The organism is Pseudomonas sp. VEM90 (assembly GCF_054611535.1).
This window is the reverse complement of sequence record NZ_JBTRAR010000011.1, coordinates 1-112008: the sequence shown is the minus strand read 5'-3', so window position 1 is coordinate 112008 and position 112008 is coordinate 1. Positions and strand designations below refer to the sequence as shown.

General features: G+C 63.2%; 104 protein-coding genes (1 of these 104 only partly in view). 54 read left to right on the top strand and 50 right to left on the bottom strand.

Translation table 11 applies throughout. The features are described from left to right. Positions 1–1911 carry the 5' portion of an oxidoreductase gene (locus ACYCCG_RS12860; RefSeq protein WP_459670645.1) on the bottom strand. 126 nt of this gene lie to the left of the window's left edge, so the window shows 1911 of its 2037 coding nt (coding positions 1–1911); the start codon lies at positions 1909–1911; its stop codon lies beyond the left edge, outside the window. Positions 1912–2034: 123 nt separating this feature from the next. On the opposite strand from ACYCCG_RS12860, the gene ACYCCG_RS12855 reads away from it, so the two are divergent. Continuing rightward, complete coding sequence (locus ACYCCG_RS12855) at positions 2035–2682, top strand: TetR/AcrR family transcriptional regulator (protein WP_129932622.1); 648 nt, start codon at positions 2035–2037, stop codon at positions 2680–2682. Positions 2683–2810: 128 nt separating this feature from the next. On the opposite strand, the gene ACYCCG_RS12850 is transcribed toward ACYCCG_RS12855, so the two are convergent. The 3 genes from ACYCCG_RS12850 to ACYCCG_RS12840 all read right to left on the bottom strand — a co-directional run bounded on the left by ACYCCG_RS12850 (position 2811) and on the right by ACYCCG_RS12840 (position 7559). Further along, positions 2811–5204 carry a TonB-dependent siderophore receptor gene (locus ACYCCG_RS12850; protein ID WP_459670643.1) on the bottom strand — a complete coding sequence of 798 codons (2394 nt, stop codon included), beginning with the start codon at positions 5202–5204 and terminating at the stop codon, positions 2811–2813. 138 nt (positions 5205–5342) lie between these two features. Next, positions 5343–5828: a hypothetical protein gene (locus ACYCCG_RS12845; protein ID WP_209963314.1), complete on the bottom strand. Its 486-nt coding sequence runs from the start codon at positions 5826–5828 to the stop codon at positions 5343–5345. A 189-nt stretch (positions 5829–6017) separates the two neighbouring features. Further along, entirely contained in the window at positions 6018–7559 is a 1542-nt protein-coding gene (locus ACYCCG_RS12840; RefSeq protein WP_209963311.1) for an MFS transporter, read from the bottom strand. A 239-nt stretch (positions 7560–7798) separates the two neighbouring features. Here ACYCCG_RS12840 and ACYCCG_RS12835 point away from each other — a divergent pair, with 239 nt between their 5' ends. Next, a complete protein-coding gene (locus ACYCCG_RS12835) occupies positions 7799–8668 on the top strand; it encodes a LysR family transcriptional regulator (RefSeq protein WP_209963308.1) in 870 nt (289 codons plus the stop codon). Positions 8669–8866: 198 nt separating this feature from the next. Here ACYCCG_RS12835 and gabP read toward each other — a convergent pair whose 3' ends face one another. The 3 genes from gabP to ACYCCG_RS12820 all read right to left on the bottom strand — a co-directional run bounded on the left by gabP (position 8867) and on the right by ACYCCG_RS12820 (position 13837). Then, a complete protein-coding gene (gene gabP / locus ACYCCG_RS12830) occupies positions 8867–10258 on the bottom strand; it encodes a GABA permease (RefSeq protein WP_209963304.1) in 1392 nt (463 codons plus the stop codon). An 860-nt stretch (positions 10259–11118) separates the two neighbouring features. After that, positions 11119–12465, bottom strand: coding sequence for a glucarate dehydratase (gene gudD / locus ACYCCG_RS12825; RefSeq protein WP_459670639.1), 1347 nt, complete (start codon positions 12463–12465; stop codon positions 11119–11121). 19 nt (positions 12466–12484) lie between these two features. Further along, complete coding sequence (locus ACYCCG_RS12820) at positions 12485–13837, bottom strand: MFS transporter (RefSeq protein ID WP_459670637.1); 1353 nt, start codon at positions 13835–13837, stop codon at positions 12485–12487. A gap of 258 nt (positions 13838–14095) precedes the next feature. Between ACYCCG_RS12820 and ACYCCG_RS12815 the strand changes: the two genes are divergently transcribed. Further along, positions 14096–14797, top strand: coding sequence for a FadR/GntR family transcriptional regulator (locus ACYCCG_RS12815; protein ID WP_176683237.1), 702 nt, complete (start codon positions 14096–14098; stop codon positions 14795–14797). A gap of 71 nt (positions 14798–14868) precedes the next feature. Here ACYCCG_RS12815 and ACYCCG_RS12810 read toward each other — a convergent pair whose 3' ends face one another. The 4 genes from ACYCCG_RS12810 to ACYCCG_RS12795 form a co-directional block, all read right to left on the bottom strand. Further along, positions 14869–15879: a zinc-dependent alcohol dehydrogenase family protein gene (locus tag ACYCCG_RS12810; protein WP_209963293.1), complete on the bottom strand. Its 1011-nt coding sequence runs from the start codon at positions 15877–15879 to the stop codon at positions 14869–14871. Between the two features lie 164 nt (positions 15880–16043). Continuing rightward, complete coding sequence (locus tag ACYCCG_RS12805; RefSeq protein ID WP_021784364.1) at positions 16044–16634, bottom strand: HAD family hydrolase; 591 nt, start codon at positions 16632–16634, stop codon at positions 16044–16046. Further along, complete coding sequence (gene tesB, locus ACYCCG_RS12800) at positions 16631–17500, bottom strand: acyl-CoA thioesterase II (protein WP_003249851.1); 870 nt, start codon at positions 17498–17500, stop codon at positions 16631–16633. The genes ACYCCG_RS12805 and tesB overlap by 4 nt, the downstream gene beginning before the upstream one ends. Before the next feature lie 150 nt (positions 17501–17650). Continuing rightward, complete coding sequence (locus ACYCCG_RS12795) at positions 17651–18220, bottom strand: GNAT family N-acetyltransferase (protein WP_459670633.1); 570 nt, start codon at positions 18218–18220, stop codon at positions 17651–17653. A 179-nt stretch (positions 18221–18399) separates the two neighbouring features. Between ACYCCG_RS12795 and pmrG the strand changes: the two genes are divergently transcribed. The 3 genes from pmrG to ACYCCG_RS12780 all read left to right on the top strand — a co-directional run bounded on the left by pmrG (position 18400) and on the right by ACYCCG_RS12780 (position 21618). After that, complete coding sequence (pmrG, locus tag ACYCCG_RS12790; protein WP_209963290.1) at positions 18400–19086, top strand: lipopolysaccharide core heptose(II)-phosphate phosphatase PmrG; 687 nt, start codon at positions 18400–18402, stop codon at positions 19084–19086. A gap of 230 nt (positions 19087–19316) precedes the next feature. Then, entirely contained in the window at positions 19317–20231 is a 915-nt protein-coding gene (locus tag ACYCCG_RS12785; RefSeq protein WP_459670703.1) for a histone deacetylase family protein, read from the top strand. Positions 20232–20379: 148 nt separating this feature from the next. After that, positions 20380–21618 (top strand): TIGR03862 family flavoprotein, encoded by a 1239-nt coding sequence (locus ACYCCG_RS12780; protein WP_459670632.1) that lies wholly within the window; start codon positions 20380–20382, stop codon positions 21616–21618. Between the two features lie 152 nt (positions 21619–21770). Here the strand turns inward: ACYCCG_RS12780 and ACYCCG_RS12775 are convergent, their stop codons facing one another. The 5 genes from ACYCCG_RS12775 to ACYCCG_RS12755 all read right to left on the bottom strand — a co-directional run bounded on the left by ACYCCG_RS12775 (position 21771) and on the right by ACYCCG_RS12755 (position 26233). After that, positions 21771–23102 carry a DEAD/DEAH box helicase gene (locus ACYCCG_RS12775; protein ID WP_012053786.1) on the bottom strand — a complete coding sequence of 444 codons (1332 nt, stop codon included), beginning with the start codon at positions 23100–23102 and terminating at the stop codon, positions 21771–21773. A gap of 55 nt (positions 23103–23157) precedes the next feature. Then, positions 23158–24078 (bottom strand): drug/metabolite exporter YedA, encoded by a 921-nt coding sequence (gene yedA / locus ACYCCG_RS12770; RefSeq protein ID WP_459670630.1) that lies wholly within the window; start codon positions 24076–24078, stop codon positions 23158–23160. A gap of 136 nt (positions 24079–24214) precedes the next feature. Then, entirely contained in the window at positions 24215–24826 is a 612-nt protein-coding gene (locus ACYCCG_RS12765; RefSeq protein WP_459670628.1) for a 3'-5' exonuclease, read from the bottom strand. A 9-nt stretch (positions 24827–24835) separates the two neighbouring features. After that, the gene (locus ACYCCG_RS12760; RefSeq protein ID WP_004576858.1) at positions 24836–25315 is read right to left on the bottom strand and encodes a LabA-like NYN domain-containing protein; all 480 of its coding nucleotides are present in this window, start codon (positions 25313–25315) and stop codon (positions 24836–24838) included. Between the two features lie 159 nt (positions 25316–25474). Next, on the bottom strand, positions 25475–26233 hold the full coding sequence (locus ACYCCG_RS12755; RefSeq protein ID WP_209963276.1) for a DUF2076 domain-containing protein: 759 nt from the start codon (positions 26231–26233) through the stop codon (positions 25475–25477). 167 nt (positions 26234–26400) lie between these two features. Here ACYCCG_RS12755 and ACYCCG_RS12750 point away from each other — a divergent pair, with 167 nt between their 5' ends. After that, positions 26401–27057: a YciC family protein gene (locus ACYCCG_RS12750; RefSeq protein WP_010955396.1), complete on the top strand. Its 657-nt coding sequence runs from the start codon at positions 26401–26403 to the stop codon at positions 27055–27057. Between the two features lie 85 nt (positions 27058–27142). After that, positions 27143–27661 carry a hypothetical protein gene (locus ACYCCG_RS12745; RefSeq protein WP_209963273.1) on the top strand — a complete coding sequence of 173 codons (519 nt, stop codon included), beginning with the start codon at positions 27143–27145 and terminating at the stop codon, positions 27659–27661. A 68-nt stretch (positions 27662–27729) separates the two neighbouring features. Here ACYCCG_RS12745 and hrpB read toward each other — a convergent pair whose 3' ends face one another. Then, positions 27730–30258 carry an ATP-dependent helicase HrpB gene (hrpB, locus tag ACYCCG_RS12740; protein WP_339444663.1) on the bottom strand — a complete coding sequence of 843 codons (2529 nt, stop codon included), beginning with the start codon at positions 30256–30258 and terminating at the stop codon, positions 27730–27732. A 116-nt stretch (positions 30259–30374) separates the two neighbouring features. Between hrpB and ACYCCG_RS12735 the strand changes: the two genes are divergently transcribed. Continuing rightward, positions 30375–30794 carry a polyribonucleotide nucleotidyltransferase gene (locus tag ACYCCG_RS12735; protein ID WP_209963270.1) on the top strand — a complete coding sequence of 140 codons (420 nt, stop codon included), beginning with the start codon at positions 30375–30377 and terminating at the stop codon, positions 30792–30794. 22 nt (positions 30795–30816) lie between these two features. Beyond that, positions 30817–31689, top strand: coding sequence for a cation diffusion facilitator family transporter (locus tag ACYCCG_RS12730; protein ID WP_339444664.1), 873 nt, complete (start codon positions 30817–30819; stop codon positions 31687–31689). 383 nt (positions 31690–32072) lie between these two features. Here ACYCCG_RS12730 and ACYCCG_RS12725 read toward each other — a convergent pair whose 3' ends face one another. Then, a complete protein-coding gene (locus tag ACYCCG_RS12725) occupies positions 32073–32861 on the bottom strand; it encodes a DUF6515 family protein (protein ID WP_209963265.1) in 789 nt (262 codons plus the stop codon). 395 nt (positions 32862–33256) lie between these two features. Between ACYCCG_RS12725 and ACYCCG_RS12720 the strand changes: the two genes are divergently transcribed. Both ACYCCG_RS12720 and ACYCCG_RS12715 read left to right on the top strand, forming a co-directional pair. Then, a complete protein-coding gene (locus ACYCCG_RS12720) occupies positions 33257–33733 on the top strand; it encodes an Lrp/AsnC family transcriptional regulator (RefSeq protein WP_003249795.1) in 477 nt (158 codons plus the stop codon). 54 nt (positions 33734–33787) lie between these two features. Next, positions 33788–33991, top strand: coding sequence for a DUF2788 domain-containing protein (locus ACYCCG_RS12715; RefSeq protein WP_003249787.1), 204 nt, complete (start codon positions 33788–33790; stop codon positions 33989–33991). Positions 33992–34105: 114 nt separating this feature from the next. Here ACYCCG_RS12715 and ACYCCG_RS12710 read toward each other — a convergent pair whose 3' ends face one another. From ACYCCG_RS12710 to ACYCCG_RS12695, 4 genes are all read right to left on the bottom strand, one after another. Then, entirely contained in the window at positions 34106–34738 is a 633-nt protein-coding gene (locus ACYCCG_RS12710; RefSeq protein WP_245354957.1) for a pseudouridine synthase, read from the bottom strand. 6 nt (positions 34739–34744) lie between these two features. Further along, the gene (amn, locus tag ACYCCG_RS12705) at positions 34745–36208 is read right to left on the bottom strand and encodes an AMP nucleosidase (RefSeq protein ID WP_176683224.1); all 1464 of its coding nucleotides are present in this window, start codon (positions 36206–36208) and stop codon (positions 34745–34747) included. Positions 36209–36313: 105 nt separating this feature from the next. Beyond that, entirely contained in the window at positions 36314–37966 is a 1653-nt protein-coding gene (locus ACYCCG_RS12700) for an acyl-CoA dehydrogenase family protein (protein ID WP_176683223.1), read from the bottom strand. Positions 37967–38531: 565 nt separating this feature from the next. After that, positions 38532–40520 carry a sensor histidine kinase gene (locus ACYCCG_RS12695; protein ID WP_459670621.1) on the bottom strand — a complete coding sequence of 663 codons (1989 nt, stop codon included), beginning with the start codon at positions 40518–40520 and terminating at the stop codon, positions 38532–38534. A 264-nt stretch (positions 40521–40784) separates the two neighbouring features. Between ACYCCG_RS12695 and ACYCCG_RS12690 the strand changes: the two genes are divergently transcribed. The 4 genes from ACYCCG_RS12690 (at position 40785) to ACYCCG_RS12675 (ending at position 44309) form a co-directional block, all read left to right on the top strand. Continuing rightward, positions 40785–41582: a hydroxymethylpyrimidine/phosphomethylpyrimidine kinase gene (locus ACYCCG_RS12690; protein ID WP_209963259.1), complete on the top strand. Its 798-nt coding sequence runs from the start codon at positions 40785–40787 to the stop codon at positions 41580–41582. 13 nt (positions 41583–41595) lie between these two features. After that, positions 41596–42219, top strand: coding sequence for a thiamine phosphate synthase (gene thiE / locus ACYCCG_RS12685; protein WP_176683221.1), 624 nt, complete (start codon positions 41596–41598; stop codon positions 42217–42219). Between the two features lie 16 nt (positions 42220–42235). Continuing rightward, complete coding sequence (gene hemL / locus ACYCCG_RS12680) at positions 42236–43519, top strand: glutamate-1-semialdehyde 2,1-aminomutase (protein WP_012053798.1); 1284 nt, start codon at positions 42236–42238, stop codon at positions 43517–43519. Positions 43520–43763: 244 nt separating this feature from the next. Then, on the top strand, positions 43764–44309 hold the full coding sequence (locus ACYCCG_RS12675; RefSeq protein WP_176683220.1) for a tetratricopeptide repeat protein: 546 nt from the start codon (positions 43764–43766) through the stop codon (positions 44307–44309). Between the two features lie 3 nt (positions 44310–44312). On the opposite strand, the gene ACYCCG_RS12670 is transcribed toward ACYCCG_RS12675, so the two are convergent. Further along, a complete protein-coding gene (locus tag ACYCCG_RS12670; RefSeq protein WP_003249769.1) occupies positions 44313–44639 on the bottom strand; it encodes a DUF1820 family protein in 327 nt (108 codons plus the stop codon). 232 nt (positions 44640–44871) lie between these two features. Between ACYCCG_RS12670 and ACYCCG_RS12665 the strand changes: the two genes are divergently transcribed. Genes ACYCCG_RS12665 through lnt form a run of 4 tightly spaced genes read left to right on the top strand, consistent with a single transcriptional unit; the run spans position 44872 to position 48727 of the window. Then, a complete protein-coding gene (locus tag ACYCCG_RS12665; RefSeq protein ID WP_014592526.1) occupies positions 44872–45870 on the top strand; it encodes a PhoH family protein in 999 nt (332 codons plus the stop codon). After that, positions 45863–46336, top strand: a complete 474-nt coding sequence (gene ybeY / locus ACYCCG_RS12660) for an rRNA maturation RNase YbeY (RefSeq protein WP_176683219.1) — start codon at positions 45863–45865, stop codon at positions 46334–46336. The genes ACYCCG_RS12665 and ybeY overlap by 8 nt, the downstream gene beginning before the upstream one ends. Positions 46337–46361: 25 nt before the next feature. Further along, positions 46362–47201, top strand: a complete 840-nt coding sequence (locus ACYCCG_RS12655) for an HlyC/CorC family transporter (RefSeq protein WP_003249762.1) — start codon at positions 46362–46364, stop codon at positions 47199–47201. An 8-nt stretch (positions 47202–47209) separates the two neighbouring features. Next, complete coding sequence (lnt, locus tag ACYCCG_RS12650; protein ID WP_209963252.1) at positions 47210–48727, top strand: apolipoprotein N-acyltransferase; 1518 nt, start codon at positions 47210–47212, stop codon at positions 48725–48727. Positions 48728–48873: 146 nt separating this feature from the next. On the opposite strand, the gene ACYCCG_RS12645 is transcribed toward lnt, so the two are convergent. Both ACYCCG_RS12645 and ACYCCG_RS12640 read right to left on the bottom strand, forming a co-directional pair. After that, a complete protein-coding gene (locus ACYCCG_RS12645) occupies positions 48874–49635 on the bottom strand; it encodes a YdcF family protein (RefSeq protein ID WP_339444021.1) in 762 nt (253 codons plus the stop codon). A 134-nt stretch (positions 49636–49769) separates the two neighbouring features. Continuing rightward, complete coding sequence (locus ACYCCG_RS12640; protein ID WP_176683216.1) at positions 49770–50084, bottom strand: hypothetical protein; 315 nt, start codon at positions 50082–50084, stop codon at positions 49770–49772. 226 nt (positions 50085–50310) lie between these two features. Here ACYCCG_RS12640 and leuS point away from each other — a divergent pair, with 226 nt between their 5' ends. The 5 genes from leuS to ACYCCG_RS12615 all read left to right on the top strand — a co-directional run bounded on the left by leuS (position 50311) and on the right by ACYCCG_RS12615 (position 56603). Further along, the gene (leuS, locus tag ACYCCG_RS12635) at positions 50311–52917 is read left to right on the top strand and encodes a leucine--tRNA ligase (protein WP_209963246.1); all 2607 of its coding nucleotides are present in this window, start codon (positions 50311–50313) and stop codon (positions 52915–52917) included. Positions 52918–52978: 61 nt separating this feature from the next. Then, positions 52979–53584, top strand: coding sequence for an LPS-assembly lipoprotein LptE (locus ACYCCG_RS12630; protein ID WP_176683214.1), 606 nt, complete (start codon positions 52979–52981; stop codon positions 53582–53584). A gap of 38 nt (positions 53585–53622) precedes the next feature. Next, the gene (gene holA, locus ACYCCG_RS12625; RefSeq protein WP_459670611.1) at positions 53623–54660 is read left to right on the top strand and encodes a DNA polymerase III subunit delta; all 1038 of its coding nucleotides are present in this window, start codon (positions 53623–53625) and stop codon (positions 54658–54660) included. Between the two features lie 401 nt (positions 54661–55061). Next, positions 55062–55226 (top strand): alternative ribosome rescue factor ArfA, encoded by a 165-nt coding sequence (gene arfA, locus ACYCCG_RS12620; RefSeq protein ID WP_003257578.1) that lies wholly within the window; start codon positions 55062–55064, stop codon positions 55224–55226. Positions 55227–55286: 60 nt separating this feature from the next. Beyond that, positions 55287–56603: a lytic murein transglycosylase gene (locus ACYCCG_RS12615; RefSeq protein ID WP_209963243.1), complete on the top strand. Its 1317-nt coding sequence runs from the start codon at positions 55287–55289 to the stop codon at positions 56601–56603. Between the two features lie 33 nt (positions 56604–56636). On the opposite strand, the gene ACYCCG_RS12610 is transcribed toward ACYCCG_RS12615, so the two are convergent. The 13 genes from ACYCCG_RS12610 to ACYCCG_RS12550 all read right to left on the bottom strand — a co-directional run bounded on the left by ACYCCG_RS12610 (position 56637) and on the right by ACYCCG_RS12550 (position 68979). Further along, a complete protein-coding gene (locus ACYCCG_RS12610; protein ID WP_339444025.1) occupies positions 56637–57575 on the bottom strand; it encodes a S66 peptidase family protein in 939 nt (312 codons plus the stop codon). Positions 57576–57673: 98 nt separating this feature from the next. Further along, entirely contained in the window at positions 57674–58690 is a 1017-nt protein-coding gene (lipA, locus tag ACYCCG_RS12605; protein WP_003249742.1) for a lipoyl synthase, read from the bottom strand. Between the two features lie 2 nt (positions 58691–58692). Next, positions 58693–59340, bottom strand: a complete 648-nt coding sequence (gene lipB, locus ACYCCG_RS12600) for a lipoyl(octanoyl) transferase LipB (RefSeq protein ID WP_176683210.1) — start codon at positions 59338–59340, stop codon at positions 58693–58695. Next, complete coding sequence (locus tag ACYCCG_RS12595) at positions 59340–59615, bottom strand: DUF493 domain-containing protein (protein ID WP_003249736.1); 276 nt, start codon at positions 59613–59615, stop codon at positions 59340–59342. The genes lipB and ACYCCG_RS12595 overlap by 1 nt, the downstream gene beginning before the upstream one ends. A gap of 73 nt (positions 59616–59688) precedes the next feature. Beyond that, complete coding sequence (locus ACYCCG_RS12590) at positions 59689–60849, bottom strand: D-alanyl-D-alanine carboxypeptidase family protein (protein WP_176683209.1); 1161 nt, start codon at positions 60847–60849, stop codon at positions 59689–59691. Positions 60850–61028: 179 nt separating this feature from the next. Next, positions 61029–62030, bottom strand: coding sequence for a septal ring lytic transglycosylase RlpA family protein (locus tag ACYCCG_RS12585; RefSeq protein WP_459670605.1), 1002 nt, complete (start codon positions 62028–62030; stop codon positions 61029–61031). Further along, complete coding sequence (gene mltB, locus ACYCCG_RS12580) at positions 62030–63040, bottom strand: lytic murein transglycosylase B (RefSeq protein WP_176683207.1); 1011 nt, start codon at positions 63038–63040, stop codon at positions 62030–62032. The genes ACYCCG_RS12585 and mltB overlap by 1 nt, the downstream gene beginning before the upstream one ends. Before the next feature lie 17 nt (positions 63041–63057). Beyond that, the gene (gene rodA, locus ACYCCG_RS12575) at positions 63058–64161 is read right to left on the bottom strand and encodes a rod shape-determining protein RodA (RefSeq protein ID WP_176683257.1); all 1104 of its coding nucleotides are present in this window, start codon (positions 64159–64161) and stop codon (positions 63058–63060) included. Between the two features lie 38 nt (positions 64162–64199). Beyond that, entirely contained in the window at positions 64200–66089 is a 1890-nt protein-coding gene (gene mrdA / locus ACYCCG_RS12570) for a penicillin-binding protein 2 (RefSeq protein ID WP_176683206.1), read from the bottom strand. Positions 66090–66105: 16 nt separating this feature from the next. Further along, entirely contained in the window at positions 66106–66573 is a 468-nt protein-coding gene (rlmH, locus tag ACYCCG_RS12565; protein ID WP_003249722.1) for a 23S rRNA (pseudouridine(1915)-N(3))-methyltransferase RlmH, read from the bottom strand. 10 nt (positions 66574–66583) lie between these two features. Then, positions 66584–67003 carry a ribosome silencing factor gene (rsfS, locus tag ACYCCG_RS12560; protein WP_009685825.1) on the bottom strand — a complete coding sequence of 140 codons (420 nt, stop codon included), beginning with the start codon at positions 67001–67003 and terminating at the stop codon, positions 66584–66586. A 43-nt stretch (positions 67004–67046) separates the two neighbouring features. Continuing rightward, positions 67047–67739, bottom strand: a complete 693-nt coding sequence (gene nadD, locus ACYCCG_RS12555; protein WP_339444029.1) for a nicotinate-nucleotide adenylyltransferase — start codon at positions 67737–67739, stop codon at positions 67047–67049. Next, positions 67708–68979: a glutamate-5-semialdehyde dehydrogenase gene (locus ACYCCG_RS12550; RefSeq protein ID WP_004576854.1), complete on the bottom strand. Its 1272-nt coding sequence runs from the start codon at positions 68977–68979 to the stop codon at positions 67708–67710. The genes nadD and ACYCCG_RS12550 overlap by 32 nt, the downstream gene beginning before the upstream one ends. 329 nt (positions 68980–69308) lie before the next feature. On the opposite strand from ACYCCG_RS12550, the gene ACYCCG_RS12545 reads away from it, so the two are divergent. Next, positions 69309–69977 (top strand): DNA-3-methyladenine glycosylase, encoded by a 669-nt coding sequence (locus ACYCCG_RS12545; protein ID WP_209963228.1) that lies wholly within the window; start codon positions 69309–69311, stop codon positions 69975–69977. A gap of 2 nt (positions 69978–69979) precedes the next feature. Next, complete coding sequence (locus tag ACYCCG_RS12540) at positions 69980–71296, top strand: bifunctional DedA family/phosphatase PAP2 family protein (RefSeq protein WP_176683202.1); 1317 nt, start codon at positions 69980–69982, stop codon at positions 71294–71296. A 90-nt stretch (positions 71297–71386) separates the two neighbouring features. On the opposite strand, the gene ACYCCG_RS12535 is transcribed toward ACYCCG_RS12540, so the two are convergent. From ACYCCG_RS12535 to ACYCCG_RS12525, 3 genes are read right to left on the bottom strand one after another with little or no spacing between them, the layout of a single operon-like run. Further along, a complete protein-coding gene (locus tag ACYCCG_RS12535; RefSeq protein WP_176683201.1) occupies positions 71387–71977 on the bottom strand; it encodes an LON peptidase substrate-binding domain-containing protein in 591 nt (196 codons plus the stop codon). Positions 71978–71986: 9 nt separating this feature from the next. Then, positions 71987–72703 carry an LrgB family protein gene (locus tag ACYCCG_RS12530; RefSeq protein WP_176683200.1) on the bottom strand — a complete coding sequence of 239 codons (717 nt, stop codon included), beginning with the start codon at positions 72701–72703 and terminating at the stop codon, positions 71987–71989. Beyond that, a complete protein-coding gene (locus tag ACYCCG_RS12525; protein WP_012053815.1) occupies positions 72700–73062 on the bottom strand; it encodes a CidA/LrgA family protein in 363 nt (120 codons plus the stop codon). Before ACYCCG_RS12525 ends, ACYCCG_RS12530 begins: the two co-directional genes overlap by 4 nt. Before the next feature lie 143 nt (positions 73063–73205). On the opposite strand from ACYCCG_RS12525, the gene ACYCCG_RS12520 reads away from it, so the two are divergent. The 9 genes from ACYCCG_RS12520 to ACYCCG_RS12480 all read left to right on the top strand — a co-directional run bounded on the left by ACYCCG_RS12520 (position 73206) and on the right by ACYCCG_RS12480 (position 84291). Continuing rightward, the gene (locus ACYCCG_RS12520) at positions 73206–73661 is read left to right on the top strand and encodes a MaoC family dehydratase (RefSeq protein ID WP_339444030.1); all 456 of its coding nucleotides are present in this window, start codon (positions 73206–73208) and stop codon (positions 73659–73661) included. Between the two features lie 117 nt (positions 73662–73778). After that, a complete protein-coding gene (gene prmA / locus ACYCCG_RS12515; protein WP_209963221.1) occupies positions 73779–74657 on the top strand; it encodes a 50S ribosomal protein L11 methyltransferase in 879 nt (292 codons plus the stop codon). A 42-nt stretch (positions 74658–74699) separates the two neighbouring features. Continuing rightward, positions 74700–76043, top strand: coding sequence for a DUF3426 domain-containing protein (locus ACYCCG_RS12510; protein WP_339444031.1), 1344 nt, complete (start codon positions 74700–74702; stop codon positions 76041–76043). A gap of 206 nt (positions 76044–76249) precedes the next feature. Next, on the top strand, positions 76250–77263 hold the full coding sequence (gene dusB, locus ACYCCG_RS12505; RefSeq protein WP_176683196.1) for a tRNA dihydrouridine synthase DusB: 1014 nt from the start codon (positions 76250–76252) through the stop codon (positions 77261–77263). Continuing rightward, positions 77260–77580 carry a DNA-binding transcriptional regulator Fis gene (gene fis / locus ACYCCG_RS12500; protein WP_012274390.1) on the top strand — a complete coding sequence of 107 codons (321 nt, stop codon included), beginning with the start codon at positions 77260–77262 and terminating at the stop codon, positions 77578–77580. The genes dusB and fis overlap by 4 nt, the downstream gene beginning before the upstream one ends. Before the next feature lie 81 nt (positions 77581–77661). Further along, a complete protein-coding gene (purH, locus tag ACYCCG_RS12495; protein WP_003249687.1) occupies positions 77662–79269 on the top strand; it encodes a bifunctional phosphoribosylaminoimidazolecarboxamide formyltransferase/IMP cyclohydrolase in 1608 nt (535 codons plus the stop codon). Between the two features lie 146 nt (positions 79270–79415). After that, entirely contained in the window at positions 79416–80711 is a 1296-nt protein-coding gene (purD, locus tag ACYCCG_RS12490) for a phosphoribosylamine--glycine ligase (RefSeq protein WP_003249685.1), read from the top strand. Between the two features lie 135 nt (positions 80712–80846). Beyond that, a complete protein-coding gene (locus tag ACYCCG_RS12485) occupies positions 80847–83618 on the top strand; it encodes a hybrid sensor histidine kinase/response regulator (RefSeq protein ID WP_209963208.1) in 2772 nt (923 codons plus the stop codon). Positions 83619–83694: 76 nt separating this feature from the next. Further along, a complete protein-coding gene (locus ACYCCG_RS12480; protein ID WP_014592545.1) occupies positions 83695–84291 on the top strand; it encodes a MarC family protein in 597 nt (198 codons plus the stop codon). 40 nt (positions 84292–84331) lie between these two features. Here ACYCCG_RS12480 and ACYCCG_RS12475 read toward each other — a convergent pair whose 3' ends face one another. The 7 genes from ACYCCG_RS12475 to cobG all read right to left on the bottom strand — a co-directional run bounded on the left by ACYCCG_RS12475 (position 84332) and on the right by cobG (position 90889). Beyond that, positions 84332–84988, bottom strand: a complete 657-nt coding sequence (locus ACYCCG_RS12475) for a hypothetical protein (protein ID WP_459670596.1) — start codon at positions 84986–84988, stop codon at positions 84332–84334. Further along, a complete protein-coding gene (locus tag ACYCCG_RS12470; RefSeq protein WP_209963206.1) occupies positions 84981–85670 on the bottom strand; it encodes a hypothetical protein in 690 nt (229 codons plus the stop codon). The genes ACYCCG_RS12475 and ACYCCG_RS12470 overlap by 8 nt, the downstream gene beginning before the upstream one ends. A 51-nt stretch (positions 85671–85721) precedes the next feature. After that, positions 85722–86405, bottom strand: coding sequence for a hypothetical protein (locus ACYCCG_RS12465; RefSeq protein ID WP_176683192.1), 684 nt, complete (start codon positions 86403–86405; stop codon positions 85722–85724). A 117-nt stretch (positions 86406–86522) separates the two neighbouring features. Beyond that, complete coding sequence (cobJ, locus tag ACYCCG_RS12460; RefSeq protein WP_459670593.1) at positions 86523–88220, bottom strand: precorrin-3B C(17)-methyltransferase; 1698 nt, start codon at positions 88218–88220, stop codon at positions 86523–86525. Then, on the bottom strand, positions 88208–88939 hold the full coding sequence (locus ACYCCG_RS12455; protein WP_209969711.1) for a precorrin-2 C(20)-methyltransferase: 732 nt from the start codon (positions 88937–88939) through the stop codon (positions 88208–88210). Before ACYCCG_RS12455 ends, cobJ begins: the two co-directional genes overlap by 13 nt. Next, positions 88939–89565, bottom strand: coding sequence for a precorrin-8X methylmutase (locus ACYCCG_RS12450; protein ID WP_003257545.1), 627 nt, complete (start codon positions 89563–89565; stop codon positions 88939–88941). Before ACYCCG_RS12450 ends, ACYCCG_RS12455 begins: the two co-directional genes overlap by 1 nt. Further along, positions 89558–90889, bottom strand: a complete 1332-nt coding sequence (gene cobG, locus ACYCCG_RS12445; protein ID WP_209963193.1) for a precorrin-3B synthase — start codon at positions 90887–90889, stop codon at positions 89558–89560. Before cobG ends, ACYCCG_RS12450 begins: the two co-directional genes overlap by 8 nt. A gap of 243 nt (positions 90890–91132) precedes the next feature. On the opposite strand from cobG, the gene cbiE reads away from it, so the two are divergent. The 17 genes from cbiE (at position 91133) to ACYCCG_RS12360 (ending at position 108781) form a co-directional block, all read left to right on the top strand. Further along, positions 91133–92344 (top strand): precorrin-6y C5,15-methyltransferase (decarboxylating) subunit CbiE, encoded by a 1212-nt coding sequence (cbiE, locus tag ACYCCG_RS12440; RefSeq protein WP_176683189.1) that lies wholly within the window; start codon positions 91133–91135, stop codon positions 92342–92344. Further along, positions 92337–93431 (top strand): cobalt-precorrin-5B (C(1))-methyltransferase, encoded by a 1095-nt coding sequence (locus ACYCCG_RS12435; protein WP_209963191.1) that lies wholly within the window; start codon positions 92337–92339, stop codon positions 93429–93431. The genes cbiE and ACYCCG_RS12435 overlap by 8 nt, the downstream gene beginning before the upstream one ends. Next, positions 93428–94147 carry a cobalt-precorrin-6A reductase gene (locus tag ACYCCG_RS12430; RefSeq protein ID WP_339444040.1) on the top strand — a complete coding sequence of 240 codons (720 nt, stop codon included), beginning with the start codon at positions 93428–93430 and terminating at the stop codon, positions 94145–94147. The genes ACYCCG_RS12435 and ACYCCG_RS12430 overlap by 4 nt, the downstream gene beginning before the upstream one ends. A gap of 127 nt (positions 94148–94274) precedes the next feature. Next, positions 94275–94712 carry an NfeD family protein gene (locus tag ACYCCG_RS12425; RefSeq protein WP_209963183.1) on the top strand — a complete coding sequence of 146 codons (438 nt, stop codon included), beginning with the start codon at positions 94275–94277 and terminating at the stop codon, positions 94710–94712. 26 nt (positions 94713–94738) lie between these two features. Beyond that, positions 94739–95593 (top strand): SPFH domain-containing protein, encoded by an 855-nt coding sequence (locus ACYCCG_RS12420; RefSeq protein WP_176683185.1) that lies wholly within the window; start codon positions 94739–94741, stop codon positions 95591–95593. A gap of 218 nt (positions 95594–95811) precedes the next feature. Next, positions 95812–96201, top strand: coding sequence for a DUF2946 domain-containing protein (locus ACYCCG_RS12415; RefSeq protein ID WP_209963180.1), 390 nt, complete (start codon positions 95812–95814; stop codon positions 96199–96201). Between the two features lie 47 nt (positions 96202–96248). Then, positions 96249–96734, top strand: a complete 486-nt coding sequence (locus ACYCCG_RS12410; RefSeq protein WP_209963177.1) for a copper chaperone PCu(A)C — start codon at positions 96249–96251, stop codon at positions 96732–96734. Between the two features lie 22 nt (positions 96735–96756). Continuing rightward, entirely contained in the window at positions 96757–97188 is a 432-nt protein-coding gene (locus tag ACYCCG_RS12405) for a DUF2946 domain-containing protein (RefSeq protein ID WP_176683182.1), read from the top strand. Between the two features lie 65 nt (positions 97189–97253). After that, positions 97254–99320, top strand: coding sequence for a TonB-dependent copper receptor (locus ACYCCG_RS12400; protein ID WP_176683181.1), 2067 nt, complete (start codon positions 97254–97256; stop codon positions 99318–99320). Positions 99321–99375: 55 nt separating this feature from the next. Further along, positions 99376–100743: a PepSY-associated TM helix domain-containing protein gene (locus ACYCCG_RS12395; RefSeq protein ID WP_339535198.1), complete on the top strand. Its 1368-nt coding sequence runs from the start codon at positions 99376–99378 to the stop codon at positions 100741–100743. Positions 100744–100964: 221 nt separating this feature from the next. Next, positions 100965–102371, top strand: coding sequence for a D-serine/D-alanine/glycine transporter (gene cycA / locus ACYCCG_RS12390; RefSeq protein ID WP_209963170.1), 1407 nt, complete (start codon positions 100965–100967; stop codon positions 102369–102371). A 186-nt stretch (positions 102372–102557) separates the two neighbouring features. Beyond that, entirely contained in the window at positions 102558–103823 is a 1266-nt protein-coding gene (gene urtA, locus ACYCCG_RS12385; RefSeq protein WP_003249642.1) for an urea ABC transporter substrate-binding protein, read from the top strand. A gap of 138 nt (positions 103824–103961) precedes the next feature. Beyond that, a complete protein-coding gene (urtB, locus tag ACYCCG_RS12380) occupies positions 103962–105449 on the top strand; it encodes an urea ABC transporter permease subunit UrtB (RefSeq protein WP_176683178.1) in 1488 nt (495 codons plus the stop codon). Next, positions 105449–106528, top strand: coding sequence for an urea ABC transporter permease subunit UrtC (gene urtC / locus ACYCCG_RS12375; RefSeq protein ID WP_176683177.1), 1080 nt, complete (start codon positions 105449–105451; stop codon positions 106526–106528). Before urtB ends, urtC begins: the two co-directional genes overlap by 1 nt. Beyond that, positions 106525–107382, top strand: coding sequence for an urea ABC transporter ATP-binding protein UrtD (gene urtD, locus ACYCCG_RS12370; protein WP_144180699.1), 858 nt, complete (start codon positions 106525–106527; stop codon positions 107380–107382). Before urtC ends, urtD begins: the two co-directional genes overlap by 4 nt. A 153-nt stretch (positions 107383–107535) precedes the next feature. Further along, entirely contained in the window at positions 107536–108234 is a 699-nt protein-coding gene (gene urtE / locus ACYCCG_RS12365) for an urea ABC transporter ATP-binding subunit UrtE (protein ID WP_003249634.1), read from the top strand. A gap of 31 nt (positions 108235–108265) precedes the next feature. Then, positions 108266–108781: a GNAT family N-acetyltransferase gene (locus ACYCCG_RS12360; RefSeq protein ID WP_014592567.1), complete on the top strand. Its 516-nt coding sequence runs from the start codon at positions 108266–108268 to the stop codon at positions 108779–108781. A gap of 58 nt (positions 108782–108839) precedes the next feature. Here ACYCCG_RS12360 and ACYCCG_RS12355 read toward each other — a convergent pair whose 3' ends face one another. Both ACYCCG_RS12355 and cbpA read right to left on the bottom strand, forming a co-directional pair. Beyond that, complete coding sequence (locus ACYCCG_RS12355; protein ID WP_021784432.1) at positions 108840–109145, bottom strand: chaperone modulator CbpM; 306 nt, start codon at positions 109143–109145, stop codon at positions 108840–108842. A 2-nt stretch (positions 109146–109147) separates the two neighbouring features. After that, positions 109148–110107 carry a curved DNA-binding protein gene (cbpA, locus tag ACYCCG_RS12350; RefSeq protein ID WP_409262307.1) on the bottom strand — a complete coding sequence of 320 codons (960 nt, stop codon included), beginning with the start codon at positions 110105–110107 and terminating at the stop codon, positions 109148–109150. Between the two features lie 164 nt (positions 110108–110271). Between cbpA and ACYCCG_RS12345 the strand changes: the two genes are divergently transcribed. Then, positions 110272–111543 (top strand): Hsp70 family protein, encoded by a 1272-nt coding sequence (locus tag ACYCCG_RS12345; protein ID WP_459670581.1) that lies wholly within the window; start codon positions 110272–110274, stop codon positions 111541–111543. Positions 111544–112008 lie beyond the last annotated feature (465 nt).

Genomic DNA, 112008 nt, shown 5'->3' with positions numbered 1-112008 from the left:
GCCGACAATCAGGTCCATGTACTCCAAGGCACCTTCGTTGCTGGCAAGGGGTTTGAGGTCGAAATACAGTTCGTCCAGCGGACGGGTGCCGTGGTTGACCACCACCTGATCCACCAGGCGCGTTTTGGTCAGGTCGCTGTAATCGGTGCCGATCGTGGCCAGCAATTGGTCGCCTTGTTTCTCCACGGCCTTGAGCCGGTAGGTGACGGTAAAAGTGGTGTCCAGTTGCTGTAACGCACGCATGTAGGGAACCAGGTTCATGCCCATGACTTCTGGCGCGAACGAGCGGTCGGGGGTCATGATTTCAGTCTTGGCGCCACTGCGGGCTACGAATTCAGCGGCTTGCAAACCAGCGTGGTCGCCCGCGTCGTCGTACACCAGCACATTGCGCCCAGGCTTCACGTCGCCGGAAATGATGTCCCAGCTTGAAACCAGAAACTGATTGCCGTGCTCCAGCACTTCGGTGTGCGGCATGCCCCCGGTCGCCACGATCACCACGTCGGCGTTTTCATCGAGCACAATCGCGGTGTCTGCCCAGGTATTGAAGTGGAACCTCACACCAAGGCGCTCGCATTGCGCCATGCGCCAGTCGATGATGCTGATCATTTCCTTGCGCCGTTCGGACTGTGCGGTCAGGCGAATCTGCCCGCCGGGTTTGTCCGCCAGCTCGTACACCACCACCTCGTGGCCGCGCTCGCCTGCCACACGTGCCGCCTCCAGGCCACCAGGGCCGGCGCCGACAATCACCACTTTGCGCTTCTGCACAGCCTTGGGTATTTCATGAGGCATGGTGGTTTCACGCCCGGTCGCGGCGTTGTGGATGCAATAGGCCGCGCCTGCGTTGTAGATGCGGTCCAGGCAATAGTTGGCGCCTACGCAAGGGCGGATATCGTCCTCACGGCCTTCGATGATCTTGCGCACGATGTGCGGGTCGGTCATGTGCGCGCGGGTCATGCCGACCATGTCCACCAACCCCGAGGCAATGGCATGACGCGCCGTGGCCACGTCTGGAATTTTTGCTGCATGGAAGGTTGGGAAGCCGGTCAGCGTCTTGATTTCGCCGGCAAAGTCCAGGTGCGGGGCATTGCGCATGCCCTGGATCGGGATGATGTCGGTCAGCCCGGCGTCGGTGGCGATGTTGCCGCGAATCACATTGAGGAAGTCGATCATGCCACTGTCTTTCAACAGTTGAGAGATCTGCAAGCCCTCCTCTTTTTGCAGGCCACCGGCGAGCACTTCGTCCCCGGTGTAGCGAATGCCGACAATAAATTCCGGGCCCACGCGTTTGCGAATGGCCGTGAGCACATCGAAGGTGAAGCGCAGGCGGTTTTGCAGCGAGCCGCCGTACGGCCCTTCCAGCTCGTTGGTCAGTGGCGACCAGAACTGGTCCATCAAGTGACCGTAGGCTTGCAGCTCGATGCCATCCAGGCCGGCGGCCTTCATGCGTTCGGCGGCATCGGCATAGTCGCGAATGATGCGGTCGATGTCCCACTGTTCAAGCTGCTTGGGGAAGGCGCGGTGTGCGGGTTCCTGATTGTGGGAGGGCGACACCACCGGTAGCCAGTCGCCTTTGTCCCAGCGGGTACGCCGGCCCAGGTGAGTGAGCTGGATCATCACCGCTGCACCATGTTCGTGGCACTCGTCGGTGAGGTCTTTCATCCAGCCGACCACTTCGTCCTTGTAGGCCAGAATGTTGTTGAACACGGGTGGGCTGTCACGGGAGATTGCGGCGGAGCCTGCGGTCATGGTCATGGCTACGCCGGCTTTGGCACGTTCAACGTGGTAGGCCCGGTAGAGCTTTTTCGGCATCCCGTCTTCCGGGTAGGCCGGCTCGTGGGAAGTGGTGATGATGCGGTTGCGCAGGGTCAAATGCTTGAGGCGATAAGGCTGAAGTAGCGGATCGTTTTTCATATCGGTCTCGCAAACAGGTCATCAGGCACGCCGACAATATGCCCCTGTGTACATAGGTGTCAATACTCTTGACGATGGTGTACAGTTACCACAAAGCGCACATTGAAAAGGGAAGAAATGCCCATGAAAGGAACCACCTCAAAGGCGGAAGCAGCAGGCCGAGGCTCACTGGAAGGCTGGCTTAATGCGGCCTATGAAAGCCTGACCGAGTCAGGTGTGGATGCCGTGCGAGTGATGCCGCTGGCCAAGAAACTGAATTTGTCGCGCACCAGCTTCTACTGGTTTTTTGAAGACCGCGATGCCTTGCTCGTGGCCTTGATCGAGCAATGGAAAAACAAGAACACCTTCAACCTGGTGACCAAATCCCAGGCCTATGCCGAGTCCATCACCGAGGCGATTCTCAACGTCTTCGACTGCTGGCTGAACAGCGAATTGTTCGACTCGCAATTCGAGTTCGCCATGCGCAGTTGGGCGCTGCAGTCGCCGGAAGTGGCGCAGGAAATCGGCCAGGCAGACGCGCAACGCGTCGAGGCATTGCGGCAGATGTTCGACCGCTTCGGCTTTGAACACGATGCTGCGATTACCCGCGCCCGTTCCATCTACCTGACGCAAATCGGCTACATCAGCATGAAAACCCGGGAGCCCCTGGCCCAGCGCATGCGCTACATTCCCGAGTACCTGAAGATATTCACCGGCAGGGAGCCGGAAGCCCGTGAGCTGGAGCGCTTTTATCAGCGCAACGGTTTTAGCGGGGCCGATTTGAAGGTCTAAAAACACCGACTCACAAGTGAGCCTCTTTGAAGATGCGGGGGTTCATAGCAAGCTTCAGGATCTTGCGCACCTGTAGGCACGGGTTTACCCACGAACAGGGGCGCAACCCGTGCCATCCCCTGGCCGCCTTACCAGCTGTAACTCAACTTCGCCGTCACCTCACGCCCCGGGTTGTAGTAATTCGCCGTCCCCGACCCCACCACATGCTGCTCATCGAACAGGTTGCTCACATTCAGCGCCAGGTCGGTCCCTTTGGCGATCTTGTAGTTCAGCGCCGCATCGAACAACGTGGTCCCATCGCTCTTCTTGGTATTGGCAGCATCCATGTAGTACGCCCCCACATACCGCGCGCCCAGGCCGACGCTCACGTCAGTGCCAGGTATGTCGTAGTAGCTCCACAACGATGCGGTGTGTTTGGGCGCCGTGGTGAACTCATTGCCCTTCAAGGAAGAGCCGTCATACAGCGACCCGCGCAGCACCTCGGACTCCATGTAGGAGTAAGCACCAATCACGCTGATGTCCTGCGTGACTTGTGCCTTGGCTTCCAGGTCAAGTCCACGCACGCGTGACTCGCCCACCGTCTGCTGCTCGATGATGCCGCTTGGCAACACCACGGCAATGGTGACGTTCTCCTGGGTCAGGTCATAAACAGCGGCGGAGAAGAGTGCGTCCATGCCCATGGGCGAGTACTTGATGCCCACTTCGTATTGCTTGCCGGTCTGCGGGGTAACGCCTACTTGCGGGGGCGAGACGGACTCCACCATGCTCACGTAGGTAGACACTTCATCGTTGACGATATAGGTCAGTGCCGCGCGGTAGGAGGTTTCGGAGAAGTTGTCCTTTTCCGTCTGCTCGCCACCGATGTATTCCTTGCTCGACAGGTCCATCGAGTCGTTACGCACGCCTGCGGTCGCGATGACGCGGTCAAAGAACGACAGGTTCTGCTGCAGGAAAACCGCCTTGGTGGTGGCGTCATTCTTTTTGCGGGTATAGGGCGTGATGCCGCCAGGCACGCCAGTAAATACCGGGTTGGCGATGTCGATGGAGGGCGCCAGGCCGTAGACCGAGCTCTGTTTGGTCGTCGAGTCGAGGTACTCGACGCCCACCAGCGTGCTGCTGTCGATGTGCTCGAACTGGGCATCGTACTGCAGCATCAAGTTGCCATTGAGCTGATCGGCATCGCTGTCGGTGCCGAAGACGTAGCGTGGAATGGTGGTACCAACACGCGAGGCATTGTCGCTCAGGTAAGCGTAGCCAAAGTCATCGGTCAGCTCGCTGTAGCGCAGGTTGCTGCGCAGCACGAAGCCGTTGTCGAAGTCGTGGGTGATGTTGCCGCTGAGGCTGGTGCGCTCGACATCGTGGAAGTTGTAGCCGGGCTCGCCGTAGAAGTCGCTGCGGTCGTATTCCTTGTCCAGCGGGTAGCCACCGCTGTTCGGCGAGCTGTTGGTCTTCAGGTAATCCAGCACCACCGTGGCCGAGGTGAAGTCGGTCGGCGCCCAGGTCAGGCCGCCCATGACGAAGCGGTTGTCGTCCTGGGAGTGGTCGTACTCGCGGTCGCTGTTCTGCATCTTGGCCGTGAAGCGGCCGGCCAGGGTGTGTTCGTCGTTCAGCGCATCGCCTACATCGATCCCGGTTTCGGCATGGTCATAGGAGCCGTAGGTCACGTAGCCTTGGCCAAACTTCTCGAAGCGCGGTTGCTTGGTCACGAAGTTGACCGAGCCACCCGGGTCTGCCGGGCCGAACAGGGTGGAGTTGGCACCCCGCAGAATTTCGATACGCTCGTAGGCGTAAGGGTCTTCGCGCACACCGCGCATCGAGCTGAGGGTCAGTCCGTCTCGGTAGGTGGTGGCCTGGAAGCCGCGGATCAGGAAGTAGTCGTTGCGGTCGTCCGAACCGTAGTAGTCGCTGACCACGCCGGGGGTGTACTGCAGCGCCTCTTCGGTGGTGCTGACGCTGCGCTGCTGCATTTCCTTGTTGGTCACCACCGACACGGACGCGGGCGTGTTGAGGATGCTGGTCGCCACCTTGCCACCTACCCACAGCTCCTTGGCAACCACCGAGTTGGCGTCATCGTCGGCGCTGGCCTTGACCTTGGCATTGATGATGACTGGCGCCAGGCGGTAGTCCTCGGTCGCGCCCAGCTCCAGCGGGCCGGCAGGCTTTGGTTGTGGAATCACCAGGTAGGCGTTGGGGCCTTGCTGCTCGACTTTTAATTCGGTGCCTTGCAACAGCGACGACAACGCTGCCGACGTTTCCAGGTTGCCCTGTACGCCCTGGGTGCTGCGGTTAGCTGCGTTTTGGGCATCGAAGGACAGGCTGATACCCGCCTGGCGAGCAAAGCGGTCGAGCGCCGGTGCCAAAGGACCACCCTGAATGTTCCACTGCTGCAGCTGGTTGTTGTGCTCAGCGTTTACGGGTTGTGCAAGCGATGGCAGCGCGTAGCTGCTGACAACCATACCCAAAAACGCGCCGCGCACGGCACGGCTCAATGGATGGTGCTGTGGAACCGGGGTCAAACTCATTTTCTCGCTCCGTAGAGTGTCGGCGGGCTGGCCTGTATTCCGGCCTTCTCTACAAGCCGAACGAGAATGAGAAAACACCTCATTTATTTTTCGGGTAGCTGGAGGCACCACACCGCGGGCGCCTCCAGCACTTAAACCTTATTCACTTTCGCGGCTCGCAAACGGGTCAAACTCGGGGTCGTTCAACTTCAGGATGTGGTTCTTGATGGCACAACCGGCCAGATCGATGTATTCCGCATAGAAGTCTTTACCCAGTTGCCGCAGCGGTGAGCCCTCCAATGAGTCAGCGACAGCTTCTACCGTTACGATCCCGAATTGTTCAGCGATGATTTCCACACTGCGCACACGCATTTCAGGGTGGTCATAGGGCTTCTGGTACCAGGTCGCGATCTGATACTGGATATCGTCTCTTTCCAGCGCCTGATACAGATGGCTGGCAAACGCGATGCTGGTTTCGCGAATCAGGCCCGGGTCGATATCGAGCTTTTCAAGTAGCGTTTCAGTGGGTTGGTAGGCAACATAAAGCAGGTCGGCGATGGTGTAGCCCGGCATCGGCGGGAAAACGCCTGGCGGTAGTTGGTCCGCCGGGATTGATAGCTGGTCGGAATAGTCGTCGTTGTGCACGGGAAGCTCCTTGCCTCGGTATAGTTTTACTGGCCAGCGCCAGCATCATCCACGCGCCATTGCTGGCGCGCAGTGAAATGACATTTTCCGGTTGTATTAGTTGCGCGCAAGGGTGAAATAACTGCGGTCAGCCACCTACTCATCCGAGTGCGGTTTCAAAGCGGTTTTGCCGGTGTGGATACATGCCTTTTACAGGGGTTGGCTTTGAGCCAGTAGCGTTTCCTGCGTAGCGGGCAGCGGGCGGCTCAGCAGCACGCCAACCACCACCGCGAACACCAGCGCTGCAAGGCCCGCAACCTGCAACACGGCCTCGAAGCCACCCATGAACGCCTGGCGGGCCAAGGGTGCCACCGCTTCACGCAAGCCCGGATCAAGCAGCGCCAGGGCCGCCTGCAGGTCGCCCGCCGCTACCCGCGTGGCCATCGCAGCAACTTGGCCCACTTGCGATGGCGCTACGGCAACCAGGGCTTCGTGAAGCAATTGCCCGCTGCGGGCGGCCAGTACGCCGCCCAGTAAACCGATAGCCAGGACGATGGCCCCGAAGCGCGTAGTTGTACTCAACCCGGAAGCCATCCCGGTACGCTGGCGTGGCACACAAGCCATGATGTTTTTCTGGGTGTCGCCATTTAGCAGCCCGGCACCCGCCCCCAGCACCAGGCTGGCCAGGGCAAAGGCTGCATAGCCGCCAAACCCGGCGGCCCAGGCACATAGCAGGTTGCCCACCCCCACCAGCACTAGGCCAAGGGCGAATACCTGCGCCGGGCTCAAGTGCGCCGCCAGGCGCATGCCCAAGCGCGGTGCCAGCAACATGGCCACGGCAAACGGCAGCATGCCGGCCCCGGCTGCCAATGCGGACAGTTGCAGGCCGTTTTGCAGGTACAGCGGCAGCAAAGTCATCATCACCTGGGCGCAGGCGGCGTAGGCGAACATGCCCAGCAAAGCACCCACGAACCGCCCGCTGCGCATCAGCTGAAGGTCGATCATCGGCCGTTCCTGGTTGCGTTCGACCATGATAAACAGGCCAAACAGGAAGGCACTGATTAGCAGCCGGCCCAGGGTTTGAGCACTGCCCCAGCCCACCTGGTTGGCATCGATCATCGCCCAGATCAGATAGCCCAGGGCACCCGCAAAAGTCAGGCTGCCCCATGGGTCAAGCCGGGCCGCCGCGCTGTCGCGGGACTCCTCTACACTGCGCAGCACCATCACTGCCAGCAACGCCACCAACGGCAGGTTGATGTAGAAGATCCAGCGCCAGCCCAGGGTACTGGCGATCACCCCGCCGAGCAGCGGCGCAAAGGTGATGGTGGCGCCCATGCAGGCACCCCAGAAGGCCCAGGCGCGCATGCGTTCCTGCGGCTGGTGGAAGCGGTTGCCGATGGCGGCCAGTGCCGAGGTCAACAACAGGGACGCGCCGATGCCCTTGGCGGCCCTGGCCAGGTCGAGCAATAGCAGGCTGGGCGCCGCGCCGCAGGCTAGCGAGGCAAGGCCGAACAGGGCCAGGCCGAGCAGCAGCATGCGCCGGCGGCCAAAGCGGTCGGCGAGGCTGCCGGCGGGCAGCAGACAAGCGGCGAAGGCCAGCAGGTAGGCACTGACCACCCATTCGATATCGGCAAACGAGCCAGACAGGTCGCGGGCGATACTGGGCAGGCTGACCGCGACAATGTTGGTGTCGAGGATGATCAGGGCGCAGACCAGGGAGGCGGTAAGCAGGGTAAAGCGTGCAGAGGGCATGGTGGGGCTCCAGAAGCTGAGCTGGTTGGTTTGAAGTGCCTTTAACCTGCAGGATCGCCGGGACCGCTGCGCGCTCCAGATATTGCATAGCCCTCGAATGTTGAGCGGTCCCTGCAATTGCACAGGCAGGCTTTGCCGCCAAGCCAACAGCCTTGTAGTGTTGGCCTTACCATACCGCCGCCTGCGCCAAGGCTTGTTAGCCCCGGCGGCCCGCGTCATTACCCTGCAGGTAACACCTGATGGAAATCCGCCATTTCCGCTATTTTCTCTGCGTTGCCCGCCACGGCCATTTCACCCGGGCCGCCGAGCAGTTGGGCATCGCCCCGCCCACCCTCAGCCGGCAGATCCAGGACATGGAACGCGAGCTAGGTGTGCGCTTGTTCGAGCGCAGCCAGCGCGAGGTCAACCTCACCGCCGCCGGCCAGGCGCTGTTGATTGAGGCCGAACAGGCCGTGCGCCAGTTCGACGCCGCACAGCTGGGTGCACAACGCGCAGCCCGTGGCGAAAGCGGGCGTATCGAACTGGGCTACGTGGCTTCGGCCGCCTACTCGGGCATGCTCCAGCAGCAAGTCAGCCGCTACAGCGAAACCTGCCCTGGCGTGCGCCTGAATATCCGTGAACTGCCCATGGCCGAACTACCCGGCATGGTCCGCGACGGCTTACTAGACCTTGCCTACGTGCGCTCACCGATGGAGTTTCCTGACCAGCTGGAAGCCATCGCCTTGCACCAGGAAGGTTTCGTTCTCGCCCTGCCCGCCAGCTCGCGGATCAACGAAGTGCCGCAGATCCCGGCCTCGCGCCTGGCCAATGAAACCTTCATTCTGCCCGAGCAGATTTCCGGCACGCTGGAAGTGGCGGCGCAAGGTGGCTTCGTCCCGATGCTTGGCCCACAACCCGGCAGCCTGGTGGCCGTGATTACCTTGGTATCACTTGGGCAAGGCATTGCAGTAGTCCCGGAATCGGTGGTGCAGCGCATCAACCTGCCGCAGGTGAATTACCGGCGGGTCGTCGATTGCCAGGCTAGCTCGTGGCTGAGCCTGGTTCACCGACGCTTCGAGAAAGCGCCGGCTGTGATGCGATATGTGCAAAGCGTGATGGGCGGCACTTGATGGCCGCTCAAGTACGCTGATCTTCTGCAGGAACTGTTTGAGCATATCTATCAGTACACCTTGCAGATCCGCTTCGACATGGCCCCCCCGGTAGGCCCAGGAATTCGACCACGTAGGCATCTTCCGCCAGACAAGTGTAAAAAAAACAAAGGGCACCCATCCTCGGGTGCCCTTTGCCTTACAGCCAGGTGAAATGAATCACCCCATCGATCGCGCGCCCACCGGTTGCGCATGGCCCCTCGCCGTCACGATCCCCAGGAAGGAAATCACGATCGCCAGGCCCAATGTCGAGCTCACTTCCGCCCGATGCTCAGGCGTGTACATCATCACCGCCAGCGCCCCGGCAATGAAAATGATCACCGCCCAGGTCAGGTACGGGAACAGCCACATGCGGAACTTCAGTTCGGTGTTCTCGCGCTCCAGACGGCGGCGCATGCGCAGCTGGGAGATGGCGATAACCATGTACACCAACAGGGCGATGGCGCCGGAGCTGGCCAGCAGGAACTCGAACACACCCTTCGGTGCGAAGTAGTTGAGGACCGCGATGGCCGCACCGATCAGGGTGCTGCCGAACACTGCAGCACGCGGTACGCCGACCTTGGAGGTCTTGTTGAGGAAGGCCGGGGCGTCACCGCGCTTGGCCAGCGAGAACATCATCCGCGAAGCGATGTAGATCGACGAGTTCATGCAGCTGGTAACGGCTACCAGAACCACCAGGTCGACCATGAATGCCGCGTTGGGGATGTTCATGATTTCCAGCGCACGCTGGTACGAACCCACCACTGCCAGTTGCGGGTCGTTCCACGGCACCACCGAAATGATCACGAAGATCGACAGGATGTAGAAGGTGCTGATACGCCAGATCACCGAGCGAGTGGCCTTGGCAATGTTGCGCGACGGGTCGCTGGACTCGGACGCGGCGATGGTCACCGCCTCGGTGCCGATGAAGCTGAACATCACGGTGATGAACGCCCCCACCACTGCCGACCAGCCATTCGGTGCAAAGCCGCCGTACTCGGCAACCAAGCTGCTAAGGCCACTGACCTCGCGGTTGGGCAGCCAGCCCATCAGCGCGGCAAAGCCCAGGCCGATGAAGCCCAGAATGGCGGTGACTTTGAGGATGGCGAACCAGAACTCGAACTCGCCGTACTTGGCCACGCTGAACAGGTTGGTACCGGCCAGCAGCAACACCGAAGCCAGGGCGAAGATCCAGCTGTCCACCTGCGGGAACCAGGCGTTCAGCACATGCCCGGCGGCCAATGCTTCGATAGGAATGACCAGTACCCAGAACCACCAGTACAACCAGCCGATGGTATAGCCGGCCCAGCGGCCAATGGCCTGGTCGGCATAGGTGGAAAACGATCCGGTGTCGGGGTGTGCCACGGCCATTTCGCCGAGCATGCGCATGACCAGTACCACCAAGGTTCCGGCCACGAAATAGGAAATTATGGTTGCTGGCCCGGCTGCCGCGATGGCATGGCCAGAACCTACGAAAAGTCCGGCGCCGATGATGCCGGCGATGGACAGCATCGTTACGTGACGTGGCTTGAAACCTTGTGCAAGGTTGCCATCAGATCCCACGGTGTTCATTGATGTTGTTCTCTTTTTGCTGACACAAGGAAGGACGGGCAGGCGTAGGCGAAAAATATCTCCTTTGAAATCAATAAGTCGACACATTACTCGCGCTCTGTTGTTGATCTTTGGAGCGCTTCACAGAGCAACGTGTCAGTGCAGGGCGGGCTTCATTTAATCCCCGCATGGCTGTGGGGAATTACACGAGAACGCCCCGGAACTGTTCGATCACGACAGGGCATTTCCATCAACGCCAAATGTCGCGAATGGCATGTCCGATCGCGCCATGGGCCCAAATGGAGCTTTTGTTTTTCATATGAATGTGTGTTGTCTGTGCCGGCCCTTTCGCGGGTGAACCCGCTCCTACGACGGTACGTGGCGACGGTACCGATTGGTGGATGCGGTGGCGGGTGCGGCGGTGAATGACTGGGGGGATTGGCCGGCAGGTCCGGCCCTTTCGCGGGTGAACCCGCTCCTACGACGGGAGGTGGCGACGGTACCGATTGATGAATGCGGTGGCGGGTGCGGCGGTGAATGACTGGGGGGATTGGCCGGCAGGTCGGGCCTATTCGCGGGTGAACCCGCTCCTACAACGGAACCTGGCGATGCCACCGATTGAGGAATGCGGTGGCGGGTGCGGCGGTGAATGACTGGGGGGATTGGCCGGCAGGTCGGGCCTATTCGCGGGTGAACCCGCTCCTACGATGGTGCGTGGCGACATCGCCGATTGATGAATGCGGTGGCGGCTGCGGTGGTGAATGAATGGGGGGATTGGCCGGCAGGTCCGGCCCTTTCGCGGGTGAACCCGCTCCTACGACGGCGTGGCAACACCACCGGTTGATGTAGGAGCGGGCTTGCCCGCGAAGAGGCCAGCAGCCTCAACGCACCAGGCAAGGCCGTTTGTTATCGAAGCGCCAACCCGGAATCAGGAACTGCATCGCCACGCTGTCATCCCGCGCCCCCAGCCCCATGTTGCGGTAACACTCATGGGCCTTGGCCAGCTGGTCTTCATCCAGTTCCACGCCCAGGCCCGGCCGCGCCGGCACCCGCACATGCCCGTCGACAATGCGCAGCGGCTCACGGGTCAGGCGCTGGCCATCCTGCCAGATCCAGTGCGTATCGATCGCCGTGATTTCACCCGGCGCCGCAGCCGCCACCTGGGTGAACATCGCCAGCGAAATGTCGAAGTGGTTGTTCGAGTGCGATCCCCACGTCAGGCCCCAGTCATTGCACATCTGCGCCACTCTTACCGAACCCTGCAAGGTCCAGAAGTGCGGATCGGCCAGCGGAATGTCCACCGACTGCAACTGAATGGCATGGCCCATCTGTCGCCAGTCGGTGGCAATCATGTTGGTCGCGGTAGGCAGGCCGGTGGCGCGGCGGAACTCGGCCATCACCTCGCGGCCCGAGTAACCGTTCTCGGCACCGCACGGGTCTTCGGCGTAGGCCAGTACATCGTGCTTGTCGCGGCACAGGGCGATGGCCTCCTTCAGCGACCACGCGCCATTGGGGTCGAGCGTGATGCGCGCTTCGGGGAAGCGTTCGGCCAGCGCTGTCACAGCCTCCATCTCTTCTTCACCGCGCAGCACACCGCCCTTGAGCTTGAAGTCGCTGAAGCCATAGCGCGCCTTGGCGGCCTCGGCCAGCCGCACCACTGCTTCCGGGGTCAGGGCCTTTTCGTGGCGCAGGCGGAACCAGTCGTCATCGCTGTCGGCTTCGTTGCGATAAGCCAGGTCAGTCTGCTGGCGGTCGCCGATGTAGAACAGGTAGCCGAGCATCTTCACCGCATCCCGTTGCTGCCCCTCGCCCAGCAGTGCCGCCATCGGCACGTTCAGGTGCTGGCCAAACAGGTCGAGCAACGCCGACTCGATGGCCGTCACCGCATGCACGGTGATGCGCAGGTCGAAGGTCTGCAGGCCACGGCCTGCCGAGTCGCGGTTGGCGAAGGTCTGGCGCATGGCATTGAGCACACGCTGGTAATGGCCGATCGGCTGGCCGACCACCAGGCTGCGGGCGTCCTCCAGGGTCTGGCGAATGTTCTCGCCGCCGGGCACTTCGCCCAGGCCGGTATTGCCGGCGCTGTCGCGCAGCACCACCACGTTGCGGGTGAAGTACGGGCCATGGGCGCCACTGAGGTTGAGCAGCATGCTGTCATGGCCGGCCACGGGGACCACGCGCAGGTCGGTGACCACCGGGGTGCTGGTGTGAAGGGTCTGCATATTCATGAGGGTTGTCTCGCAGTCATCAGTGGGTCTGGCCCAGGGCCGAAGGGGCCTTGAGGTCATCGGAAGGGACGCCCTTGGGGCGAATGCGTACGAAGAAGATGGCAATCGCCGCCAGCACCGAGGTCACTGCCAGGCCGTACAGCCCGCCCTGGATCGAGCCAGTCTGCTGCTCCAGCAAGCCGAAGGTGGTGGGGGCAACGAAGCCGCCGAGGTTGCCGACCGAGTTGATCAAGGCAATCACCGCCGCAGCGATGCGGGCGTCCAGGTAGCCTTGGGGGATTGGCCAGAACAGTGACGACGCTGACTTGAAGCCGATCGCGGCGAAGCACACGGCGACGAAGGCGAACACTGGCCCACCCGTAGTGGACATGAACATGCCCGTGGCAGCGACCAGCAGCGCGCCCGCCACCCAGGCCTGCTGGAACTTCCAGCGAGCGGAACCGGCGGCGAAGGCGTACATGGCCAGGATCGAGATCAGCCAAGGGATCGAGTTGAAGAAACCGACCTGCATGTCACTGAGGTCGCCCATACGCTTGATGATGCTAGGCAGCCAGAAGGTCGCAGCGTAGATGGTCAGCTGGATACAGAAGTAGATCAGGCAGAACAGCACGATCTGGCGGTCCTTGAGCAGGCGCCAAGCCGACGGCCTGACCGCGCCGATGGCCTCACGCGCTTGCTGCTCGCGGTCGAAGGTGGCGACCAGCGCGTCCTGCTCGGCCTTGCTCAGCCACTTGGCGTCCTGCGGCCTGGAGTCGAGCCAGAAGAATACGAAGAAGCACAGTGCTACCGAGGCCATGCCTTCGATGAACAGCATCCACTGCCAGCCATGCAGGCCCAGGCCCTGGATTTGCATCAACGCCCCGGCCAGCGGCCCGGAAATCAGCGATGCCAGTGCAGAACCGCTGAGGAAGATAGCAATGGCCTTGCCGCGCTCTGCCGCTGGCAGCCAGCGGGTGAAGTAGTAGATCACGCCAGGAAAGAAACCTGCTTCGGCCACCCCGAGCAGAAAACGCAACACGTAGAACTGGGTTTCGTTCTGCACGAAGGCCATGGCCGTGGCCACCAGCCCCCAGGTGAACATGATGCGGGTGAGCCACAGCCGGGCACCGACCTTTTGCAGCAGCATGTTCGAAGGTACTTCGAACAGCGCGTAACCGATGAAGAACAGCCCGGCACCAAAGCCAAAGGCCGCAGCGCTGATGCCCAGGTCGCTTTCCAGGTGCGGGCGGACGAAGCCAATGTTGACGCGGTCGAGGTAGTTGACGATGAACATGATGACGAACAGCGGCAGGACGTGGCGCTTGACCTTGGCCACGGCACTGGCCAACGCGTCGCCTTCATGCCGGGCAGACGGAGCGAGGGTGTCGTTCACTTGCGGATCTCCCACTAATTGTTTTTGTGCGGGTCGGGTTGTCTGACATGGCAGTGGGGAGGAGCTTATGCGCAGCGAAGTTGTACGACAAGATCATTAACGTCGGCAAAATAGCAATATACAAGCTGTCACAATGCTAATTTGATCCGAACGTGCAAAAACAGATCAATTACATGCTGAATTGGATGCGCGAAAAATCGGCAAAAAATTTTTCTATCGATTAACTTATCGTACAAGCAATCAAGAAGCGAATCACACATGGAACCCGAACACGCGCGCAAACGCGGCCATAGCCGTGCCCATGACCTGGTTTCCAGCCTGACCCAGCAAATTCTGCTGGGCACCTTCAAACCAGGCGACAAACTGCCTTCGGAAAACACCCTAGTGCGCGAGCACGGGGTCAGCCGCACGGTGGTTCGCGAAGCCTTGTCGAAGCTGCAAGCCTCTGGGCTGGTGGAGCCGCGCCACGGGATCGGTACGTTCGTGATGGAGCGCCAGGCCCAGGCCGGCCTGCGCGTTGCGGCGGAGAGCGCGGCGAATGTGCGCGATCTGCTGGAGCTGCGTATTGGCCTTGAGGGCCAGGCTGCCGCACTGGCCGCGCTGCGTCGTGACGAGGCGCAACTGGCGCGCATGCGCCAGGCACTGGATGACTATCAGGACCTGGCCGCTGCTGGCGACAGCTGCATCGAAGCCGACCGGCGCTTTCACCTGCTGATTGCCGAGGCCACCGGCAATCTGTATTTCACCGAGATGCTGCTGCAACTGGGCAATGGTCTGATCCCGCGCAACCGCATGGCCAAGGCCGAGCGCGCGGGGGCCAAGCTGGCGCGGCAAGCGTACCTGGCCAACCTGGAGCATGAGGCGATCCTCAATGCCATCCGCCGACAAGACCCGGATGCGGCGCGGGCGGCGGTGTGCCTGCACCTGTCCAACAGCCGCGACCGGCTATTGCCGGACTGACTGTCAGGCAGTGCAAGACAAGCATATTGGCGTGCAGGGTGGCCGTTACACCCAGCTACCCTGCCCTCACTTCACCAGGTCAGGCAGATCTTGCCGAAATGCCGGTTGCTCTCCTGGTAACGGAACGCCTCGACGATCTGTTCCAACTCGAAATGCTTGTCCACCACAGGCCGCAGGCCGTTGGCGTCGATCGCCCGCACCATCGCCTGCTGCTGCGCTCGGCTGCCGACCAGCACCCCTTGCAGCCGAATCTGCCGCACCAACGCCTGTACCAGCGGCAACTGCCCGGCCACCCCGGTAAGGATGCCGATCAGCGAAACATGCCCGCCAATGCGCGCGGCAATCATCGACTGCTCCAGCGTCGCCGGGCCGCCCACTTCAATCACATGGTCGACACCGCGGTTGCCAGTCAGCTCGCGCACCTTCTCACCCCAGGCCGGGGTGCTCCTGTAGTTGATCAGGTGGTCGGCACCCAGAGCCTTCAGGCGCTCCAGCTTGGCATCGCTGGACGAGGTGGCGATCACGGTCGCGCCCGCCAGCTTGGCGAACTGCAGGGCGAAAATCGACACACCGCCGGTACCCTGCACCAGCACCGTGTCGCCGGGTTTGAGGTGATCATCGCTCATCAGCGCGCGCCAGGCGGTAAGGCCGGCGGTGGTCAGGGTGGCAGCCTCGGCATGGCTGAAACCCTGGGGTGCCAAGGTGAAGGCGCTGGCGCGGGCAGTCACCTGCTCACGGGCGTAGCCGTCGATGCCGTCGCCGGGCACCCGGGCAAAGCCCTCGACATTGGCCTGGCCATCGAGCCAGTCGGGGAAGAAGGTGCTGACCACATTGTCGCCGACCTGGAACTCAGTGACGCCAGCCCCCACCGCAACCACCTCGCCGGCGCCATCGGCCATGGGGATGCGTCGCTCGCTCGGGCCCCACATGCCGCTGACCACGGCGAAATCGTGGTAGTTGAGGGAACTGGCGTGCAGGCGCACGGTAATCTCGTCGGCCTGGGGGGCCTGGGCCTCGCAGGTGCCGACCTCGACTTTGTCGTAGCCGCCGCCGGGTTGTACGTAGATGGCCTTGCTGCTCATGGGTGGGTCTCCGTATCAGAGCAAAGAATGGGGTTCAGCATAGACAGATCCGGCCCTTTCGCGGGCACGCCCGCCCTGACAGGGGCACCACAGGACCCGAGACGTGCGCAATACCTGTGGGAGCGGGCGTGCCCGCGAAGAGGCCCGCATGGCCAACACACGCATCAGCCCAGCATCACCTTCAACGCCCGGCAATCCGCCGCATGCCAATCCACCAGCTCTGGCCAGGGGTTGTCCGGCAGGTTCACCAGCACCGTGCGTGCTCCCGCAGCCCGCCCACAGTCCAGGTCAAAGCGGTAATCCCCCACCATCACCAGTTCGCTCGGTGTCACGCCCCAGGCGCTGGCAATCTTCAGCAGCCCATCCGGGCTCGGCTTGGGCGCAGCCTCGTCACGCCCAAGAATATGTTCCACCGGGAAGCAGTCCGCCAGGCCGATGGCCTCCAGCGTTACATGCGCAAGCTCACGCGCATTGCGGGTCAGAATACCTAGCCGGCATCCGCGCTCGGCCAACTCGCGCACCAGTTCCACCGCCCCGGTGGCCGCCGTGGAGGCCGTTGCCAGGTCCCTTTCGTGTTCCAGCAACCAGGCATGCTTGGCCGCCGCTTCCGCCGCCGGCAAGGCCGCCAGGTGAGTGAGGATGTCGTGCTCGGCCGGGATGTCCAGCGCCACCCGAATGGCGGCGAAGTCGTGCACGGCCACGGTCAGGGTGCCGTCCATGTCGAACACCCAGTTGCGCACCTCGCCCAGGCTCATGCCCAGTCCTTGCGATGGCGAATCAGGCCTTCCTGGCTCGACGATGCCACCAGTTGCCCGGCCTGGTTGAAAATGCTGCCGCGGCAGAAACCACGGGAATTGCCGGCCCAGGGGCTATCGGTGGCGTACAGTAGCCACTCGTCGGCGCGCAGGTTGCCGTGAAACCACAACGAATGGTCGAGGCTGGCGATCTGCATGTCGCGCTGCCATACCGATTTGCCATGGGGCAGCAACGCCGTGGTCAGCAGGCCGAAGTCCGAGGCGTAGGCCAGCATGTACTTGTGCAGGGCAGGCACGTCAGGCAGGTTGCCGTCGGCGCGGAACCAGGCGTATTTCACCGGGTCGCCCGGCTTGGGGTTGAACGGGTCGCGCTCGGTGACCGGGCGGATCTCGATCGGCTTGGCGCACAGCACCTTGTCGCGGATGCGCTCAGGCAACTGGTCAGCCATGGCACGGGCCAGTTCCACCTCGGTAGGCAGGTTTTCCGGGCCGACCACGTCAGGCATCTGCGCCTGGTGCTCGAAGCCTTCCTCGTCGTACTGGAACGACGCGCTGCAGGTGAAGATGGTCTGGCCCTTCTGGATCGCCGTCACCCGCCGTGTACTGAAGCTGCCGCCATCGCGCACCCGGTCCACCGAGTACACCACTGGAAGGCTGGCATCGCCCGGGCGCAGGAAGTAGCCGTGCAACGAATGCACATGGCGCGCGTCCTCGACGGTCTGACTGGCAGCCGACAACGACTGGCCCAGCACCTGCCCACCGTAAAGCTGGCGGAAGCCCAGGTCCTGGCTACGTCCACGGAACAGGTTCTCCTCGATGGATTCGAGGCTCAACAGGTCGACCAGGTCGTCCAACACATGACTCATCGGGGGATCTCCGTAGGAGCGAGCCTAGCTCGCGATGCGCCGCCCGAGCGGCGCTCGATTTCACAGGCGCTGAACGTGTTACGGGCAAGCGCCTTCCAAGATGGGCAAATGATACAGCGTTTGTCATTCGCGCCGGGCATGGCCGTGCATTCAGGCGCGCAGGGTGCGCTCCCAGTGCGCGCGGTCAATGCGGTACAGCACATGCGGGCGCAGTGGGTGGCCAATGGGCAGGCGGGGGTGCTCGAAACTGCCGTGTGGGTCCTGCTGCATGCCAATGGCCTGCATGACCTTCTGCGACGGCAGGTTGCATTCGCTAGTGAATGACACGACCTCCTCCAGGCGCAATTGGGCAAAAGCACAACGCAGGCAGGTCCACGCCGCTTCGCTGGCAAAGCCAAGGCCCCAGTGGCGGCGGGCCAAGCGCCAGCCAATCTCTACGGCGGGGGTGAAATCGGCGTCAAAGCCCACGTGCATCAAGCCGGTCATGCCGATGAACGCGCCGCTGTCCTTGCGCTCCAGGGCCCACAAACCAAAACCGTATTCATTGAAGTGCCCACGCACCCGGCCGATCAACGCAGCGGCCTCAAGACGCGTCAACGGCGCCGGAAAGTAACGCATTACCTGCGGGTCGGCGCACAGCGCGGCGAACTCGCGCAGGTCGTCGTCATGCCATTGGCGCAGCACCAGCCGTGCGCTTTCCAGTTCAAGAATAGGGGTCATCGGGCCTGCTCCGGTTTTGCCGTGTTGCAGTTTACAGCGTAGGCGCGGGCGCGGGTTTCACCCAGCCGGTAGTAGCCGAATGCAATTTTCACACGCCCTTCACCGGCCCCCGACAGGCCACTTGGCAGGATGCCGCCATCCCTGCCGTGCCAAGCACGGCCATGCCAACGGAGCCACGCATGCAATTGAGCAATACCCTGGGGCACTCCGCCATTCACGCCCGGCGCAAGCGACGCCTGACCCGCAAAGCCCTCGGAGCCGCCCTGGGCCTGTGCATGGTCGTGGCGGCGTTGACCACCTGGCTGGCGACGAGGACGCATATCGTGGACCTTGGCAACGAGCAACAACTGAGTGACAGCGGCCTGCTGCAGGACTGGGCCGACGGTGCGGTGATCGTGATGATCCGCCACGCCGAACGCTGCGACAGCGCCCCCGGCCCCTGCCTGGACGACCCCACGGGGATCACCCTGAGCGGTAGCCAGGCTGCCGCCCGCGTTGGCCAGGGGCTGCACCGGCTGGGCCTGAACAACGCCGACTTGCTCACCAGCCCGAAACGGCGCACCCGGCAAACCGCGCACTTCATCCTCGGCCAGGCGGTGGCCAGCGAAGACTGGCTGGAAAGCTGCGACAGCCAGTTCGCCAACGAAGCGCTTGCACACAAACGCGCGGGCCACAACCTGGTGCTGGTGACTCACAACGGCTGCATCGACCACTTTGCCCGCCAGCAGCACGTTGCCGGCGGCGAACGTCAAAGCAACTATGCCAGCGCCCTGTTCGTATCGGTGGATGGCAATGGCAAGGCACGCATCCTGGGGCGCCTGAACGAACCGGACTGGCAACGCGTATTGGCCAGCACAGGAAAATAGCCCTCAAACGTAAACGCCATCTCTGTGGGAGCGGCCTTGTGTCGCGATTGGGCTGCGCAGCAGCCCCAGCAATGTGTGCATCTGCGCTGAAATTTTGGGGCTGCTGCGCAGCCCAATCGCGACACAAGGCCGCTCCCACAAAGGGCCGGTACCGGCGCAAGAAACAGGTACTCCCATTACAGTCACCCGTCATGGCAAGATCAGCACTGGCCCTGATTACGACCTCAACCATGCCGTTGCCGCTGATCTACCACGAAGATTACAGCCCGGAGTTCCCCGCCGAACACCGCTTCCCAATGGACAAGTTCCGACTGCTGCACGACCACCTGGTCGGCAGCGGGCTGACCACCGACCAGGCCCTGCTGCGCCCGGACATCTGCCCCAACGACATCCTCGCCCTGGCCCATGACCGCAGCTACATCGAGCGCTACATGAACGGCGAGCTGTCGCGCGAGGACCAGCGCCGCCTCGGCCTGCCCTGGAGCGAGGCCCTGGCCCGGCGTACCGTGCGCGCCGTCGGCGGCTCACTGCTGACTGCCGAGATGGCGCTGCAGCACGGCATCGCCTGCCACCTCGCCGGTGGCACCCATCACGCCCATTACGACCACCCCGCCGGCTTCTGCATTTTCAACGACCTGGCGGTCATCAGCCGCTACCTGCTGGAAGCAGGCCGGGTACACCGGGTGCTGATCTTCGACTGCGACGTGCACCAGGGTGACGGCACCGCGCGCATCCTGCACGACACGCCCGAGGCCATCACCGTGTCGCTGCACTGCGAACAGAACTTCCCCGCCCGCAAGGCACAAAGCGACTGGGACATCCCTCTGCCCCGAGGCATGGGCGACGCGGCCTACCTGAAGGTGGTGGACGACGCCCTCAACTACCTGCTGCCGCTTTATCAACCCGACCTGGTGTTGTATGACGCCGGTGTCGATGTGCACAAGGACGACGCCCTGGGCTACCTGCAACTGACCGACGCAGGCGTTGCCGCCCGTGACGAAGCCGTGCTGCGCCATTGCCTGGGCCGCGATATCTCGGTGGTGGGCGTGATCGGTGGAGGCTACAGCAAGGACCGCACGGCCCTGGCCAAACGCCACGGCATCCTTCACCACAGCGCCGCACGTGTCATGGGTTGTTCACAATGACTGTGGAACCGCTTGTGGATAACCTGCGCGAAAGGCGCTGTAGCCCTTTGCTGGCAAGGCCTGCGTGACGCTGGCTATTTTTTGACCAGTGCTTCCGTGGGCAGCGCTGCGGTAGAATGCGCCTCTTTTCCACAGCCTGCTGCCCACCATGCCCGATCTGAACCCCGCATCCCCTCCTCCCGCTGTCGTCATCGGTGGCGGCCCCGCCGGCCTGATGGCTGCCGAAGCACTGGCCAATGCAGGCCTGGCGGTCGAGGTGTTCGATGCCATGCCTTCGGTTGGGCGCAAGTTCCTGCTGGCGGGTGTCGGCGGCATGAACATCACCCATTCCGAGCCCTACCCGGCGTTCGTGGCCCGCTATGCCGAACGCCAGGGCGAAATCGAGGCCCTGCTACGCGACTTCGATGCTGACGCGTTGCGCCAGTGGATTCATGGTTTGGGCATCGAAACCTTCGTCGGCACCTCGGGCCGGGTATTCCCCACCGACATGAAAGCCGCACCGTTGCTGCGTGCCTGGCTCAAGCGCCTGCGCGACAGCGGGGTAGTTATCCACACCCGCCATCGCTGGTTGGGCTGGAACACCGATGGCAGCTTGCGAATTGCTTATCCACAGGGCGAACGGCAGGTGAAAGCCTCGGTCGTGGTGCTGGCGCTGGGTGGCGCCAGCTGGGCGCGCCTGGGTTCTGACGGCAGCTGGCAACCGCTGCTGGCAGAACGGGCTGTGGATATCTCGCCTTTGCAGCCGAGCAACTGCGGTTTTGAAGTAGAGGGCTGGAGCGCGCTGCTCAAGGACAAGTTCGCGGGCGCACCGCTGAAGAACATCGCCCTCAGTGTCCCGGGCAGCACACCGCGCAAGGGCGAGTTCATCCTCACCGCTCAAGGTGTGGAAGGCAGCCTGGTGTATGCCTGGTCGGCACCGGTACGCGAGGCCATCCACCGGGAAGGCCGTGGGGTGTTGTTGCTCGACCTGCTGCCGGACAAGCCTGTGGACAAGATTGTCCAGGCACTGGCCAAACCACGCGGTTCACGCTCCATGGCCAAGCACCTGCACAGCCAGCTGGGGATTGATGGGGTCAAGGCAGCACTGCTGCGCGAGCTGACGGATCCGGCGACCTTTGCCGACGTTGATGCCTTGGCTCGAGCCATCAAGGCATTGCCCATCACCCTGGTACGCACGCGGCCGCTGGATGAGGCGATCAGCAGTGCCGGCGGGGTCCGCTTCGAGGGGCTGGATGAGGGATTGATGGTAAAGGGCATGCCGGGGGTATTCTGTGCCGGCGAGATGCTGGACTGGGAGGCGCCAACCGGGGGGTATCTGCTCACGGCGTGCTTTGCCAGTGGCTTGCGCGCTGGGCGGGCAGCGGCGGATTGGGTGCGGGCTTCCTGACAGCTTGCCGGGGCTGCTTCCACAAGTACTGCATCAATCCAGATTGCGCAGCCCATGTGGGAGCAACTGTCTTGCTCAATTTCTGAAAGCTGGCGCGATCCGTGTGGGAGCGCCCTGGCGTCGCGAAAGGGCCGCAAAGCGGCCCCAAAACCTCAAGGCTTACGCTTGCGCGGCCCACCATTGAAGCTCGGCACCTTGCGAACAGCCTTCACCGCCGGTTCCGCGCTGCCGGCTTCAGTGCTGTCCATCCAGCGCCCCAGCCCGCGCTTGGCGCTGTTTTCTTTCGGCTTCTTGGGCTTCTTCGGTTTCTTGATAACCTGCCCGCTGGCATCGGTCATCGGCACCCGGTGCTCAGGGATGAAATCCGGCTCTTCGTGACGCGGCAGGGTCTGCCGGGTCAGCACCTCGATCGCCGCCAGCAGTTGCACTTCATCCGCACACACCAGCGAAATCGCCTCGCCCTTGTTGCCCGCCCGCCCGGTACGCCCGATGCGGTGCACGTAGTCTTCGGCAACGATCGGCAGGTCGAGGTTGACGACCAGCGGCAAGTCATCGATATCCAGGCCACGGGCCGCCACATCGGTCGCCACCAGCACTTGCACCTCACGGGCCTTGAAGCTGTCCAGCGCACGCTGCCGGGTCGCCTGTGGGCGATCACCGTGGATGCCGTCGGCATTCACGCCTTCGGCCAGCAAGCGCTCCACCAGCTGATCGACGCCATTGCGGGTCTTGGCGAACACCAGCACCTGCTTCCAGCGCTGTTTGCGCAGCAGGTGGCAGAACAGGTCGGCCTTGCGCTTCTTGTCCACAGGCACCAGCCACTGCTTGACGCTGGTGGCCGTGGCGTTGCGCGGGCTCACTTCGATACTGAGCGGGTCATTCAGCGCAAGCCCCGCCAGCATGCGAATCTGATCAGAGAAAGTGGCGGAAAACAGCAGCGTCTGGCGCTTGCGCGGCAGTGCCGCATACACCGACTGCAGCTCTTCGGCAAAGCCCAGGTCAAGCATGCGGTCGGCTTCATCCAGCACCAGGGTCTGTACCTGGTTGAACTTCACGGCGTTCTGCCGGAACAGGTCGAGCAAGCGGCCAGGTGTAGCCACCAGCAGGTCGACACCACGACGCAGGCGCATCATCTGCGGGTTGATACTGACCCCGCCATACACCGCGTAAGTACTCAGCGGCAGGTTCTCGGCGTATTCGCGCACGTTGTTGTGCACCTGCTCGGCCAGCTCGCGGGTGGGTACCAGCACCAAGGCGCGGATCGAATTACTGGCCACCTTCTCGCCCTCCAGCGCCAGGCGCTGCAGCACAGGCAGGGCGAAGCCTGCGGTCTTGCCGGTACCGGTCTGGGCTGCGGCCATCAGGTCGCGGCCGGCCAGCACGGCGGGGATGGCTTTGGCCTGCACTGGGGTCGGGGTGGTGTAGTCCAGTTGCTGCAGCGTGCGCAGCAGCGGTTCGATCAGGCCGAGTTTGGCGAAATTCATGGCAATACCGTCAGGGGGTTCAGCGAAGGCGGCAAGTTTACCGCATCGCCCCTGCCTACTTGCAGATTTCACCTTTCAACGGTGGCACAGTTACGGGCGCCTTGCGCCACTGTGGCAGGCCAATCAGCACCACCGCGCCGATGATCACTGCCATCGCCACGCACTCTTCAGCGCCAATCTGCTCACCGGCAAAGACGATACCCAGCAGCACCGCCACCGCCGGGTTGACGTAGGCGTAGCTGGTGGCCGCTGCCGGGCGCACGTGCTTGAGCAAGTACATGTAGGCACTGAACGCCAGGATCGAACCGAAGAACACCAGGTAGGCCAGCGCCCCCCAGCCAGCAGCGGTCGGCAGTTGTGTCATGCGTTCGCCCGACAGCACACTGCCCAGCAACAGCACCGCACCCCCGACCAGCATTTCCGCTGCGCTGGCCATCGGCCCCTGGGGCAGCGGCAAGGTCTTGCTCCACACCGAGCCGAATGCCCAGGACGCCGCCGCGAAGATGATCAGCGCCGCACCTATCGGGCTTGCCTGCAGGTTGGAACCCAGGTTCAGCATGCCGATGCCCACCAGCCCAAGGGCGATCCCCGCCCATTCCAGCTTCGAATTGCGGTGCCCGAACAACAGGCCGAACAGCAAGGTGAACAGCGGCACCGTCGCCACTGCCAAAGCCGCCACGCCCGAAGCCACACCCGCATGCTCGGCCACGGTCACCCCGCCGTTGCCACAACTGAGCAGCAAGAAACCGATCGCCCCTGCCGCCCGCCATTGCGGCCAGGTAGGTGCCGGCACGCCGCGCCAACTCAGGAAGCCGTATAGCAGCCCCCCGGCGATCAGGAAGCGCACCCCGGCCATGAGCATCGGAGGCCAGCTCTCGACGCCGATGCGAATGAACAGGTAAGTGGAACCCCAGACCAGATAAAGGGCCAGGAAGGCGCCAATCAGCAACAGCGGGAAACGACGGGAGGCAGGCATGGGGAAAACTCGAAATCCATTTACGGGTGGCTCAGTTTAACGGCCTGCCTGAGTGAAGGTACGTTACAGAACGGGTGCAAATGAGCGGCACAATTCTGGTGCGTGCGGCGCAGGCGACACCCCAGACGATCACCTGCTAGCCCTGACGATACTTGGCCAGCGCTTCGCGCACCTTCGCAGCCGGGGTTTTCTGCAGCCGGCAAAGCAGCTCGTGCGACAGTTGCTGAACCCCGTGGTCCTGGTGCAACACACCCGCCAGATGCTGCAGCAGGTTGGCGGCCATTTCGGCATCGGCCATGGCCCGGTGCGCGGTGCCCGTGTCAGGCAACCCAGCCCAGCGTGTCAAAGTGCCCAGCTTGTGGTTGGGCGCGGTGGGCAGCAGGCGCCGTGACAGCAACAGGGAACACGCGAAGGGCTGGCTGCGGCTGCGGCCAATACGGCCCAGCTCATAGTCCCAGAACTTCTGGTCGAAAGCAGCGTTGTGCGCCAACAGTGGGGTGCTACCGACGAACTCGGCCACCTCGTTCATCACTTTGTCCACCGGCGGCGCACTACGCAGCATGGCGGTGGTGATGCCGGTCAGCCCTGCGACGAAGGCCGGCACCGGCACACCGGCGTTCATCAGGCTCTGGTAGCGCTCGACAATGCGCCCACCCTCGAGCATTACCACCGCCACCTCGGTGGCACGGCAGCCGGTACCGGGGGAAATGCCGGTGGTTTCAAAGTCGATGACAGCGATACGTTCCATGAAAAGACCTTAGTGTTTGAGCAACAGCGCGCCTTCGATGGGCACGTAGCGGGTGGCAGCACGGATCAGTGACAACGCCGTCAGGCCCGGCACGCCATACACCACCGCTTCGGTGCCATGGCGCTGGATTACCCGCTCCAGCAGCAGGTCGAAGTCACCGTCGCCGGAGGCCAGCACCACCTGGTCGACCCGGCTGGCCGCGTCGATCACATCCAGGGTAATGCCCACATCCCAGTCGCCTTTGGCCGAGCCATCGCTGCGCTGGATGAACGGTTTGAGGCGCACATCGAAACCGAGGTTGCGCAAGATCTGCTGGAACTGCTGCTGTTTGCTGTCGCCACGGTCGATGGCATAGGCCACGGCCTCGACGATCTGGCCTTCGCGGCTGACGTCAGCCCACAGGGCGGTGTAGTTGAAGTGGCAGCCGTGGGCCTGGCGTACGGTGTAGTAGAGGTTCTGCACATCGGCGAACAGCGCGATCTTTTTCACCTGGGAACCTCATTTTTGGCCTGGAGTGCTGGGGGGGCTGCTGCGCAGCCCTTCGCGGGCACGCCCGCTCCCACAGGTATCGCGCGTACATGTGGGAGCGGGCGTGCCCGCGAAGGGGCGCAAAGCGCCCCCGGAAATGCCAGCAGTATGCCAGACCTGTCAGACGAACGAGTCGTCGTCCGAGAAGAACCCGCCATCATCGCTGCCGTAATCACTGTCGGCGTAACCGCCCTGGTCACTGCCCCAGCCACCGTTGTCAGCCACTTGCTGCTGCCCGCCCTGGTCGCTCCAGCCGCCACTGTCGCTGGCTGGCACCGGCTCTTCCTTGATGACCTCGACCACTTCCTCCGGTTGCGAGTTGTGGTTGAACAGGCTGCTGATACCCTGCGCCAGCAACACACCACCGGCCACACCGGCGGCAGTCTGCATGGCTCCACCAAGGAAGCTGCTGGCCCCACTGCGCGCAGGCGCGGCGCCATAGCCAGGCTGCGGCGCCTGAGGCCGGGTGAAACCAGGTGCCGACGGCTCGCGCCAGCCACCACCGGACGCTACTGGGGGCGCCGAAGGACGCTGTGGCTGCACCGCCGGGGCCGCGTTGCGCCCACCCGAACCAAAGATGCCGGACAAGAAGCCACCCCCGCCATTGCTCGGCGCACTGCTGGCGGCTTGTGCCGCCTGAGCCTGGGCACGTGCCTGTTGCAGCTCGGCTTGCAGCTGCTTGTTCTGTTCGTCGAGGCGCTTGATCGCGGCCTCCTGCACCAGAATCGCCTGGGTCATGTAGTAAGGCGCCGCCGGTTGCTGACGCACGTGCTGCTCGATACACGCCTGGGCTTGCGCGTCACGCGGCTGGCTCGGGTCTTCGGCTTGCTTGAGACGGCCGAACAGGCCGTCGATCAGGGTTTGTTCTTCAGTGTTCATGGGGCGACCTCGTGGGGTAGCGGGACAACGGACAGCGTCAAAGATGGGGCGTACAGGCGCGGGATTCAATCACTGCTGCGGTGAAACTTTTTTCAGCAAGTGACAGCCCCAGGCCTGCTTTGGGCTAAAGTTAGGCCCCTGTTTTTACTGCCATGCGATGTTGACTGATGAATCCGCTGAGCGTTCTGCGCGACTCCCTGTACTTCTTCCGCCGTCACCTGCCAAACATCCTCCAGCTGTGCCTGCCGCTGGTGGTCGTGGAAGCCCTGCTCACCCAGTTGCTGGACCGACAGCTGGGCGACCAGGCATCACCGGCCTACGGCATGCTGGTCAGCCTGTTGTTCTACCCGTTGTACAGCGCAGCCCTGATCCTGTACCTGGACACGCGCAGCAACGGCCAGGAAATCGCCAAGCGCGACCTGTTCGCCCGCGCCCTGCAGTTGTGGCCACAACTGGCCCTGCTGATCCTGATCAGCTCGCTGCTGATCATGGCCGGCCTTGCGCTGTTCATCTTCCCGGGGGTGTGGATCATGATCAACCTGGTGTTCGCCGAGTACCTGCTGGTACTGCGCGGCCGGCCGGTGGTGCAGGCGATGCGCGAAAGCGCAAGCATGACCACCGGGCACTTCATGCGCATCATGATCTGCGTTCTAGGCGTGCTGGCGCCGATCTGGCTGATCGACGGGCTGCTGTTGATGGCCTTCCCCGAGCCATCACCAGGGATGGAACTGGCCATGGACAGCCTCAGCGGCTTCCTGCAGTTGTTCAGCACCGTGGTGCTGTATCGCCTGTTCATGTTGCTGGAAGGTGAAGCCAGCACCTGAGGCCACCGGGGAATGTTTTCGATCTGCCGGCTGCCCAGCCTTGGCGCCAGAGTGCACACCCTCAACGCCATTCAAGGAGTGCACCATGAACGAAACCATCAAGGCAGGGTACGCCCGGTCATTTCGCGGCCAACTGTACATGCGCGCCGTCGACCGAGACATCCCGCTGCGCCTCAGCCGCAGTACAGACAAATTCGGCTGGGGCATTACCCCCGAGGATGACTGGTTGCAGGCGGGAGGTAGGCAGGACTCGCCGGTGATGGACTTTCATTACCACTCGCGGACCAACGATCGCCTGCACTACCGCATCAGCATGCCAGGGCGCCCGGAGACCAAGAAGCTAGGATTCAGCCGCAATGGCTATCTGGGCTTCTACTGGCATGCAGAGGTTAGCGAATACTGGAAAATCGAGCCGCTGGCGCTGACAGATGAAGGCCTTGTCTGCCATCTGCGCGACCAGCGGGGCTACAGGGTCGGCGCCCTCACGGATACGCCGCACAGGAGTGGGGAGTGGGTAGCCTGGCTCAACGTCGAGGAAGGCGAAGTGATCACGTTCCTGTTGAGGCAGGCAGATCGAGCTTCACTGACGGGGGCAATACGATAAATGGCACGACCACTGACACGTCGTGGCCAGAGCATGATTTTTCGGCCTGCCGCACTCGGTGGTGTGCATCAGCTCCCTCTCGGCTTGGCCCTGGCGGTAGCCTCGGCCACCAGAGGGTCGTCCGGCCAGTAGTGCTTCGGATATCGCCCTTTCAGGTCTTTCTTCACCTCGGCATAGGTCGTGCGCCAGAAACTGGCCAGGTCCTGGGTCACCTGCACCGGCCGACGCGCCGGTGACAGCAGGTGCAGCTTGACCTGCTGCCGGCCATTGGCGATGCGCGGGGTGTCGGCAAGGCCGAACAGTTCTTGCAGACGCACGGCGAGAATCGGCGGGGTTTCGCTGTAATCCAGGCGGATGTTCGAGCCGGACGGCACGGCCAAATGCGCCGGGGCCTGTTCTTCCAGGCGTTGCGGCAGCGGCCAGGGCAGCAGATTGCGCAGCATCGACGGCAAGTCCAGCGCGGCAAAGTGGCTGAGACGCGATACTTTGCTCAGGTAAGGCTGTAGCCAGTCTTCCAGGCTGGCCAGCAGGGCCTCGTCCCCCAGGTCAGGCCATTCACTGTGGCCATCCTTCTCCAGGTCGAGCTGACGCAGCAGTGCCACACGTGCCTGCCATTGCCGCAGCTCGGGCGTCCAGGTCAGCAGGTTCAAACCTTTGCGCCGGACCAGGCCAAGCAGCGCTCGGGCCCTGGCTTCGTCATCCAGCCCGGGCAGCGGCTCGCGGCTGAGGACCAGTTCGCCAACCTTCACCTGGCGCTCGGCGCGCAACACCTGCTCGCGCTCGTCCCAATCGAGGATATCGAACCGCTCGACCTGCTCGGCCAGTACACCCTCGAGCAACACCGGATCGAATTCGGCTGCCAGATAGATCCGCTCCTCACGCTGCCCCTGGCGGCTACCCAGGTCGGCGATCACCAGCCATGGGCACTTCATCAAGGCATCGACTTCGCCAAACAGGGCCGCACGGCCGTTGGCGAGCCGATACTCAGCCCCACCCGCCCGGCGCTGCTGGGCGACCCGGTCAGGGTAGGCCAGCGCCAGCAGGGCGCCCAACCAGCGAGGGTGGTCCGGGTCGGCGACCGGCGCACCAACCTTGCCACGCAACAGGCCACGGTATTGCCGGGCCAGCTGGCGAGCACGCTGCACCCCACCCTGGCCGCCACGCACAGCCTTGCTCTCACCGCTGACCAGCGCAAGTCGGCTGTGCAAGTCGGCACCACCGCCGCGCTGAATGTCCCGCTCCCCCAGCAGTGCAGCCACATCGCATGCCATCTGTGCCAGGCCCAGGTCCTGACCGCGCAGCAACAAGTGCGCGATGCGTGGGTGAGCCGGCAGTTCGGCCATGGCCTGGCCATGCTCGCTAAGGTTGTCGCGGCTGCCCGGCTTGAAGGCGCTGAGTCGCGCCAACAGGTCCTGCGCCTGAGCGAACGCTGCCGCAGGCGGCTGGTCGAGCCAACGCAACTGCTCGGGGGTTACACCCCAGCGGGTCAGTTGCAGGGCCAGCCCGGCCAGGTCGGCCTGGAGGATCTCGGCACTGCCATGGGCGGCCAACTGGTCATGCTGGGCCTCGGACCAAAGGCGGTAGCACACGCCGGGCTCCAGACGGCCGGCACGCCCGGCGCGCTGGGTGGCACTGGCGCGGGAAATGCGCTGGGTGTCCAGGCGGGTCATGCCGCTGCCGGGGTCGAAGCGCGGCACCCGGGCCAGCCCTGCGTCGATCACCACGCGCACGCCATCGATGGTCAGGCTGGTTTCGGCGATGTTGGTGGCCAGCACCACCTTGCGCAGGCCCTTGGCCGGCGGGTCGATAGCGGCGCGCTGGGCATTGAGGTCGAGCTCGCCATGCAGCGGGCACAGCAGAATCTCGGGGCGCGCCCCCAGCGCCTCCTGAAGGCTTTGGTGAACCCGGCGGATCTCGGCTTGCCCGGGCAGGAACACCAGCACGCTGCCGGCCTGATCAGCCAGCGCATGCAGCACGCTGTCCACCACCCGTGGCTCGATGAACTCGCCTGGCTGGAACGGCCGCCCCCAACGGATATCCACCGGATGCATGCGCCCTTCGCTGGTGACCACCGGGGCATCGTCCAACAGCCGCGACAGGCGCTCGCCTTCCAGCGTCGCCGACATCAGCAGAATCTTCAGGGGCGGGTCGTCACGAAGCAACTCGCGGCCGTTAAGGCTCAGCGCCAGGGCCAGATCGGCATCCAGGCTGCGCTCATGAAATTCATCGAAGATCAGCAAGCCCACACCTTCCAGCGCCGGGTCGGCTTGCAGACGGCGTGTGAGGATGCCTTCGGTCACCACTTCAATACGGGTTTTCGGCCCGACCTTGCTGTCCAGGCGGATGCGGTAACCCACGGTTTCCCCAACCTGCTCGCCCAGCTCACTGGCCAGCCGTTCGGCCGCAGCACGCGCAGCCAGGCGCCGAGGCTCGAGCATGAGGATGGTCTGCCCAGCCAGCCACGGTTCGTGCAGCAGCGCCAGTGGCACGCGGGTGGTCTTGCCAGCGCCGGGCGGGGCTTCAAGCACCACTTCGTCACGGTTTTCCAGCGCCTGGCGCAGGGCGGGCAAGGCAGCATCAATGGGTAATGAAATCATGGTGGTCCTCGAACAGTGTCGCGAGTATAACGGCGAACCCAGCCTGCTCTATCATGGTCTTAACATCAGGTGCAGGCGCATCGCTTGTCCTGCTGAACACCTTCTCGGAGATTTACATGCGCATCTCGACCCGCGTCATCGGTGGCGCCCTCATCGCCACCCTGCTGACTCAACTGACGGCCTGCGGCACCATTTTCTACCCGGACCGGCGCGGCCAGATCGGCGGCAAGATCGACCCTGTGGTTGCTGCAATGGATGCCATCGGTATTCTGTTCTACGTGATCCCGGGGCTCATTGCCTTCGGCATCGACTTTGCCACCGGCGCCATTTACTACCCAGGTGGCCACACCGCCCAGGTCGAACCGGCCAAACTGCAAGAAGCCGTCAGCCCCGATGGCAAGGTCGACAACCTGAAGTTGCAGGCCATTCTGGAAAGCGAACTGGGCCAGCGCCTGCCGCTGAACGACCCACGGCTGATCCAGCACCGCGGCAGCATCGAACAACTGGCCAGCCTCGGCCTGGTCCCGGCAGCCTGAGCCACACGGACGCTGACCACGGATGACCACGACCCCAGCTGAACACCAGCGCCTGCTGCGCCTGGCCACACGCGCGTCACTGGCAGTGGCCAGCATCCTGGTGCTGAGCAAGGCGCTGGCCTGGTGGCTGAGTGGGTCGGTGAGCCTGCTGGCTGGGCTGACCGATTCGGCACTGGACGCAGTGGCCTCGTTCCTCAACCTGCTGGCGGTGCACTATGCCCTGCGCCCGGCCGACGACGATCACCGGTTTGGCCATGGCAAGGCCGAGGCCTTGGCCGGTATGGCCCAGGCGCTGTTCATCGGAGTCAGTGCGGTGCTGATCGGGGTGCAGGCGGTCGAGCGCCTTTACACCCCGCAACCGCTGGGTGATACCGCCATCGGCATCGCGGTGATGCTGCTGTCGCTGGTGCTGACGGTCGCCCTGCTGGCACTGCAGTACAAGGTTATCCGGCTCACCGGCTCTACTGCGGTACGGGCAGATTCCCTGCACTACCGCTCGGACTTGCTGCTCAACGGCAGCATTCTGCTGGCCTTGTTGCTGGCGCGTTTTGGCTGGCCTCAGTTGGATGCGCTGTTCGGCCTGGGCATCGCCTTTTACATCCTCTGGAGTGCGCTGCAAATTGCCCGCGAAAGTACGGCGATCCTGATGGACAAGGCGTTACCCGGCGATGTTGGCGAGGAGATGACCGCGCTGGTGCTGGCCGTTGCAGGCGTGAAAGGCGTGCATGACCTGCGCACGCGCGTGTCGGGCAACCAGTGGTTTGTGCAACTGCACCTGGAACTGCCGGGGCAACTGCCGCTGCATGAGGCGCATAGCTTGTGCGTGGAGGCCTCGCGGGTGATCCGCCAGCGTTACCCACAGGCAGACGTGATGGTGCACGCCGACCCGGTATGAGGTAACCACCCATGCCCCACCCCTTGTAGGCGCGGGTTCATCGCGAAAGGGCCGGGGCTGCTGGCCAATTTCCACCCGCCGATCACCGTTGCCGCCGCTACCGTATTCGCGGGTAAACCCGCTCCTACACACGCACAGGCCTTTGTAGGAGCGGGTTCACCCGCGAAAGGGCCGGGCCTGCTAGCCAATTTCCACCCGCCGATCACCGTTGCCGCCGCTACCGTATTCGCGGGTAAACCCGCTCCACACGCACAGGCCTTTGTAGGAGCGGATTCACCCGCGAAAGGGCCGGGGCTGCTGGCCAATTTCCACCCGCCGATCACCGTTGCCGCCGCTACCGTATTCGCGGGTAAACCCGCTCCTACAGGGGTTCCGTGCAGGGTTCAGTTGATGCTGTAACCCCGACCACTGAAGCAGGCCCCCAGCGCCCGCTGGTAGTGGCTGAGCACAGTGGCCTCCGGTGCGTACGTCGCCGTCGCCGGGTCGAAGCCCGACTGGCTCACCGCCCAGCGATGGCACTGATAGCGGTCCTGCTCCTGCTGTTCCTGCCCCTGGCCATACATCGGATAAGCCACCACGTCATACCCGCCGTTTGCCGGTGCCACCGGCACGCCGACCGGCGGGTTGACCACCACATATTCCTGGCTGTCTGCCAGGTACTGGTAATAGGTATCGGCCACCAGAAAGAACAGCGCACCCCCCAACCACACTTCCCGCGCATAAGGCGGCAGGTAATTGACCCGCACGCCGTACGGCGGGGTCACCACGATGTAACTGCCCCCGTGCGGGCGGTACCAGTAACCCCCGGAGTAGAAATAGTCAGCGCCCCGATAGGGTACTTTCCAGTAGCGGTCAGGAAAATGGTCCACCCTGTGCCCTGGGCGATACTGCGGCCCAGGCCCCCAGCCATTGCCATGGCCATCCGGGCGCCCCTGCCAGTCGCCACCGGGCCGTTGCCCCGGGCCACCGATTTGCCAGTGGTGATCATCACCGTGTCGGCGGGGAATGTCCTGGTAATACCCCTGGCGCGGCGGCTGGGTCTGGCGCACTTCGTCGCGCGAGTTGAGCGAGCGCCCCGACGGCCCCTCGCCAGGCCCTTCAGCCAGGGCCCCAAGGCTGATGCTCAAACCTAGCAAACCAACACCTGCCAACTGCCAGATGCGCGACGTCATGGTGTTCCTCTCGGTAGAAAAAACTGCAACCATCGCCAGTCTACCGCGCCCATGACACAGGCCAATTAAAATTCCCGGCATGAAAAAAGGGAGGCCACAGGGCCTCCCTTCAGGAATTGTCGTCCGTGCTCGGCACTTGTGGCGCCGGCTCACCTCACACCGTCTTCTGGAGGGTGTGTAGCCCGGGGGCCTGCAGATCCTGTTGGATGGCTGGCCGCGACCGCCCGCCTAGGGCGCGTCGCCGTGGACTGATGTCCGGGCAGTGATTCTGGTGATAAAGATACCGGACGGGTTGCGACAGAGGATTGCGAAGATTGCTCAGATAAATAGCACTTGCGCAATTTTTCACCCTGGATTGATAATTCGCAGCAATCCGAACAGAAAAGGCAAATGCCATGAGCAAACTTGACCGCTACGACCTGAGCATCCTCGCCGAATTGCAGCGCGATGCGCGCATTTCCAACCAGGAACTGGCCGAACGCATCGGCCTGTCGCCATCGCCATGCTCACGTCGGGTCAAGCAACTGGAAGACGACGGCTACATCTCGCGCCAGGTGGCCCTGCTCGACCGCAAGAAACTGGGCCTGAGCCTGACCGCCTATGTGTTGATAGGCATGGACCGCCACACCCCGGAACGCTTTGAAACATTCGAGGCCGCCATCCGCAACCTGCCGCAGGTGCTCGAGTGCAGCCTGGTCACCGGCATGGATGCCGACTATCAGCTGAAAGTGGTGGTGCCGGACATGGACCACTACCAGAAACTGCTTCTAGGCAGCCTGACGCGTATCGAAGGCGTCACCAGCGTGCGTTCGAGCTTCGTGCTCAACCAGGTACTGGCCAGCACCGAGCTGCCATTGACCCACCTGCGTTAAATGCTCACGCCAGCCGACGTATAATCGGACGCTCAACCCGCCTGGAGAACACCGATGGATCCCGCCGTATTCGAAGAGTGGATGATGATTATCCTGGTCACCGTATTGATCGGTTTCATGGGCTTCATCGTCTGGGACCTGGCGAAAAAGTCCAAGGCAGGCAAGTTCGGCACGCTGATCCTGTTCTTCGTGCTGGGGCTTGGGGTGCTGGCCTTCATCATCAAGAGCGTGGTGGTGGGGTTTCTGGAAGGCGTATAAAACATTTCAGGGCCATTCGCGGGCACGCCCGCTCCCACAGATTTGGCGCTGCCTTCAAGTACTGCGCCGTCCCTGTGGGAGCGGGCATGCCCGCGAACAGGCCCCTGACCTGAACTAAAGCTTGGCAGGGACCTCCCGCCAGCCCCCCTGCTCCAGCCCATCCAGCGCCCAATCCCCGATCCGCACCCGCACCAGGCGTAAGGTCGGCAAGCCCACCGCCGCCGTCATCCGCCGCACCTGGCGGTTACGCCCTTCGCGAATCACCAGCTCCAGCCAGCTGGTCGGCACACTTTTGCGAAAGCGTACCGGCGGGTTGCGCGGCCACAGCTCGGGCTCTTCCAGGCGCCGCGCCTCGGCCGGCAAGGTCGGCCCATCGTTCAGCTCCACACCATCGCGCAAACGCTGCAACTGCTCGTCACTCGGTTCGCCTTCCACCTGCACCCAGTAGGTTTTGGCCAGCTTGTGCTTCGGGTCGGCAATCCGCGCCTGTAGCCCACCATCATTGGTCAACAACAGCAGGCCTTCACTGTCGCGGTCCAGACGCCCGGCCGGGTATACGCCCGGGATGTCGATGAAGTCCTTGAGCGTCGCGCGCCCTTCACCGTCGCTGAACTGGGTCAGCACGTCGAACGGTTTGTTGAACAGGATCAGGCGCGGCTCAGCGGGTGGCGCCTTGGCCTGGCGACGCGGGCCGGCGGCAGGCCGCGCCTGGGGGCGGCGCGGCTTGTTACGGGGTGGCAGTGACATGGATCCTCAGCGGAACGGCGGCTCATCGAAGCTGCGCAGTTTACGCGAGTGCAGCGAGTTGAGCTCGGTGCGCAGCAGGTCGAGGGCGGCAATGCCGATCTTCAGGTGCTGGCTGACCGCCCGGTTGTAGAAAGCGTTGGCCGAACCTGGCAGTTTGATCTCGCTGTGCAGCGGCTTGTCGGACACACACAGCAAGGTGCCGTAAGGCACGCGCAAACGGTAGCCCTGGGCAGCAATGGTGCCGCTTTCCATGTCCACCGCCACGGCACGCGACAGGTTGATCAACGGGCGTTCCTGGGCCCAGCGCAGCTCCCAGTTGCGGTCGTCGTAGGTCAGCACGGTGCCGGTGCGCAGGCGCTTTTTCAACTGCTCGCCACGCTCGCCAGTGACCTGTGCGGCAGCCTCCTGCAAGGCCATCTGCACTTCGGCCAGGGCCGGGATCGGGATATTCGGCGGCACGACCCGGTCGAGAATGCCGTCACGACGCATATAGGCGTGCGCCAGCACGTAGTCGCCGATGGTCTGCGACTGCCGCAGGCCGCCGCAGTGGCCGATCATCAGCCAGCAATGCGGGCGCAGCACGGCCAGGTGGTCGGTGATGTTCTTGGCGTTGGACGGGCCGACACCAATGTTGACCAAGGTAACGCCATTGCCGTCGGCGGCGATCAGGTGGTAGGCCGGCATCTGGTAGCGGTGCCAGACCACGCTGGCCACCAGGGCCTGGGTTTCGCCATGGTCCATGCCCTTTTCGATCACAACGTTACCCGGCAACACCATACGCACGAAGCGCGAGTCGTCACGCAGTTGTTCCAGGCCATGGCTGATGAACTGATCGACATAGCGGTGGTAGTTGGTCAGCAGGATCCACGGCTGTACATGGCGCCAGTCGCTGCCGGTGTAGTGCACCAGGCGGCGCAGCGAGAAGTCGACCCGCGCGGCATCGAACAACGCCAGTGGCATGATTTCAGCACGGTCCCAGTCGTACAGGCCATCAGCGATGTTGTCGGTGGCCGCCGACAGGTCGGTGCTGGGGAACACACGCGCCAGCTGCGCAGCGGTAATGCCGCTGCCGGCCAGCTCGTCGCCCTGGTCGACCACATAGGGGTAAGGGATGTTCTGCTCGCTGACGCCGACTTCTACCGTGACGGTGTAGTCATGCATCAGCGGGCGCAGTTGTTCCAACAGGTAGCCACGGAACGCAGCGGGCTGGGTAATGGTGACGCTGTAGGTGCCGGCAACCTGAACCTTGGCGTAGGCGCGGGTGGTGGCGGCGACTTCGCCATGGCTGTAGTAGGTCAGACGCAGTGCCGGGTAGCGGAACAGGTCGCGCTCATCGGCATCGGGCTCGGTACGGTCCTTCAGGTAACGCTTCAGGGCCTTACTAAGGGCCCCTGTGGCCTGTTCATGCAAGGCCGCCAGACGGTCGACGGCCTGTTCGGGGGTATCAACGACTACAAAAGCGTGGCTCACACTGTGCTTCCTGTCTGGACATGCATGTGATCCATCTTGCCTGCCTTCTTGGTTAAATACACCCCCATTGATCGCTGTTGGGTTGATTCGCGGGCAAGCCCGCTGCTACAGCGGCCAGGCAGGCGTAGCCCTTGTTACCAATGCCATCACATCCACACCTCGCGGCAGTGCCCCATACACCCTGCCACCACCGGCCAAGCGGCTGCCGATAAACGCATCACTGACCTCTGTATTCCCCGCCTCCAGCAGCAGCTTGGCCTGCAACGCCAGGGCAATATCCTCGGTCAGTTGGCGCGCGCGGTACTGCATGTCACCGGTGTCGGCAAACGCCCCCTTGAGGTTGCCGATATGCGCCGCCAGGCGCGGGTCGCCATGCCCGTCACCCAGCTCGGCAAACAGTGCATCGAGCACTCCCGGCTCCTTGGACAATGCCCGCAGCACATCCAGGCACTGCACGTTGCCCGAGCCCTCCCAGGTCGAGTTGACCGGCGCCTCGCGGTACAGCCGTGGCAGAATGCTGTCTTCCACATAACCCGCGCCACCCAGGCATTCGGCGGCCTCGTTGATCATGGCCGGCGCACGTTTGCAGATCCAGTATTTGCCCACCGCCGTGACCAGCCGAGCGAAATGCGCCTGCTGTGGGTCGTCCAGTTGCTCCAGCGCCTGGCCCATGCGCAAGCTCAGGGCCAACGCAGCCTCACTTTCCAGTGCCAGGTCGGCCAGCACGTTCTGCATCAATGGCTGCTCGTTCAGTACCCGCCCGCCGACCTTGCGATGCGCGCAATGGTGGGCCGCCTGCGTCAGCGCCTGGCGCATCAGCGCGCTGGAGCCGACCATGCAGTCGAACCGGGTCATGGCGACCATCTCGATGATGGTCGGCACGCCGCGCCCCTCTTCGCCAATCATCCACGCCAGCGCACCGCGAAACTCTACCTCGCTGGAGGCGTTGGAGCTGTTGCCCAGCTTGTTCTTCAGCCGCTGGATATAGAACTGGTTGCGGTTGTCATCCGGGCGGTGGCGCGGCAGCAGAAAGCAGCTCAGGCCTTTGTCGGTTTGCGCCAAGGTCAGGAAAGCGTCGCACATCGGCGCCGAGCAGAACCACTTGTGGCCAACCAGCTCATAGGCCTGCCCCGGGCCCGGCGTACCGACCGGATAGGCCCGGGTAGTGTTGGCGCGCACATCGGTGCCGCCCTGCTTTTCGGTCATCGCCATGCCAAGCGTGACCCCGGCCTTGTGCCGGTCACCCACGTTGCGCGGATCATATTCGCAGGCAAGGACCTTCGGCAGCCAGTATTCAGCCAGTTCAGGCTGCAGGCGCAATGCCGGCACGGCGGCAAACGTCATGGTCAGCGGGCAACCGGTGCCGGCCTCGGCCTGGCTGTGCAGGTAGGTCATCGACGCCCGTGCAACATGGGCGCCAGCGCGGGGTTCGGCCCATGGTAAAGAAGGCAGGCCATGTTCGACGGCGGTACGCATCAGCTCATGGTAGGCCGGGTGGAACTCGACCAGGTCGATGCGATGGCCATAGCGGTCGTGGCTGCTGAACTCGGGTTTGTGCGCGTTGGCCAGGAAGCCTGCCTGCATCAGCGGGCCGCCGGCCAGGGCACCATAGGCGTCGATCCGCGACTCGGCCCAGCCCGCGCCAAAACGCCTTGACCATTCCTGCAGTGGAATGTCGAGGCGGTACAGGTTGGCACCGTCGAGTGGCGGCGGCTGATTGGTGACTTCGTGGGTTTCAGCGTACTGGTGCAGGCTCATCGGGGGGCTCCTGGATCCGGGTAGGCTTGAGAGACCCAGTGAAGCACTGCTTGCGGGGTAGTCAAAGGGGTATTCATGACTAAACGTGTGGTTGCTGGCGTGCGCGCGCGCGTAGGAGCGGGTTTACCCGCGAATACGATGATGGCGGCAATGGTGAACGGTGGGTAGATATTGGCCAGCAGACCCGGCCCTTTCGCGGGTGAACCCGCTCCTACAACGACCTGTGTGTAGGAGCGGGTTTACCCGCGAATGCGGTGGTGGCGGCAACGGTGAACGGCGGGTGGATATCGGCCAGCAGACCCGGCCCTTTCGCGGGTGAACCCGCGCCTACAACGACCTGTGCTGTGTAGGAGCGGGTTTACCCGCGAATACGGTGGTGGCGGCAACGGTGAACGGTGGGTGGATATTGGCCAGCAGGCCCGGCCCTTTCGCGGGTGAACCCGCTCCTACAACGACCTGTGCTGTGTAGGAGCGGGTTTACCCGCGAATACGGTGGTGGCGGCAACGGTGAACGGTGGGTGGATATTGGCCAGCAGGCCCGGCCCTTTCGCGGGTGAACCCGCTCCTACAGCGAGCGCCGCGCCTGCAGCATGTGCGGGCTCATCTGCGCCTGCGAAATCGCCATGTTCAAACTCAACTCGAAGCGGCTACCCAACCCGCGCGTCGATTCATGTGCCAATCTGGCCCCCAGCAACTCCCCCATCTGCCGGCAAATCGACAAGCCGATGCCCAAACCGCCATACCGCCGGGTCATCGAACCATCGACCTGGAAGAACCGCTGGTACAGGGTCGACTGCTCCAGATCATCGAAACCGATACCGCTGTCGCTGACGGTAAAGGTCAACGCCAGATCACCCGGCCCCACCCGGCGGCCGCGTACCTGGATCATCACCCCGCCCTGATGGGTGAACTTCAAACCGTTATCCACCAGGCAACCCAGGCAGTGCGCCAGTTTCTGCCCGTCACCGAGCAACTCGTCCGGCAGGTCGGCCGGAATATCCAGGCTCAGGTACAACCCTTTGCCCAGAGCCTGCCCGGCATAACCGGCGCGCAAGCCCTGTAACAGGGCGCGCAGGCTGAACGGTGCCGGCTGCACCCGCAGGCGGCCGGCCTGCAATTCGGACAGGGTAAGAATGGCATCGACCATATCCATCATGCCTTGGGCAGACCCCACTGCCGTGTGATGGTACTGAGCCATTTCGGCATCCATCGGCAGGGTGTGCATCAACTCGAGCGAGCCAATCACCCCGTTCATCGGGGTGCGCAGCTCGTGAGTCACGCTGGCCAGGAACTCGTCCTTCAGACGGTTGCTCCTGGCCAGTTGCAGGTTCAGTTGCTCGAGCGTACGCCCAGTGTCGCGCAAGGTCTGCGCCTGCTGCTCGCGCAGGCTGTTGATGCGGTCGGCCAGCGCCAGCGACAACAAGGCCACCTCCAGCGCCGAACCCAACTGGCTGGCATACATGGTGATGAACACGTTCGGCAGGTAGCCCAGCACCATCAAGGTGTTGACCAGACCGCCAAGCAGAAACGCCGTCCAGGCGATGATGAACCAGCGCGCCACTCGAAAGCCGCGCCACCAGGCATACAGGCCGGCGCAGAAGACGCTTACAGTGAACAGCAACGCCAGCAGCGTGGCCATGCGCAGAGCAACGCCATAGGGCATGCTCACCGCCAGCACCATGACCAGCGCGCCCCCCAGCATCAGCAGTTGCAACAGGCGGTCGAAGCCACGGTTGATGCTGCCCAGTCGCAGGAAGTGCCGGGCGAACTGGCAGCCGAACAGGCCGGCGGCGCCAATGAACAATGGCGTGGAAGCATTCGCCCACCAAGGGCTGTCTGGCCAGAAGTACGCTACACCGGCACCGTTCACCGACACCTGGTAAAGGCCGAACGAAGCGATGTAAAGGATGTAGTAGAGGTAGCTGACGTCGCGCACGCTCAGGTAGATGAACAGGTTGTATACCAGCATCACCAGCAACACGCCGTAGATCATCCCCAGCACATACAGGCGCGTGGGCTGCTCTTCCAGGTAGGCATCAGGGGACCATAACGCCAGCGGTGCTTGCACCGACCCCTGGCTGTGCAGCCGCAGGTACGCGGTAGTCACCTTGCCAGGGGGCAATTGCAATTCGAACAAGTAGTTGTTCTGCTGGATCTGCCGGCTGTCGTAAGGCAAGGCATCGCCGGTACGCTGCGCCAGACGGTACATGCCGCTGCTGTCAGGCAAATACAGTTCGAGGTGATCCAGCGGCGGGTAGGCCAGCTCCAGCAACCATTGACGCGGGGCTGCACTGGGCGCGGCAACGGGGCGCAACTCGACCTTGAGCCAGAACACCGAGGTGGAGTAACCGGCGTTCAGCACATCTTCATGGTGGGGCTGAAAGTGTTTGGCAAACCCGGGGGCACTGACCTGAGCGATGCTGGCATTGCCATCGGGGTCTTCATAAACCTGCATGGCCTTGCCCAGTGGAAGATGCCGGGTAGCGTCGTCGAAATCGACCGCTCCGGCCAGCACGGGCAGCAAGCCCAGAAGCACAATCAGCAAATAGCGCATACAGCCCCAGCATGGCCTGTCCGGTCGCGTCGCGGTAGCCTCCCATCCGTTTGAGACGACGTGATCCTGCAGAACCCGTTTGTAGAGTTATCCGAGCACTCTAGCATAGCTTCACAACCTGGCAATGGGCCATAAAAAACACAAAGAAAAGGCTCTAAATCAACGCTTTCAATAGAAAAACAACAGACAACCTGACCGATCGATCAGTAAAACTCGTTTGTCGGACGATCCGCCCAAACAGGTTTGGTGGTAAGCTCGCCGACCATGAATACCTACAGCTCCCGCCCCGTTGTCCTCTGTCTCTCCGGCCACGACCCCAGTGGCGGCGCCGGCTTGCAGGCAGATATCGAAGCCCTGATTGCCCAAGGCTGCCACGCTGCACCTGCAGTGACCGCCCTGACCGTGCAGGATACCGTCAACGTTTCCGACTTCCGCGTACTCGACCGCGAGTGGGTGCTGGCCCAGGCCAACGCCGTGCTGGCCGACTCCACGGTGGCCGCCGTCAAGTTGGGCATGCTCGGCTCGATCGAGATGGTCGACACCGTCGCCGAACTGCTGGCCGCCCACCCCCACCTGCCGCTGGTCTGCGACCCGGTGCTGCGTGCCGGTGGCGGTGGCCGCCTGGGCAAGGACGAAGTGGGCTACGCCCTGCGCGAACGTCTGCTGCCGCTGGCGACCATCGCCACACCGAACCTGCCCGAAGCGCGCATCCTCGCCGAACTGCCCGAAGGCACCGCTGATGAATGCGCCAAGAAACTGTTGCCGTTCTGTAGACACCTGCTGATTACCGGCGGTCACGGCGACGAAGACGAAATTCACAACCGCCTGTACACCCAGGACGGCCAGCACTTCACCTGGACTTGCCAGCGCCTGCCAGGCAGCTACCACGGCTCGGGCTGTACGCTGGCCAGCGCCCTGGCCGGCCGCCTGGCGCTCGGCGAGCAGCTGGAAAGCGCCGTGCGCACCGCCCTGGACTACACCTGGCGCACCCTGCGTGACGCCGAGCAGCTGGGCAAAGGCCAGTACGTGCCGCGCCGCCTGCCCCTGGACTTCTGCTCCTGACACGAGGCCTTCAATGAAGCTACGCGGTCTGTATGCCATCACCGACAGCCAGCTGCTCGCCGGCCGTTTCCTGTCCCATGTCGAGGCGGCCCTGGAAGGCGGCGTGTGCCTGCTGCAGTACCGCGACAAGAGCGACGATGCGGCGCGCCGCCTGCGTGAAGCCGAAGGGCTGATGAAGCTCTGCGAGCGTTACGGCACCCGGTTGCTGATCAACGATGACGCCGAACTGGCCGCACGCCTGGGTGTCGGCGTACACCTGGGCCAGACCGACGGCCCGCTGACCCCGGCCCGCGCACTGCTCGGCCGTCAGGCAATCATCGGTTCCACCTGTCACGCCAGCCTCGAACTGGCCACCCAGGCTGCCAGCGAAGGCGCCAGCTACGTGGCGTTTGGCCGCTTCTTCAATTCTGTCACCAAGCCGGGCGCGCCCGCTGCCAACGTCGAACTGCTGCAGCAGGCCCGCGCCCAGGTGAAACTGCCGATCGCCGTGATCGGCGGCATCACCCTCGACAACGCCGCCCCGCTGGTCGCCCACGGTGCCGACTTGCTGGCGGTGATCCACGGTTTGTTCGGTGCCGACAGCGCGCAGGAAGTCACCCGCCGCGCCCGCGCCTTCAACGCCTTGTTCGCATCCTGATTCGAGAGATACTTCCATGTCCCGTTCCGAAGCCCTGTTCGCCCAAGCCCAGAAGCACATCCCCGGCGGCGTCAACTCGCCAGTCCGCGCTTTCAAGAGCGTTGGCGGCACGCCGCTGTTCTTCAAGCATGCCGAAGGCGCCTATGTCGTTGACGAAGACGACAAACGCTACGTCGACTACGTCGGCTCCTGGGGCCCGATGATCCTCGGCCACGGCCACCCGGACGTGCTGGACTCGGTACGCAAGCAGCTGGAGCACGGCCTGTCCTACGGCGCGCCGACCGCCATGGAAACCGAGATGGCCGATCTGGTCTGCTCGATCGTACCGTCGATGGAAATGGTGCGCATGGTCAGCTCGGGCACCGAAGCCACCATGAGCGCCATCCGCCTGGCCCGTGGCTACACTGGCCGTGACGCCATCATCAAATTCGAAGGCTGCTACCACGGCCACTCCGACAGCCTGCTGGTAAAAGCCGGCTCCGGCTTGCTGACCCAAGGCGTGCCAAGCTCGGCAGGCGTGCCAGCGGACTTCGCCAAACACACCCTGACCCTGCCGTTCAACGACATCGCTGCCGTCGAGAAGACCTTGGCCGAAGTTGGCCAGACCGTGGCCTGCATCATCGTGGAGCCCGTGGCCGGCAACATGAACTGCGTACCACCGGCACCGGGCTTCCTCGAGGGCCTGCGTGAGCAATGCGACAAGCATGGCGTGGTGCTGATTTTCGACGAAGTGATGACCGGTTTCCGCGTCTCGCTCGGCGGCGCCCAGGGCCATTACGGCATCACGCCGGACCTGTCTACCTTCGGCAAGATCGTCGGTGGCGGCATGCCGGTCGGCTGTTTCGGCGGCAAGCGTGAAATCATGGGCTGCATCGCCCCGCTCGGCCCGGTCTACCAGGCCGGCACCCTGTCGGGCAATCCGCTGGCCATGGCCGCCGGCCTGACCACCCTCAAGCTGATCAGCCGCCCAGGCTTCCACGCCGAGCTGACCGACTACACCAGCCGCATGCTCGATGGCCTGCAGCAGCGCGCCGATGCCGCTGGCGTGCCATTCGTCACCACCCAGGCCGGTGCCATGTTCGGTCTGTACTTCAGCGGCGCCGACGATATCGTCACTTTCGAAGACGTGATGGCCAGCGATGCCGAGCGCTTCAAGCGCTTCTTCCACCTGATGCTCGACGGTGGCGTGTACCTGGCACCGAGCGCATTCGAGGCGGGCTTCACCTCCATCGCCCACGGTGACAAGGAGCTGCAGATCACCCTGGATGCGGCTGAGAAAGCCTTTGCTGCATTGAAGTAATTGCCAGCCTGCGCCGGCCTCTTCGTGAGCCAACCCACTCCTACACTCATGAAAGCGACACCCCCTTGTAGGAGCGGGTTCACCCGCGAAGAGGCCGGCACAGGCAATAATTACGCACGCACAATCAGCTGACTTCCCCAACCAAGCAGAAATTCGAGTAAAACTTTGTAAGGTTGGCGCTGCTTATCCCATAATGTGCCACCAGAGACATTGGCCGCAGCTTTGCAGAGGTAAGTCGATCCCCATGAACCGCACCGGCCGCGCCCTGACCCTGGGCTGCCTGTTGCTTCTTCAGCCCCTGCTGGCCCTGGCGGAGGGCGGTAACTCGTTGCTGATTCCGGCGACGGGCCGCTGTACCTTGAACGTTCAGCCTGAAGACCTGGCAAACGCCCTCAAGGCCTGCGAGCAGACGGCTACTGCGGGGGATGCCCAGGCGCAATTCGAACTGGGCGAGTATTACTACACGCAAACACCAAAAAACCTGGACAAAGCCCTGGACTGGTTCCAGAAGGCTTCGCTGCAAGGCCATGCCGACGCCCAATACCGCCTGGGCGCCATGTTCTTCCGTGGCGAAGGGGTCAAGGCCAACAACGTGCAGGCCTACATCCTGCTGAAGATGGCTGCGGTCAATGGCGCCGAAGATGCGCTGGACATGGCCGACGAAGTGACCGAGCAAATGCCCCGCGACGAACTGGAGCATGCCACCCAGGTGCTCGGCCAGATTTTCCGCAAGTACCTGCTGGAGCTGCAGAGCGCCGAAGGGCGTACGCCGTTCTCGCCGCTTCCCTGAAGGTCACTTTTCCGGCATTGGCATCGGGAACGGCATCACATTGCCGCCACCCTTGGCCTCGCTGATCTTCGCCGTGCCCAGCCGCTCCACCTCATCGATGCGCACAATCGAGTGCATTGGCACGAAACTGCGGACCACTCCGTCGAACTGGCTCTTGAGCTTCTCCTCACTCGGGTCCACTACCAGCTGCGAGCGCTCTCCGAACACGAACTCCTCGATTTCCAGAAAGCCCCACAGGTCACTCTGGTAGATCTGCTTGGCGTACATCTCGAAGACCTGGCCCTGGTTCAGGAAGATCACTTTATAGATGGCGGGTTCGCGCTTGCTCATGTTCGACCAGATAACACATGCGTAAGAAAAGGTGGCCATGATACCTGTTCTGGCCCCTTCGCGGGTGAGCCCGCGCCCACAGGATCTCTACCGGCCTTGCAGGAGCGGGCTCACCCGCGACGAGGCCAGAACAGCCCGTACATACCGTTGAACGTTTCAGTGCTTTCGCCACTGCCATTCAAGGGTTATTCTTGAGTTCAACTCCATCGCCGTCGAGCGGCTAAAAACGACCTTGAACGCACCCATAGAACCCCATCGTTTCATCCTCGAACCCTTCGAGGCCCACCGTTTCGCCAACTTGTGCGGCCAGTTCGACGAGCACCTGCGCCTGATCGAGCAGCGCCTGGCCATCGAGATCCGCAACCGCGGCAATCAGTTCGAACTGATCGGCGAACCCAGGACCACCTCTGCTGCCGAACAGCTGCTGCGCCGTCTCTATCGCGAGACCAAGGCCACCGACCTGTCACCGGAAACCGTACACCTGTACCTGCAGGAGTCGGCTGTCGAAAACATCGACAACCCGGCCGTCAACGAGGTCAGCGTGTCGCTGCGCACGCGCAAGGGCAACATCCGCCCGCGCGGGCTCAACCAGCAGCGCTACGTCAAGGAAATCCTGGCCAACGACATCAATTTCGGCATCGGCCCGGCCGGTACCGGCAAGACCTACCTGGCCGTAGCCTGCGCCGTGGACGCGCTGGAACGCGAACAGGTGCGCCGCATCTTGCTGGTGCGCCCGGCGGTCGAGGCAGGTGAAAAGCTCGGTTTCCTGCCCGGCGACCTGGCACAGAAAATCGACCCGTACCTGCGCCCGCTGTACGACGCCCTGTACGAAATGCTCGGCTTCGAACACGTGGCCAAGCTGATCGAACGCCAGGTGATCGAAATCGCCCCTCTGGCCTACATGCGTGGCCGCACCCTGAACAACAGCTTCATCATCCTCGACGAAAGCCAGAACACCACGCTCGAACAGATGAAGATGTTCCTGACCCGCATCGGTTTCGGCTCTACCGCGGTGATCACCGGTGACATCACCCAGGTCGACCTGCCCCGTGGCACCAAGTCGGGCCTGGCGCACGTCATCGAGGTGCTGAAGGACGTTCCCGGGATCAGCTTTACCCATTTCCAACCCAAGGATGTGGTTCGTCACCCACTGGTGCAGCGTATTGTCGAAGCCTACGACCGCTTCGAAGCCCGTCAGCCCAAGCCCGAGGCGCCCGGCAAAGATGCTTGAACTTGATATCCAACGGGCCACGGATGCTGCCACTCCAGATGACGCCGCCTTTCGCCGCTGGTGCGAATTGGCGTTGCGCCAGCGCAGCGCAGACTCGGAAATGACCATTCGCCTGGTCGACGAAACCGAAGGCCGCGAGCTGAACCACACCTACCGGCACAAGGACTACGCGACCAATGTGTTGTCGTTCCCGGCCGATGTGCCCGATGACCTGCTCGATATCCCGCTGCTGGGCGACCTGGTGATCTGCGTGGCGGTGGTCGAGCGCGAAGCGGCCGAACAAGGCAAATCGCTGGAGGCGCACTGGGCGCACCTGGTCATCCACGGTTGCCTGCACTTGCTCGGCTATGACCACATCGAGGATGAGGAGGCCGAGGAAATGGAAAGCCTGGAACGGGAATTGCTGGCAGAACTGGGTCACCCCGACCCGTATGCCGATGATGAAACCGACACAATCACACACTGATACACGAAGGATCACGAGAACCGCCATGAGCGAAGATCGATCGAGCAACGGGCAGAAGTCCTGGCTGGGTAAACTGACCCAGGCTTTTGCCCATGAGCCGAAAAACCGCCAGGAGCTGCTTGAGCTGCTGCGCGAAGCCCATCAGAACAAATTGCTGGACAGCGAAGCGCTGACCATCGTCGAAGGCGCCATTCAGGTCGCCGACCTGCAGGTTCGCGACATCATGGTGCCGCGCTCGCAGATGAACAGCATCAAGGCCGGCCAGTCGCCTCGCGAGTTCCTGCCGGCGGTGATCGACGCCGCGCACTCGCGCTACCCGGTAATCGGCGAAAGCCATGACGATGTGCTCGGGATCCTGCTCGCCAAAGACTTGCTGCCATTGATCCTCAAGGAGAACGGCGACAGCTTCAACATCAAGGACCTGCTGCGCCCGGCCACCTTCGTACCCGAGTCCAAGCGCCTGAACGTGTTGCTGCGCGAGTTCCGCGCCAACCACAACCACATGGCCATCGTCATCGACGAATATGGCGGCGTGGCGGGCCTGGTTACCATCGAGGATGTGCTGGAGCAGATCGTCGGCGATATCGAGGACGAGCACGACGTCGAGGAAGACAGCTACATCAAGCCACTGCCCAGCGGTGATTTCCTGGTCAAAGCGCTTACCCCGATCGAGAACTTCAACGAGTTCTTCGACAGCGAGTTCTCCGATGACGAGTTCGACACGGTCGGCGGCCTGGTGATGAGCGCCTTTGGCCACCTGCCCAAGCGCAACGAAACCACTGAGATCGGCTCTTACAAGTTCCGTATTCTCAACGCCGACAGCCGGCGGATACACTTGCTGCGCCTGACCCCGATCACCCGTTAAGGACAAACATGCGTTGGATCACCCGCCCCGGCTGGCCCGGTAACCTGCTGGCCCTGGCGGCCGGTGCTTCCACCCTCCTGGCCCTGGCGCCGTTCGACATCTGGCCGCTGGCGGTGTTGTCCATCGCGATGCTCTACCTTGGCCTGCGCGAGCTCAGCCCGCGCCAGGCCATGTGGCGTGGCTGGTGGTTCGGGTTTGGCCTGTATGGCGCCGGCACCTGGTGGATCTACGTCAGCATGAACACCTACGGCGGCGCCTCGCCGCTGCTGGCGATCGTGCTGTTACTGGCGTTCTTCGCCGCACTGGCCTGGTTCTTTGCCCTGCCCACCTGGTTGTGGGCGCGCTGGCTACGCCGCAACGAAGCACCACTGGCCGACGCCCTGTGCTTCGCCGCCCTCTGGCTCCTGCAAGAGGCCTTCCGCGGCTGGTTCCTGACCGGCTTCCCCTGGCTGTACGCCGGCTATAGCCAACTGGACGGCCCGCTGGCCGGCCTTGCGCCGCTGGGCGGGGTATGGCTGATTTCCTTCACCCTCGCCCTCACCGCCGCCCTGCTGTGCAACCTGCACCGCCTGCGCACCCGCCCCTCGTTCCTGGCCGTGGCCAGTGTGCTGTTGCTGGCCCCCTGGGTGCTGGGCCTGGCGCTCAAGGGCCATGCCTGGACCATTCCGGCAGGCGAGCCGCTGAAAGTGGCGGCGATCCAGGGCAACGTCGAGCAGGACCTGAAATGGGACCCGAGGCACATCGACGCGCAACTGGCGCTATACCGCGACCTGAGTTTCAGCTCCAGGCCAGTGGACCTGCTGGTTTGGCCGGAAACTGCTGTTCCGGTACTCAAGGACCAGGCCCAGGGCTACATCGACGTGATGGGCCGCTTCGCCGCCGAGCGCCACTCGGCACTGATCACGGGGGTGCCGGTGCGTGAAGAAGTGCACCACCAGCGCCGCTACTACAACGGCATCACCGTCACGGGCGAAGGCGATGGTACTTACCTCAAGCAGAAGCTGGTGCCGTTTGGCGAGTATGTGCCGCTGCAAGACGTGCTGCGTGGGGCCATCGAGTTCTTCGACCTGCCCATGTCGGACTTCGCCCGCGGCCCGGAAGACCAGCCGCTGCTGCAGGCCAAGGGCTACCAGATTGCCCCTTACATCTGCTACGAGGTGGTCTACCCCGAGTTCGCCGCCGGCCTGGCTGCGCGTAGCGACCTGCTGCTGACCATCAGCAACGACACCTGGTTCGGCAAATCCATCGGCCCCTTGCAGCACCTGCAGATGGCGCAGATGCGCGCGCTGGAAGCCGGCCGCTGGATGATCCGCGCCACCAACAACGGCGTGACGGCGCTGATCGACCCGTTTGGCCGCATTACCACGCAGGTTCCGCAATTCCAGCAGGCAGTGCTGTATGGCGAAGTGGTGCCGATGCAGCAGCTGACACCTTACCTGCAATGGCGCTCATGGCCGCTGGCAATAGTCTGTGCATTGTTGCTGGGCTGGGCGTTGCTGGCAGGGCGTATTGCAAAAACCGTCTGATTGGCGATACGCGGCCACTGTAGGAGCGGGTTTACCCGCGAATACGGTAGTGGCGGCAACGGTGAACGGCGGGTGGAGATTGGCCGGCAGGGCCGGCCCTTTCGCGGGCAAGCCCGCTCCTACAGGGGACTATGTAAGCCGGTGAATCAGTAAAACACCCGATACCCCGCCAACCCCACAACTTCATTAAGCAGTTGCCCGCTCTGCCACATCGCCCGGCTCTCTGGCAACAGCCCGCCAAACGGCCGCGCATGATCGCGCCCCAGGAACCCCACCGGCGCCGGCACCACCTCGAACCCCGCCTTTTCAAAACTCCAGCGTGAGCGCTGCATGTGCCAGGCCTGGGTCACCAGCACCACCCTGCGAATTCCCAAAGGCTGCAGCACTTTTGCCGTCAGCTGGGCATTTTCCCAAGTCGTGCGGCTGGCCTCTTCGCGCCATTTCACCTCGACAGCGAAATCTTCACGCAGGCGATCAGCCATCAGCCTCGCCTCGCTGGGCGGCGTCCCGTAATGCAACCCGCCACTGGTCAACACTGGCAGACCGGAGGCCTTGGCCAGCCGCGCCGCAAAGCGCATACGCTCCAGCGCCGTGGCCGTGGGCTGGTCACCGCCACCCCAGGCCGGGTCCCCGCGCTCGCGCCCGGCGCCCAGCACCACAATGGCATCCGCCCGGCTCGCCAGGCCGGCCCAGTCGCTCACCGCCAGCGGCGGCTCACTTTCCAGCACACGGGCGGTTTCCTGCACCACCAGCGGCAGGCTCATCAGCCACAGACCACCCAGTCCTGCGGCAAAGCAAAGCGCCGCCAACCGTGGCCGCCGCGTGCGCAGCCACCAGGCAGCAAGCAGCAGCAAGAGCAGCACGCCCGGCGGCATCAGCCATTGTTTGATGAAGAAACGGATCGGCATCGGCCACACCTCCTTGGCAGGCGTGCAGCCTAGAAGGATCGACGCCGGTCAACAAGTGCGTACCGGCGTCGATCGTGAGTTGTGTGATAGTAAAGAACCGGCGCGCGATAGCCTGCGCCTGGCGTCCTGAACGGCTAGCGATGCGGCAGCGTCCTGGATCTCGCCTTACTGGCGGGGCGTTTCTTGTCCTTGAGCCAGATGATCTTGGCCGATGTCGGCTCCGCTTGTGGGTAACTGCCGACAGAGGCATTGTGGCGCTCCGGGAGGGAATCCAGGTAGGCCTTTATCACTTCGAACTCTGCGTGGCTCAGGCCACGCAACTCAAGCTCAGCTGGCATCTCGTCGCGCAATCGAACCGAGGTCCTGGCCGTTTCCAGTGCCAGGCCAAGCCGGTCGATCAGGCGCTCGTAAAGCTCCGGTCTGATTGCGGGTAGCTGCGTCTCTCCCATCCGTTCACCTCATTGAAGGTAAGAATATCCCCCCCACACCTGAGCTTAGCGTCGCTGCAAAAAGCAGCCGTGTGCCGCGACCAGCGGGCATTCGCAACGAAGGTTTCCCACGATACGCAGCGCTGCTGTATGCTACGGCGTTCACTCTAAACGACACCGGAGTGCCGGACGCAGCGAGGTTCCGCTGCCTGGAACAAGGTCTCTTCTCTCTCAGCCAAAAGTAGCCATGCACGAACAATACACGCCCCGTGATATCGAAGCCGCCGCCCAGAAGTTCTGGGACGAGCAACAATCGTTCGCTGTGACCGAACAGCCAGGCAAAGACACCTACTATTGCCTATCGATGTTCCCGTACCCGAGCGGCAAGCTACACATGGGCCACGTGCGCAACTACACCATCGGTGACGTGATTGCCCGCTACCAGCGCATGCTGGGCAAGAACGTCCTGCAACCGATGGGCTGGGACGCTTTCGGCATGCCCGCGGAAAACGCGGCGATGAAAAACAACGTCGCCCCGGCCAAGTGGACGTACGAAAACATCGACTACATGAAGACCCAGCTCAAGAGCCTGGGCCTGGCCATCGACTGGGCACGTGAAGTCACCACCTGCAAACCCGACTACTACCGTTGGGAGCAGTGGCTGTTCACCCGTCTGTTCGAGAAAGGCATCATTTACCGCAAGAACGGTACCGTGAACTGGGACCCGGCGGACCAGACCGTACTGGCCAACGAACAGGTCATCGACGGCCGTGGCTGGCGTTCGGGCGCGCTGATCGAGAAGCGCGAAATCCCGATGTACTATTTCCGCATCACCGATTACGCCGACGAACTGCTGGAGAGCCTCGACGAGCTGCCGGGCTGGCCTGAGCAGGTCAAGACCATGCAGCGCAACTGGATCGGCAAATCGCGCGGCATGGAAGTACAGTTCCCGTACGACCAGGCCAGCATCGGCCACGAAGGCACCCTCAAGGTCTTCACCACCCGTCCGGACACGCTGATGGGCGCCACCTACGTCGCCGTCGCCGCCGAGCACCCGCTGGCCACCCAGGCCGCGCAGGGCAACCCGGCGCTGCAGGCGTTCATCGATGAGTGCAAGAGCGGCAGCGTTGCCGAAGCCGACATGGCCACCCAAGAGAAGAAGGGCATGGCCACTTCCCTGCTGGTCGAGCACCCGCTCACTGGCGAGAAGCTGCCAGTATGGGTCGCCAACTACGTGCTGATGCACTACGGTGATGGCGCGGTAATGGCCGTACCGGCCCACGACGAGCGCGACTTCGAGTTCGCCCACAAGTACAACCTGCCGGTCAAGGCCGTGGTGCGCACCAGCGCTGGCGATGAAGTCGGCAGCGAATGGCAGGCCGCCTATGGCGAACACGGCCAGCTGATCAACTCCGCAGAATTCGACGGCCTGGACTTCGCTGGCGCCTTCGACGCCATCGAAGCGGCGCTGATCCGCAAGGAACTGGGCAAATCGCGTACCCAGTTCCGCCTGCGCGACTGGGGTATCAGCCGCCAGCGCTACTGGGGCTGCCCGATCCCGATCATCCACTGCCCGTCCTGCGGCGACGTACCGGTGCCGGAAGACCAGTTGCCGGTCACCCTGCCGGAGAACGTGGTGCCGGACGGGGCCGGTTCGCCACTGGCGCGCATGCCTGAATTCTACGAATGCAGCTGCCCGAAATGCGGTACTCCGGCCAAGCGCGAAACCGACACCATGGACACCTTCGTCGAGTCGTCCTGGTACTTCGCCCGCTACGCCTCGCCAAACTACGACAAAGGCCTGGTCGACCCCAAAGCCGCCAACCACTGGCTGCCGGTAGATCAGTACATCGGCGGTATCGAACACGCGATCCTGCACTTGCTGTACGCGCGCTTCTTCCACAAGCTGATGCGTGACGAAGGCCTGGTCACCTCGAACGAGCCGTTCAAGAACCTGCTGACCCAGGGCATGGTGGTCGCAGAGACCTACTACCGCGTTGCCAGCAACGGCGGCAAGGACTGGTTCAACCCGGCCGATGTCGAGATCGAGCGTGATGCCAAAGCCAAGATCATTGGCGCCCGCCTGAAAACCGACGGCCTGCCGGTGGAAATCGGTGGCACCGAAAAGATGTCCAAGTCGAAAAACAACGGCGTCGACCCGCAGTCCATGATCGAAGCCTATGGCGCCGACACCTGCCGCCTGTTCATGATGTTCGCCTCGCCGCCCGACATGAGCCTGGAATGGTCCGACTCCGGCGTCGAGGGTGCCAGCCGCTTCCTGCGCCGCGTCTGGCGCCTGGCTCAGGCTCACGTCAGCCAGGGTCTGCCAGGCAAGCTGGATGTCGCCGCCCTGGACGACGCGCAAAAAGTCATCCGCCGCGCGATTCACGCCGCCATCAAGCAGGCCAGCACCGACGTGGGCCAGTTCCACAAGTTCAATACCGCCATCGCCCAGGTGATGACCGTGATGAACGTGCTGGAAAAGGCCCCACAAGCCACCGAACAGGACCGTGCCCTGCTGCAGGAAGGCCTGGAAGCCGTCACCCTGCTGCTGGCACCGATCACTCCGCACATCTCTCACGCGCTGTGGCAGCACCTGGGCCATGCAGGGTCGGTGATCGATGCCGCATGGCCAAGCGTCGACGAACAGGCGCTGGTGCAGGACACCATTACCTTGGTGGTTCAGGTCAACGGTAAACTGCGCGGCCAGGTCGAGATGCCTGCTGCTGCCAGCCGCGAAGAAGTCGAAGCCGCTGCCCGCAGCAACGAGAATGTCCTGCGCTTCATCGATGGCCTGACCATCCGCAAGGTCATCGTGGTACCGGGCAAACTGGTCAACATCGTCGCCAACTGATGAAAACGCCCACCCGCATTGGCTGCGGGTGGGCGGAACAGGCCCAAAAGGGAGCAACAACATGATCAAACGCAATTTGCTGGTAATCGGCCTGGCGGTCATGCTCAGCGCCTGCGGTTTCCAGCTGCGCGGCACCGGCGCCACCGAGCTGAGCGTGAAGGAAATGGACGTCAGCGCGCGCAATGCCTATGGCCCGACCGTGGTCCAGCTGCGTGAAGTACTGGAACGTAGCGGCGTCAACGTGCACGCCGGCGCACCGTATCGCCTGGTGCTGACCAACGAACAGGAGCGCGAGCGCTCGGCCACCTACAACAGTGGCAACCGTACCGCCGAGTACGAGCTGACCACCAAGCTGGACTACAGCATCCTGGGCCTGAACAACCTGGAGCTGATGAGCGACAAGCTGGAGGTGCGCAAGGTCTACGTGCGTGACGGCTCGAACATCACCGGCTCCGAGCAGGAAGCCAAACGCGCCCGCGAAGAAATGCGCCGCGACCTGGTCAACGCCATGGTCGTACGCTTGCAAATGTTGTCCCCGTCCCAGCTGGATGAGCTGCAGCGTAAAGCCGACGAGCGTGCCAGCGCCGAAGCTGCCGCGCTGGAAGCAGCCCGCCGCCAGCAAGCCGAGACGCCTCAGCAATCGCCACTGGAAGTTCCGGGCAACTAAGCCCGTGAGGGGCGCCCTCGGGCGCCTCGCCTGCTCCCATGAAACTCGCCCCTGCCCAACTCAACAAGCACCTGCAAGGCGCCCTGGCACCGGTCTACGTGGTCAGCGGCGACGACCCGCTGCTGTGCCAGGAAGCCGCCGACGCCATCCGCAATGCCGCGCGTCAGCAAGGTTTCGATGAACGCCAGGTATTCAGTGCCGACGCCAACTTCGACTGGGGCACCCTGCTCCAGGCGGGTGCAAGCCTGTCGCTGTTCGCCCAGCGCCGCCTGCTGGAACTGCGCCTGCCCTCAGGCAAGCCCGGTGACAAAGGTGCCGCCGCGCTGATGGAATACTGCGCCAATCCCGCCGAAGACACGCTGTTGCTGATCAGCCTGCCCAAGCTCGACAGCAGTGCGCAGAAGACCAAGTGGGGCAAGGCATTGATCGAAGGCGCCCATTGCCAGTTCATCCAGATCTGGCCGGTGGATGTGCACCAGTTGCCTCAGTGGATCAACCAGCGCCTGCAACAGGCCGGCCTGTCAGCCCAGCGTGATGCCGTCGACCTGATTGCCGCGCGCGTGGAAGGCAACCTGCTGGCAGCCGCGCAGGAAATCGAAAAGCTCAAGTTGCTGGCCGAAGGCAGTCAGATCACCGTGGAAACCGTGCAGGCTGCCGTCGCCGACAGCGCCCGCTTCGATGTCTTCGGCCTGGTCGATGCCATTCTCAACGGCGAGGCTGCGCATGCCCTGCGCATGCTCGAAGGCTTGCGCGGTGAAGGTGTGGAGCCGCCCGTCATCCTCTGGGCCTTGGCCCGTGAGCTGCGTCAGCTGGCGGGGCTGGCCCAGCAGTTCAGCCAAGGCGTGCCATTGGACAAAGCGTTCAGCCAGACCCGCCCGCCCATCTGGGACAAACGCCGACCGCTGGTCAGCAAGGCCCTGCAGCGCCTCTCGGCGCAGCGCTGGGCACAACTGCTGCAGGATGCCCAGCGTATCGATGCGCAGATCAAAGGGCAGGCAGAAGGTTCGCCCTGGATTGGCCTGGCGCGGCTGTCGCTGTTGATGGCTGGCCAGCGCCTGACCCTGCCGCCCATGTAGGGGCGGGTTTACCCGCGAAAGGGCCGGGGCTGCCGGCCAATATCCCCGGTCATTCGCCGTCGCAGCCGCCACCGTATTCGCGGGTGAACCCGCTCCTACACCTGATCGGGGGCGGACACACATCAGGGGTTGGACACAGGCCGTCGTGTAGGAGCGGGTTCACCCGCGAAGAGGCCGGCCCTGCTGGCCAGTCTCCACCCGCCGTTCACCGTTGACGCCGCTACCGTATTCGCGGGTGAACCCGCTCCTACGCCGATCGGGGGCGGACACACATTGGCGATTGGGCGCAGGCCCGCGCCTGCATAGGCACCAGAGCCTCGATCATATACACAATCAATTGGCCCCCACCCCTCGGGGGGCCTACAGTGCGCCCGAAACCCACCCAACCCCGGGAGACCGCCATGAGCAAAAAGCCGAAAAAGCACGGCCCCAACAAGGCCAAGTCCATCATCGCCCAGCCACTGTTCCGCTGCCGCCAGGAACAACCGAACAAGGGCAAAGGCAGCTACCGCCGCGAAGCCTTCCAATCGAGAGATTGGGAGGCTTCCTACTTTTTGGCTGCATGAAAGCATCGCAAGCGCAGGCATGATATGGTCGTCACCTGACCTGCAACTCTGGATCTGTGCATGCTCTTCCGTATTATCCCCCGCTGGGAAACCCGCCAGCTGATCGCGGCCTCCAGCTTCATCCTGCTCGTGGCCTGTGCGGAAAAGCCCACCGCCGCCGACGCGCTGCCGCTGGCCCCTGCCCAACCCAACCCAGTGGTGACCGTGCCCGGCGCAACGCCCGACGTCAGCACTGAAATCCAGCCTCTGCAAACCTTCGCCCAATGGCAAGCGGGCTTCCGCGAGCAGGCCCTGCAAGCCGGCATTTCGCCGAGCACCTTCGACCGCGCCTTCCTCGGTGTCACCCCCGACCTGGACGTGATCAAGGCAGATCGCAGCCAGCCGGAGTTCACCCGCCCGGTATGGGAATATCTCGAAGGCGCCCTGTCGCCCCTGCGTGTGCGCAACGGCAAGAAGCTGCTGGTGCAGAACGCTGAGCTGCTGACTCGCCTCGAGCAACAATATGGCGTGGACCGCCAGGTGCTGGTCGCGGTGTGGGGCATGGAAAGCAACTTCGGTCAGTTCCAGGGCAGCAAGTCGGTGATCCGCTCGCTGGCCACTTTGGCCTATGAGGGCCGCCGCCCACAGTTCGCCCAGGACCAGCTGATTGCCGCGCTGCAGATCATCCAGCATGGTGACATCCAGCCTGAAGCCATGCGGGGCTCGTGGGCCGGCGCCATGGGCCAGACCCAGTTCATCCCGACCACCTACAACACCCATGCCGTGGACTTCGACGGCGATGGCCGCCGCGACATCTGGAACAGCACACCAGACGCCCTGGCCTCAACAGCGCACTACCTGCAGAGTTCGGGCTGGAAACGCGGCCAACCGTGGGGCTTCGAGGTACAGGTGCCGGCTGGTTTCGACTTCTGGCAGGCCGATGGCGCACAGCGCAAACCGGTGAGTGAATGGCTGGCGATGGGCTTAAAACTGCCAGCAGGTACCCGCCTGCCAGCAGGTAGCAACCAACTGTCTGCCGCCCTGCTGCTGCCGGCCGGTGCACGCGGCCCGGCGTTCCTGGTGCTGGACAACTTCCGCGCCATCCTCAAGTACAACAACTCGTCGTCCTATGCCTTGGCAGTGAGCCTGCTCGGGGATCGCTTCAGCGGCTGGGGCTTCATTGCCGGCAGTTGGCCGAAAGAGGACCTGCCGCTCAGTCGCAGCGAGCGCATGGAGCTGCAGCACTTGTTGAACAGCCGCGGGCATGATGCGGGTAAAGCCGATGGCATTATCGGGGCCAATACCCGCAAGGCGATCCGCAATGCCCAGCAAGGGCTGGGATGGCCAGCGGATGGCTACCCGACCCATAAGCTGCTTGAGAGCCTGCGGCAGCAGTAAGCATTTCGGGGCCGCTGCGCGGCCCCGACAATCTCACGCCCTGAACAGATCCTGCTCCAGCACCAGTGTTTGCTGAACACTGTCCAGCCTTACCCGAGCCCCCAGCGGCAAGCATACATTCGGGTCACAATGCCCGCTGCGCCAACCCGCCAGCACCGGCACCCCCAGCGGTGCAAACGTATCCTCCAGCAACGGCGTCAGCGCCGCTGTGGTAATCCCGGCAAAGTCACCCACCAGCACGCCTTTGATCCCCTCCAGCTTGCCTGCCAGGCGTAACTGGGTCAGCAGCCGATCCACCCGGTACAACGGCTCGTTGACGTCCTCGATGAACAGGATGCAGCCTTGGGTATCCAGCTCGGCAAGCGTCCCCATGGTCGCACCCAGCATCGACAGATTGCCACCCAACAGCGGCCCGCTGGCCACCCCCGGCAGCACGCTATCCAAAGCGAAGCCCTCCGGGTGCGCGACCTGCTCGCCTGCCTTCACAAGCCCACCCAGCTGCGCCAGCAACGACGACTCGGTAGGTGGCAACTTGGCGCCCAGCAGGTCGGCATTGAGCATCCCCCCATGGAAGGTCACCAGTCCGGCATGCCGGTAGATCGCCGTATGCAGCGCGGTGATGTCGCTGTAGCCGATCAGCGGCTTGGGGTTGCGTCGGATCAGTTCGAAGTCGAGCTGATCAAGCAAGCGCATGCTGCCGTACCCCCCACGCATGCACAGAATGGCGTCAATGGCCGGATCGGCAAAGGCTGCGTGCAAGTCCTGCAGGCGCTGCTGGTCCGGCCCAGCCAGGTAGCCCTGCGCCTGCAGGGCACCCGGGTAGATACAGCAACGGTAGCCGCGGTCGACGAACCACTGGCTAACGTTGTGCGCATCAAGCCGCGCCGCGCCCGCCGGGGCGACAATGGCAAAGCACGCGTTGGCCGGCAACGCGGCTGGCAGGGTGGGTTGGAAGGTTTTGGCGCAATACATCGCGGCTCCTTGCAGCGCATGGGACACAAACAAAAATGCCGATGCCGCCCTTGGGCGCGCATCGGCATCTGTGGCTCTGCTCTTGGCTAGAGCATAGCTCAGAGCTTGATCTTGGCTTCGTGAGCCTGCTGGTCGGCGTGGTACGAAGAACGCACCAGCGGGCCAGAAGCAACGTTCTTGAAGCCCATCTTGTAACCCTCCTCGGCGAACCAGGCAAAGGTGTCCGGGTGAACGAAACGCTGCACCGGCAAATGGCTGCGCGACGGCTGCAGGTACTGGCCGAGGGTAAGCATGTCGATGTCATGCTCGCGCATGCGGTGCATCACTTCGATCACTTCCTCGTCGGTCTCACCCAGGCCGAGCATCAGGCCCGACTTGGTCGGTACGTGCGGCACCAACTGCTTGAACTTCTGCAGCAGGTCCAGCGACCAGTCATAGTCCGACCCCGGGCGCGCGGCCTTGTACAGGCGCGGTACGGTCTCGAGGTTGTGGTTGAACACATCCGGCGGTTCTTGCGCGGTGATTTCCAGGGCAACGTCCATACGGCCGCGGTAGTCCGGCACCAAGGTCTCCAACTGCACGCCCGGCGACAGCGCGCGGATTTCGCGGATGCAGTCAGCAAAGTGCTGGGCACCACCGTCACGCAGGTCGTCGCGGTCCACCGAGGTGATCACCACATACTTCAGGCGCAGGTCGGCAATGGCAACCGCCAGGTTTTTCGGCTCGTCCAGATCCAGCGGCTTCGGTCGGCCGTGGCCAACGTCACAGAACGGGCAACGACGGGTGCAGATGTCACCCATGATCATGAAGGTGGCGGTACCACCCGAGAAGCACTCGCCCAGGTTCGGGCAGGATGCTTCTTCGCACACGCTGTGCAGTTTGTGCTTGCGCAGCAGTTGCTTGATGCGGTCTACCTCGGGCGACACCGGGATACGCACGCGAATCCAGTCGGGCTTCTTTGGCAGCTCATCGGTAGGGATGATCTTCACCGGGATGCGCGCGACTTTGTCGGCACCACGCAGCTTGACCCCAGCTTCCACCTTCTTCGGCGCTGGGCGCGGGGTGGCATCCTGGGTAGGTATCAGGTTCGGCACGGCTTCTTGCACAGTTGTCATATTCAGTCGATTCCGCCCGTGAGGGTCGTCTGCTCAGCGTAGTCGAGGTGCTTGACCAGCTGTCCGCGCAGCCTTGTCCTGACCTCGTCGAGTTCGATCGGACCTGCCAGGTCGCGCAGCTGGGTCATCGCCAGCCCCGCATAGCCGCAGGGGTTGATTCGGCGGAATGGCGCAAGGTCCATGTCCACGTTCAGGGCAAGGCCGTGAAACGAACGGCCGTTGCGAATTCGCAGGCCGAGGGAGGCGATTTTCGCTCCGTCGACATAGACACCCGGGGCATCAGGCTTGGCTGACGCCTGAACAGCATAGCTGGCGAGCAGGTCGATGAGGGCCTGCTCGATACGGCTGACCAGCTCACGCACGCCAAAGCCCAGCCGGCGCACATCCAGCAGCAGGTAGGCCACCAGCTGGCCGGGGCCATGGTAGGTGACCTGGCCGCCGCGGTCGGTCTGCACCACCGGGATGTCGCCCGGCACCAGCAGGTGTTCGGCCTTGCCGGCCTGCCCCTGAGTGAAGACCGCAGGGTGCTCGACCAGCCAGATTTCATCCTGGCTGTCCGGGCTGCGCTGCTCGGTAAAACGACGCATGGCCTCGAGCACCGGTTCATAGGGCTGCAGGCCAAGCTCGCGAAAACCGAGGCAGGCGGACATCAGAGCACCATTTTCACGATGCCAGTAGCGCGCAGAGCGCTGTTGATATCGTGCAACTGGTTCTCGCTTTCGGCAACGATGTGCAATTGCACGGTGGTGTACTTGCCTTCCTTGCTCTGGCGTTCGGCCAGGGTGGAAAGGTCGACTTTGGCGTGCTTGCTGAGAATCTCGATGACCGTGTCCTTGAAACCGACAACGGTGTCACCGATGACCTTGATCGGGTAATCGTCGCAGGGGAATTCGATCTTGTGCGACTTGACGTCTGGTTCGCTCATGGCGGAAACGGCCTCGTAAGCCGTGGCAACAACAACACCCCCGCGGTATGCGCGGGGGCATGCAGGTCACGTATCAGTTGAACAACCCGTAGAAGAATAGACGGATGCTATCCCACATACGGCGGAAGAAACCACCTTCCTCGACGCCATCAAGGGCGATCAGGTCGGCGCTGTGAACCACTTTCTCGTCCAGTTTGACTTCCACTTTGCCGATCACGTCACCTTTGGCGATCGGTGCGGTGAGCTGCGGGTTCATGGTCATCGAAGCCTGCAGGCGCTTCAATTGGCCTTTAGGCATGGTCATGGTCAGGTCGTCCGCCAGGCCAGCCTTGACTTGGCTGGTGGCACCCTTCCAGACCGGTGCCTGGGTCAGCTCGGTGCCCTTCTGGTAGAAGGTTTGGGTTTCGAAGAAGCGGAAACCGTAGGTCAGCAGCTTCTGGGTTTCGGCAGCACGCGATTGTTCGCTGTTGGTACCGAACACCACGGCAATCAGGCGCTGGCCGTCACGTACGGCAGAGGCCACCATGCAGTAGCCGGCTTCGTCGGTGTGACCGGTTTTCAGGCCATCGACGGTCTTGTCACGCCACAGCAGCAGGTTGCGGTTAGGCTGCTTGATGTTGTTCCACAAGAACTCTTTCTGCGAGTAGATGGCGTAGTGGGCCGGATCGACACTGATGATCGCACGGGCCAGGGTCGCCATGTCGTGCGCCGACGAGTAGTGCTCAGGGTTAGGCAGGCCGGTCGGGTTCATGAAGTGGCTGTTGGTCATGCCCAGGTCGGCAGCCGTCTTGTTCATCATGTCGGCGAAGGCGTCTTCGCTGCCGGCGATATGCTCGGCCAAGGCGACCGAGGCGTCGTTACCGGACTGGATGATGATGCCGTGCAGCAGGTCGCTGACCGTTACCTGGCTGCCAACCTTGATGAACATGCGCGAACCGCCGGTACGCCATGCGTTTTCGCTGACGGTAACCGGGTCGTTTTCACCGATCTGGCCACGTCGGATGTCCAGCGTGGCGATGTAGGCGGTCATCAGCTTGGTCAGGCTGGCTGGCGGCAGGCGCTCGTCACCGTTGTTCTCGACCAGCACGTTGCCGCTGGACGCGTCCATGAGTACGTAGGACTTGGCTGCCAGTTGTGGTGGCGCCGGCGTCATCTGCTCGGCCGCGAAGGCGACAGGCGTGATCAGCAGCAGTACAGGCAGGCAAAGTCGTTTGGCAAGGTTGGTGATGTTCATCCGTCTCTCGAAAATCGCTAATGGTCTGAGATGTTCCCTGGGCAAGATCATGTGCCCAGCGCCAGTCAGTCTAGTTTTATGGCCGTTGGCCTGGCCCGCGAACGTGCGGCTTTATGTCGCTGCGGGCAAAAGCTGTCATTGTACATGGCCGAGCCCGGCAATTCATGACAAAACCGCAGTCAGTCTGCTGTGACCACCTTGGCCTGCCCCAAGTTCGCCAAGCGAATGCTGTCTTGTGCTTGCCGGATCTCACCCTGGCTGCCGATCGGCCCCAGGCGCACGCGGTGCAGGGTCTGCTGGTTACGCACGATCGAGCTGATGAACACGGGTGCACTGACCATGGTGCTGAGCTTGGCGCGCAGCAACTCGGCAGCGTCAGGGTTGGCGAAAGCGCCTACCTGCAAGAAACTGCCAGCGTTGCCGCCGGGCACGTTGTTGCCACCCACCTGCACCGGGACCACTGGTGCTGCGTGTTGCTGTGGTGGCGGGTTCCATTGCTCGACACGCCCGGTGCTGGCCGGTATTGCCTGGGTTTGCGCCACTTGCGGCTCCTTCAACACCATCGGCGGCGTCTGGCCACGCTGAGCCCACCACTGCTTCGGATCGATACCCTCGACGCGCACGCGCGCAGTGCCGATTTCGGCATAGCCGAGCTTTTTCGCCGCAGCATAGGACAAGTCGATGATACGGTCGGAGTAGAACGGGCCGCGGTCGTTCACGCGAAGGATCACGCTGCGGCCGTTCGCCAGGTTGGTCACCCGCACATAGGCTGGCAGTGGCAGGGTCTTGTGCGCTGCGCTCATGCCATACAGGTCGTACAGCTCACCGTTGGCAGTGTTCTGCCCGTGGAATTTGGTGCCGTACCATGACGCCGTACCCTCGGCGCGGTAGTTGCGCGAGTCCTGTATCGGGTAGTAGGTCTTGCCAAGCACGGTGTACGGGTTGGCCTTGTAGTTACCGGTGTGCACGGTCGGCGTGGCATCGGGGATCTTGTTCACATCCACGTCCCACCACGGTGCGCCGTCCTTGTGCGCCCGGTTGATGTCAAGGCCCGGCTGGCTGCGCACGACATTACCACTGCTTTGCGGGGCCGGGCGGTTGGAAGAGCAGCTGGCCAGCGCCACACCGACGGTGAGGCAGGTGAGCAGCTTGAAAGAGTTGGCAGAGATGATTGCGCGCATTACTTGATGCCCCGTACTTGAACCAGCTGTTCCGCAAGCTGATGTACCGCCATGGCATACATCACGCTGCGGTTGTAGCGAGTGATCGCGTAGAAGTTCTTCAGGCCCATCCAGTACTCGGGACCGTTCTGGCCTTCGAGACGGAAGGCGGTAACCGGCAGATCATCGCGCAGGGAATCATGAACCGACCAGCCAAGCGTACGCAACTCTCCAACCGTTTTCACCGGCTCGATGCCGGTCGTCAGACCTTCGTCGACGCGCTCGCCGGCCACCCTGGCGCGACTGACCACACCCTGCCCGGCCACCCAGCCGTGGCGCTTGAAGTAGCTGGCCACGCTGCCGATGGCATCGTCAGGGTTGTTCCAGATATTGATATGGCCGTCCCCGTCGAAGTCCACCGCGTAGTGGCGGAAGCTGCTTGGCATGAACTGCGGCAGCCCCATGGCACCGGCGTATGACCCCTTGAGCGTCAAGGGGTCGAGCTGTTCCTCGCGGGCCAGCAGCAGGAACTCACGCAGCTCCTTGCGGAAGAATTCGGCCCGTGGCGGATAGTCGAAGCCCAGCGTCGACAGGGCGTCGATCACCCGGTAGTTGCCGGTATTGCGGCCAAAAAAGGTTTCCACGCCAATGATCGCGACAATGTACTGCGCAGGTACGCCGTACTCCTGCTCGGCCCGCGTCAATACGGCCTCGTGCTGGCGCCAGAAGTCCACACCGCGAGCGATACGCGCATCGGTGATGAACATCGGCCGGTAGTCCTTCCACGGTTTGACCCGTTCGGCCGGGCGCGATATGGCGTCGAGGATCGACTGCTTGCGCTGCACCTCACGAAACACACCCATCAGTTGCTCAGGCGCAAAACCATAGTCGCGGCTCAGTTCGCCAACGAACGCGGCTACCTGGGGCGAGCCGTCGTATTCGCCGGCATGGGCCAGCTGTACAGCGCCGAACAGGCCCATCGCTCCGATCCAAGGCGCACAACGGGCAGCCCAGTTACGCACTGCTTGCATGAAATTGTTCACCTTATTCAAACCTGCGCGATCCATTTGCGGTGCGTATGGATCGACATCAAAACGCCAAACGCTGACAGCAGCGTCACCAACGATGTTCCGCCATAGCTGATGAACGGTAGCGGCACGCCCACCACGGGCAGAAGGCCACTTACCATTCCGATATTGACGAATACGTATACAAAAAAGGTCATGGTCAGGCTGCCCGCAAGCAGCTTGCCAAACAGGGTCTGCGCCTGGGCCGTGATCACCAGGCCACGGCCGATCAGCAGCAGGTAGACAATCAGCAGCAGGCAGATGCCGACCAGGCCGAACTCCTCGCCGAGCACGGCGATGATGAAGTCGGTGTGGCTTTCCGGCAGAAAGTCCAGGTGCGACTGTGTGCCAAGCAGCCAGCCTTTGCCAAACACCCCGCCCGAGCCGATCGCCGCCTTGGACTGGATGATGTTCCAACCGGTGCCCAACGGGTCGCTTTCAGGGTCGAGGAAGGTCAATACCCGCTGCTTCTGGTAGTCGTGCATGACGAAGAACCACATTGCCACTGCGACTGGCACTGCTGCCGCCAGCACGCTGAGAATCCAGCGCCAGCGCAAGCCGCCCATGAACAGCACGAACGCACCGGAGGCCAGGATCAGCAGCGCGGTCCCCAGGTCGGGCTGACGCACGATCAGCATGAACGGCACACCGATCAGCACCAGGCTGATCGCCACGTGCTTCAAATGGGGCGGCAAGGTGCGCTTGGACAGGTACCAGGCGATGGTCGCCGGCATGATGATCTTCATGAATTCCGAGGGCTGGAAGCGGATCACCCCTGGGATGTTGATCCAGCGCGTGGCACCCATGGCGTTGTGGCCCATCACGTCCACCACCACCAGCAGCAGCACTCCGGTGAGGTAGGCCAGCGGCACCCAGCGCGCCATGAAGCGCGGCTCCAGCTGGGCGATGACGAACATCGACACCAGACCGATGCCAAACGAGGTGGCTTGCTTGAGCAGCAGGTCCCAGTTCTTGCCACTGGCCGAATACAGTACGAACAGGCTGCCGGCTGCAAGGGTCAGCAGAATGATCAGCAAGGGGCCGTCGATATGGATGCGCTGCAGAAAGCTGGCACGCCGACGCATCACATCCTCGCTGGAGAGCATGCGATCGAAATTGTTCATCACAGGGCCGATTCCTGGGTAACGGTGGCTGGCGCGAACTCGGGTTTGAGCTGGCCATTTTCGTCGAGCAACCAGGCGTCCATGATCTGGCGTACCACCGGTGCGGCGACACCCGAGCCGGACTCACCGTTCTCGACCATCACCGAGACCACGATTTTCGGGGCTTCGGCTGGGGCAAAAGCGACGAACAGGGCATGGTCGCGGTGGCGCTCCTGAAGTTTGTTGCGGTCGTACCTCTCGCCCTGCTTGATCGCCACCACCTGAGCGGTACCGCTCTTGCCTGCAATACGGTACTGGGCACCGGCAGCTGCTTTGCGCGCGGTACCGCGGGCGTTGTGCATCACCTGCTCCATGCCATGGGTGACCTTGGCCCAATCGGACTTGTCACGCAGCACGATGTTTTCCATCGGGTTGTTGTCCACCGGCGGCTGGCCTTCGATGGTCTTGGCCAGGTGCGGGCGGTTCCACACGCCTTTGTTGGCGATCAGTGCAGTGGCCTGGGCCAGTTGCAGCGGCGTTGCCTGCATGTAGCCCTGGCCGATGCCGAGAATCAGGGTTTCGCCGGGGAACCAGGCCTGGCGACGGGTGGCTCGCTTCCATTCGCGCGACGGCATCAACCCGGCAGACTCCTCGAACATGTCGAGGGAAACCCGCTGGCCGATACCGAACTTGTTCATGTAGATGGACAACCGATCGATACCCATCTTGTGCGCAAGGTCATAGAAGTAGGTGTCGTTCGAGCGCATGATGGCAGTATCCAGATCCACCCAGCCATCACCGGAGCGGTTCCAGTTACGGTATTTATGGTCGTAGTTGGGCAGCTGGTAGTAGCCTGGGTCAAACACCCTGCTGCTGGCATTGACAACGCCACTGTCCAGTCCGGCAATAGCCACCGCCGGCTTGATGGTCGAACCCGGCGGGTACAGGCCACGCAGCACGCGGTTGAATAGCGGCCGATCGATCGAGTCGCGCAATTCACCATAGGCCTTGAAGCTGATGCCGGTGACGAACAGGTTGGGGTCGAAGCTAGGCTGACTCACCATCGCCAGGACTTCGCCGGTTCGCGGATCGAGCGCAACCACTGCACCACGCCGGCCTCCCAGGGCGGCTTCGGCGGCCTCCTGCAGCTTGATGTCCAGGCTCAGCACAATGTCTTTGCCCGGCTTCGGGTCGGTGCGCTTGAGCACCCGCAGCACGCGGCCACGGGCGTTGGTCTCGACTTCCTCGTAACCCACCTGGCCGTGCAGGGCATCCTCGTAGAAGCGCTCGATGCCGGTCTTGCCAATATGGTGGGTACCGCTGTAGTTCACCGGGTCGAGCGTTTTCAGCTCTTTCTCGTTGATCCGCCCTACGTAACCCACCGAGTGGGCGAAATGCGCACCCTGCGGGTAATGCCGCACCAACTGGGCCACCACTTCCACACCTGGCAGGCGGAACTGGTTTACCGCCACACGGGCGATCTGCTCTTCATTGAGTTCGAACAGGATCGGCACCGGCTCGAATGGCCGGCGGCCTTGGCGCATGCGCTTTTCGAACAGGGCGCGGTCGTCAGCGGTAAGATCCAGCACTTCGACGATCGTATCCAGCACTTCCTGCCAGTTACCTGCACGTTCGCGGGTCATCGACAGGCTGAAGCTGGGCCGGTTGTCGGCAACGATCACCCCGTTGCGGTCGAAGATCAGCCCGCGCGTCGGCGGGATCGGCTGCACATGCACCCGGTTGTTCTCCGACAGCGTGGAGTGGTAGTCGTACTGGATGATCTGCAGGTAGTACAGCCGCGCGATCAACACGCAAACAAGCAGCATGATCGCCACTGCGCCGACCACGACGCGCTTGCGCACCAGGCGGGCGTCTTTCTCGTGGTCCTTGAGACGGATCGGCTGCGACATCGGACTGCTTACAGGCTCATTTGTGGTAAGGGTGCCCGGACAACACGGTCCAGGCGCGATAGATCTGCTCGCCGATGAGTATCCTTACCAACGGGTGCGGCAAAGTCAGCGGCGACAGCGACCAACGTTGCTCGGCGCGTGCGCAAACCTCAGGCGCCAGGCCCTCCGGGCCGCCCACCATCAAATTCACCGTGCGCGCATCCAGGCGCCAGCGGTCCAGCTCGGTGGCCAACTGCTCGGTACTCCAGGGCTTGCCATGGACCTCGAGGGTGACAATGCGTTCCCCAGGTTGCACCTTGCTCAGCATGGCTTCGCCCTCCTGACGGATCAGGCGAGCGACGTCCGCATTCTTGCCACGGGTGTTCAGCGGGATTTCCACCAGCTCCAGCGACAGCTCAGCGGGCAGGCGCTTGGCATATTCATGCCAGCCTTCCTCGACCCACTTTGGCATACGCGAGCCGACTGCAATCAGGCGCAGACGCACAGCGCTTTCCTTATTCGCGGTCTTTGAGCTTGTCGGAGTACTCGTGGGCATGGTCCGGGCTGTGGTGCTTGCCATCGGCGGCACGGCTTTGCTCGGCACCCTGCCACAGACGCTCAAGGTCATAGAACTGGCGGGCAGCGGCGGTCATCATATGCACGATGACGTCGTTCAGGTCCAGCAGCACCCAGTCGCTATCGCCCTTGCCTTCTTCACCCAGTGGCTGGGCGCCCTTGGCCTTGACCGCTTCACGGACCTTTTCGGCCATCGCGTTGATCTGGCGGTTGGAGGTACCGGTGGCAATGATCATGTAGTCGGTCAGGCTGTGCTTCTCGCGCACGTCGATGACCTGGATGTCCTGGGCCTTGACGTCTTCCAGCGCGGCCTTGGTCACTGCGACCAGTTCTTCGCCGTAAATTTTCTGCTTGGTCATATAAAACTCGTTCAACTCGTTGGATGAGGCGCCAGAGGCACCGTCAGTTGGGCGCACGATACAGTTCGTGCGCCTCGATATAGGCCAGTACGGCGTCCGGCACCAGGAACCTCACCGATTTGCCGCTGGCCAGCAGCTGTCGGATCTGTGTAGCCGACACCGCAAGCGGCGTCTGCCAGACGAACGAAATATTTCCCGCCGGGCCGGACATGGCGGTGGGATCGCTCTCCGAGCGCGCAGCCAACAGGTTGCGCAACTCGTCAGGGGGTTCTACGTCGGCATCCGGACGTTGCAGTACCAGGATGTGACAGTGTTGCAGCAATTCTTCCCAGCGATGCCAGGCGGGCAGGCCACAGAAGGCATCCCAACCCAGCACCAGGAACAGTTGGTCGTTGCCGGACAGTTCGGCGCGGATCGATTCCAGCGTATCGATGGTGTACGACGGCTTGTCACGTTCCAGCTCGCGGGCATCGACGCTCAGGCAAACGACGCCCTGCACCGCTTCACGGACCATGGCCAGGCGATCCTGCGCAGCCACCTGTGGCGTGTCGCGGTGCGGCGGCCGGGCATTGGGCAACAGGCGTAGCTCATCCAGCCCCATGAACTCGGCCACTTCCAGCGCGCTGCGCAAGTGGCCGATATGCACGGGGTCGAAGGTACCACCTAGAATGCCGATGCGCCGGACTGCCTGGGCCTTGCTCAACTCAGCAGGACCCCTGGCCGCGCAACTGGCCATCACCGATCACCACATACTTCTCGCAGGTCAGGCCTTCCAGGCCCACAGGGCCGCGGGCATGTAGCTTGTCGGTGGAAATACCGATTTCCGCACCCAGGCCGTACTCGAAGCCATCGGCAAAGCAGGTCGGGGTGTTGAGCATGACCGACGCCGAATCGACCTCAGCCATGAACTGACGGGCTTCACCCTGGTGTTCGCTGATGATCGAGTCGGTGTGGTGCGAGCCGTAGTGGTTGATGTGCTCGATGGCCTGGTTCAGGCCGTCGACCACGCGAATCGACAGGATCGCATCGAGGTATTCCGTGTGCCAGTCGGCTTCGGTGGCCGGTTTGGCGCTGATGATAGCCTGGGTACGCTCGCAACCGCGCAGCTCCACGCCCTTCTCCACGAAGCGGCGGGCCATTTCTGGCAGGAAGCGCTCAGCCACTTGTTGGTCGACCAGCAGCGTTTCCATGGCCCCGCAAATGCCGTAGCGGTAGGTCTTGGCATTGAAGGCCACATTCCAGGCCTTGTCCAGGTCGGCATGCTGGCTGACATAGATGTGGCAGATACCGTCCAGGTGCTTGATCACCGGTACGCGGGCATCGCGGCTGATGCGCTCGATCAGGCCGCGGCCTCCGCGCGGCACGATGACATCGACGAATTCCGGCATGCTGATCAGCGCGCCCACGGCTTCGCGGTCGGTGGTTTCGACCACCTGCACCACCGCTGCCGGCAAGCCGGCTTCGGCCAGGCCGCGCTGGATGCAGGTGGCAATGGCGCGGTTGGAATGGATGGCTTCGGAACCGCCACGCAGGATGGTTGCGTTCCCCGACTTGAGGCACAGGCTGGCAGCATCAATGGTCACGTTCGGGCGCGATTCATAGATGATCCCGATCACCCCCAACGGGGTACGCATCTTGCCTACCTGAATGCCCGATGGACGGTAGCTCATGTCGCGAATGGCACCGACCGGGTCCGGCAGGCTGGCCACCTGGCGCAAGCCGGTGATCATGCCGTCGATGCGCGCAGGGGTCAGCGCCAGGCGGTCGAGCAGTGCGGGCTCCAGACCACTGGCGCGGCCGGCGGCCAGGTCCAGCTCGTTGGCAGCAGTGAGTTCGGCACGGGCAGCGTCCAGCGCGTCGGCGGCGGCTTGCAGGGCGCGGTTCTTCTGCGCGGTGCTGGCACGGCCAATCACCCGGGAAGCCTCACGGGCAGCGCGACCCAAGCGGGTCATATAGTCAAGAACGGACTCAGTCATGGGTTCGGTGTCTTGGCGAAGGGGAAATCGTCTGATTATAACTGCCGCGCAGGTGTACGCCCAGCGGCGGGTGGCGGATAGTAGAAAATGGATGGGGCAATGCGCAGGAAAGATGTAACCGGGGTTATCGAGATTGGCACCTCCTGTTGCGGCCCTTTCGCGGGCGCGCCCGCTCCCACAGGGATTTCACAAGGCCTGGACCTATGCACCACCAGTGGGAGCGGGCATGCCTGCGAAAGAGCCGGCACTGCCAACATCACCATCCAATTCAGCCTCGATTAAGCCATTCATTGCTATCATCCCTGCCCCTCCAGCCACGAACTGCCCGCATGCCAGCCCTGCCCGACAGCTTTTTCGACCGCGACGCCCAGACCCTGGCCAAGGCCCTGCTGGGCAAGGTCATCCGCCACCGCCACGGCGACCTGTGGCTGGCCGCGCGCATCATCGAGACCGAGGCCTACTACCTTGCCGACAAAGGTAGCCACGCCTCGCTCGGCTACACCGAAAAACGCAAGGCGCTGTTCCTGGATGGTGGGCACATCTACATGTACTACGCCCGCGGCGGCGACTCGCTGAACTTCAGCGCCCAAGGGCCGGGCAACGCCGTGCTGATCAAGTCTGCCTATCCTTGGCAGGACACCCTCTCGGGGCCCGACAGCCTGGCGCAGATGCAACTGAACAACCCCGATGCGAGCGGCAACCTACGCCCGGAACAACACCTGTGCGCCGGCCAGACCCTGCTATGCCGGGCCCTGGGCCTGAAAGTGCCGCACTGGGACGCCCAGCGTTTTGACGCCGAACGCCTGTACGTCGAGGACTGCGGCAACGCCGTGCCCCGAGTGGTCCAGGCCGCTCGCCTGGGCATCCCGCACGGGCGCGACGAGCACCTGCCGTACCGCTTCGTCGACGCCGAGTACGCCCGTTTCTGCACGCGGAACCCGTTACGCCGCGGCCAAGTCGAAGGCCGTGATTTCTTCATTCTCGAACAAGGAAGCTGAACATGGGCCAATGGCTCGACAGCCTGACCGGCTGGCTCAGCGCCAACCCGCAGTGGCTTGGCCTGGCGATTTTCCTGGTGGCCTGCATCGAATGCCTGGCCATCGCCGGCATTATCGTGCCGGGCACCATACTGCTGTTCGCCGTTGCGGTACTGGCCGGCAACGGCGCGTTCAGCCTGGGCGAAACGCTGCTCCTCGGCTTTCTCGGCGGCCTGCTGGGCGACGCCCTGTCTTACGCAGTGGGCAAGTACTTTCACCAGAACATCCGCCGCCTGCCGCTGCTCCGCCACCATCCAGAATGGATCGGCAGCGCCGAAAGCTACTTCCAGCGTTATGGCATCGCCAGCCTGCTGGTAGGCCGTTTCATCGGCCCGCTGCGGCCGATGCTGCCAATGGTCGCCGGCATGTTCGACATGCCCCTGCCGCGTTTCATCGCTGTCAGCCTGTTGGCGGGTGCCGGCTGGTCGGTAGCCTACCTGCTACCCGGCTGGGCCACCGGCGCCGCCATGCGCCTGCCCCTGCCGGAAGGCTTCTGGCTGGACGCCGGGATCATTGCCGGCGCCCTCGCAGTGCTGATCGGCCTGAGCCTGAATACCAGCCTGCGTGACCAGCGCCACGGCACGCGGCTGGTTGCCGCTCTCAGCTTTATCGCCCTGGCCGGTGTATTCCTTGGCTGGCCCTACTTCCATGAGTTCGACCAAGGCGTGATGACACTGGTCCAGGAGCATCGCAGCCAGGCCATCGACAGTACCGTGGTACTGGTGACACGACTAGGCGATTTCCGCACCCAGTTCTTCCTCGGCGGCCTGCTGACCGGCCTGCTGCTGCTTGCCCGCCAGTGGCGACATGCATTTTTCGCCGCTGGTGCGCTGATGGGTACGGCGATCGCCAACGGCACCCTGAAATGGCTATTTGCCCGGGCACGGCCGGAAGTATTGACCGACCCACTGACCAGCTACAGCATGCCCAGCGGGCACAGCTCGGCATCGTTCGCGTTCTTTCTGGTAATGGCCGTGCTGGCAGGGCGTGGGCAGCCACCACGGATGCGTCTGACCTGGGTGATGCTGGGGTGCATTCCGGCGCTGGCGATTGCCCTGTCGCGGGTGTACCTGGGGGCGCACTGGCCAACCGACATCCTGGCCGGGGCCCTTCTGGCCTGTTGCGTGTGTGCACTCAGCCTGACATTGGTGCAACGCCAGCAGGCCCTGCCGGCCCTGCCGCTTCGGGTGTGGTGGCTGGTGTTGCCGGCATGCGTGGCGCTGCTGGCGTTCTTTGCCATGCATGCGCTGCCTCAGGCGTTGGCCAGGTATCAATATTGATGTCGCCTGTGCCGGCCTATTCGCGGGGATCGCGCTTGTTGTAGGCGCGGGTTTACCCGCGAAGGGGCCGGCACAGGCAATACAGAACCCTCAGGCGAACAACTCACCCTGAATCCGTTCCAGCAGTTTCTGGATTTCCCCCAGCCGCTGCTGCGGCGAATCGAGAGTCAGCAGGTCCAGCTTGTCCTCTTCCATGAACGGCAACAGGTACGCCAGCTGATTGGCCAGCGCCTGACGCCCGTCCACCGGGCGCGGCATGCCCAGCGCTTCGACCATGGGATGCTCACCCAGGGCCACCAGCAGCGCCAGCAGGTCGTCATCGGCCTCGAGCAACGGGCTGTCTGCCTGCTCCGGCAGCCATTGCACCTGCCCCACCAGCAACTGGTCCTTCTGCACCTCGGAGCTTTCCAGATTGAAGCGCCGCACGCCCTCGACGCGAATACCCAGCAAGCCGTTATCCTGCTGCACGAAGTCGCGGATCACCGCTTCACAGCCGATCGAGGCGACCACCGGCGGCGCCTTGCCGACTTGTTCGCCGTCAAGGATGCATACCACACCAAACCCTTCGCCCTGCTTCATGCAGCGCCCGATCATGTCCAGGTAGCGCGCCTCGAAAATCTGCAAATCGAGAAAGCAGCCAGGAAACAGCACGGTATTGAGCGGAAACAGCGGTAGCGTCATCACAATTCCTCAAGCCACCAGGCTGACCGCCAGCGGCAGGAACACCGCTGTAGCCACTCCCATCAGGCTCATCGCCAGCGCGGCAAACGCGCCGCATTCGTCACTTTCCTGCAGGGCCACCGAAGTGCCCACTGCGTGTGCGGTCACGCCCAGCGACATGCCGCGCGCCTCAGGGCTGTGCACGCCGAAGCGGCTCAGCAACGCCGGGCCGAAAATCGCGCCAATCACCCCGGTAATCAACACGAACACTGCCGCCAGGGCCGCCACGCCACCAATCTGCTCGGCCACCAGCATGGCGATCGGCGAGGTGACGGACTTCGGCGCCATGGTCATCAGGATCATGTGCTCGGCACCGAACCACCAGCCCAGCACCAGGCAGAAGAGCGTGGCGAACAGGCCTCCGACTACCAGCGTAGTAAATGTAGGCCAGAACAGCTGGCGGATACGCCGCAGGTTGAGATAGAGCGGCACGGCCAGGGCCACAGTGGCGGGCCCCAGCAGAATGTTCATGATTTCGGTGCTTTTGCGGTACTCGCTGTAATCGATACCGCTCAGCAGCAACACGCCGATCACCAGCAGCATCGACACCAGTACCGGTTGCAGGAAGATCCAGCGGGTTCTCTCGTAGGCTGCCAGCACTACCTGATAGGCTCCCAGCGTAATGCCGATACCGAACAATGGGTGATGTATGACCGCATCGAGCGCGCCCTGCCAGTCGAACATCATGGCTGTTCCTCACGCTTGCCCTGGCGCTGGATGAGCTTCTGCATCAGCACACCGACGAACACGAGGGTCACCAGGCAGGAGATCAGCAAGGCCCCGACAATCGCCCAGAAGTCGGCGGCAATGTCCTTGGCATACACCATCACCCCAACTGCCGGCGGCACCAGCAGCAGCGGGAGATAGCGCAGCAAGCTGCTGGCGGCCTCGTTCAGCGGCTTGCCGACCTCACCGCGGGCCATGAGGAAGAGCAGCAACAACAACAGGCCTATGATCGGCCCGGGCAAAAACGGCACGAACAGGTGATTGATCGCCGTCCCCAGCAGCTGGAACAGTACCAGCCAGGTCAAACCACGCAACAGCATAAGCATCTCCCTCCGGCATGGCCGCCATTATAAGCACGCACAGCTTCAGACCGATATTCGCCGAAAAGCGGGCAACTTGACTGAAACGGTTCGCCGTGCTGATCTTGTACTTTCGTACCAACTGACAACCCGGAGAGTCCGCGATGCCCCATGTACCGGTTACAGAGCTTTCGCAGTACGTTGGCAAGGAGCTGGGCCACTCTGAGTGGGTGAAGATCGACCAGCAGCGCATCAACCTGTTCGCCGAGGCGACCGGCGACTTCCAGTTCATCCATGTCGACCCTGAGAAGGCAGCAAAAACCCCGTTTGGCAGCACGATCGCCCATGGTTTCCTGACCTTGTCGCTGATCCCCAAGCTGATCGAGGACATCCTCGTCCTGCCGCAAGGGCTGAAGATGGTGGTGAACTACGGGCTGGACAGCGTGCGCTTCATTCAGCCGGTCAAGGTCGACAGCCGCGTTCGGCTGAAGGTAACGCTGGCCGAGGTGGTGGAGAAAAAACCGGGGCAGTGGCTACTCAAGGCGATTGCCACGCTGGAGATCGAAGGTGAAGAGAAGCCTGCTTATATAGCCGAGTCGCTGTCGCTCTGTTTTGTCTGATACATGCCCCGGGGGCTGCTATGCAGCCCCCGATCCACAAATCCCCCGCACTCGCGTAAACTGCCAGCCTTCGCGCAGCCTAGGGCTGCCCCTGTCGATTTATCAAAGGTGCCCGCCATGCCCTGGCTGCAAGTACGCCTGGCCATCAGCCCGGAACAAGCCGAAACCTATGAAGACGCGCTACTTGAAGTAGGCGCCGTCTCGGTCACGTTCATGGATGCCGAAGATCAACCGATCTTCGAGCCAGACCTCAACACCACCCCGCTGTGGTCGCACACCCACCTGCTGGCGCTGTTCGAAGCCGATGCCGACCCTGAACAGGTGTTCGCCCATTTACGCCTGCTGACCGGCGCCGAGCTGCCCGAACACCAGGCCGAGGTGATCGAGGACCAGGACTGGGAACGCAGCTGGATGGACAACTTCCAGCCGATGCGCTTCGGTCGCCGCCTGTGGATCGTGCCCAGCTGGCACGATGCTCCGGAAAAGGACGCCGTGAACCTGCTGCTCGACCCGGGCCTGGCCTTTGGCACCGGCACCCACCCCACCACGGCCCTGTGCCTGGAATGGCTCGACGGCCAGCAGCTTGAAGGCACCCAGGTGCTGGACTTTGGCTGCGGTTCGGGCATCCTGGCTATCGCTGCATTGCTGCTGGGCGCCCGCGAAGCGGTAGGTACCGACATCGACGTGCAGGCCATCGAGGCTTCGCGCGACAACGCCCAACGCAACGGTATTGCCGACGAGAAACTGGCGCTGTACTTGCCCGAGCACATGCCGGCTATGCAGGCCGACGTGCTGGTTGCCAACATCCTCGCCGGCCCACTGGTGTCGCTGGCGCCACAATTGTCCGGCCTGGTTCGCCCAGGTGGCCTGCTGGCGCTGTCGGGTATCCTCGCCGAGCAAGGTGAAGAAGTGGCCGCCGCTTACGCCGCCGATTTTGAACTGGACCCGATCGTCGTGCGCGACGGCTGGGTGCGCATCAGTGGTCGGCGTCGCTAAGCGGGCCTAGAATACATTTCTGCACAGCTCCCGGATCGCCGCATGACCGACAGTTTCGTCACCCAGTGCCCGCATTGCCAGACCAGCTTTCGCGTCACCCACCACCAGTTGAGCGTGGCCCGCGGTGTGGTGCGCTGCGGGCATTGCCTGCAGGTATTCAATGCCGCCAAGCAGTTGCTGGAGCAGAACCGCGCCGCGCCCACCAGCGCCCCCGTGGTACCGGCGTCGGCACCTGCAGCGCCTGCCGAACCGGCGCCAGAGCCTGCCATCAGTGTACGCGGCAGCTCCCCTGACCAGGACTGGGCACTTACCGCCCAAGCGCTGGACGAGCTTGACCTCGACAAGGAACTGGAGCGCCTGGAGCGTCGCGGCCAACCGGCCCCGACCCGCCCGGCCAGCCAAGGTGACCAGTTGCAGGCACGGCGCGACGAACTTCACCCGGACGAGCACGCAGAAGACCTTTTCGGCACGGCTACCGATGAGCCCTACGCGCCGCAGGAACCGGCAGAGCCTGGCCCAGTACGGCTGGAGCCAGAGCCTTTGGAACTGGACCTGGAGCCTGCACCCGGCGAGCGCACCGAGCCGACCCTGGGCAGCAACCTTGACCTGGACATCGATGGCGAGCCGCCCGCGCACCGTGCAGCCGAACGCGATGACCAGCCCGCGCTCAGCGAACCGCTGCGCATCAGCGATGACGAAACCCCGGAAAAGGGCCTGAGTGCCCGTGACGACGAGCCCTTGGCGCTGCGCCTCTCGGCGCATGATGACGAGCCAGTCGAGCCGTTGCCCGGAGAGCGCCTGGAACCAGGCCTTGCCGGCAAACCTGAGCGCCCCTCGCGCAAGGAGCCGCTGGTCGATGTGGTCGACGACCCGCTGCAGCTGGGCTGGGAAAAACCCGCACCCCACTGGGGCAAGCGCCTGCTGTGGGGCTTTCTGACCCTGCTGGCTGCCGGCCTGCTGGCGTTCCAGTACGTGTGGTTCCACTTCGACGAGATGGCCCGCCAGGATCAGTATCGGCCGATTTTCCAGCAGATCTGCCCGATGGTCGGTTGCCAGGTACCTACCCGCGTCGATATTGCACGGATAAAGAGCAGCAATCTGGTGGTGCGTAGCCACCCTGACTTCACGGGCGCCCTGATTGTCGACGCGATCATCTACAACCGCGCGCCGTTCGCCCAGCCGTTCCCTTTGCTGGAACTGCGCTTCGCCGACCTCAATGGCCAACTGATCGCCAGCCGTCGCTTCAAGCCCAGCGAGTACCTGTCGGGCGAACTGGCAGGGCGTGGCGAAATGCCCAGCCAGACGCCGATCCACATTGCCTTGGACATCCTCGACCCGGGGCCGAAGGCCGTGAATTACAGCCTGAGCTTCCGTTCGCCGGAATAAGCGACAAGCGGCCAGCAGCAAGCCACAAGACAAGAGGCCCAAAACGTGGCCGCTTTTGGCGTGTCGCTTGCTGCTTGAAGCGCAAAGGCATAAGCCGGCAACTGTTCAGATTTTATCCAAATCCATCTTTATCCAGTCATCGAGAGCGGGTATCATGCCAACCCTTTTTCGAACTCCAAGATTCGGCCCCACAACAGGGATCACCTATGTCGGCGGTACGCATCGGCCAATACACACTACGTAACAACCTGATCCTCGCGCCCATGGCCGGGGTGACGGATCAGCCTTTCCGTACACTTTGCCAGCGCCTGGGCGCCGGTATGGTGGTGTCGGAAATGGTAAGCAGCGACATGAGCCTGTGGAACAGCCGCAAGTCGAGCCTGCGCCGCATCCATGAAGGTGATCCCGAGCCACGCTCGGTGCAGATCGCCGGCGGTGATGCGCAGATGATGGCAGCGGCGGCAAAGGCCAACGTCGACGCGGGTGCCCAGATCATCGATATCAACATGGGCTGCCCGGCAAAAAAAGTCTGCAACAAAGCCGCAGGCTCTGCTTTATTGAGAGATGAAGCCTTGGTCAGCGAGATCCTCCACGCCGTTGTCAGCGCCGTGGATGTACCGGTGACCCTGAAAATCCGCACCGGCTGGGACCGGGCGAACAAGAACGGCCTGAACGTGGCGAAGATCGCCGAACAGGCCGGCATCCAGGCGCTGGCGGTGCATGGCCGCACACGTGCCGACCTGTATACCGGCGAAGCCGAATACGACACCATCGCTGCCATCAAGCAGGCGGTGTCAATCCCGGTTTTTGCCAACGGCGATATCACCTCGCCAGAAAAGGCCCGGGCGGTGCTGGAAACCACCGGGGTCGATGGCCTGTTGATCGGCCGGGCTGCCCAGGGGCGGCCATGGATCTTTCGCGAGATCGAGCATTACCTGCGCACTGGCGAACACCTGCCAGCGCCGCAACTGGAAGAAGTGGAACGCATCCTGCTGGAGCATCTGGCCGCGCTGCATGCCTTCTATGGCGATGTGATGGGCGTACGTATCGCCCGCAAGCACGTTGGCTGGTACCTGGCAACACGACCCGGCGGCAAGGAGTTTCGCGCCCGGTTCAACGCTTTGGAAGACACACAAGCGCAGTGCGCCAACGTTCGCGCGTTTTTCAGCGAACGTCGACAGAGCCTTGAGACAGAGGACGGACAAGGGGTGGCCGCATGACGATGATGACCGAGACATTTGTGAGTGGAACAACGCCCGTGAGCGACAACGCCAACCTGAAACAGCACCTCAACACGCCGAGCGAAGAGGGCCAGACCCTTCGCGACAGCGTCGAGAAGGCGCTGCACAACTACTTCGCCCACCTGGAAGGCGCGACCGTGACGGACGTGTACAACCTGGTGCTCTCCGAAGTCGAGGCGCCCCTGCTCGAAAGCGTGATGAACTACGTGAAGGGCAACCAGACCAAGGCCAGCGAGATGCTCGGGCTGAACCGAGGCACCCTGCGCAAGAAGCTCAAGCAGTACGACTTGTTGTAAGCCAGAATCCCATCCAGAAAAGGCGACTCCCTGAACAGAGGCGCCTTTTTTGCTGACTCCACCGCGTTATTGGAATCCGAAATGACCGACCAGACTACCCGCCTGCCAGTCCGCCGCGCCCTGATCAGCGTCTCCGACAAGACCGGTATCCTCGAATTCGCCCGTGAGCTGCAGCAGCTCGGTGTCGAGATCCTGTCCACCGGCGGCACCTACAAGCTGCTCAAGGACAACGGCGTAAACGCGGTGGAAGTGGCTGACTACACCGGCTTCGCCGAAATGATGGATGGCCGGGTCAAGACCCTGCACCCGAAGATCCACGGCGGTATCCTCGGCCGTCGCGGTACCGACGACGCCATCATGAACGAGCACGGCATCAAGCCGATCGACCTGGTTGCGGTCAACCTGTACCCGTTCGAAGCCACCATTTCCAAGCCTGGCTGCGACCTGCCGACCGCTATCGAGAACATCGACATCGGCGGCCCGACCATGGTCCGTTCGGCAGCCAAGAACCACAAGGACGTGGCCATCGTGGTCAACGCCAGCGACTACGCCGGCATCGTCGAAGGCCTCAAGGCCGGTGGCCTGACCTATGCCCAGCGCTTCGACCTGATGCTCAAGGCGTTCGAGCACACTGCCGCCTACGACGGCATGATCGCCAACTACATGGGCACCATCGACCAGGCCAAGGACACCCTGAGCACCGAGGCGCGCAGCGAATTCCCGCGCACCTTCAACAGCCAGTTCGTCAAGGCACAGGAAATGCGCTATGGCGAGAACCCGCACCAGAGCGCGGCGTTCTATGTAGAAGCCAAGAAAGGCGAAGCCAGCATTTCCACCGCTGTCCAGCTGCAAGGCAAGGAACTGTCATTCAACAACGTGGCCGACACTGACGCCGCGCTGGAATGCGTGAAGAGCTTCGTCAAGCCGGCCTGCGTCATCGTCAAGCACGCCAACCCGTGCGGCGTGGCGGTCGTTCCGGAAGACGAGGGCGGCATTCGCAAGGCCTACGACCTGGCCTACGCTACCGACACCGAATCGGCGTTCGGCGGCATCATCGCATTCAACCGTGAACTGGACGGCGAAACCGCCAAGGCCATTGTCGACCGCCAGTTCGTCGAAGTGATCATCGCCCCGAAAATCTCCCAGGCCGCCCGCGACGTGGTGGCTGCCAAACAGAACGTGCGCCTGCTGGAGTGCGGCGAGTGGCCAGCCGAGCGCGCTGCCGGTTGGGACTTCAAGCGCGTCAACGGTGGCCTGCTGGTGCAAAGCCGCGATATCGGCATGATCACCGCCGATGACCTGAAGATCGTCACCAAGCGTGCCCCGACCGAGCAAGAGATCCACGACCTGGTATTCGCCTGGAAAGTGGCCAAGTTCGTCAAGTCCAACGCCATTGTCTACGCCAAGCAGCGCCAGACCATCGGCGTCGGCGCCGGCCAGATGAGCCGCGTCAACTCCGCCCGCATCGCTGCAATCAAGGCCGAGCACGCTGGCCTGCAGGTGCAGGGCGCGGTCATGGCGTCGGATGCATTCTTCCCATTCCGTGACGGCATCGACAATGCGGCTAAAGTGGGTATCAGCGCCGTGATCCAGCCGGGTGGTTCGATGCGTGATGCTGAAGTCATCGCTGCTGCCGACGAGGCCGGCATCGCGATGGTGTTCACTGGCATGCGCCACTTCCGCCACTAATTACGCGGATCCCGAGGCGAGTCGAGATCCTGTGGGAGCGGGCTTGCCCGCGAATACGATGGTGGGTTCACCGCCGCATTCGCGGGCAAGCCCGCTCCCACAGTGTTCGGCGCAAGCCACGGGATCACTTGAATCGAGGTTTTGACATGAAAGTTTTGATCATCGGCAGCGGCGGCCGTGAGCACGCCCTGGCCTGGAAAGTCGCCCAGGACCCACGCGTCGAGAAAGTCTTCGTTGCACCGGGCAACGCCGGTACCGCCATTGAAGCCAAGTGCGAGAACGTCGCCATCGACGTGTGCGCCCTGGAACAATTGGCCGATTTCGCCGAGAAAAACGTCGACCTGACCATCGTAGGCCCGGAAGCACCGCTGGTTATCGGCGTGGTCGACCTGTTCCGCAGCCGCGGCCTCGACTGCTTCGGCCCAACCAAGGGCGCGGCCCAGCTGGAAGGCTCCAAGGCCTTCACCAAGGACTTCCTGGCGCGTCACAAGATCCCGACCGCCGACTACCAGAATTTCACCGAGATCGAGCCAGCGCTGGCCTACCTGCAGGAAAAAGGCGCGCCAATCGTGATCAAGGCGGACGGCCTGGCGGCAGGCAAAGGCGTGATCGTCGCCATGACGCTGGAAGAAGCCGAAGCAGCCGTGCGTGACATGCTGGCTGGCAACGCCTTCGGTGAAGCCGGTTCGCGCGTCGTGATCGAAGAGTTCCTCGACGGCGAGGAAGCCAGCTTCATCGTCATGGTCGACGGCCATAATGTGCTGCCCATGGCCACCAGCCAGGACCACAAGCGCGTCGGCGACCAGGACACCGGCCCGAACACGGGCGGCATGGGCGCCTACTCCCCTGCCCCGGTCGTCACCGCCGACGTGCACCAGCGCGTGATGGACCAGGTGATCTGGCCAACCGTGCGCGGCATGGCCGAGGAAGGTAACGTCTACACCGGCTTCCTCTACGCCGGCCTGATGATCGACAAGGCGGGCAACCCCAAGGTCATCGAGTTCAACTGCCGCTTCGGCGACCCGGAAACCCAGCCGGTCATGCTGCGCCTGGAGTCGAGCCTGGTACTGCTGGTGGAAGCTGCATTCGCCAAGGCCCTGGACAAGGTCGAAGCACAGTGGGACCCGCGCCCGAGCCTGGGCGTGGTCCTGGCAGCTGGCGGTTACCCGGGCGATTACGCCAAGGGCGACGTGATCAACGGCCTGGACGCTGCCGCCAAGATCGAAGGCAAGGTGTTCCATGCCGGTACTGCGCTCAAGGATGGCAAGGTAACCACCAACGGCGGGCGCGTACTGTGTGCCACCGCCATGGGCAGCACCGTTGCCGACGCGCAGCAGCAGGCTTATCGCCTGGCCAAGGAAGTCAGCTGGAACGGCAGCTTCTACCGTTCCGACATCGGCTATCGGGCCATCGCCCGCGAGCGCGGTGAGCACCAGCAGTAAGTATTACCGGTTTGCCGTAGCTGATTCAGCTTGCGGCATCCGGCTCGTCGACAGGGCCCGGCATGGGCCTTGCCTTCGACTTGGCGCGCCGCGCATAGTGAGTACCCGGCACATCGGCCAAGAAGGGATTTCGTAGTGCGTCGGCTTCGGATTGCCTCAGTTCTGATCGTCAGCTTGCTGACCCTGCTCTGCATGTTTCCGGCTGCGGCCGAACATGACGGTGGCTGGACCGTTCTGCTCGACGAACAGGCCAACCTGCAACTGAGCGATGTGCGCTCCGAGCGCTATCGCAACCAGTTCAGCCCACTGCCTCTCGCCGACCTTGATGCTGCCCCGGCTGGGCAGGCCTTGTGGTTGCACTATCGTCTGGCTCCAGGTGACCAGGAGCAACTGCTGCGGGTATTTGCCCCGGACCTTTCTGGCCTGGACCTCTACGCCCTTGAAGGCGAGCAACTTCTGCGTCAGCTGCACCACGGGCGCCAGGCCGGCAATGCCAGCCCGACCCTGCGCGGTAGCGACCATGTATTGCCCCTGCCCAACAGCAGGCAACCGCTGGACATCTACCTGCGCCTGGTCTCAGAGCACCAGCTGCGGCCGGCCATCAGCCTTGAGCCTGCGGCAGAGGCCGCCTCGGACCAACGCCAGCCGCTGCTGTTCGGCATGCTGTTCGGCGGCCTGATCATGCTGATCATGCACAACCTGATCCGCTTCCTCTACACCCGCTCCAGCACCACCCTGATCCTGGCGCTGTACCACGCCCTGATGCTGCTCAGCGGCCTGATCCTGCTGAACCTCAGCGGCCCCTGGTGGCATGTGTGGCACAGTGCACAAACACCTGCCGCCTACCTGACGCTGGTTCTGGCCGGCTTGTCCGGGTTGTATTTCACTCAACATTTCTTTTCGCCATGCAATTCGCCACGGCTTAACCGCTTGCTGCAGGGTGAGATGCTGATCGTCGGGCTCAGTGGCCTGGTGCTGCTGTTCGTCGATACCCTGCCTCTGAACCTGATGACCTACGCCCTGATGGCGCTGGGCAGCGTGAGCATGCTGCTGGTCAGCAGCTACCACTGGTACAAGGGCTATGCACCCGGACGCCTGTTCAGCCTGGCCATGGTGGTGTTCAACCTCGGAGGCCTGGTACTGCTGCCCGCCCTGCTGGGGCTGACACGCACCTCGACACCCTGGCTGCTGTGTATCCTGCTGGGCCTGACCGTGGTCAGTGGCCTGCTGCTCAACCTGGCAGTCAGTGAACGGCTGCGGCGTATAAGCGAGGAGCGTTTCAGCGCCAGCCGTGCGCTGGCCGCCAGCGATGCGGAAATCAACGCCAAAGCCGAGTTCCTGGCCAAGATCAGCCACGAAATCCGCACCCCAATGAACGGCGTGCTAGGCATGACTGAATTGCTGCTGGGCACACCGCTGTCGGTGAAGCAGCGTGATTATGTGCAGACCATCCACAGCGCCGGCAACGAGCTGCTGACGCTGATCAACGAAATTCTGGACATTTCCAAGCTGGAATCCCGGCAGATCGAGCTGGATGATGTGCAGTTCGACCTTAACGCGCTGATCGAGGATTGCCTGAACATCTTCCGCGCCAAGGCCGAGCAACAGAACATCGAGTTGATCAGCTTCACCCAGCCACAAGTACCGCGGGTCATCAGCGGAGACCCGACGCGCCTGCGCCAGGCCTTGTCGAGCCTGCTGGAAAACGCCCTGAAAAACACCGACCAAGGCGAGATCCTGCTGGTGGTAGCGCTGGATCAACGCGGCGAGGTGCCACGCCTGCGTATCGCCGTGCAGGACAGCGGCGAGCCGTTGCCCGCTGCCGACCGTGAAGCCTTGCTGCAGGCCGAGTTGCACAGCCACCACTTCCTTTCCAGCAACAAGCTGGGTGGCCATCTGGGGTTGGTCATCGCCAAACAGTTGATCGGTCTGATGCAGGGCGAGTTCGGCATCAAGAGCAGCACCGGCATGGGCAATACCCTGTGGCTGACCTTACCGCTGGACCCTTCGCGCCTGGAACAGCCACCGGCGGACCTCGACAGCCCGCTGCGCGATGCCCGCGTGCTGGTGGTGGACGACAACGACACGTGCCGCAAGGTGCTTGTACAGCAGTGCAGCGCCTGGGGCATGAATGTCAGCGCGGTACCGTCGGGCAAGGAGGCCCTGGCCCTTTTGCGCACCAAGGCGCACCTGCGCGACTACTTTGACGCGGTGCTGCTGGACCAGAACATGCCCGGCATGACCGGCATGCAACTGGCCGCCAAGATCAAGGAAGACCCGAGCCTGAACCACGACATCCTGGTGGTGATGCTCACCGGCATCAGCAATGCGCCGAGCAAAGTCATCGCGCGCAACGCCGGGGTCAAGCGAATACTGGCCAAGCCGGTGGCCGGGTATACGTTGAAGACCACCCTGGCCGAGGAACTGGCCCAGCGCGGCCGCGAACAAGCGATGCCTGCCAGCCTGCCTGGCGTCCCGCAGGCGCTGGACCTGCCAGGCGACTTCCGCGTGCTGGTCGCCGAAGACAACAGCATCTCGACCAAGGTAATCCGCAGTATGCTCGGCAAGCTCAACCTCAAGCCCGATACCGCCTGCAATGGCGAAGAGGCCTTGCAGGCAATGAAAACGCAGCATTATGACTTGGTGTTGATGGACTGCGAGATGCCGATATTGGACGGTTTTTCGGCCACCCAGCAGTTACGGGCCTGGGAGGCTGAAAACCAGCGCCAGCGCACGCCGGTGGTGGCACTGACTGCGCACATACTGGCCGAACACAAGGAACGCGCGCGGCTGGCGGGCATGGACGGACACATGGCCAAGCCGGTGGAGTTGTCGCAGTTACGCGAGCTGATTCAATACTGGGCCAATCACCGGGAAGTCAAGGTGGACCCGGCACATACGTCCTGACCGATACCCAATGCTCTTGCAGGAGCGGCCTCGCGAAACAAGGCCGCCCCGGCATAACCCCCAAGGAACAGTGCTCATGCTCCATGAGTTGTTCAGCGTCTACCTGAAAATGCTCGTGCTCTACAGCCCGTTCTTCGTGCTGTCGTGTTTCATCAGCCTGACCCGTGGCCACTCCAGCAAGGAGCGCAAGCAACTGGCCTGGAAGGTCGCGTTCGCAGCCTTGGTCGCCAGCGTGATGCTGTACCTGTTCGGGCGGGCGATCTTCGGTATTTTCGGCATCACCGCCGATGCCTTCCGCATCGGTGCCGGCAGCGTGCTGTTCATTTCGGCCCTGGGCATGGCCCAGGGCAAGCCGGCGGTACAGGCCGACAACGTACAGCAGGATGTGACCATCGTACCGCTGACCATTCCGCTGACGGTTGGCCCAGGCACCATCGGTGCCCTGTTGGTAATGGGGGTGAGCCAGCCGCACTGGGATGAAAAACTGCTGGCCATCGTCAGCATTGCCCTGGCCAGCTTTACCGTAGGCCTGGTGCTGTATCTATCGCACGGTATCGAGCGCCTGCTCGGTGACCAGGGTTTGCAAATTGTCAGCCGCCTGATGGGGCTCTTCGTCTGCGCCCTGGCAGCACAGATCATCTTTACCGGGATTCGCGGCTACCTGCTGCCCTAGGGTACAGAACCAAAGCTGTCCGGACCGGTAGGCCGGAGGCCTACAACTGCAGCTCAAGGATAGCCTTGCCATTTTGCTTGTCAACGCTGGCCTGGGCCCGCTTGCGGTAGTCTTCGCGAAACCCCTGCAAGTTGAAGTGGATCACTTCGACACGCATGTCCAGGATTTTGACTTCACTGTTCAACTGCATGAACAAGAAGCCCTTGGAAGTCTTTTTCATCGACATTTCCATGTGAACCAACACCATGTCGATGAAGCCGCTCGACTGCTGGGAGCAAGGCAGCAACTGAAAGCGTCCGACCGCTTTGGAGACTGCCCTGGATTCAAACGCGGTCAATGCCTGGCTGTCATTGCGCAGTGCCTGAAGCGACGACTGGGCAGATTGATGATGACCGGCGGAGCCTTTCTGACGAACCTGGGCAAGCGCCTGCTCGGCAAGGCTGGTCCTGTCCGGCCCCGGTCGAGTCGCCGTGGGCGCGAGCTTGCCATCAAAGCCCAGAAACGCAAGGTTACGCCAGTAGTTCCTGAACCAGTCCGGCTCCAGGCCTTCGTTAAAGTCCCCCCAGGCTACTTGCTGGGCAAACGCATTGGCCAACAGGATGTCGTCACGGGCTTCGCGGCTAACACCTGGCAAGAATGACAGCAGGCTGCTGTGGACGAGTTTGCCACTGGCGGCATCTTGATTGAACTCACTCATTGTCGACTCCTGATGTTGTCGCAAGTTTGACCTGGCTGCGATACTGCAATTGCTTGACCTTGATGGAATCATGCAAGCCTGCACTTATCGAACTGATCACTTTTCCATGGGTGAAATAATTGGCGTCGAACTGCTGAGCGGGATGGGCGCTTGCAAGTTCCAGCGGCTGCCACAGCCAATCCATCGCCACATGCTCTGCTGTGCTAAAGCCCAACGCGGTACTGATAACGCCGGAATCAGCCAGTATCAGGCGCAACTCCATACGTACATGGCTCACGCCTTTATCGTCCGGGGGCCGAACACACTCCACCCATAACAACTGTTCAATAGCGCCGTCTGGCTGGGCGGCGTAAGCGTCGAGGCATTTGGCTACCGGCCCCTGAAGGGCGCTTGGCAGAGCTGCCAAGAGATTGATCCGCAGCATCTTCCACGGTTCACAGGCCACTGCGGATACAGCAGGCGCGGCGCCGGAATGCAAGGTCGCGACAGTGCAGCCGAAGTTACCCTGAATTCGCAGATATTCCTTGTGCCACACAGCGTCCTGAATGGCGTGACCCTTGTTAGCAGTCAGGTAGGCTGCCAGCTGAACATCCAACAACGCTTCTGCTCGTGAAGCACTGACGGAGTTGTCGATCAATACCAGGCTATTGCCGTTCAACCACAAAGTGTAATTGGCGTGCATCAGTATGCCCTCCAGGCCCGTCGACGCCGTGTCGACAGGCCAACTTCATAGTCAGAGTTCCAGTGCCAGCAGAACCTGCAGGGCATTGTCGTCAAGTTTGGTTTCTACAATGGCGCGAATTTTGTCGTATCGGCGGCTATCGAAATTCAACACTGCACCACAGGCAAAATTGGAGGTGCCGCTGCTTTCCCACTTGGCCAGAAGATAGTTGGCAGCCTTGTCAGGCTTGGCGTCGGTCTGGATTGCACTGACAAGCATCGCCACCTGCCCTTCGCCGGTTTGCTCGCACTTGACCAGGCTCAGCTCGGTTCGGTCATCTTCCACCGACTTGCGGTCGAGCAACTCGACGTTTTTGGTGCTGGCGGCCAAGGCTGAAACAACTGTTTTGCCGAGATTGTCCAGGGCGGTTGCCACATCGCCAGTGAAAACGCCATATGCCGCCTGCAAGCCCTTGCCCAGCAGGTTGCTGATCTCAAGGTGCATATTGCGTTCAGTGAGCTGCTGTACGTCGACATTGGTTGACGCCCAGCCCATCTTGGACATCAGGTAGATGTAGTGCTTGAACCAGAGCTGCGTCTCACGGACAGGATCATGCTGCCTGTTGGCACCTTGCGTTGCCAGGGCATGACAAGCTTTTGCAGCATCGCGGTTTTGCTCACCCATTTGGTCGGGGAACACGAACAGATTCTTGTCCGGCAGAACCTGAAGCTGCAGCTTCTCTTTATCGGTCGTCATGGGAAGGTCTCCAGGAAGGGTACGGTTGAAGCCAAATGGCTCCAGCCGCAAACCTACCTGTGCCCTTTGCATCAATCTGCCACGAAGCAGTTCCTCACCTGCCCGGGCTTCCGCCGCTTACGGCTTTGCGCCATACCAGCGCGGGGTATACACCCAGAGCCCGCCAGCTGCGCGGTCGAACGTGCAGGTAGTGGAAGATCCAACCAGTACCATCGTGCGCATGTCGACCATTTCTGGCAGCAGCTCGGCCAGGGTGACGACCTTCAGCGTCTGCCCCGGCCTACCGATGTCACGGCCAAGGACTACAGGCGTGTTCCCGTCACGGTGTCGGCGCACAACCTCCAGGGCCACACCGAGCTGGTGCGGCCTGGCCTTGGAGATCGGGTTGTAGAAGGCCAGCACCAGGTCGGCCTGGGCAGCCAGGTCCAGGCGTTTTTCAATGATCGACCAGGGCTTGAGGTTGTCCGACAGCGACATGACGCAGAAGTCATGCCCCAGCGGTGCCCCCGCCTGGGCGGCGGTTGCCAGCGAGGCTGAAACCCCCGGCAGGATCTGCAGGTCGACGCGATGCCAGGCGGGGTCACTGGATTCGTGCAGCGCTTCGAGCACCGCAGCAGCCATGGCGAAAACGCCCGGGTCACCCGACGACACCACCACCACCGAACGGCCTTGGGCTGCCAGTTCGAAAGCATGTCGGGCGCGCTGCATCTCTTCGCGGTTGTCGGTGCAGTGCAGCACCTGGTCGCTGCGGAACGGGCCAGCCATGCGCACGTAAGTTTCGTAACCGAGCACATCTTCGGCCTGCGCAAGTTCGGCCTTGACTGCCGGCACCATCAGTTCCGCCGCACCTGGGCCAAGGCCGATGACCGCCAGGCGACCGCGACGGCGGCCGACCTGCGCTACGTCGACCGGGGCAGGCGCCACCGCGACTACGACTTCTTCAATCGCTATCAACTCGGCATCGGGCACCGCCGCAGCGACCATGCTGGCCACATCGCCTAGGCGGGTGGCGAAGCGCAAAGGGACGCCCAGAGCCTGCGCAGCTTCGTGCAACGCGCTGTCGGCCATGGTTCGCTCGTCTGCCAGCACGCAGGCTACCGAGGGCTCGGCGATACCGGCCTGCTGCAGTGCTGCGCGAATGCTGTGCAGATTGCCACCGGCAACGCCCACCACCACCAGGCGCGGGTAGATCAGCAGCTCGTCGCGGTTGGCCGGGCGCGCCTGATGCCCCACATGGATGGTGCGCTGCGCCGCTTCGCTTGCAGGCAACTGCGCCAACTGCAGCCACGGAGCGTTACCTTCGATACGCAGAGTCTCACCCGCCAGCAGGTCGGATACAAAGCGTTTGCCTTGCTCGATGTCGGCCAATGCATAGCCCTGCGGCGGGTTCAGCAGGCAAGTACCGAAGCGCAGCTCGCCACTGGTGGTAATGGCCGCGGAAACGCCCAGCGCGTCAGCGATTTCACGCGCCATCACATTCACTCCGCCGAGGCCTCCGAGCAACGGCACTACCGCGCTACCATCCTCGGCCACGGCCAGTACTGGCGGCTCGCTGCCCTTCTCGCTGAGCAGGCTGGCCAGGCTGCGGATGACGATACCCGCGGCGCACAACGCGATGATCGGCGTGTCTTGCTGGTACAACCCGCGCAGGGTATCGCCGAAGGACGCGTACGACTGGTCCGCACCCTCGACACGCCCCTCAAGGCCATGGATCGTGGCCTGTGGATAACAAGCCTGGATACGCTGCGCTGTCGCAAGGCTGCCCGGGCCGAGAATGACGATGGCCGGTGCCTTGTGCATGTTCAGCCCTGCCATTTTTCCCCCGGCACGATAATCAGCGAGAAGTAGGGCGACGACTGCGGGTCGACCTGGTCCAGCGGCACGATCTTCTGGTTGGCCATGGTCGCCCGCTCCACATACAGCGCACGCCGATCCAGGCCCAGTTCGGCCAGCACTTCGCGCACCTTGGGGAAGTTGCGTCCAAGTTTCATGATCACCGCTGCATCGGCGTCGGCCAGACGGCGCTTGAGCTCTTCGGCGGGCAACACGCCAGACAACACCGACAGGCTCTGGTTGCGGTACACCAGCGGTGCCCCCAGCACCGAAGCACCACCGAGCATCGAGCAGACACCGGGAACCACTTCGGCCTCGTAGCGCTGCGCCAGGCGGTCATGCAAGTACATGTAGGAGCCATAGAAGAACGGGTCGCCTTCGCAAATCACCGCCACGTCGCGGCCGGCATCCAGATGCTCGGCCACCTGTACGCTGGCTTCGTCGTAAAAGTCGCTGATCACTTGCTCATAGGACAGCGGCGCCGGCAGTACTTCGGTGGTGACCGGGTAGACCAGCGGCAGCAGGGTCTGCTCGGGCTGCAGATGCGCCTCGATAATGCCGAAGGCATTGCCACGCTTGCCCTTGGCCACGAAGTAGCCGACCACCGGCGCCTCACGCAACAGGCGCAGGGCTTTGAGGGTAATCAGTTCAGGATCGCCAGGGCCCACGCCCAGGCCAAGCAGCCGTCCACGCGGGGCCATCATTCCACCTCCGTAGCCAGGGCGTTGACCGCCGCAGCGGCCATCGCGCTGCCGCCCAGGCGGCCTTGCATGATCACGAACGGCACGCCACGGCTGTCGGCGGCGAGCATGGCCTTGGACTCGGCAGCGCCGACGAAACCGACCGGGAAACCGAGGATCAGCGCCGGTTTGGGCGCGCCGGCATCAAGCATTTCCAACAGGTAGAACAGCGCGGTAGGGGCATTGCCGATGACCACCACACTGCCTTCCAGGTGCGGGCGCCACAGTTCCAGGGCTACGGCGGAGCGGGTGTTGCCGGCATCTTTGGCCAGGCCCGGCACGCTCGGGTCACGCAGGGTGCAGATGACTTTGTTGTCGGCTGGCAGGCGGGCCCGGGTGATGCCTTCGGCCACCATGTGCGCATCGCACAGGATCGGCGCGCCGTTGAGCAGCGCCTCGCGCCCGGCCCGGCCGGCACCTTCGGAGAACTGCAGGCCATCGATGGCGTCGACCATGCCACAGGCGTGGATCACGCGCACGGCGAGCTTTTCAAGGTCTGCGGGGATCCGCTCGAGTCGGGCTTCCTCGCGGATGATCCGGAAGGAGTTGCGATAGATCTCCTGACCATCGCGGATGTAGTCAATCATCAAGGTGCTCCGTCGGCAGGTCGAGCATGGCGCCTGCTTCATTCAAGGTAAGGTCGGTGGCGCGCAGGGCACCGAAACCCGGCTGGCGCGCATCACGCAGGTACAGGTCGTAACGGCCCGGGGAACGGGCCAGCAAGGTGGCCGGGGCAACATGGGCCACAGCACAGGAACGGGGGCAGCCAGACAGGTGCACGCTGGCCGGCACGCCAGGGCCCAGCAGCGCGGCCAGGACAACCGCGTCGGCCTTGGTCTCGGCAAGGGCCTTGGCGCAGCCGCTGGCACCGGTGCAGGCGCTGATACGCGCCAGGGGTTCATGGTCGTGGCACAGCAACCCCAGCGCAGACAGTTCGGCCAGGGCCTGATCGAGGTGTTGTTCTTGCAGGTTGGTCAGCACCAGGCTTTGCCAAGGGCTAAGGCGCATGCTGGCATCGCCCAGTTCACGGGCAATACGTGCGGCACCGCGCAGCATCGCGGGGGTCAGGCGGCCTTGCGGCGGGGCGACGCCAAGGGCAATACCCTGCGCCTGGGGCAGCCTGCCCAACCACGAGGCGCGGTGCTGTTTACGCCGCCATGTGAGCACGGCGGCATCGCGGCGGATGTCCAGACCGAGCCCAGCGACAAAATCGGCTGTCGGGTACACCTCAAGCAGCTGGCGCATGCGCGTCTGCGTCGGGGATGCCAGATCGAGGAAGCGATCCAGCACGGCGCGCACCAGCATCAGGCCCTGCGCCAGCGGCACCGCACCGAGCGCCTGGCCCTCTGCCGGGCAACCTGCCAGGCCAAACACCAGCCAGGTCTGCTGGTCCAGGTGCAGGGGCGACAGCCACAGGTCATGAGGGTGCTCGAGCATCGCCAGGCGCTCGCCTGCATCCAGCTGCACAGCAAACTTGGCCGACAGCTGGTGAAAGCGCGGAGTACCTTCCAGCAGGTGGAGGATCTGCCCGGCCAGCGGCCTGGCGTCCAGCAGCATGAGCGGATCATGCCCGACCAGCGGGCTGAGCATCAGGTTGCGCACATCGTCACCGGCCGCCTCGCGTGGGCCCAGGCCAGCAGCGAGCAAGGTGTCGACCAGGGCACGGTGCTCGTTACCGATGCCGCGAATCTGCAGGTTGCCACGGTTGGTAGCCTCGATCACACCGCCAGCAAAGCGCTCGGCCGCCGTCGCCACGACTTCGGCCTGATCGGCCAGCAACAGGCCGCCTGGTAGCTTGATACGGCAGATGCCGCCATCACGGGCACTGACGATGCGCCACAACCCCGGGCAGGCCGAGGGGCGAGGGATGACAGTGGGGGCTTCGGCCTGGGTCAATGGGGTGTCCGGCAATCTGTGAAAGTGCGCTTGAGTGTAGAAGGCGCGGTATTATGCCTGCTTTGTCCGGCGGCATGAAAAGCCGGTGGTCGAGCACCCTCGGCGATCAAGTAGAAATTCAGGACCGCGTCGCCTTCTTCGCGGGCTCGCCCGCTCCCACAGGATCACTGCAGGCCGCACATGCTGCACTGTATCTGTAGGAACGGGCTTGCCCGCGAAGCGGCGCGAAGCGGCCCCAAAAATGGCGGATTGAAATACATGACACCCTGGCTGACGGTAGTAGGCATCGGCGAAGACGGCTTCAGCGGCCTGGGCAAACAGGCCCGGCGCGCACTGCTTGGCGCTGGGCGGGTCTTCGGCAGCCCGCGCCAGTTGGCCTTGCTGCCACGTTGCGTGACCGCTGAACAACTGGCCTGGCCCAGCCCGTTCTCGCTGGCCCCGGTGTTGAGCCTGCGTGGCGAGCCGGTGTGCGTGCTGGCCAGCGGCGACCCCATGTTCTACGGCGTCGGCGCCAGCCTGGCACGCCAGGTGCCCGCTGCAGAAATGCGCGTGCTGTCGATGCCCTCTTCCTGCGCCCTGGCTGCTGCCCGCCTGGGCTGGCCACTGCAGGACCTGCAGGTGGTGTCGCTGGTGGCCCGCCCCCTGGCAGCGCTCAATGCCCACTTGCACAGCGGCATGCGCCTGCTGGTGCTGAGCAACGATGGCGATAGCCCGGCGGCAATTGCCGCGCAGTTGCGCGAGCAAGGCTTCGGCCCAAGCCGCCTGCAGGTGTTCGAGCACCTGGGGGGCGTGAACGAACGTGCACTGGCCGGCACCGCCCAGGACTGGCCGCACACCGGTATCGCGGCGCTCAACCTGGTAGCCATCGAATGCCTGGCTACGCCCGATGCGCCCCGCCTGCACCGGCTGGCCGGGTTGCCAGACGCCGCATTCCGGCACGATGGCCAGTTGACCAAGCGTGATGTCCGCGCCATCACTCTGGCGCGCCTGGCACCGCAGCCTGGCGAACTGTTGTGGGATGTGGGCGCGGGCTGTGGCTCGATCGGCATCGAATGGATGCGCGCCCATCCGGCATGCCGGGCCCTGGCCATCGAGGCCGACGAAGGTCGCCAGGGTTTGATCGAGCATAACCGCGATGCACTGGGTGTACCTGGCCTGCAACTGGTTCGCGGCAAGGCGCCAGCGGCGCTGCAAGGCCTGGAGCAACCGGATGCGATCTTCATCGGAGGTGGCGTTACCCGCGAAGGTGTACTGGACCTGTGCTGGGCAAGCCTGCGCCCCGGCGGCCGCCTGGTGGCCAATGCCGTCACCCTGCAAAGCGAACTGGCCCTGGCGCACTTTCGCGAACAGCACGGTGGTGAGCTGACCCGCATCCATGTCGCGCATGCCCAGCCCTTGGGTGCGTTCGACACCTGGCGCCAGGCACTACCGATCACCCTCCTGGAAGTATTGAAACCCGCCGATGCGTGAAGAAACCCGCGAACAACCCGCGCCTCTGCGCAGCGGCCTTACCACCGGCAGCTGCGCCACCGCTACCAGCCTGGCAGCGGCCAAGCTGCTGCTCACCGGGCAGCGTGACGATGCGGTGGACATCACCCTGCCCAAAGGCAAGGTCGTGCAGATGCGCCTGGAGTTCTGCCGCCTGATCGGCGAGTGCGCCGAAGCCGGCACGCTCAAGGATGCGGGTGACGACCCGGACGTGACCCACGGCGCCCTGCTCTATACCCAGGTGCGCCTGCTGGCGGAACCTGGCATTGGTTTTGTCGCCGGCAGCGGCGTGGGCACGGTGACCCGGCCAGGGCTGGTGCTGGCGGTGGGTGAACCGGCCATCAACCCGGTGCCTCGGCGCATGATCAGTGAACACCTGCAACGCCTGGCCGACGCGTGCGGCTACCTTGGCGGCTTCGAGGTCACGGTCAATGTGCAAGATGGCGAGCAACTGGCCCTGAAAACCATGAACCCGCGCCTGGGCATCCTTGGCGGGCTGTCGATCCTCGGCACCAGCGGAATCGTCCGGCCGTTCTCCTGCGCAGCCTACATTGCTTCGATCCACCAAGGCATCGACGTGGCCCACACCAACGGCTACACGCACATCGCCGCGTGCACCGGCAATGCCAGCGAAGACACCATGCGCCGCGTCTACGGTCTGCCGGAAATCGCCCTGATCGAAATGGGCGATTTCGTCGGCGCGGTGCTCAAGCACCTGCGCAAGGTACCGGTGCCGCGCCTGACCCTGTGCGGCGGCTTCGGCAAGATCAGCAAACTGGCCGCCGGGCACATGGACCTGCACAGTCGTCACTCCAGCATCGACTTGCCGCAACTGGCCGGTTGGGCCGCAGACATTGGCGCTGACGAGGCGTTGCAGGCTGCCATCAGCGGCGCCAACACCAGCCAGCAAGCGCTCGCTCTGGCTCATGCGGCCGGCATTGCCCTGGGTGACGCGGTGTGTGCCCACGCCCTGGCCTTCGCCCGTAGCGTCGTGCCGGCGCAGGTGGAAGTGGAAGTGTTCGCCATCGACCGCCAAGGCGGCATCGTCGGCCAGGCGGGTGTGCAATGACTGCGCGCATCCTGTTGCTGGGCGGGGTCACTGAAGCCCTGGCTATCGCCCGCCGGCTCGGGCCTCGACATGTCTACAGCCTGGCTGGCATAGGCCGCGTGCCGCAGGGCCTGCAATGCCAGGTGCGGGTCGGGGGCTATGGCGGTGTCGAGGGCCTGACCCGCTACCTGCGCGAAGCGGGTATCACCCTGCTGATCGACGCCACCCATCCCTATGCCGCGCAAATCAGCCGCAATGCCGCCAGCGCCGCACGCAACGCCGGCATCCCGTGCTGGGCCTTGCGTCGCCCCGCCTGGCAGGCACAAGCAGGCGACGACTGGCGAGAAGTCGAGGATTGGGCAGGGTTGATCGAAGCACTGAAGCCGTTCCGCAGGCCGCTGTTCACGCTGGGGCGTGAGCCGCTGCAGCACCTGGACGAGATTCCGCCGGAGCAGTTCTGGACCCTGCGTGCGCTGGAGGCATGCCCTGGCAACGAGCGCTGTGAAGTGATTGGCGCACGTGGGCCGTTCCATATCGAGGATGAGCGGGCGTTGTTCCAACGCCGCCACATCGATGTGCTGATCAGCAAGAACAGCGGCAGTGTGGCGACCGAGCCGAAGCTGGAAGTGGCGCGGGAGCTTGGCGTGCCGGTGCTTGTCCTGAAACGTCCGGCGCTGCCGGAGGTGGACCGGACATTCGACTCACTGGCAGATCTGGCAACAGCGCTCGCTCTCTAGGCGCTGACCTTTCGCGCCCCAAGGCGCTCCTACAAAGATTTCAGACTTTTCTTCCAACTTACCAAGTGGCCCGTTGCTGCCCTGCTGCCTTAAACTCAACGCCCCTCCCCCGGAAGGTTTCACCCATATGGAAATGCAATGGTGGATCTGGCTGGTCTTCGGCATCGCGCTGATCCTGCTTGAACTGGTCCTGCCAACGTTCTTCGTACTCTGGTTCGGCATCGGCGCCGTGCTGGTCTCGCTCATCTCGCTCGCCGCACCCAGCCTGCAACTGGACATGCAAATCCTGCTGTGGGTGCTGCTGTCGTCGGCCACCACCGTGCTGTGGTTCAAAGTGTTCCGGCGCAAGCAGCCGGATGTGCGCTGGACCGCCGACAGCGTGATCGGCGAAGTGGGCCTGCTGACCGCTGCCGTGTCGGAGTTTCAGAAGGGCCGCGTACGCTTCCAGAAGCCGATCCTCGGCAACGAAGAGTGGACCTGCGTCGCCGATAGCCAGATCGCCGTCGGCGAACGGGTACGCCTGACCGCCATCGAGGGGAACACCGCCCGCGTTATCCGGGCCTGAATCCGCATTAAAAGGAATTTTGCAGCATGACCAGCCTCATCGTCGTCGGCGCCATCGCCCTGTTCGTCCTGATCACCGTGTTCAAGGGGGTGCGCATCGTGCCCCAGGGCGAGGAGTGGATCGTCGAACGCCTGGGCCGCTACAACAGCACCCTCAAGCCGGGCCTCAACATTGTCATCCCCTACATGGACGTGGTCGCCTACCGCCTGCCGACCAAGGACATCATCCTCGATGTGCAGCAGCAGGAAATCATCACCAAGGACAACGCGGTAATCGTCGCCAACGCCCTGTGTTTCGCCAAGGTAGTCGACCCGCAGAAAGCCTCGTATGGCGTACAGGACTTCTCCTTCGCCGTCACCAGCCTGACCATGACCTCGCTGCGCGCCATCGTCGGTGCAATGGACCTCGACGAGGCGCTGTCCAGCCGCGAGCAGATCAAGGCCCGCCTGCGCGATGCAATGTCCGAGCAGACCGAAGACTGGGGCGTGACCGTGCGCTCAGTGGAAATTCAAGACATCAAACCTTCGGAAAACATGCAACTGGCCATGGAACGTCAGGCCGCAGCCGAACGTGAGCGCAAGGCCGACGTCACCCGCGCCGAAGGGGCCAAGCAGGCAGCAATCCTCGAAGCAGAAGCGCGCCTGCAGGCGGCCAGGCTGGATGCCGAGGCACAGATCAGCCTGGCCGAGGCCTCGGCGCGGGCGATTTCGCTGGTGAAGGAAGCGGTGGGCAACGAGACCGTACCGGCCATGTACCTGTTGGGCGAACGCTATGTGGGCGCGATGGAGAACCTGGCGGGCAGCAGCAATGCCAAGGTGGTGGTGTTGCCGGCTGACCTGCAAGAAACCGTGCGCGGGTTGATGGGCCGCAACAAGGTTTGAGAGTGTCGGGGGCGCTTTGCGCACCTATCGCGACACAAGGCCCCACAGGACAGCGCAGTATTCGAGGCTGCCGCAATTCTGTGGGAGCGGCCTTGTGTCGCGATGGGCTGCACAGCAGCCCCCATTACGAGACCACCTGCGTCACTTCACCGCACCCCGGCATTTTTACCTATACTCCGCCGTACAATAGCCACCACGATTCCTGACCGGATCTCTCCATGCCCCCACGTCGGCACATTGCCTGGATAGCCTGCCTTGCAGTGCTGTTCAACCTGCTGGCCATGCCGCTGTCCTCTGCTGCGCCCAAGGGCCCGGCCGAGCAGCTGCTGTGGGGGGCTTTCTGTTCCAGCATGGCCAACAAGGGCAACGTCGACGTACAGGCCCTGGCCAAGATCGACCTCGGCCCACAAAGCGACGACAGCGTCGGCATGATGAACTGCTGGTGCTGCTCCGGTGCCGTGCCGCTGCTGGCCCTGCCCGGCTACCCGCCACAGTTGCACAACCCGCCGACACTGCTCGGCGGGCTGCTGCCGCCACCTGCCAAGTACCAGCCTACGCCGCGCCAGCTCTGGCCTGGGCTAAACCCTCGTGCCTCTCCGCTAGCCTGAGTTCATCACGCTGTCTGCCTGAACCAGAACGGAAACGGAGATTCACCATGCTCAAGCACGCCCTCGTCATGGCCGCCCTGCTGCTGCCTGGCGCCTTTGCCAATGCCCACGAATACCGCGTGGGTGACCTGCATATTGCCCACCCGTGGTCGCTGCAACTGCCACCCAACGCGCCTAATGTCGCCGCATATTTCGTGGTGCACAACAATGGCCAGGCCGATGACCGCCTGCTCAGCGTCGACAGCCCCATCAGCGATGACGCGCAACTGCATGAGCATGCCATGAGCGCCAGCGGCGCCATGAAGATGCAACAGGTGCCCAGCGTGGTAGTGCCTGCCGGCAAGGACCTGACCTTTGCCCCCGGCGCGTACCACGTGATGCTGATGCAGCCCAAGGACCGCAGCCTGCTCAGCGACGGCAAGCGCTTCCCGTTGACCCTGCACTTCGAAAAGGCCGGCGATATCACCGTCGAAGTGGCCGTGCAGAAGCAGGCGCCAGCGGACCAGTCGCAAGCCCACGAACACGCACACTGACACCTGCTGACAGGCACTCGCCATGAGTCTGCCGCGCAGCCGCATCAGCCGTACCACCCGCCCTGAATTCAGGCGCGCCGGTGGCGGATGGCTGAGCCTGTTCGCCATGTGGATGATCTTCATCGGCCCGCTGATTTCCCAGTCGATGCCGATGGACCACCACGCGGGCATGAACATGCCGATGGACATGCCGATGGCGGCTGCCCATCAGCATGGCGGTGACACCCATCACGGCCACGGTGGCGATGGCCAGCTGCATGTGATGTGGGAAAAGTGCGGTTACTGCAGCCTGTTGTTCAACTGCCCGGCCCTGCCCCAGGCCCTCAGCCCGCTCAGCGCCGGCAGCATCGTCCCCACCAGCCACCTGCTTGCGCCAACGCACCAGGGCCATGCCCGGCAGGCTGTATTCCCTGGTGCGCGCAGCCGCGCCCCGCCTTCTTCGATCAACGTCTGAAACCACATTTGCGCACGAAGCCAGGAGGCTTCGCGCTAACTCATGACTGATCGACTGGAATCACTATGTCCGGCTGCACCCCTGTTTTTGCCTTGTCCCTGCGCGGGACCATCGCCGCCCTGTGCGGCTCGCTGCTCGCACCCATGGCCCTGGCCGCCGACCCTGGCCATGAAGGCCATGTGCACGATGCTCCCGAACTGAGCCCGACGGTGATCACCGCCGTGGCCCCGAGTTCGCCGCTGACCGTGGTCACCAACCCGAAAGACCCGCGCCAGCCAGTGCCGGCCAGCGACGGGGCCGACTACCTGAAGACCATCCCCGGCTTCTCGGCAATCCGTGCCGGCGGTACCAACGGCGACCCGGTACTGCGCGGCATGTTCGGCTCGCGTCTGAACATCCTCACCAACGGAGGCATGATGCTTGGGGCCTGCCCCAATCGCATGGACGCGCCCACGTCCTATATTTCGCCAGAAACCTACGACCGCCTGACCGTGATCAAAGGCCCGCAGAGCGTTATCTGGGGCCCCGGCGGCTCGGCAGGCACCATCCTCTTCGAGCGCGAACCGGAGAAATTCGGCACCCTCGGCAGCCGCGTCAACGCAAGCCTGCTGGCCGGCTCCAACGGCCGCTTCGACAAGGTGCTGGATGCCGCGGCCGGCAACAGTCAGGGCTATGCCCGCTTCGTCGGCAACCAGTCACGTTCGGATGACTACCACGACGGCAACAACGACACCGTGCCGTCGCGCTGGGACAAGTGGAACGGCGATGTCGCCCTCGGCTGGACACCCGACCAGGACACCTTGCTGGAGCTGACTGCCGGCAAGGGTGACGGCGAAGCCCGCTACGCCGGGCGCGGTATGGACGGCTCGCAGTTCAAGCGCGAAAGCCTTGGCCTGCGCTTTGAAAAGTCCAACCTCGGCGAGGTGCTCGACAAGGTCGAGGCGCAGGTCTACTACAACTACGCCGACCATGTGATGGACAACTACAGCCTGCGCACGCCGTCGGGTAGCGGCATGATGGGCATGCCGATGGTCAGCAACGTCGACCGCCGCACCATGGGCGCACGCATCAAAGCCACCTGGCGCTGGGCCGACGTGCAGTTGATCAGCGGGATCGACGCGCAAACCAACGAACATCGCCAGCGTGGCGGTATGGGTGTGGACGCACACAGGGGCCAGGCCTGGACCAAGGACGCCGACTTCCACAACTACGGCGCCTTCAGCGAACTGACCTGGTACGTCAGCGGAGAGGACCGCTTGATTACCGGCGCCCGTCTGGACCGCGCCTCGGCGCGCGATTTCCGCAAAACCAGCGCCACCGAAGGCGACACCCGCGCCGATACCCTGCCAAGCGGCTTCATCCGTTACGAGCACGACCTGGCAGCCATCCCGGCCACCACCTACATCGGCCTCGGCCATGCCCAGCGCTTCCCCGACTACTGGGAGCTGTTCTCACCCAAGCTGGCACCACCCGGCTCGGCCAATGCCTTCGACGGCATCAAGCCAGAGAAAACCACCCAGCTCGACTTCGGCATCCAGTACCGCACCGAGCGCCTGGAGGCCTGGGCTTCGGGCTATGTCGGGCAGATTCGCGACTACATCCTGTTCGACTATCGCACTGGCATGATGGGCATGAGCACCTCGCAGGCGCAGAACATCGACGCCCGCATCATGGGTGGCGAACTGGGCGCCGCCTACCAGTTGACTGAAAACTGGAAGGCCGACGCCACGCTTGCCTACGCTTGGGGCAAGAACAGCAGTGATGGCAAGGCGCTACCTCAAATGCCTCCCCTGGAAAGCCGCATGGGCCTGACCTACAGCCGCGATGTGTGGAGCGTCGGCGCACTGTGGCGGCTGGTGGCGGCGCAAAACCGTATTGCCGAAAATCAAGGGAACGTCGTCGGCAAGGACTACGACAAGAGCGCCGGCTTCGGCGTGTTCTCCTTGAACGGCGCCTACAAGGTGAACAACAACCTCAAGCTCAGCGCAGGGGTCGACAACCTGTTCGACAAAACCTACGCCGAGCACTTGAACCTGGCCGGGAACGCCGGGTTTGGCTACCCGGCTACAGATCCACAGCCGGTCAACGAGCCAGGCAGGACCTTCTGGACCAAGGTCGACTTCAGCTTCTGACAACAACGGGCGCAGCTTCGGTTGCGCCCTTCAGCTGGTCAAAAAGGAGGTTCCCATGAGAGGAACACGCGTCTCGTTCTATAACCTGGCCTGGCGTTGGCATTTCTATGCGGGGCTGTTCGTGGCCCCGTTCATGATCCTGTTGGCAATTACCGGGATCATCTACCTGTTCAAGCCCCAGCTCGACCCGCTGCTGTACCGCGACCTGATGGTGGTCGAGGCCGGTCACCACCGCCAGAGCGCAGACATGATGCTGGCTGAAGTGCGCCAGGCCTACCCCAAGGGCCACATCAGCCAGTACCTGCCGCCACTGAACGCAGAGCGTAGTGCGCAGTTCGTGGTGCAAAACAGCGGGCGTGAACTGAACGTGTTCGTCGACCCATACAGCGGCAAGGTCCTCGGTGAACAGGACGGCAAGCAGAACCTGCAGGCCATCGCCCGCGCCCTGCATGGCGAACTGATGGTCGGCACGGTCGGCGACCGGCTGGTGGAACTGGCGGCGGGCTGGGGCATCGTGCTGGTGGTATCAGGCCTGTACCTGTGGTGGCCGCGCGGGCGCAATGGCGCCGGCGTGCTTTGGCCGCGGCTGTCGGCACGCGGCCGACTGCTGTGGCGTGACCTGCACGCGGTAACCGGCTTCTGGGGTTCGGCCTTGCTGTTGTTGATGCTGCTCAGCGGCATGACCTGGACCGGCCTGTGGGGCAAGCAGTACGCTGATTTGTGGAACCGCTTCCCGGCAGCCATGTGGAACGACGTGCCCAAGTCGGACCAGCAGGCGCGTGAGCTGAACAGCGCGCACCGCCAGACCGTGCCCTGGGCCATGGAAAACACGCCGATGCCGCAGTCCGGTGCACACGCCGAGCACGCCGGGCACCACATGATGTCGGACATGCCCGCGGCGCCCCTGGTGAGCTTGCAGCAAGTCGAAGACATTGCCACTTCGCGTCAAGTCGAGCCGGGCTACAGCATTACCCTGCCCACCACTGCCGACGGGGTGTTCACCATTGCCGTGTTCGCCGACGACCCGCGCAACGACGCCACCCTGCATGTCGACCAATACACCGGCAAGGTTCTGGCCGATGTGCGCTGGCAAGACTACAGCCCGGTTGCCCGCGCCACCGAGCTGGGCGTGATGCTGCACGAAGGCAAGATGTTCGGGGCGCTGAACCAGATCATCATCCTGCTGGTGTGCCTGATGATCCTGCTGGGTTCGGTGAGCGGGCTGGTGATGTGGTGGAAGCGCCGGCCTGAAGGCGGCCTGGGCGTACCGCCTTTGCGTCATGACCTGCCACGCTGGAAGGCGGCGGTGGCAGTGATGCTGGTGCTGGGGGTGATGTTCCCGCTGGTGGGGGTGTCGATGGTGGTGATGTGGGGGGTGGATAGTTTGGTGGTGAGGCGCCGCCGGGTCTTGGCCAGCGCTTGAGCCTTGTGTTGCCTGTGCTGGCCTCTTCGCGGGTAAACCCGCTCCTACAGGGGACCGCGTTGCCTTTGTAGGAGCGGGTTTACCCGCGAAGAGGCCGGTACAGGCGAAATGCTGAGCCGCAAATGTAGAGTCGATCTGTCGCGCCCCGAACTGGAACGCGCGTGTTAGCCTAGCCGGCTACCTCTGACAAGCAGACTGGCCTCTACAAGGGAATGCCGCCTATGACGCAAACCTCACCAACTCCACCCGATGAACAGCACCTGCAACGCAACCTGACCAACCGCCACATCCAGCTGATCGCCATCGGCGGCGCGATCGGTACCGGCCTGTTCATGGGCTCGGGCAAGACCATCAGCCTGGCCGGGCCATCGATCATCTTCGTCTACATGATTATCGGCTTCATGCTGTTCTTCGTCATGCGCGCCATGGGCGAACTGCTGCTGTCGAACCTGAACTACAAATCTTTCATCGACTTCTCTGCCGACCTGCTCGGCCCTTGGGCCGGCTACTTTACCGGCTGGACCTACTGGTTCTGCTGGGTGGTCACCGGCATCGCCGACGTGGTCGCGATCGCCGCCTACACGCAGTTCTGGTTCCCCGACCTGCCGCAGTGGATACCGGCGCTGACCTGCGTAGGGCTGCTGCTGTCGCTGAACCTGGTGACCGTAAAAATGTTCGGCGAACTGGAGTTCTGGTTCGCCCTGGTCAAGATCGTGGCCATCCTCGGCCTGGTCGCCACCGGCCTGTACATGGTCATCACCGGCTTCACCTCGCCCAGCGGGCGCACCGCCCAGCTGGCCAACCTGTGGAATGACGGCGGCATGTTCCCCCATGGCCTGATGGGCTTCTTCGCCGGTTTCCAGATCGCCGTGTTCGCCTTCGTCGGCATCGAGTTGGTGGGTACCACCGCCGCCGAAGCGAAGAACCCGGAACGCACCCTGCCGCGGGCGATCAACTCGATTCCGATCCGTATCATCGTGTTCTATGTGCTGGCGCTGATCGCGATCATGGCCGTAACCCCGTGGCGCGACGTGGTGCCAGGCAAAAGCCCGTTCGTTGAGTTGTTCGTGCTGGCAGGCCTGCCGGCGGCGGCGAGTATCATCAACTTCGTGGTGCTGACCTCGGCGGCCTCGTCGGCCAACAGCGGCGTGTTCTCCACCAGCCGCATGCTGTACGGCCTGTCGCAGGAAGGTGATGCGCCCAAGTCCTTCGAACAACTGTCGAGCCGTTCGGTACCGGCCAACGGCCTGTACTTCTCGTGCACCTGCCTGCTGCTTGGTGCGGTGCTGATCTACCTGGTGCCGAACGTGGTCGAGGCATTCACCCTGGTCACCACCGTGTCGGCGGTACTGTTCATGTTCGTGTGGACGCTGATCCTGCTGTCATACCTGAAGTACCGCAAGAACCGCGCGGCGCTGCACCAGGCCTCGAACTACAAGATGCCGGGCGGGCGCTTCATGTGCTACGTGTGCCTGTCGTTCTTTGCGTTCATCCTGGTGTTGCTGAGCCTGGAGGCAGATACACGTTCAGCGCTGGTGGTGACGCCGATCTGGTTTGTATTGCTGGCGGTGACCTACCAGCTCGTACGCAGCAGGCGCCATCCCCGCACGGCTGTGCATAACGGCTGATGGCCTCGGGGCTGCGTCGCAGCCCCAATCCTGTGCACACAATTCCATCAGGCACCAACCTGGATCCAACCAACGCCCCAACACCTCGCACAGCCCCTCTAAACCGTACCTTTCGCCACTAGGCACACCCCTTGCTACACCCTCCCCGCTTGCCCAACACCATAAAAAACTCAGCGGAGAGAGCACATGAAGCGTCGCAGTCTGATCAAGGCCCTTACCCTCAGCGCATCGATTGCGGCGATGGGCCTGAGCTGGAGTATCCAGGCCGCCGAGACCATCAAGGTCGGTATCCTGCATTCGCTTTCCGGGACCATGGCCATTTCCGAGACATCGCTCAAGGACATGGCGCTGATGACCATCGAGCAGATCAACGCCAAGGGTGGCGTGAACGGCAAGATGCTGGAACCGGTGGTGGTCGACCCGGCGTCCAACTGGCCGCTGTTCGCTGAAAAAAGCCGCCAACTGCTGACCCAGGACAAAGTGGCCGTGGTGTTCGGCTGCTGGACCTCCGTGTCGCGCAAGTCTGTCCTGCCGGTGTTCGAAGAACTCAACGGCCTGCTGTTCTACCCGGTGCAGTACGAGGGCGAAGAAATGTCGCCGAACGTGTTCTACACGGGCGCCGCCCCGAACCAGCAGGCCATCCCGGCCGTGGAATACCTGATGAGCGAGGACGGCGGCAGCGCCAAGCGCTTCTTCCTGTTGGGCACCGACTACGTCTACCCGCGCACCACCAACAAGATCCTGCGCGCATTCCTGCACAGCAAAGGCGTGGCCGACAAGGACATCGAAGAGGTGTACACGCCGTTTGGCCACGCTGATTACCAGACCATTGTCGCCAGCATCAAAAAGTTCTCCGCCGGCGGCAAGACCGCGGTCATATCCACAGTCAATGGTGACTCCAACGTGCCGTTCTACAAGGAACTGGCCAACCAGGGCCTGAAGGCCACCGACGTGCCGGTGGTGGCCTTCTCGGTGGGCGAGGAGGAACTGCGCGGCATCGACACCAAACCGCTGGTGGGCCACCTGGCGGCATGGAACTACTTCGAATCGGTGGATAACCCGGTCAACCAGAAATTTGTCGCCGACTGGAAGGCCTACGCCAAGGCCAAGGGCCTGCCGGGTGCCGACAAGGCCGTGACCAACGACCCCATGGAAGCCACCTACGTAGGCATCCACATGTGGGCGCAAGCGGTGGAAAAAGCCAAGTCCACCGACGTCGACAAGGTGCGTGAAGCGCTTGCCGGGCAGAGCTTCGAGGCACCGTCGGGCTTCACCCTGACCATGGACAAGACCAACCACCACCTGCACAAGCCGGTGATGATCGGCGAGATTCAGGATGACGGGCAGTTCAGCGTGGTGTGGGAAACCGAGCAGCCACTGCGGGCGCAGCCATGGAGCCCGTTCATTCCGGGCAATGACAAGCGGCCAGATTACGCCGTGAAAGGTAACTGAGTGCACGGGGCTGCTTTGCAGCCCATTCGCGGGCTTGCCCGCTCCCACAGGTTCCCCACTGCCCTCTGGACCGGTGAAATCCCTGTAGGAGCGGGTTTACCCGCGAAGAATCCAACACCGATTTCCAGGATTGCCCGCATGCTCAGACTCCTGCTCACCCTCCTGCTACTAATCCCCCTGGCAACCCACGCCAGCGAGGGCGAATTCTTTCTCACCGCCAAGCCCGCCGAGCAGGTCCGCCTGCTCGAAGGCTGGGCGGCGCAACCCGATGCCGCGCGCCTGCCGCTACTGGAAAACCTGCGCCAAGGCCGCATCGCCACCGATGACACGCGCAAGGTACGCCTGAACAACCGCCTGCGCGGCCTGATCAACAACGCCCTGGCTAGCCATCAGCTGCTCAGCGACGACAGCGACACCCGCCTGGCCGCCGCACAACAACTGCAAAAAACCGCAAAACCCGCGCAAATGGCCTTCCTTGACCGGCGCTTCGCCAGCGAGCCGGACGCCGCCGTGCAGGCCGCCCTCGGCCTGGCACTGGCCAACCTGCAACTGGGCGCCAGCGAGCCTGCGGTACGCCTGGCCGCCGTGCGCCTGCTGGGTGAAACCGGCGACCCGCTGGCCCGCACCCGCCTCGAAGCCCTGCTGCAGCCCGATGCAGAACGCGACCCGGGCGTGCGTACAGCCGCCGAGACGAGCCTGGCCCAGGTCAAACGCAAACTGCTGGTCGGCGAACTGCTCGGCCAGGCCTTCAGCGGCCTGTCGCTGGGTTCGGTCCTGCTGCTGGCAGCGCTGGGCCTTGCGATCACCTTCGGCCTGCTCGGGGTGATCAACATGGCCCATGGCGAAATGTTGATGCTCGGCGCCTACAGCACCTACATGGTCCAGGTACTGCTGCAGCGCTTCGCCCCAGGCGCCATCGAGTTCTACCCGCTGATTGCCCTGCCGGTGGCGTTTGCTGTCAGTGCCGGGGTTGGCATGGCGCTGGAGCGCACGGTGATCCGCCACCTGTACGGCCGCCCACTGGAAACCCTGCTGGCTACCTGGGGCATCAGCCTGATCCTGATCCAGGCTATCCGCCTGCTGTTCGGCGCGCAGAACGTCGAGGTGAGCAACCCGGCCTGGCTGTCCGGTGGCATCCAGCTGCTGCCCAACCTGGTGCTTCCGTACAACCGTCTGGTCATCATCGGCTTCGCCCTGGCCGTGGTGCTGCTCACCTGGCTGCTGCTTAACCGCACCCGGCTGGGCCTGAACGTGCGCGCAGTCACCCAGAACCGCAACATGGCCGCCTGCTGCGGCGTGTCCACCGGGCGCGTCGACATGCTCGCCTTTGGCCTGGGCTCGGGTATCGCCGGGCTCGGCGGCGTGGCCTTGAGCCAGGTGGGCAATGTCGGCCCGGACCTGGGCCAGAGCTACATCATCGACTCGTTCCTGGTGGTGGTGCTCGGCGGCGTCGGGCAGCTGGCCGGTAGCCTCTGGGCCGCGTTCGGCCTGGGCATCGCCAACAAGCTGCTGGAGCCGCAGATCGGTGCCGTGCTCGGCAAGATCCTCATCCTTGCGTTGATCATTCTGTTCATCCAGAAACGCCCGCAAGGCCTGTTCGCCCTCAAGGGACGGGTAATCGACTGATGAACCAGCCACTGCTTGTCACTGCTACGCAAAAGGCCGGCCCACGCCTGACCCTTGCCATCGGTGCCGTCGTCGTCCTGCTGCTGGTGGCTTTGCCACTGTGCTCACTGCTGCCGGCAGACCATGCCCTGCACGTGTCGGCCTACACCCTGACCCTGGTCGGCAAGATTCTCTGTTACGCCATCGTCGCCCTGGCCCTGGACCTGGTCTGGGGCTATGCCGGGCTGCTGTCGCTGGGCCACGGTCTGTTCTTCGCCCTGGGCGGCTACGCCATGGGCATGTACCTGATGCGGCAGGCAGCCGGCGACGGCCTGCCCGGGTTCATGACCTTCCTGTCGTGGACCGAGCTGCCCTGGTACTGGGCCGGTACCCAGCATTTCGCCTGGGCCCTGTGCCTGGTAGTCCTGGCACCCGGGCTGCTGGCGCTGGTGTTCGGCTGGTTCGCCTTCCGCTCGCGGATCAAGGGCGTGTACTTCTCGATCATGACCCAGGCCCTGACCTTTGCCGGCATGCTGCTGTTCTTCCGCAACGAAACCGGGTTCGGTGGCAACAACGGCTTCACCAGCTTCCGCACCATCCTCGGCTTCGACATTGCAGCCCAGGGTACCCGCGCAGTGTTGTTCCTGCTGACTGTGGCCCTGCTGCTGACCAGCCTGTACCTGTGCTGGCGCCTGACCCGCAGCAAGTTCGGCCGCCTGCTCACCGCCGTGCGTGACGCTGAAAACCGCATGATGTTCTGTGGCTATGACCCGCGCGGCTTCAAGTTGCTGGTGTGGGTACTGAGCGCCGTGCTGTGCGGCCTGGCCGGTGCGCTGTACGTGCCGCAGGTGGGCATCATCAACCCCAGCGAGATGTCGCCGACCAACTCGATCGAAGCCGCCGTCTGGGTAGCCTTGGGCGGACGCGGCACGCTGATCGGCCCGCTGCTCGGTGCAGGCCTGGTCAACGGCATGAAAAGCTGGTTCACCGTGGCCTTCCCCGAGTTCTGGCTGTTCTTCCTCGGCGCACTATTCATCCTCGTCACCCTGTACCTGCCCAAGGGCGTGGTCGGCCTGTTGAAGAAAAGGAGCCAGCCATGAGAGGCGTGCCCCCAGTCCACCCGGAATTCATGCTGGAACCGGTATTCGACAACCTCGGCGCCGGACGCGATGCCATTGGCCTGGGCCACAGCCGCAAGGCCGGCCTCGACACCCGCCACGGTACGGTGCTGAGCCTGGAAGACATCAGCGTCAGCTTCGATGGTTTCAAGGCGCTCAACACGCTGAACCTGTACATCGGGGTGGGCGAGCTGCGCTGTATCATCGGCCCCAACGGCGCCGGCAAGACCACGATGATGGACGTCATCACCGGCAAGACCCGCCCCGACAGCGGCACGGCTTACTTCGGCGATACCCTCGACCTGACCCGCATGAGCGAATACCAGATCGCCCAGGCCGGCATTGGCCGCAAGTTCCAGAAGCCCACGGTGTTCGAGGCGCTGACCGTGTTCGAGAACCTGGAACTGGCGCTGAAGACCGACAAGTCGGTGTGGGCCAGCCTGGCGGCGCGCCTGAGCGGTGACCAGCGCCAGCGCATCGAGGAAGTGCTGACCACCTTGCGCCTGCTGCCGCTTGCCCAGCGTCAGGCCGGCTTGCTGTCCCATGGGCAGAAGCAGTTCCTGGAGATCGGCATGTTGCTGGTGCAGGAGCCGCAACTGCTGCTGCTGGATGAACCGGTGGCCGGCATGACCGATGCCGAGACCGAGTTTACCGCCGAGCTGTTCAAGGGCCTGGCCGGCAAGCATTCGCTGATGGTGGTGGAGCATGACATGGGCTTTGTCGGCAGCATTGCCGACCATGTGACCGTGCTGCACCAGGGGAGCGTGTTGGCGGAAGGTTCGCTGGAGCAGGTGCAGGCAGATGAGCGGGTGGTCGAGGTGTATCTGGGCCGCTGACCGGATTTGAATTTTTGGCGCCTGTACCGGCCTCTTCGCGGGTAAACCCGCTCCTACAGGGGGCGTAATGCCATGGGGCGGTTCCCGTTACAGGAACGGGCTTGCCCGCGAAGAGGCCGGCACAGGCACAGCATCCCTTTCAGGAACTCTCACATGCTCAAGATCGACACACTGCACCAGTACTACGGCGGCAGCCACATCCTGCGTGGCCTGTCCTTCGAAGCCAAGGTCGGCGAAGTGACCTGCCTGCTGGGCCGCAACGGCGTGGGCAAGACCACCTTGCTGCGCTGCCTGATGGGCCTGGTGCCCGCCCGTGACGGCAGTATCGAATGGGAAGGCAAGCCGATCACCGCGTTCAAACCGCAGCAACGGGTGCAGGCCGGCATCGCCTACGTGCCCCAGGGCCGCGAGATCTTCCCGCGCCTCACCGTCGAGGAAAACCTGCTGATGGGCCTGTCGCGCTTCCCCGCCCGCGAAGCCCGCGAGGTACCGGCCTTCATCTACGAACTGTTCCCTGTGCTGGAGCAGATGAAGCAGCGCCGCGGTGGCGACCTGTCTGGCGGCCAGCAGCAACAACTGGCGATCGGCCGCGCCTTGGCCAGCCGCCCGCGCCTGCTGATTCTCGACGAGCCGACCGAAGGCATCCAGCCCTCGGTGATCAAGGAGATCGGCGCGGTCATCCGCCGCCTGGCCGAGCGTGGCGACATGGCGATCTTGCTGGTGGAGCAGTTCTACGACTTTGCCGAAGCGCTGGCTGACCAGTACCTGGTCATGGCCCGCGGCGAAATCATCCAGCGCGGCCGCGGCGAAAACATGCAAGCCGAAGGTGTACGCGGGCTGGTAACCATTTAATCTGCGAGCAACGACCTTGCGAGACGCTGTCATGAGCTACGAAATCCGCGATGCCCTGCCCACCGATGTACCGGGCATACTCGACATCTACAACGACGCGGTGCTCAACACCACGGCGATCTGGAACGAAACCCCGGTAGACCTCGGCAACCGCCAGGCCTGGTTTGAAGCGCGCGCGCAGCAGGGCTACCCGATTCTGGTGGCGGTCGATGAAACCGGCGTGCTGGGGTATGCCTCGTTTGGCGACTGGCGGCCTTTCGAGGGCTTTCGCCTGACCGTTGAGCACTCGGTGTACGTGCGCAGCGACCAGCGTGGCAAAGGGCTCGGGCCGGAGTTGATGGCGGCGCTGGTCGAGCGCGCGCGCGGATGTGGCAAGCATGTGATGGTGGCAGCGATCGAGCGTGGTAATGCAGCGTCGGTGCGCCTGCACGAGCGGCTGGGCTTCGTGGTGACCGGCCAGATGCCGCAGGTGGGGGTAAAGTTTGGCCGCTGGCTGGACCTGACCTTCATGCAGTTGGTGCTGAACCCGGGCGCCGAACCGACCTGAAATGCGGTCCATTGTGGGAGCGGCCTTGTGTCGCCCCCACAGATGTCGGCAAGGGAGCCTACATCTGGATAAACCGGCCCAGCCGCTGCTTCAGCATGCTGTTCTCACTGCGCAACTGCTGCACTTCCTGCAACAGCTCCAGCGCCAGCGCCACCCCTTCCCACTCCAGTTCCAGCTCCTGGTGCAGCTTCACCGCTCGTTTGGCCACCAGCGGCGCCTGATCGTCAAACAGCCAGTCCTCCGGCGTTCGCCCGGAAGGTTCGACAATGCCGTGCTCGACAATTTCGATCACGCATTCAGCCGTGACATCGGCTTCCTGACACAGGGTACGCATGTCCAGTTGAACGATCAGGGTGCTGCTCATGATCACTTACTCCATTGTGTCCTCGGGTTGAACGCAGCTTTCTCGGAAAGCTTGGTCCAGAGTTCGCGGGCAGATTCGTCCGACGCGGGCGGCATGACCACTTTGAGCTGCGCATAAAGGTTGCCGCGCTCTCCCTGCTTGTTCGCCAGGCCCTTGCCCGGTACACGCAGGCGCTGGCCGCTCTGGCTGTCAGGGCGGATGGTCAGGTTGATCTTGCCATCCAGGGTCGGCACCGCCACCTTGGCGCCCAGGGCCGCCTCCCACGGTGCCAACGGCACAGTGATGATCAGGTCATGACCTTCGACATCGAACAGCGGGTGCGGTGCCATGCGGATGGTCAGGAACAGGTCACCGTTGGCTCCGCCACCGCTGCCCGGCGCGCCCTGGCCCTTGAGGCGGATGCGTTCGCCGTCGGTCACCCCGGCCGGAATCCTCACGTTCAAGGTCTTGGTGGTGAAGCCGGTGCGCTGGCCCATGGCATTGGTTTGCGGCACCTGGAAGCTGATCTGCTTGGACTCCTTGCTCAGGGTCTCTTCAAGGAATACTGCCAGTTCAAGCTCCACGTCCTGCCCCCGCCTGCCGGCACTGCGTTGTTGCTGCCGGGCGCCACCGAAGGGGTTGCCACCAGCACTGCGCCCACCGAAAATCGAGCTGAAGAAGTCGGAGAAGTCGCCGCCTTCGAAGCCGCCGCCACCGCCACGGCTTTCCCAACCCGGTGGTGCCTGGAACGGCCGGCCATGCTGGCCGCCGTACTTGCGAATTTCGTCGAACTCGGCACGTTTCTGCGCGTCGCCCAGCACCTCATAGGCCTCATTGGCCTCCTTGAATTTTTCCTCGGCGTCGCGCTCCTTGCTGACATCCGGGTGATACTTGCGCGCCAGTTTGCGGTATGCGGCCTTGATCGCCTTGTCATCCGCAGTGGGCTCTACGCCGAGTATCTTGTAATAGTCTTTGAAGTCCATTTATGGATCACCAATGTGAATGTGCATGTTGCAACTGAAGATAGGGGTCAAGCATAGCCTTTCAAGACCGACTTGGGTTTGCCTCAAGGCAGACGACTGGTCTTGATTCTGTAGCCAACTGGCATACACTGCGCGGCCGTTTTGCCTCCGGAAGCCCATTTCCCATGTCTGACGTATCCCCGGCCCGCGCCCTGGGCATCGACTTTGGCACCTCCAACTCCACAGTCGGCTGGCACCGGCCTGGCGTCGAGTCGCTGATTGCCCTGGAAGACGGCAAGATCACCTTGCCCTCGGTGGTGTTCTTCAATATCGAAGAGCGGCGCCCGGTGTATGGCCGCCTGGCGCTGCACGAGTACCTGGAAGGCTACGAAGGCCGCCTGATGCGCTCGCTGAAAAGCCTGCTGGGCTCGAAGCTGATCAAGCACGACACCAGCGTGCTGGGCAGCGCCTTGCCGTTCAAGGACCTGCTGGGCATGTTCATCGGCGAGCTCAAGAAGCGCGCTGAAGCCGCCGCTGGCCGTGAGTTCGACCAGGTAGTGCTGGGCCGCCCGGTGTTCTTCGTCGACGAAGACCCGGCTGCCGACCAGGAGGCCGAGGACACCTTGGCCGAGGTGGCACGCAAGATCGGCTTCAAGGACGTGTCGTTCCAGTACGAGCCGATTGCCGCGGCCTTCGACTATGAGTCGAGCATCAGCCGCGAAGAGCTGGTGCTGATCGTCGACATCGGCGGTGGTACCTCGGACTTCACCCTGATCCGCCTGTCGCCCGAGCGCCACCTGGTCGCCGAGCGCCAAAGTGACATCCTCGCCACCGGCGGTGTACACATTGGCGGTACCGACTTCGACAAGCAACTGAGCCTTCAGGGCGTGATGCCGTTGTTTGGCTACGGCAGCCGCATGAAGAGCGGTGCGCTGATGCCGACCAGCTACCACCTCAACCTGGCCACCTGGCACACCATCAACGCCTTGTACTCGCAGAAGTCGCAGCTGGCGCTGGGCAGCATGCGCTATGACATCGAGGACAGCTTCGGCATCGATCGCCTGTTCATATTGATCGAACAGCGCGCGGGGCACTGGCTGGCAATGGAAGTGGAAGCCAGCAAGATCGAGCTGACCGAGCACGACAGCCGCCACATCGACCTGCGCCGCGTCGAGCCCGACCTGAAAGCGGAACTGACCCGTACGCTGTTCGAAGAGGCGATCGAAGGCCTGCTGGAGCGCGTGCGCGGCAGCGTGACCGAACTGCTGGCCAAGGCCGGGGTAAGCGAAGGCCAGGTCGATACGGTGTTCTTCACCGGTGGCTCCAGCGGCATTCCAGCGCTGCGTAACAGTGTTTCGGCGATGCTGCCGAATGCGCGGCATGTGGAAGGCAACATCTTTGGCAGCATTGGGAGCGGGCTGGCCATCGAGGCGCGCAAGCGTTACGGCGCGGCCTGATTTGTCGTTTAGCCTGTAGCCGCGAACGGGGCGGGCCTGCTGGCCAATTACCACCCGCCGTTCACCGTTGCCGCCGCTACCGTATTCGCGGGTAAACCCGCTCCTACGCCCGGTCGGGGGTGGACACACATCGGTGATTGACCACAGGCCGCCGTGTAGGAGCGGGTTTACCCGCGAAGAGGCCGGCCCTGCTGGCCAATTACCACCCGCCGTTCACCGTTGCCGCCGCTACCGTATTCGCGGGTAAACCCGCTCCTACGCCCGGTCGGGGGTGGACACACATCGGTGATTGACCACAGGCCGCCGTGTAGGAGCGGGTTTACCCGCGAAGAGGCCGGCCCTGCTGGCCAATTACCACCCGCCGTTCACCGTTGCCGCCGCTACCGTATTCGCGGGTAAACCCGCTCCTACGCCCGATCGGGGTGGACACACATCGGTGATTGACCACAGGCCGCCGTGTAGGAG

What these genes read in the sequence shown, in the direction of transcription:
- ACYCCG_RS12855 (WP_129932622.1), top strand. Translation starts at nt 2,035, where the DNA reads ATGAAAGGAACCACCTCAAAGGCGGAAGCAGCAGGCCGAGGCTCACTG.
- ACYCCG_RS12850 (WP_459670643.1), bottom strand. Translation starts at nt 5,204, where the DNA reads ATGAGTTTGACCCCGGTTCCACAGCACCATCCATTGAGCCGTGCCGTG.
- ACYCCG_RS12840 (WP_209963311.1), bottom strand. Translation starts at nt 7,559, where the DNA reads ATGCCCTCTGCACGCTTTACCCTGCTTACCGCCTCCCTGGTCTGCGCC.
- ACYCCG_RS12835 (WP_209963308.1), top strand. Translation starts at nt 7,799, where the DNA reads ATGGAAATCCGCCATTTCCGCTATTTTCTCTGCGTTGCCCGCCACGGC.
- gabP (WP_209963304.1), bottom strand. Translation starts at nt 10,258, where the DNA reads ATGAACACCGTGGGATCTGATGGCAACCTTGCACAAGGTTTCAAGCCA.
- gudD (WP_459670639.1), bottom strand. Translation starts at nt 12,465, where the DNA reads ATGAATATGCAGACCCTTCACACCAGCACCCCGGTGGTCACCGACCTG.
- ACYCCG_RS12815 (WP_176683237.1), top strand. Translation starts at nt 14,096, where the DNA reads ATGGAACCCGAACACGCGCGCAAACGCGGCCATAGCCGTGCCCATGAC.
- ACYCCG_RS12810 (WP_209963293.1), bottom strand. Translation starts at nt 15,879, where the DNA reads ATGAGCAGCAAGGCCATCTACGTACAACCCGGCGGCGGCTACGACAAA.
- ACYCCG_RS12805 (WP_021784364.1), bottom strand. Translation starts at nt 16,634, where the DNA reads ATGAGCCTGGGCGAGGTGCGCAACTGGGTGTTCGACATGGACGGCACC.
- tesB (WP_003249851.1), bottom strand. Translation starts at nt 17,500, where the DNA reads ATGAGTCATGTGTTGGACGACCTGGTCGACCTGTTGAGCCTCGAATCC.
- ACYCCG_RS12795 (WP_459670633.1), bottom strand. Translation starts at nt 18,220, where the DNA reads ATGACCCCTATTCTTGAACTGGAAAGCGCACGGCTGGTGCTGCGCCAA.
- pmrG (WP_209963290.1), top strand. Translation starts at nt 18,400, where the DNA reads ATGCAATTGAGCAATACCCTGGGGCACTCCGCCATTCACGCCCGGCGC.
- ACYCCG_RS12785 (WP_459670703.1), top strand. Translation starts at nt 19,317, where the DNA reads ATGCCGTTGCCGCTGATCTACCACGAAGATTACAGCCCGGAGTTCCCC.
- ACYCCG_RS12780 (WP_459670632.1), top strand. Translation starts at nt 20,380, where the DNA reads ATGCCCGATCTGAACCCCGCATCCCCTCCTCCCGCTGTCGTCATCGGT.
- ACYCCG_RS12775 (WP_012053786.1), bottom strand. Translation starts at nt 23,102, where the DNA reads ATGAATTTCGCCAAACTCGGCCTGATCGAACCGCTGCTGCGCACGCTG.
- yedA (WP_459670630.1), bottom strand. Translation starts at nt 24,078, where the DNA reads ATGCCTGCCTCCCGTCGTTTCCCGCTGTTGCTGATTGGCGCCTTCCTG.
- ACYCCG_RS12765 (WP_459670628.1), bottom strand. Translation starts at nt 24,826, where the DNA reads ATGGAACGTATCGCTGTCATCGACTTTGAAACCACCGGCATTTCCCCC.
- ACYCCG_RS12755 (WP_209963276.1), bottom strand. Translation starts at nt 26,233, where the DNA reads ATGAACACTGAAGAACAAACCCTGATCGACGGCCTGTTCGGCCGTCTC.
- ACYCCG_RS12750 (WP_010955396.1), top strand. Translation starts at nt 26,401, where the DNA reads ATGAATCCGCTGAGCGTTCTGCGCGACTCCCTGTACTTCTTCCGCCGT.
- ACYCCG_RS12745 (WP_209963273.1), top strand. Translation starts at nt 27,143, where the DNA reads ATGAACGAAACCATCAAGGCAGGGTACGCCCGGTCATTTCGCGGCCAA.
- hrpB (WP_339444663.1), bottom strand. Translation starts at nt 30,258, where the DNA reads ATGATTTCATTACCCATTGATGCTGCCTTGCCCGCCCTGCGCCAGGCG.
- ACYCCG_RS12735 (WP_209963270.1), top strand. Translation starts at nt 30,375, where the DNA reads ATGCGCATCTCGACCCGCGTCATCGGTGGCGCCCTCATCGCCACCCTG.
- ACYCCG_RS12730 (WP_339444664.1), top strand. Translation starts at nt 30,817, where the DNA reads ATGACCACGACCCCAGCTGAACACCAGCGCCTGCTGCGCCTGGCCACA.
- ACYCCG_RS12725 (WP_209963265.1), bottom strand. Translation starts at nt 32,861, where the DNA reads ATGACGTCGCGCATCTGGCAGTTGGCAGGTGTTGGTTTGCTAGGTTTG.
- ACYCCG_RS12720 (WP_003249795.1), top strand. Translation starts at nt 33,257, where the DNA reads ATGAGCAAACTTGACCGCTACGACCTGAGCATCCTCGCCGAATTGCAG.
- ACYCCG_RS12715 (WP_003249787.1), top strand. Translation starts at nt 33,788, where the DNA reads ATGGATCCCGCCGTATTCGAAGAGTGGATGATGATTATCCTGGTCACC.
- ACYCCG_RS12710 (WP_245354957.1), bottom strand. Translation starts at nt 34,738, where the DNA reads ATGTCACTGCCACCCCGTAACAAGCCGCGCCGCCCCCAGGCGCGGCCT.
- ACYCCG_RS12700 (WP_176683223.1), bottom strand. Translation starts at nt 37,966, where the DNA reads ATGAGCCTGCACCAGTACGCTGAAACCCACGAAGTCACCAATCAGCCG.
- ACYCCG_RS12695 (WP_459670621.1), bottom strand. Translation starts at nt 40,520, where the DNA reads ATGCGCTATTTGCTGATTGTGCTTCTGGGCTTGCTGCCCGTGCTGGCC.
- ACYCCG_RS12690 (WP_209963259.1), top strand. Translation starts at nt 40,785, where the DNA reads ATGAATACCTACAGCTCCCGCCCCGTTGTCCTCTGTCTCTCCGGCCAC.
- thiE (WP_176683221.1), top strand. Translation starts at nt 41,596, where the DNA reads ATGAAGCTACGCGGTCTGTATGCCATCACCGACAGCCAGCTGCTCGCC.
- hemL (WP_012053798.1), top strand. Translation starts at nt 42,236, where the DNA reads ATGTCCCGTTCCGAAGCCCTGTTCGCCCAAGCCCAGAAGCACATCCCC.
- ACYCCG_RS12675 (WP_176683220.1), top strand. Translation starts at nt 43,764, where the DNA reads ATGAACCGCACCGGCCGCGCCCTGACCCTGGGCTGCCTGTTGCTTCTT.
- ACYCCG_RS12670 (WP_003249769.1), bottom strand. Translation starts at nt 44,639, where the DNA reads ATGAGCAAGCGCGAACCCGCCATCTATAAAGTGATCTTCCTGAACCAG.
- ybeY (WP_176683219.1), top strand. Translation starts at nt 45,863, where the DNA reads ATGCTTGAACTTGATATCCAACGGGCCACGGATGCTGCCACTCCAGAT.
- ACYCCG_RS12655 (WP_003249762.1), top strand. Translation starts at nt 46,362, where the DNA reads ATGAGCGAAGATCGATCGAGCAACGGGCAGAAGTCCTGGCTGGGTAAA.
- lnt (WP_209963252.1), top strand. Translation starts at nt 47,210, where the DNA reads ATGCGTTGGATCACCCGCCCCGGCTGGCCCGGTAACCTGCTGGCCCTG.
- ACYCCG_RS12645 (WP_339444021.1), bottom strand. Translation starts at nt 49,635, where the DNA reads ATGCCGATCCGTTTCTTCATCAAACAATGGCTGATGCCGCCGGGCGTG.
- ACYCCG_RS12640 (WP_176683216.1), bottom strand. Translation starts at nt 50,084, where the DNA reads ATGGGAGAGACGCAGCTACCCGCAATCAGACCGGAGCTTTACGAGCGC.
- leuS (WP_209963246.1), top strand. Translation starts at nt 50,311, where the DNA reads ATGCACGAACAATACACGCCCCGTGATATCGAAGCCGCCGCCCAGAAG.
- ACYCCG_RS12630 (WP_176683214.1), top strand. Translation starts at nt 52,979, where the DNA reads ATGATCAAACGCAATTTGCTGGTAATCGGCCTGGCGGTCATGCTCAGC.
- holA (WP_459670611.1), top strand. Translation starts at nt 53,623, where the DNA reads ATGAAACTCGCCCCTGCCCAACTCAACAAGCACCTGCAAGGCGCCCTG.
- arfA (WP_003257578.1), top strand. Translation starts at nt 55,062, where the DNA reads ATGAGCAAAAAGCCGAAAAAGCACGGCCCCAACAAGGCCAAGTCCATC.
- ACYCCG_RS12615 (WP_209963243.1), top strand. Translation starts at nt 55,287, where the DNA reads ATGCTCTTCCGTATTATCCCCCGCTGGGAAACCCGCCAGCTGATCGCG.
- ACYCCG_RS12610 (WP_339444025.1), bottom strand. Translation starts at nt 57,575, where the DNA reads ATGTATTGCGCCAAAACCTTCCAACCCACCCTGCCAGCCGCGTTGCCG.
- lipA (WP_003249742.1), bottom strand. Translation starts at nt 58,690, where the DNA reads ATGACAACTGTGCAAGAAGCCGTGCCGAACCTGATACCTACCCAGGAT.
- lipB (WP_176683210.1), bottom strand. Translation starts at nt 59,340, where the DNA reads ATGTCCGCCTGCCTCGGTTTTCGCGAGCTTGGCCTGCAGCCCTATGAA.
- ACYCCG_RS12595 (WP_003249736.1), bottom strand. Translation starts at nt 59,615, where the DNA reads ATGAGCGAACCAGACGTCAAGTCGCACAAGATCGAATTCCCCTGCGAC.
- ACYCCG_RS12590 (WP_176683209.1), bottom strand. Translation starts at nt 60,849, where the DNA reads ATGAACATCACCAACCTTGCCAAACGACTTTGCCTGCCTGTACTGCTG.
- ACYCCG_RS12585 (WP_459670605.1), bottom strand. Translation starts at nt 62,030, where the DNA reads ATGCGCGCAATCATCTCTGCCAACTCTTTCAAGCTGCTCACCTGCCTC.
- mltB (WP_176683207.1), bottom strand. Translation starts at nt 63,040, where the DNA reads ATGCAAGCAGTGCGTAACTGGGCTGCCCGTTGTGCGCCTTGGATCGGA.
- rodA (WP_176683257.1), bottom strand. Translation starts at nt 64,161, where the DNA reads ATGCGTCGGCGTGCCAGCTTTCTGCAGCGCATCCATATCGACGGCCCC.
- mrdA (WP_176683206.1), bottom strand. Translation starts at nt 66,089, where the DNA reads ATGTCGCAGCCGATCCGTCTCAAGGACCACGAGAAAGACGCCCGCCTG.
- rsfS (WP_009685825.1), bottom strand. Translation starts at nt 67,003, where the DNA reads ATGACCAAGCAGAAAATTTACGGCGAAGAACTGGTCGCAGTGACCAAG.
- nadD (WP_339444029.1), bottom strand. Translation starts at nt 67,739, where the DNA reads ATGGCCAGTTGCGCGGCCAGGGGTCCTGCTGAGTTGAGCAAGGCCCAG.
- ACYCCG_RS12550 (WP_004576854.1), bottom strand. Translation starts at nt 68,979, where the DNA reads ATGACTGAGTCCGTTCTTGACTATATGACCCGCTTGGGTCGCGCTGCC.
- ACYCCG_RS12545 (WP_209963228.1), top strand. Translation starts at nt 69,309, where the DNA reads ATGCCAGCCCTGCCCGACAGCTTTTTCGACCGCGACGCCCAGACCCTG.
- ACYCCG_RS12540 (WP_176683202.1), top strand. Translation starts at nt 69,980, where the DNA reads ATGGGCCAATGGCTCGACAGCCTGACCGGCTGGCTCAGCGCCAACCCG.
- ACYCCG_RS12535 (WP_176683201.1), bottom strand. Translation starts at nt 71,977, where the DNA reads ATGACGCTACCGCTGTTTCCGCTCAATACCGTGCTGTTTCCTGGCTGC.
- ACYCCG_RS12530 (WP_176683200.1), bottom strand. Translation starts at nt 72,703, where the DNA reads ATGATGTTCGACTGGCAGGGCGCGCTCGATGCGGTCATACATCACCCA.
- ACYCCG_RS12525 (WP_012053815.1), bottom strand. Translation starts at nt 73,062, where the DNA reads ATGCTGTTGCGTGGTTTGACCTGGCTGGTACTGTTCCAGCTGCTGGGG.
- ACYCCG_RS12520 (WP_339444030.1), top strand. Translation starts at nt 73,206, where the DNA reads ATGCCCCATGTACCGGTTACAGAGCTTTCGCAGTACGTTGGCAAGGAG.
- prmA (WP_209963221.1), top strand. Translation starts at nt 73,779, where the DNA reads ATGCCCTGGCTGCAAGTACGCCTGGCCATCAGCCCGGAACAAGCCGAA.
- ACYCCG_RS12510 (WP_339444031.1), top strand. Translation starts at nt 74,700, where the DNA reads ATGACCGACAGTTTCGTCACCCAGTGCCCGCATTGCCAGACCAGCTTT.
- dusB (WP_176683196.1), top strand. Translation starts at nt 76,250, where the DNA reads ATGTCGGCGGTACGCATCGGCCAATACACACTACGTAACAACCTGATC.
- fis (WP_012274390.1), top strand. Translation starts at nt 77,260, where the DNA reads ATGACGATGATGACCGAGACATTTGTGAGTGGAACAACGCCCGTGAGC.
- purH (WP_003249687.1), top strand. Translation starts at nt 77,662, where the DNA reads ATGACCGACCAGACTACCCGCCTGCCAGTCCGCCGCGCCCTGATCAGC.
- purD (WP_003249685.1), top strand. Translation starts at nt 79,416, where the DNA reads ATGAAAGTTTTGATCATCGGCAGCGGCGGCCGTGAGCACGCCCTGGCC.
- ACYCCG_RS12480 (WP_014592545.1), top strand. Translation starts at nt 83,695, where the DNA reads ATGCTCCATGAGTTGTTCAGCGTCTACCTGAAAATGCTCGTGCTCTAC.
- ACYCCG_RS12475 (WP_459670596.1), bottom strand. Translation starts at nt 84,988, where the DNA reads ATGAGTGAGTTCAATCAAGATGCCGCCAGTGGCAAACTCGTCCACAGC.
- ACYCCG_RS12470 (WP_209963206.1), bottom strand. Translation starts at nt 85,670, where the DNA reads ATGCACGCCAATTACACTTTGTGGTTGAACGGCAATAGCCTGGTATTG.
- ACYCCG_RS12465 (WP_176683192.1), bottom strand. Translation starts at nt 86,405, where the DNA reads ATGACGACCGATAAAGAGAAGCTGCAGCTTCAGGTTCTGCCGGACAAG.
- cobJ (WP_459670593.1), bottom strand. Translation starts at nt 88,220, where the DNA reads ATGGCAGGGCTGAACATGCACAAGGCACCGGCCATCGTCATTCTCGGC.
- ACYCCG_RS12455 (WP_209969711.1), bottom strand. Translation starts at nt 88,939, where the DNA reads ATGGCCCCGCGTGGACGGCTGCTTGGCCTGGGCGTGGGCCCTGGCGAT.
- ACYCCG_RS12450 (WP_003257545.1), bottom strand. Translation starts at nt 89,565, where the DNA reads ATGATTGACTACATCCGCGATGGTCAGGAGATCTATCGCAACTCCTTC.
- cbiE (WP_176683189.1), top strand. Translation starts at nt 91,133, where the DNA reads ATGACACCCTGGCTGACGGTAGTAGGCATCGGCGAAGACGGCTTCAGC.
- ACYCCG_RS12435 (WP_209963191.1), top strand. Translation starts at nt 92,337, where the DNA reads ATGCGTGAAGAAACCCGCGAACAACCCGCGCCTCTGCGCAGCGGCCTT.
- ACYCCG_RS12430 (WP_339444040.1), top strand. Translation starts at nt 93,428, where the DNA reads ATGACTGCGCGCATCCTGTTGCTGGGCGGGGTCACTGAAGCCCTGGCT.
- ACYCCG_RS12425 (WP_209963183.1), top strand. Translation starts at nt 94,275, where the DNA reads ATGGAAATGCAATGGTGGATCTGGCTGGTCTTCGGCATCGCGCTGATC.
- ACYCCG_RS12420 (WP_176683185.1), top strand. Translation starts at nt 94,739, where the DNA reads ATGACCAGCCTCATCGTCGTCGGCGCCATCGCCCTGTTCGTCCTGATC.
- ACYCCG_RS12415 (WP_209963180.1), top strand. Translation starts at nt 95,812, where the DNA reads ATGCCCCCACGTCGGCACATTGCCTGGATAGCCTGCCTTGCAGTGCTG.
- ACYCCG_RS12410 (WP_209963177.1), top strand. Translation starts at nt 96,249, where the DNA reads ATGCTCAAGCACGCCCTCGTCATGGCCGCCCTGCTGCTGCCTGGCGCC.
- ACYCCG_RS12405 (WP_176683182.1), top strand. Translation starts at nt 96,757, where the DNA reads ATGAGTCTGCCGCGCAGCCGCATCAGCCGTACCACCCGCCCTGAATTC.
- ACYCCG_RS12400 (WP_176683181.1), top strand. Translation starts at nt 97,254, where the DNA reads ATGTCCGGCTGCACCCCTGTTTTTGCCTTGTCCCTGCGCGGGACCATC.
- ACYCCG_RS12395 (WP_339535198.1), top strand. Translation starts at nt 99,376, where the DNA reads ATGAGAGGAACACGCGTCTCGTTCTATAACCTGGCCTGGCGTTGGCAT.
- cycA (WP_209963170.1), top strand. Translation starts at nt 100,965, where the DNA reads ATGACGCAAACCTCACCAACTCCACCCGATGAACAGCACCTGCAACGC.
- urtA (WP_003249642.1), top strand. Translation starts at nt 102,558, where the DNA reads ATGAAGCGTCGCAGTCTGATCAAGGCCCTTACCCTCAGCGCATCGATT.
- urtB (WP_176683178.1), top strand. Translation starts at nt 103,962, where the DNA reads ATGCTCAGACTCCTGCTCACCCTCCTGCTACTAATCCCCCTGGCAACC.
- urtC (WP_176683177.1), top strand. Translation starts at nt 105,449, where the DNA reads ATGAACCAGCCACTGCTTGTCACTGCTACGCAAAAGGCCGGCCCACGC.
- urtD (WP_144180699.1), top strand. Translation starts at nt 106,525, where the DNA reads ATGAGAGGCGTGCCCCCAGTCCACCCGGAATTCATGCTGGAACCGGTA.
- urtE (WP_003249634.1), top strand. Translation starts at nt 107,536, where the DNA reads ATGCTCAAGATCGACACACTGCACCAGTACTACGGCGGCAGCCACATC.
- ACYCCG_RS12360 (WP_014592567.1), top strand. Translation starts at nt 108,266, where the DNA reads ATGAGCTACGAAATCCGCGATGCCCTGCCCACCGATGTACCGGGCATA.
- ACYCCG_RS12355 (WP_021784432.1), bottom strand. Translation starts at nt 109,145, where the DNA reads ATGAGCAGCACCCTGATCGTTCAACTGGACATGCGTACCCTGTGTCAG.
- cbpA (WP_409262307.1), bottom strand. Translation starts at nt 110,107, where the DNA reads ATGGACTTCAAAGACTATTACAAGATACTCGGCGTAGAGCCCACTGCG.
- ACYCCG_RS12345 (WP_459670581.1), top strand. Translation starts at nt 110,272, where the DNA reads ATGTCTGACGTATCCCCGGCCCGCGCCCTGGGCATCGACTTTGGCACC.